This is a genomic window from Streptomyces endophyticus (genome assembly GCF_035798155.1).
Taxonomy (GTDB): Bacteria; Actinomycetota; Actinomycetes; order Streptomycetales; family Streptomycetaceae; genus Streptomyces; species Streptomyces endophyticus.
Window position 1 is genome coordinate 1 of sequence record NZ_JAOZYC010000099.1, and the last position, 113887, is coordinate 113887.

General features: G+C 70.3%; 106 protein-coding genes, 1 tRNA gene and 1 pseudogene (1 of these 108 cut by a window edge). 67 read left to right on the top strand and 41 right to left on the bottom strand.

Annotated features, from left to right (window positions below):
• Positions 1-371: 371 nt before the first annotated feature.
• Positions 372-3155, top strand: a complete 2784-nt coding sequence (locus tag OKJ99_RS14370) for a M4 family metallopeptidase (RefSeq protein WP_326016514.1) — start codon at positions 372-374, stop codon at positions 3153-3155.
• A 73-nt stretch (positions 3156-3228) separates the two neighbouring features.
• Here the strand turns inward: OKJ99_RS14370 and OKJ99_RS14375 are convergent, their stop codons facing one another.
• Positions 3229-4071, bottom strand: a complete 843-nt coding sequence (locus OKJ99_RS14375) for a lysozyme (RefSeq protein WP_326016516.1) — start codon at positions 4069-4071, stop codon at positions 3229-3231.
• A 250-nt stretch (positions 4072-4321) separates the two neighbouring features.
• Here OKJ99_RS14375 and OKJ99_RS14380 point away from each other — a divergent pair, with 250 nt between their 5' ends.
• Entirely contained in the window at positions 4322-4822 is a 501-nt protein-coding gene (locus OKJ99_RS14380) for a MarR family winged helix-turn-helix transcriptional regulator (RefSeq protein ID WP_407700698.1), read from the top strand.
• Between the two features lie 55 nt (positions 4823-4877).
• Here OKJ99_RS14380 and OKJ99_RS14385 read toward each other — a convergent pair whose 3' ends face one another.
• On the bottom strand, positions 4878-5687 hold the full coding sequence (locus OKJ99_RS14385; RefSeq protein ID WP_326016519.1) for a protein phosphatase 2C domain-containing protein: 810 nt from the start codon (positions 5685-5687) through the stop codon (positions 4878-4880).
• 388 nt (positions 5688-6075) lie between these two features.
• On the opposite strand from OKJ99_RS14385, the gene OKJ99_RS14390 reads away from it, so the two are divergent.
• The 5 genes from OKJ99_RS14390 (at position 6076) to OKJ99_RS14410 (ending at position 11757) form a co-directional block, all read left to right on the top strand.
• Positions 6076-8856, top strand: coding sequence for a sensor histidine kinase (locus OKJ99_RS14390; protein ID WP_407700695.1), 2781 nt, complete (start codon positions 6076-6078; stop codon positions 8854-8856).
• Between the two features lie 35 nt (positions 8857-8891).
• The gene (locus tag OKJ99_RS14395; protein ID WP_326016523.1) at positions 8892-9359 is read left to right on the top strand and encodes a roadblock/LC7 domain-containing protein; all 468 of its coding nucleotides are present in this window, start codon (positions 8892-8894) and stop codon (positions 9357-9359) included.
• A complete protein-coding gene (locus OKJ99_RS14400; protein WP_326016524.1) occupies positions 9356-9814 on the top strand; it encodes a DUF742 domain-containing protein in 459 nt (152 codons plus the stop codon). The genes OKJ99_RS14395 and OKJ99_RS14400 overlap by 4 nt, the downstream gene beginning before the upstream one ends.
• Complete coding sequence (locus tag OKJ99_RS14405) at positions 9795-10424, top strand: GTP-binding protein (RefSeq protein WP_407700696.1); 630 nt, start codon at positions 9795-9797, stop codon at positions 10422-10424. The genes OKJ99_RS14400 and OKJ99_RS14405 overlap by 20 nt, the downstream gene beginning before the upstream one ends.
• Positions 10425-10500: 76 nt before the next feature.
• Complete coding sequence (locus OKJ99_RS14410; RefSeq protein ID WP_326016525.1) at positions 10501-11757, top strand: styrene monooxygenase/indole monooxygenase family protein; 1257 nt, start codon at positions 10501-10503, stop codon at positions 11755-11757.
• 78 nt (positions 11758-11835) lie between these two features.
• On the opposite strand, the gene OKJ99_RS14415 is transcribed toward OKJ99_RS14410, so the two are convergent.
• The 4 genes from OKJ99_RS14415 to OKJ99_RS14430 all read right to left on the bottom strand — a co-directional run bounded on the left by OKJ99_RS14415 (position 11836) and on the right by OKJ99_RS14430 (position 15152).
• Complete coding sequence (locus OKJ99_RS14415) at positions 11836-12975, bottom strand: C40 family peptidase (RefSeq protein ID WP_326016527.1); 1140 nt, start codon at positions 12973-12975, stop codon at positions 11836-11838.
• A 136-nt stretch (positions 12976-13111) separates the two neighbouring features.
• The gene (locus OKJ99_RS14420; protein WP_326016528.1) at positions 13112-13405 is read right to left on the bottom strand and encodes a hypothetical protein; all 294 of its coding nucleotides are present in this window, start codon (positions 13403-13405) and stop codon (positions 13112-13114) included.
• 47 nt (positions 13406-13452) lie between these two features.
• On the bottom strand, positions 13453-14178 hold the full coding sequence (locus OKJ99_RS14425) for a TetR/AcrR family transcriptional regulator (RefSeq protein WP_326016530.1): 726 nt from the start codon (positions 14176-14178) through the stop codon (positions 13453-13455).
• A 35-nt stretch (positions 14179-14213) separates the two neighbouring features.
• Positions 14214-15152: an AurF N-oxygenase family protein gene (locus tag OKJ99_RS14430; protein ID WP_326016532.1), complete on the bottom strand. Its 939-nt coding sequence runs from the start codon at positions 15150-15152 to the stop codon at positions 14214-14216.
• A gap of 138 nt (positions 15153-15290) precedes the next feature.
• Here OKJ99_RS14430 and OKJ99_RS14435 point away from each other — a divergent pair, with 138 nt between their 5' ends.
• Positions 15291-16397, top strand: a complete 1107-nt coding sequence (locus tag OKJ99_RS14435) for a ferritin-like domain-containing protein (RefSeq protein WP_326016534.1) — start codon at positions 15291-15293, stop codon at positions 16395-16397.
• On the opposite strand, the gene OKJ99_RS14440 is transcribed toward OKJ99_RS14435, so the two are convergent.
• From OKJ99_RS14440 to OKJ99_RS14460, 5 genes are all read right to left on the bottom strand, one after another.
• The gene (locus OKJ99_RS14440; protein WP_326016535.1) at positions 16389-17855 is read right to left on the bottom strand and encodes a peptidoglycan D,D-transpeptidase FtsI family protein; all 1467 of its coding nucleotides are present in this window, start codon (positions 17853-17855) and stop codon (positions 16389-16391) included. The genes OKJ99_RS14435 and OKJ99_RS14440 overlap by 9 nt on opposite strands.
• Entirely contained in the window at positions 17852-19246 is a 1395-nt protein-coding gene (locus OKJ99_RS14445; RefSeq protein WP_326016537.1) for an FtsW/RodA/SpoVE family cell cycle protein, read from the bottom strand. The genes OKJ99_RS14440 and OKJ99_RS14445 overlap by 4 nt, the downstream gene beginning before the upstream one ends.
• Positions 19247-19286: 40 nt before the next feature.
• The gene (locus OKJ99_RS14450; protein ID WP_326016538.1) at positions 19287-19640 is read right to left on the bottom strand and encodes an SH3 domain-containing protein; all 354 of its coding nucleotides are present in this window, start codon (positions 19638-19640) and stop codon (positions 19287-19289) included.
• 101 nt (positions 19641-19741) lie between these two features.
• On the bottom strand, positions 19742-21025 hold the full coding sequence (locus OKJ99_RS14455; RefSeq protein ID WP_326016539.1) for a HAMP domain-containing sensor histidine kinase: 1284 nt from the start codon (positions 21023-21025) through the stop codon (positions 19742-19744).
• A complete protein-coding gene (locus tag OKJ99_RS14460; protein WP_326016541.1) occupies positions 21022-21705 on the bottom strand; it encodes a hypothetical protein in 684 nt (227 codons plus the stop codon). The genes OKJ99_RS14455 and OKJ99_RS14460 overlap by 4 nt, the downstream gene beginning before the upstream one ends.
• 111 nt (positions 21706-21816) lie before the next feature.
• On the opposite strand from OKJ99_RS14460, the gene OKJ99_RS14465 reads away from it, so the two are divergent.
• Entirely contained in the window at positions 21817-22620 is an 804-nt protein-coding gene (locus tag OKJ99_RS14465; protein ID WP_326016542.1) for a nuclease-related domain-containing protein, read from the top strand.
• 91 nt (positions 22621-22711) lie between these two features.
• Here the strand turns inward: OKJ99_RS14465 and ligD are convergent, their stop codons facing one another.
• Positions 22712-23593: a non-homologous end-joining DNA ligase gene (gene ligD, locus OKJ99_RS14470; protein ID WP_326016544.1), complete on the bottom strand. Its 882-nt coding sequence runs from the start codon at positions 23591-23593 to the stop codon at positions 22712-22714.
• Positions 23594-23665: 72 nt separating this feature from the next.
• On the opposite strand from ligD, the gene ku reads away from it, so the two are divergent.
• A complete protein-coding gene (ku, locus tag OKJ99_RS14475) occupies positions 23666-24637 on the top strand; it encodes a non-homologous end joining protein Ku (protein ID WP_326016545.1) in 972 nt (323 codons plus the stop codon).
• Positions 24638-24727: 90 nt separating this feature from the next.
• Here the strand turns inward: ku and OKJ99_RS14480 are convergent, their stop codons facing one another.
• Positions 24728-25882 carry an acyltransferase family protein gene (locus OKJ99_RS14480; RefSeq protein WP_326016547.1) on the bottom strand — a complete coding sequence of 385 codons (1155 nt, stop codon included), beginning with the start codon at positions 25880-25882 and terminating at the stop codon, positions 24728-24730.
• A 228-nt stretch (positions 25883-26110) separates the two neighbouring features.
• Positions 26111-26572, bottom strand: a complete 462-nt coding sequence (locus tag OKJ99_RS14485) for a MarR family winged helix-turn-helix transcriptional regulator (RefSeq protein WP_326016548.1) — start codon at positions 26570-26572, stop codon at positions 26111-26113.
• 140 nt (positions 26573-26712) lie between these two features.
• On the opposite strand from OKJ99_RS14485, the gene OKJ99_RS14490 reads away from it, so the two are divergent.
• From OKJ99_RS14490 to OKJ99_RS14505, 4 genes are read left to right on the top strand one after another with little or no spacing between them, the layout of a single operon-like run.
• Positions 26713-27627: an SDR family NAD(P)-dependent oxidoreductase gene (locus OKJ99_RS14490; RefSeq protein WP_326016550.1), complete on the top strand. Its 915-nt coding sequence runs from the start codon at positions 26713-26715 to the stop codon at positions 27625-27627.
• Positions 27627-28502, top strand: a complete 876-nt coding sequence (locus OKJ99_RS14495) for an amidohydrolase family protein (RefSeq protein WP_326016552.1) — start codon at positions 27627-27629, stop codon at positions 28500-28502. Before OKJ99_RS14490 ends, OKJ99_RS14495 begins: the two co-directional genes overlap by 1 nt.
• 11 nt (positions 28503-28513) lie before the next feature.
• Positions 28514-30037: an acyl-CoA synthetase gene (locus OKJ99_RS14500; protein ID WP_326016553.1), complete on the top strand. Its 1524-nt coding sequence runs from the start codon at positions 28514-28516 to the stop codon at positions 30035-30037.
• Positions 30034-30495 carry a MaoC family dehydratase gene (locus tag OKJ99_RS14505; protein ID WP_326016555.1) on the top strand — a complete coding sequence of 154 codons (462 nt, stop codon included), beginning with the start codon at positions 30034-30036 and terminating at the stop codon, positions 30493-30495. Before OKJ99_RS14500 ends, OKJ99_RS14505 begins: the two co-directional genes overlap by 4 nt.
• Positions 30496-30588: 93 nt before the next feature.
• Here OKJ99_RS14505 and OKJ99_RS14510 read toward each other — a convergent pair.
• A tRNA-Arg gene (locus tag OKJ99_RS14510) sits at positions 30589-30660 on the bottom strand.
• Positions 30661-30774: 114 nt separating this feature from the next.
• On the opposite strand from OKJ99_RS14510, the gene OKJ99_RS14515 reads away from it, so the two are divergent.
• The 25 genes from OKJ99_RS14515 to OKJ99_RS14635 all read left to right on the top strand — a co-directional run bounded on the left by OKJ99_RS14515 (position 30775) and on the right by OKJ99_RS14635 (position 56985).
• Positions 30775-31311, top strand: coding sequence for a response regulator (locus OKJ99_RS14515; RefSeq protein WP_407700697.1), 537 nt, complete (start codon positions 30775-30777; stop codon positions 31309-31311).
• 102 nt (positions 31312-31413) lie between these two features.
• The gene (gene nrtL, locus OKJ99_RS14520) at positions 31414-32478 is read left to right on the top strand and encodes an ArgS-related anticodon-binding protein NrtL (RefSeq protein ID WP_326016559.1); all 1065 of its coding nucleotides are present in this window, start codon (positions 31414-31416) and stop codon (positions 32476-32478) included.
• A 32-nt stretch (positions 32479-32510) separates the two neighbouring features.
• Positions 32511-33902, top strand: a complete 1392-nt coding sequence (gene lysA, locus OKJ99_RS14525) for a diaminopimelate decarboxylase (RefSeq protein ID WP_326016560.1) — start codon at positions 32511-32513, stop codon at positions 33900-33902.
• A gap of 112 nt (positions 33903-34014) precedes the next feature.
• The gene (locus OKJ99_RS14530) at positions 34015-35307 is read left to right on the top strand and encodes a homoserine dehydrogenase (RefSeq protein WP_326016561.1); all 1293 of its coding nucleotides are present in this window, start codon (positions 34015-34017) and stop codon (positions 35305-35307) included.
• Positions 35308-35321: 14 nt separating this feature from the next.
• Complete coding sequence (gene thrC / locus OKJ99_RS14535; protein ID WP_326016679.1) at positions 35322-36380, top strand: threonine synthase; 1059 nt, start codon at positions 35322-35324, stop codon at positions 36378-36380.
• Positions 36381-36716: 336 nt separating this feature from the next.
• Positions 36717-37634 (top strand): homoserine kinase, encoded by a 918-nt coding sequence (gene thrB / locus OKJ99_RS14540; RefSeq protein WP_326016562.1) that lies wholly within the window; start codon positions 36717-36719, stop codon positions 37632-37634.
• A gap of 400 nt (positions 37635-38034) precedes the next feature.
• On the top strand, positions 38035-40128 hold the full coding sequence (gene rho, locus OKJ99_RS14545) for a transcription termination factor Rho (protein WP_326016563.1): 2094 nt from the start codon (positions 38035-38037) through the stop codon (positions 40126-40128).
• A 331-nt stretch (positions 40129-40459) separates the two neighbouring features.
• On the top strand, positions 40460-41563 hold the full coding sequence (locus OKJ99_RS14550) for an LCP family protein (protein WP_326016564.1): 1104 nt from the start codon (positions 40460-40462) through the stop codon (positions 41561-41563).
• A 153-nt stretch (positions 41564-41716) separates the two neighbouring features.
• Positions 41717-41938, top strand: coding sequence for a 50S ribosomal protein L31 (gene rpmE, locus OKJ99_RS14555; RefSeq protein ID WP_326016565.1), 222 nt, complete (start codon positions 41717-41719; stop codon positions 41936-41938).
• 107 nt (positions 41939-42045) lie between these two features.
• Positions 42046-43122 (top strand): peptide chain release factor 1, encoded by a 1077-nt coding sequence (gene prfA, locus OKJ99_RS14560; protein ID WP_326016566.1) that lies wholly within the window; start codon positions 42046-42048, stop codon positions 43120-43122.
• Positions 43123-43210: 88 nt separating this feature from the next.
• Positions 43211-44050 (top strand): peptide chain release factor N(5)-glutamine methyltransferase, encoded by an 840-nt coding sequence (gene prmC, locus OKJ99_RS14565; protein ID WP_326016567.1) that lies wholly within the window; start codon positions 43211-43213, stop codon positions 44048-44050.
• 74 nt (positions 44051-44124) lie between these two features.
• The gene (locus tag OKJ99_RS14570; protein ID WP_266714092.1) at positions 44125-44772 is read left to right on the top strand and encodes an L-threonylcarbamoyladenylate synthase; all 648 of its coding nucleotides are present in this window, start codon (positions 44125-44127) and stop codon (positions 44770-44772) included.
• Entirely contained in the window at positions 44769-45431 is a 663-nt protein-coding gene (locus OKJ99_RS14575) for an arsenate reductase/protein-tyrosine-phosphatase family protein (RefSeq protein WP_326016569.1), read from the top strand. Before OKJ99_RS14570 ends, OKJ99_RS14575 begins: the two co-directional genes overlap by 4 nt.
• 125 nt (positions 45432-45556) lie before the next feature.
• Positions 45557-46798: a serine hydroxymethyltransferase gene (locus OKJ99_RS14580; protein ID WP_326016571.1), complete on the top strand. Its 1242-nt coding sequence runs from the start codon at positions 45557-45559 to the stop codon at positions 46796-46798.
• Between the two features lie 161 nt (positions 46799-46959).
• Positions 46960-48282, top strand: a complete 1323-nt coding sequence (locus OKJ99_RS14585) for an MraY family glycosyltransferase (RefSeq protein ID WP_326016573.1) — start codon at positions 46960-46962, stop codon at positions 48280-48282.
• Positions 48283-48555: 273 nt separating this feature from the next.
• A complete protein-coding gene (locus OKJ99_RS14590) occupies positions 48556-49014 on the top strand; it encodes a hypothetical protein (protein ID WP_326016574.1) in 459 nt (152 codons plus the stop codon).
• A gap of 273 nt (positions 49015-49287) precedes the next feature.
• Entirely contained in the window at positions 49288-50058 is a 771-nt protein-coding gene (gene atpB, locus OKJ99_RS14595; protein WP_326016681.1) for a F0F1 ATP synthase subunit A, read from the top strand.
• Between the two features lie 78 nt (positions 50059-50136).
• Entirely contained in the window at positions 50137-50379 is a 243-nt protein-coding gene (atpE, locus tag OKJ99_RS14600; protein ID WP_326016576.1) for an ATP synthase F0 subunit C, read from the top strand.
• Between the two features lie 37 nt (positions 50380-50416).
• Entirely contained in the window at positions 50417-50965 is a 549-nt protein-coding gene (locus OKJ99_RS14605; protein WP_326016578.1) for a F0F1 ATP synthase subunit B, read from the top strand.
• Positions 50962-51783 (top strand): F0F1 ATP synthase subunit delta, encoded by an 822-nt coding sequence (locus OKJ99_RS14610; RefSeq protein WP_326016579.1) that lies wholly within the window; start codon positions 50962-50964, stop codon positions 51781-51783. Before OKJ99_RS14605 ends, OKJ99_RS14610 begins: the two co-directional genes overlap by 4 nt.
• 120 nt (positions 51784-51903) lie before the next feature.
• Positions 51904-53496, top strand: a complete 1593-nt coding sequence (gene atpA / locus OKJ99_RS14615) for a F0F1 ATP synthase subunit alpha (RefSeq protein WP_326016581.1) — start codon at positions 51904-51906, stop codon at positions 53494-53496.
• Positions 53497-53516: 20 nt separating this feature from the next.
• The gene (locus OKJ99_RS14620; RefSeq protein ID WP_326016582.1) at positions 53517-54443 is read left to right on the top strand and encodes a F0F1 ATP synthase subunit gamma; all 927 of its coding nucleotides are present in this window, start codon (positions 53517-53519) and stop codon (positions 54441-54443) included.
• Positions 54443-55879, top strand: a complete 1437-nt coding sequence (gene atpD / locus OKJ99_RS14625; protein ID WP_326016584.1) for a F0F1 ATP synthase subunit beta — start codon at positions 54443-54445, stop codon at positions 55877-55879. The genes OKJ99_RS14620 and atpD overlap by 1 nt, the downstream gene beginning before the upstream one ends.
• A gap of 115 nt (positions 55880-55994) precedes the next feature.
• On the top strand, positions 55995-56369 hold the full coding sequence (locus OKJ99_RS14630; RefSeq protein WP_266714129.1) for a F0F1 ATP synthase subunit epsilon: 375 nt from the start codon (positions 55995-55997) through the stop codon (positions 56367-56369).
• A gap of 160 nt (positions 56370-56529) precedes the next feature.
• Positions 56530-56985 (top strand): DUF2550 domain-containing protein, encoded by a 456-nt coding sequence (locus OKJ99_RS14635; protein WP_326016586.1) that lies wholly within the window; start codon positions 56530-56532, stop codon positions 56983-56985.
• Positions 56986-57069: 84 nt separating this feature from the next.
• Here OKJ99_RS14635 and OKJ99_RS14640 read toward each other — a convergent pair whose 3' ends face one another.
• The 3 genes from OKJ99_RS14640 to OKJ99_RS14650 all read right to left on the bottom strand — a co-directional run bounded on the left by OKJ99_RS14640 (position 57070) and on the right by OKJ99_RS14650 (position 60889).
• Positions 57070-58923: a glycoside hydrolase family 18 chitinase gene (locus tag OKJ99_RS14640; RefSeq protein WP_326016588.1), complete on the bottom strand. Its 1854-nt coding sequence runs from the start codon at positions 58921-58923 to the stop codon at positions 57070-57072.
• 137 nt (positions 58924-59060) lie between these two features.
• Positions 59061-59705, bottom strand: a complete 645-nt coding sequence (locus OKJ99_RS14645; RefSeq protein WP_326016589.1) for a response regulator transcription factor — start codon at positions 59703-59705, stop codon at positions 59061-59063.
• Complete coding sequence (locus tag OKJ99_RS14650) at positions 59702-60889, bottom strand: sensor histidine kinase (protein WP_326016592.1); 1188 nt, start codon at positions 60887-60889, stop codon at positions 59702-59704. Before OKJ99_RS14650 ends, OKJ99_RS14645 begins: the two co-directional genes overlap by 4 nt.
• Before the next feature lie 163 nt (positions 60890-61052).
• On the opposite strand from OKJ99_RS14650, the gene OKJ99_RS14655 reads away from it, so the two are divergent.
• On the top strand, positions 61053-61604 hold the full coding sequence (locus OKJ99_RS14655) for a hypothetical protein (protein WP_326016593.1): 552 nt from the start codon (positions 61053-61055) through the stop codon (positions 61602-61604).
• Here OKJ99_RS14655 and OKJ99_RS14660 read toward each other — a convergent pair whose 3' ends face one another.
• The 3 genes from OKJ99_RS14660 to OKJ99_RS14670 are packed head-to-tail and all read right to left on the bottom strand — an operon-like array spanning position 61605 to position 63734.
• Positions 61605-62177 carry a cob(I)yrinic acid a,c-diamide adenosyltransferase gene (locus tag OKJ99_RS14660; protein WP_326016595.1) on the bottom strand — a complete coding sequence of 191 codons (573 nt, stop codon included), beginning with the start codon at positions 62175-62177 and terminating at the stop codon, positions 61605-61607. It lies immediately after the preceding gene.
• A gap of 13 nt (positions 62178-62190) precedes the next feature.
• Positions 62191-62946 (bottom strand): ABC transporter permease, encoded by a 756-nt coding sequence (locus OKJ99_RS14665; RefSeq protein WP_326016683.1) that lies wholly within the window; start codon positions 62944-62946, stop codon positions 62191-62193.
• Between the two features lie 5 nt (positions 62947-62951).
• Positions 62952-63734 carry an ABC transporter ATP-binding protein gene (locus tag OKJ99_RS14670; protein WP_326016597.1) on the bottom strand — a complete coding sequence of 261 codons (783 nt, stop codon included), beginning with the start codon at positions 63732-63734 and terminating at the stop codon, positions 62952-62954.
• Positions 63735-63816: 82 nt separating this feature from the next.
• Between OKJ99_RS14670 and OKJ99_RS14675 the strand changes: the two genes are divergently transcribed.
• From OKJ99_RS14675 to OKJ99_RS14690, 4 genes are all read left to right on the top strand, one after another.
• Positions 63817-64455: a TetR/AcrR family transcriptional regulator gene (locus OKJ99_RS14675; RefSeq protein ID WP_326016599.1), complete on the top strand. Its 639-nt coding sequence runs from the start codon at positions 63817-63819 to the stop codon at positions 64453-64455.
• A 169-nt stretch (positions 64456-64624) separates the two neighbouring features.
• Positions 64625-65476, top strand: a complete 852-nt coding sequence (locus OKJ99_RS14680) for a 3-hydroxyacyl-CoA dehydrogenase family protein (RefSeq protein ID WP_326016601.1) — start codon at positions 64625-64627, stop codon at positions 65474-65476.
• Positions 65477-65679: 203 nt separating this feature from the next.
• Positions 65680-66003 (top strand): STAS domain-containing protein, encoded by a 324-nt coding sequence (locus OKJ99_RS14685; protein WP_326016603.1) that lies wholly within the window; start codon positions 65680-65682, stop codon positions 66001-66003.
• 229 nt (positions 66004-66232) lie between these two features.
• Positions 66233-68707, top strand: a complete 2475-nt coding sequence (locus tag OKJ99_RS14690) for an ATP-binding protein (protein ID WP_326016605.1) — start codon at positions 66233-66235, stop codon at positions 68705-68707.
• A gap of 80 nt (positions 68708-68787) precedes the next feature.
• Here the strand turns inward: OKJ99_RS14690 and nucS are convergent, their stop codons facing one another.
• A complete protein-coding gene (gene nucS, locus OKJ99_RS14695; RefSeq protein ID WP_326016607.1) occupies positions 68788-69459 on the bottom strand; it encodes an endonuclease NucS in 672 nt (223 codons plus the stop codon).
• Positions 69460-69757: 298 nt separating this feature from the next.
• On the opposite strand from nucS, the gene OKJ99_RS14700 reads away from it, so the two are divergent.
• Positions 69758-70150 carry an SCO5389 family protein gene (locus tag OKJ99_RS14700; RefSeq protein ID WP_266714153.1) on the top strand — a complete coding sequence of 131 codons (393 nt, stop codon included), beginning with the start codon at positions 69758-69760 and terminating at the stop codon, positions 70148-70150.
• 92 nt (positions 70151-70242) lie between these two features.
• Here the strand turns inward: OKJ99_RS14700 and OKJ99_RS14705 are convergent, their stop codons facing one another.
• Positions 70243-71277: an LLM class flavin-dependent oxidoreductase gene (locus OKJ99_RS14705; protein ID WP_326016608.1), complete on the bottom strand. Its 1035-nt coding sequence runs from the start codon at positions 71275-71277 to the stop codon at positions 70243-70245.
• A gap of 210 nt (positions 71278-71487) precedes the next feature.
• Here OKJ99_RS14705 and OKJ99_RS14710 point away from each other — a divergent pair, with 210 nt between their 5' ends.
• Complete coding sequence (locus OKJ99_RS14710; RefSeq protein ID WP_326016609.1) at positions 71488-71829, top strand: ATP/GTP-binding protein; 342 nt, start codon at positions 71488-71490, stop codon at positions 71827-71829.
• Between the two features lie 15 nt (positions 71830-71844).
• Here OKJ99_RS14710 and OKJ99_RS14715 read toward each other — a convergent pair whose 3' ends face one another.
• From OKJ99_RS14715 to mce, 8 genes are all read right to left on the bottom strand, one after another.
• The gene (locus tag OKJ99_RS14715; RefSeq protein WP_326016610.1) at positions 71845-72678 is read right to left on the bottom strand and encodes an ABC transporter permease subunit; all 834 of its coding nucleotides are present in this window, start codon (positions 72676-72678) and stop codon (positions 71845-71847) included.
• On the bottom strand, positions 72675-73850 hold the full coding sequence (locus OKJ99_RS14720) for an ABC transporter ATP-binding protein (RefSeq protein WP_326016612.1): 1176 nt from the start codon (positions 73848-73850) through the stop codon (positions 72675-72677). Before OKJ99_RS14720 ends, OKJ99_RS14715 begins: the two co-directional genes overlap by 4 nt.
• Positions 73851-73962: 112 nt before the next feature.
• On the bottom strand, positions 73963-74676 hold the full coding sequence (locus tag OKJ99_RS14725; protein ID WP_326016614.1) for a hypothetical protein: 714 nt from the start codon (positions 74674-74676) through the stop codon (positions 73963-73965).
• A 35-nt stretch (positions 74677-74711) separates the two neighbouring features.
• Positions 74712-75482 (bottom strand): ABC transporter permease subunit, encoded by a 771-nt coding sequence (locus OKJ99_RS14730; protein ID WP_326016615.1) that lies wholly within the window; start codon positions 75480-75482, stop codon positions 74712-74714.
• A gap of 1 nt (position 75483) precedes the next feature.
• Positions 75484-76482, bottom strand: a complete 999-nt coding sequence (locus OKJ99_RS14735; protein ID WP_326016617.1) for an ABC transporter ATP-binding protein — start codon at positions 76480-76482, stop codon at positions 75484-75486.
• Positions 76483-76575: 93 nt separating this feature from the next.
• Entirely contained in the window at positions 76576-77511 is a 936-nt protein-coding gene (locus OKJ99_RS14740; protein WP_326016619.1) for a coiled-coil domain-containing protein, read from the bottom strand.
• Between the two features lie 192 nt (positions 77512-77703).
• The gene (scy, locus tag OKJ99_RS14745) at positions 77704-81690 is read right to left on the bottom strand and encodes a polarized growth protein Scy (protein WP_326016621.1); all 3987 of its coding nucleotides are present in this window, start codon (positions 81688-81690) and stop codon (positions 77704-77706) included.
• A gap of 242 nt (positions 81691-81932) precedes the next feature.
• Positions 81933-82373 carry a methylmalonyl-CoA epimerase gene (mce, locus tag OKJ99_RS14750; RefSeq protein ID WP_326016622.1) on the bottom strand — a complete coding sequence of 147 codons (441 nt, stop codon included), beginning with the start codon at positions 82371-82373 and terminating at the stop codon, positions 81933-81935.
• 137 nt (positions 82374-82510) lie between these two features.
• On the opposite strand from mce, the gene OKJ99_RS14755 reads away from it, so the two are divergent.
• The 3 genes from OKJ99_RS14755 (at position 82511) to OKJ99_RS14765 (ending at position 86227) form a co-directional block, all read left to right on the top strand.
• Positions 82511-83713, top strand: a complete 1203-nt coding sequence (locus OKJ99_RS14755; RefSeq protein ID WP_326016624.1) for an acetyl-CoA C-acetyltransferase — start codon at positions 82511-82513, stop codon at positions 83711-83713.
• A gap of 60 nt (positions 83714-83773) precedes the next feature.
• Complete coding sequence (meaB, locus tag OKJ99_RS14760; RefSeq protein ID WP_326016625.1) at positions 83774-84730, top strand: methylmalonyl Co-A mutase-associated GTPase MeaB; 957 nt, start codon at positions 83774-83776, stop codon at positions 84728-84730.
• Between the two features lie 138 nt (positions 84731-84868).
• Positions 84869-86227 carry an MFS transporter gene (locus OKJ99_RS14765; protein WP_326016627.1) on the top strand — a complete coding sequence of 453 codons (1359 nt, stop codon included), beginning with the start codon at positions 84869-84871 and terminating at the stop codon, positions 86225-86227.
• On the opposite strand, the pseudogene OKJ99_RS14770 reads toward OKJ99_RS14765, so the two are convergent.
• Positions 86208-86741: pseudogene (locus OKJ99_RS14770) on the bottom strand (PepSY domain-containing protein); the annotation flags it as partial. The gene OKJ99_RS14765 and the pseudogene OKJ99_RS14770 overlap by 20 nt on opposite strands.
• A gap of 136 nt (positions 86742-86877) precedes the next feature.
• Between OKJ99_RS14770 and OKJ99_RS14775 the strand changes: the two are divergent.
• Both OKJ99_RS14775 and OKJ99_RS14780 read left to right on the top strand, forming a co-directional pair.
• Positions 86878-87546 carry a response regulator transcription factor gene (locus tag OKJ99_RS14775; RefSeq protein WP_326016628.1) on the top strand — a complete coding sequence of 223 codons (669 nt, stop codon included), beginning with the start codon at positions 86878-86880 and terminating at the stop codon, positions 87544-87546.
• 5 nt (positions 87547-87551) lie between these two features.
• Positions 87552-88961 (top strand): sensor histidine kinase, encoded by a 1410-nt coding sequence (locus OKJ99_RS14780; RefSeq protein WP_326016684.1) that lies wholly within the window; start codon positions 87552-87554, stop codon positions 88959-88961.
• A gap of 4 nt (positions 88962-88965) precedes the next feature.
• Here the strand turns inward: OKJ99_RS14780 and OKJ99_RS14785 are convergent, their stop codons facing one another.
• The 4 genes from OKJ99_RS14785 to OKJ99_RS14800 all read right to left on the bottom strand — a co-directional run bounded on the left by OKJ99_RS14785 (position 88966) and on the right by OKJ99_RS14800 (position 91644).
• Positions 88966-89442, bottom strand: coding sequence for a MarR family winged helix-turn-helix transcriptional regulator (locus OKJ99_RS14785; protein ID WP_326016630.1), 477 nt, complete (start codon positions 89440-89442; stop codon positions 88966-88968).
• A 134-nt stretch (positions 89443-89576) separates the two neighbouring features.
• Complete coding sequence (locus OKJ99_RS14790; RefSeq protein ID WP_326016631.1) at positions 89577-90350, bottom strand: AIM24 family protein; 774 nt, start codon at positions 90348-90350, stop codon at positions 89577-89579.
• On the bottom strand, positions 90347-91000 hold the full coding sequence (locus OKJ99_RS14795) for an AIM24 family protein (RefSeq protein ID WP_326016632.1): 654 nt from the start codon (positions 90998-91000) through the stop codon (positions 90347-90349). Before OKJ99_RS14795 ends, OKJ99_RS14790 begins: the two co-directional genes overlap by 4 nt.
• A 5-nt stretch (positions 91001-91005) precedes the next feature.
• Positions 91006-91644 (bottom strand): AIM24 family protein, encoded by a 639-nt coding sequence (locus OKJ99_RS14800; RefSeq protein WP_326016633.1) that lies wholly within the window; start codon positions 91642-91644, stop codon positions 91006-91008.
• A 129-nt stretch (positions 91645-91773) separates the two neighbouring features.
• On the opposite strand from OKJ99_RS14800, the gene OKJ99_RS14805 reads away from it, so the two are divergent.
• The 4 genes from OKJ99_RS14805 (at position 91774) to glxA (ending at position 96255) form a co-directional block, all read left to right on the top strand.
• Positions 91774-92118 carry a DUF3817 domain-containing protein gene (locus OKJ99_RS14805; RefSeq protein WP_326016635.1) on the top strand — a complete coding sequence of 115 codons (345 nt, stop codon included), beginning with the start codon at positions 91774-91776 and terminating at the stop codon, positions 92116-92118.
• The gene (locus OKJ99_RS14810) at positions 92115-92411 is read left to right on the top strand and encodes an MTH1187 family thiamine-binding protein (RefSeq protein ID WP_326016637.1); all 297 of its coding nucleotides are present in this window, start codon (positions 92115-92117) and stop codon (positions 92409-92411) included. Before OKJ99_RS14805 ends, OKJ99_RS14810 begins: the two co-directional genes overlap by 4 nt.
• A gap of 115 nt (positions 92412-92526) precedes the next feature.
• The gene (locus OKJ99_RS14815) at positions 92527-94296 is read left to right on the top strand and encodes a glycosyltransferase family 2 protein (RefSeq protein WP_326016638.1); all 1770 of its coding nucleotides are present in this window, start codon (positions 92527-92529) and stop codon (positions 94294-94296) included.
• 3 nt (positions 94297-94299) lie between these two features.
• Positions 94300-96255 carry a radical copper oxidase GlxA gene (gene glxA, locus OKJ99_RS14820; protein ID WP_326016639.1) on the top strand — a complete coding sequence of 652 codons (1956 nt, stop codon included), beginning with the start codon at positions 94300-94302 and terminating at the stop codon, positions 96253-96255.
• Positions 96256-96334: 79 nt separating this feature from the next.
• On the opposite strand, the gene OKJ99_RS14825 is transcribed toward glxA, so the two are convergent.
• A complete protein-coding gene (locus OKJ99_RS14825; protein WP_326016640.1) occupies positions 96335-97411 on the bottom strand; it encodes a glycoside hydrolase family 6 protein in 1077 nt (358 codons plus the stop codon).
• A gap of 109 nt (positions 97412-97520) precedes the next feature.
• Positions 97521-98513 (bottom strand): DUF5937 family protein, encoded by a 993-nt coding sequence (locus tag OKJ99_RS14830; protein WP_326016642.1) that lies wholly within the window; start codon positions 98511-98513, stop codon positions 97521-97523.
• 77 nt (positions 98514-98590) lie between these two features.
• Here OKJ99_RS14830 and OKJ99_RS14835 point away from each other — a divergent pair, with 77 nt between their 5' ends.
• The 8 genes from OKJ99_RS14835 (at position 98591) to OKJ99_RS14870 (ending at position 106303) form a co-directional block, all read left to right on the top strand.
• Positions 98591-99850, top strand: coding sequence for an MFS transporter (locus OKJ99_RS14835; RefSeq protein ID WP_326016644.1), 1260 nt, complete (start codon positions 98591-98593; stop codon positions 99848-99850).
• A gap of 21 nt (positions 99851-99871) precedes the next feature.
• Positions 99872-100381 carry a MarR family winged helix-turn-helix transcriptional regulator gene (locus OKJ99_RS14840; protein ID WP_326016645.1) on the top strand — a complete coding sequence of 170 codons (510 nt, stop codon included), beginning with the start codon at positions 99872-99874 and terminating at the stop codon, positions 100379-100381.
• Positions 100382-100439: 58 nt separating this feature from the next.
• The gene (locus OKJ99_RS14845; RefSeq protein WP_326016646.1) at positions 100440-100778 is read left to right on the top strand and encodes a DUF3817 domain-containing protein; all 339 of its coding nucleotides are present in this window, start codon (positions 100440-100442) and stop codon (positions 100776-100778) included.
• A 101-nt stretch (positions 100779-100879) separates the two neighbouring features.
• A complete protein-coding gene (locus OKJ99_RS14850) occupies positions 100880-101461 on the top strand; it encodes a sugar O-acetyltransferase (protein ID WP_326016648.1) in 582 nt (193 codons plus the stop codon).
• Between the two features lie 10 nt (positions 101462-101471).
• On the top strand, positions 101472-102017 hold the full coding sequence (locus OKJ99_RS14855) for a TetR/AcrR family transcriptional regulator (RefSeq protein ID WP_326016649.1): 546 nt from the start codon (positions 101472-101474) through the stop codon (positions 102015-102017).
• 70 nt (positions 102018-102087) lie between these two features.
• The gene (locus OKJ99_RS14860; RefSeq protein ID WP_326016650.1) at positions 102088-103158 is read left to right on the top strand and encodes an acyl-CoA dehydrogenase family protein; all 1071 of its coding nucleotides are present in this window, start codon (positions 102088-102090) and stop codon (positions 103156-103158) included.
• Between the two features lie 74 nt (positions 103159-103232).
• Complete coding sequence (locus tag OKJ99_RS14865; protein ID WP_326016652.1) at positions 103233-104933, top strand: acyl-CoA mutase large subunit family protein; 1701 nt, start codon at positions 103233-103235, stop codon at positions 104931-104933.
• A 275-nt stretch (positions 104934-105208) separates the two neighbouring features.
• Positions 105209-106303 (top strand): alpha/beta fold hydrolase, encoded by a 1095-nt coding sequence (locus OKJ99_RS14870; protein ID WP_326016654.1) that lies wholly within the window; start codon positions 105209-105211, stop codon positions 106301-106303.
• A 25-nt stretch (positions 106304-106328) separates the two neighbouring features.
• On the opposite strand, the gene OKJ99_RS14875 is transcribed toward OKJ99_RS14870, so the two are convergent.
• The gene (locus OKJ99_RS14875) at positions 106329-106991 is read right to left on the bottom strand and encodes a TetR/AcrR family transcriptional regulator (protein WP_326016655.1); all 663 of its coding nucleotides are present in this window, start codon (positions 106989-106991) and stop codon (positions 106329-106331) included.
• A gap of 325 nt (positions 106992-107316) precedes the next feature.
• Here OKJ99_RS14875 and OKJ99_RS14880 point away from each other — a divergent pair, with 325 nt between their 5' ends.
• The 4 genes from OKJ99_RS14880 to OKJ99_RS14895 all read left to right on the top strand — a co-directional run bounded on the left by OKJ99_RS14880 (position 107317) and on the right by OKJ99_RS14895 (position 111541).
• Entirely contained in the window at positions 107317-108288 is a 972-nt protein-coding gene (locus OKJ99_RS14880) for a tetratricopeptide repeat protein (RefSeq protein ID WP_326016657.1), read from the top strand.
• A gap of 648 nt (positions 108289-108936) precedes the next feature.
• Positions 108937-109554 (top strand): DUF6230 family protein, encoded by a 618-nt coding sequence (locus OKJ99_RS14885; protein ID WP_326016658.1) that lies wholly within the window; start codon positions 108937-108939, stop codon positions 109552-109554.
• 156 nt (positions 109555-109710) lie between these two features.
• Entirely contained in the window at positions 109711-110277 is a 567-nt protein-coding gene (locus OKJ99_RS14890; protein WP_326016660.1) for a DUF6114 domain-containing protein, read from the top strand.
• Between the two features lie 106 nt (positions 110278-110383).
• Positions 110384-111541 carry a hypothetical protein gene (locus tag OKJ99_RS14895; protein ID WP_326016662.1) on the top strand — a complete coding sequence of 386 codons (1158 nt, stop codon included), beginning with the start codon at positions 110384-110386 and terminating at the stop codon, positions 111539-111541.
• 111 nt (positions 111542-111652) lie between these two features.
• On the opposite strand, the gene pyk is transcribed toward OKJ99_RS14895, so the two are convergent.
• Positions 111653-113083 (bottom strand): pyruvate kinase, encoded by a 1431-nt coding sequence (gene pyk, locus OKJ99_RS14900; protein WP_326016664.1) that lies wholly within the window; start codon positions 113081-113083, stop codon positions 111653-111655.
• A gap of 74 nt (positions 113084-113157) precedes the next feature.
• On the bottom strand, positions 113158-113887 hold the 3' portion of the coding sequence (locus OKJ99_RS14905; protein WP_326016665.1) for an acetate kinase. 485 nt of this gene lie beyond the right edge of the window; only the last 730 of its 1215 coding nucleotides appear in the window; its start codon lies beyond the right edge, outside the window — the gene reads right to left on this strand; it ends in the stop codon at positions 113158-113160.

The window sequence follows — 113887 nt, forward strand, 5'->3', positions numbered from 1 at the left end:
GTCGCGCGGGCGAGCGCCGCCCGCGAGCCGAGGTCACCGCCGCCGAGCAGCGCTTCGTAGACGCCCAGCTCGTTCTCGCCGAGGCCGAGGGCCTGCCACTGCGCGTCGTCGTGCCCAGCCGGTTTCATCAGGGGATTTTCGGCCGAACCCGCAGGCCACACAAGTGTGTACGTCCACAAGTAGGCACCGGGAACGCATTGTTCAGGTGGGGGCTCCGGTATTTGCATGGCCGCATCCGACATCCGTTCATGCATCAGTGGCCCCGGAGGGGAACCGTGCGGACCTCAGGACGCAGACGTAGAGACAGCAGAGACAGCAGAGACCGTAGAGACAGTAGGGACAGAAGGCCTGGCACAGCCGTCGGCCAAGGGGTGGCGGCGCTGCTCGCCGCCGCCGGCCTGATGGTGACCGGCATACCCGCCGCCCAGGCGGCCGATCCGGCGAACCCCGTCGTGGCCGGCGGCGACACGGACACCCCGGCGCTCGTCACCGGGCTGCACGAGGAGGCCTCCGCCACGGACAGCCCCGCCGACGCGGCGCGCGGCCACCTGAAGGCGAAGAAGGACCGCTACCACATCGCGGACACCTCGGCGAAGGACCTCGCGTCCGCCGGGACGCAGACCGACAAGGGCGGCAAGGAGACGGTCCGGCTCCAGCAGAAGTACAAGGGCGTCGAGGTGCTCGGCGGCCAGTACGTGGTCCGGATGGAGAAGAAGTCCGGCGAGCGGACCGTCACCGGCACCTCCGGCAAGTACTTCACCGAGCTGAAGCTCGACACGGTCACGCCGAAGGTCACCGAGAAGGTCGCGGTGCAGCGCGCCATCGGAGCCGTCTCCGCGCAGCTCGGCGGCGGTCTGATGACCGCCCCCGCCAAGGGCGACAAGGCCGGTGAGCACAAGCTCACCGGCAAGGCCACCGGCGTCACGATCCTCCCGCAGGGCGCCGGCGTGCTCACCCGGCACATCACCGTCACCGGGGTCGGCCCGTCCGACGGCTCGCCGGTCCAGCAGGAGGTGTACGTCGACGCGCACTCCGGCTTCCCGCTGCTGCAGTACAGCGGCATCAAGACGTTCGGCGCGACGGCCGCCGCAGGCGGTGCCACCGACGAGGCACCCGCGACCGGCGACGCGGCCACCACGGCGGCCGACCAGCTCGTCGTCAAGGGCACCGGCACCCGCTACAACGGCGAGAAGACCGAGGTGAACCTGTACAAGGACACCAAGGGCGTCTACCAGATGATCGACTACAGCAAGCGGGCCGCCGACTCCCCGTACGAGGGCCCGATGCTGTCGACCTACGACGCCCGCGGCCGCGAGGTGGCCGCCGCTTCCGGCCGCTGGCCCACCGGGGTCAACACGTTCCAGTCGAGCACCCCGGACCTCGGCGCGGACTACACCGACTCCGGTGCCGTCGACGCCCATTGGGCGGCCGGCAAGGTCTACGACTACTACAAGAACCACTTCGGCCGCGCCGGTCTCGACGGCAAGGACGGCTCCATCAACTCCCTGGTCGGCGTGGTCTCCAACGGCGGCCCGTACAACAACGCCTTCTGGGACGGCACCAAGATGGTGTACGGCCAGGGCGGCGGCGACTTCCGCACCTTCTCCGCGGACACCGACGTCGTCGGCCACGAGATGACGCACGGCGTCGTCGAGCACACCGCGAACCTCGTCTACGCGGGCCAGTCCGGCGCCATGAACGAGGCGATCGCCGACTACTTCGGCAACGCCATCGACCTGGAGGCCAACCACGTCTCCATGGACGACCCGGACGCCGGGCTGCTCGGCGAGGACCTGTGCACCACGCTCAGCCCCCGCGAGTGCGCACTGCGCGACCTCAACGACGGCAAGACCACGGCCAAGGACTTCATCGGCACCACGTACCGCGGTGACAACGGCGGCGTGCACCTCAACTCCACGATCTTCTCCGGCGCCCTGTGGGACATCCGCCAGGACCTCGGCGCCGAGCTCGCCGACCGGATCACCTACCGTGCGCTGTCGGCGTACATGACCCCGCTCGACGGCTTCACCGAGGGCCGCGCGGCCGTTGTCGCCGCCGCGCAGGAGCTGGGCGTCACCAAGGCCCAGCTGAAGACGGTGAAGACGTCGTTCGACGCCCACGGCATCGTGCCCGGCTGGGAGAAGGCGCTCGGCGTCGACACCGACACGATCCTGAACAAGGTGAACATCTACAACACCGGCGTCGGTGCGGGCGGCGGCAAGTACGCCGTCTCGAACTCGAACGAGGACGGCAGCGAGCCGTACGCGGTGTGGCTGGGCAACACGTCCGGCAAGGGCACGCCCCGGCTGATGAGCGCCAACAACGGCGACTACAACGTGTACGCCGACACCGACGGCAAGACGGTGGTGTGGGCCGACTACAGCAGCTCGGGCGTCAAGATCATGGCGCGGCCGGTCGAGGGCGGCCTCCCGAAGATGGTCGACGGCATCGGCAGCGACGTCTCCGGGCTCGCCGTGGACGGCGACTACGTCGTCTACACCGCGTTCAACCCGCAGTTCGGCGTCACGAACGTCAGGTACGTCAACATGAAGACCGGCAAGGTCGGTCTGGTCGACGACGGCCGCCCCTACAACGTCTCGGGTCTGGCCTCCGTCAAGGACGGCAAGATCGCCTACGCCAAGGTGGCTCCCGGCGCGAACGGCGACTACACGCTCGGTGTCGAGGTCTTCGACGCGGCGACCGGTGCCAAGACGCAGATGCCCGTCGCCGACAGCACCAAGACCGCGGGCATCGGCCAGACCGCGATCACCGACGACGGTGTCTTCTGGATCGAGGACAACGACGCCACCGACTCCGGCCGGGCAGCGGTGCGCCGCGCGGACCTCGACGGTGCGAACCCGCTCACCCTCACCCCGGAGTCCGGCGGCGGCTCGCTGTACGCCTACTCGCTGACGGCCTCGAACGACGCGGTCAGCGTCACCGTGCTGCCGCCGGCCACGAGCTGGGCCAACGAGACCCTGCCGAAGCTGTACCAGGTGGCCCCCGACGGCAAGGGCGGCGCCCAGCGCGTCTCCTGCAACCGCGGTGACCAGGTGTACGCCGCCGCTGATGAAGGGCAGCGCGTCCTGTGGCTGGACGGCACCACCGGCTACACGAACCTCGTGAAGCGGGACAGGCCGGCCGGCACGTGCTGACCCGGGTCGTCTGAACGTGACGGCGGCCGGACTCCAGGAGGGGGGAGCCCGGCCGCCGTCCGCTCGTCAGGGCTCAGCCGTTGGCGAGCGCCACGACGCGGTCGAGCGCCCCGTTGAACTTGTTGTGGTCGCCGACCGTCGGGCCGGTCGACGTGTACTGCCACATGGTCTGGTAGGCCCAACCGGCCGGGAGCGTGCCCACCGTCGAGGCGTAACGCGCGATCCACAGCGGGTTGTTGGCGGCGAAGCCGCTGTAGTTGCCCGTGCACTGGGTCCACCAGCTGGTCGCCGTGTAGATGACGGCGTCGCGTCCCGTGCGGGCCTTGTACTGGTTCAGGAAGTCCCGGATCCAGGTCACCATGCCGCTCTGCGTCTTGCCGAAGCAGGCGGCGCCGTACGGGTTCCACTCGATGTCGAGCGCGCCGGGCAGCGTCTTCCCGTCCTTGGACCAGCCGCCTCCGTGGTCCACGAAGTAGTTGGCCTGGGTGGCGCCGCTCGTGGTGTCCGGGGTCGCGAAGTGGTACGCGCCGCGGACCATGCCCACGTTGTAGGAGCCGTTGTACTGCTGCGCGAAGTACGGGTTCGTGTAGTACGTGCCTTCGGTGGCCTTCGTGTAGGCCCAGCGCACGCCGCTGTTCCAGAGCGTCGACCAGGCCACGTTGCCCTGGTGGCTGGAGACGTCGACGCCTTCGGTCTGAGCGGCGGCGACGCTGCCGCCGGTGGGCGGCAGGGAGCCGACGCCGTCGTGCTCGGCGACCCCCATGCCCATGTGGGCCTCGCCGCGGGCGGGCGTGTCGGCGGCCTGCGCCGCGCCGGGCAGGGCGAGGAGGAGGGAGAGCGCGGCGAGCAGGGTGCCGGTGATTCCGAGGCGGGTGCCGCGTCTGCGGCGGGTGGGGACAGGTCTGTGCACGGGCATGAGAGGCCTCCGAGAACGACGTGGGGTCACGTGCGGTGGCGCCGGTGCGCTTGATGGTGTGTGCATGCCAGGAAAGGGCAGCGGTGAAACGCTACGCACGTAGACCCGCGTGCGGAAGAGGGGCCGGTGTGTGCCGTTGGTCTACTCCTGCGAAATACTGGCGGAACTGCGGTGATGGCCGTGATGGGCGAAAACTTTCAGATTCGGGAACCTCCGGAAAGCTGGGGAAAATCTGGTCATGGGTGCTGACGTGGGCGAAGACGGAAACGACGGGCGACGGAGCGCGGAGACCGAACCGCGACCCGCTGCCGTGCCGACGGCTGTGGACGGTGAGTTCCTCGCCCTGGAGCGCGAGTTGACCATTTTCCTGCGCCGGGCACGGGCCAACTCCGGCGAGATGGCCCGGGAGGTCCACCCCGACCTGGAACCGGCCGCGTACGGGCTGTTGGTGCGCCTGGAGGAGTGCGGGGCACAGCGGGCCACCGAGCTCGCCGGGTACATCGGCGTCGGCAAGGCGACGATGAGCCGCCAGCTGCGGGCCCTGGAGGAGCTCGGCTTCGTCGACCGCGAGCCGGATCCCGCGGACGGCCGGGCGTGGCTGGTGTCGCTCACCGAGCACGGGCGCGAGCACTTCGGGCGGGTGCGGGATGCGCGGCGCATGCGGTACGTGCGGCAGCTGGACGGGTGGGACCGGCGGGAAGTCGCGGAGCTGGCGAGGCTGTTGCACCAGTTGAACGCCGGGGCCGAGTAGTTCGTTGCGCCCCGCCGGGGTTGCGGACTCGGGGCTCTGCCCCGGACCCCGCTCCTCAATCGCCGGAGGGGCTTGCGGAGAGCTCCACGTACGCCAGCGTCGCGTCGTCGTGGGTCTTGCTGCGGCGCAGGTACGTACGGGTCTCCGCGTCCGCGTCCTCCAGGGCGCGGACCCGGGACACCACCGCCTCCGGGCCCTCCTTGCGGACGAGGGTGAACAGGTCCGTCCAGTCGCCCTCGTGGAACTTCTCCACCCAGCGCGTCACGCCGTCCGTCATCGCGGCGAGCGCCCGCACCTCGGCCCGGGGGAGCGTGCCGGTCACCGCGCGCCGCGCCACCGACGGGTCCGCGGCGGCCGTGAAGAAACCGCCCTCCCTGTTGCGCACCGTGGCGTCGGCCACCTCGTTCGAGACGAGGTGGGCGCGTGGGACCCGGTCGAGGCGGTCGTCGAGCAGCGGAGTGACCGTGCCGTCGGGGGCCTCGACGAGCAACGCCGAGTCGGAGAGCACCAGATGCTCCACCCGCTCCGCGTCCCAGCGGGCGACCACGACGGTCGCCTGCGGAGTACGCGGGTGAGAAAGGTCACAGGTGTCCCGATGGGCGTCAGCGGTTCGGGTGATTGCCGCGCCGAGCGCGTCGGCCAGGCTCATATCCCGCCGCGAAACGGACAGTTCGGCCAGTGCGCCGCCGAGGTGGGCGGTGAACCACGGGACGGAGTGCCGGCATCCGACGTCGGTGGCCGGGGGAGTGACCCCGTCGAGGACGACGAGCGATCCACCGTGCCCGGCGGCCGGTGCGGCCACCGATACGTAGTCCTCGTTCGGTCGCTCGGCGGCGCCCGGCTCGGTGGTCAGTTCGATGCGCATGCGGTCAGTTTGCATGAGGCGCCCTCACGGAGAGGTGGGGCGCCGCGAGTTGGGGCGAGTCGGGCCGTATGGATTCTGTGCAGATCGCGCAGCGGCCCGAAGACGCCCTCTGAGCGCCGGGTTTGCGCGGAATGATCACTTCCGTCGGGGGTGTGGCGGGGCATCCTGCCAAAGGCCGCCGAAGACGTCCAACCCGCGCGCGCTTGACAGAGGGTGATCGCCACACGGGAACTTGCTCCCCAACTCCCGCTCGATGTTCACTCCTTCGGGTGGCGGGCCAGGTGATGGCCGCCCCCTGCTCACCGGCACTGGAAGGGTCAGGAGCCAGGCCAGGAGGGTCACGAGTGTTGACGCAGCGTCACCCGGACCCATGGGGTACGAATCAGGAATGCGAGCATCAGTGGGGAACACCTCCGGCGGTAATGGGGCCAGTGGGTTGGGTGCGTCGGGTGATGTCGCACCGGGCCAGGCACCCGAGGTGAGCCGCACGGGTTCCGGCCGGGGCAAGCGCGCCCGGGTCCGCAACCGGTTGATCGTGGCGGTGGCCGTGGTCGCCGCGGCCGTCGTCGGCGCCGGGGCGCCGCTGATCGTCGGCGCCTCCGACCGCGTGGGCGAATCGCAGACCCTCGTCGACGACGCCCAGCAGACGCAGCGCTCGCTCGCCCTGTCGCACGCGCTCGCCGACGAGCGGGACGAGGTCACACGGTTCATCGCGGGCGGCCGCCCCAAGGGGCAGGGCCTGAGCGAGGAGCGCGGGGCCCGCGTCGACCGGCAGGTCGACGAGCTGCGCGTGGACGCACCCGCCCCACTGCGCCACACCCTCGACGACGTCGCGGCCGTGCGCCGCTCCGCCCTCACCGGCAAGGGCTCCGCCCTGGAGGCGCACACCGCGTACTCGCGCTCCATCGGTGAACTGCACGCGCGCGCAGAGGATCTGGCCGAGCGCATACCCGTGCGCGCGGGCTCAGGGGCGTACGCCCTCGCGGACCTGGACCGCGCCGTCGAGCAGGCGTCCGCCGCGCGCGGTCTGCTGCTCTCCGCGCTCGCCGTGCCCCGCACCACGACCACGCAGGTCGACCCGGTGACCGGCCTGCGCAAGGCGGTCGCAGGCGGGTCCGCCGCCCGCGGCCAGCGCGACGCGCTCAGCGCCGAGGGCCAGCGGGCCAGGGTGCGCGAGCAGGCCGCGCTCGACGACTTCCACGACTCGGGGACGACCGCGGCCGTCACCGCGTACGACTCCACCGTCACGGGCCCGGACGTCACGCGGGCCGACGCGTATCTGAAGCGCCTCGCCGACGCCCCGGCCCTGAGCGCGACCGAGCTCCGCTACGACCCCAAGAGCGTCGAGGACGCCCTCACCGCCCGGATCGACCTCATGCGGGGCGCCGAGGCCGCGCTCGGGGACCAGCGGGTCAAGCGCCTGGAGCAGCTGCGCGACGACGACGTCACGGCGCTGGAGATCAGCATCGCGCTCGTCGGCGTCTGTCTGCTCGCCGCCGTCGGTGTGGCCATGGCGACGGCCCGCTCGCTGACCCGGCCGCTCGCCGCGCTGCGGATCGGCTCCGCGCGCGTCGCGGGCGACCCCGCCGCCGAGGAGCCGGTCAAGTTCACCGGCCGCAACGACGAGTTCGCCCAGGTCGTCGACTCGATCAACGCCCTGCACGCGCACGCCGTCGGGCTGCACGGACGCATCGGCACCCTGGAGTCCGACCGCAAGCACCTCGTCGGCGAGCGCCAGCGGATGGCCGACGAGCGGGACCGGCTGCGCGGCGAACTCGCCGACACCGCCCGCAAGCTGGACCGGGTCAAGCACTCGATCCACGGGACGTTCGTCAATCTGGCGCTGCGCACCCTCGGGCTCGTCGAGCGGCAACTCGGCATCATCGAGGGCCTGGAGGAGCGCGAGCAGGACCCGGACCGGCTCGCCACGCTCTACAAGCTCGACCACTCCGCCACCGTCATGCGGCGGCACAGCGAGAACCTCCTGGTCCTCGCGGGCACCGAGCGCGGGCCGCAGCACGGGGGCTCCGTGGCCCTCGTCGACATGGTGCGCGCCGCGGTCTCCGAGATCGAGCGCTACGAGCGGGTGCGGATCGCCGCGCTGCCGCCGCACGCGCACCTCGCCGGATTCGCCGCCGACGACCTCAGCCACCTCATCGCCGAACTCCTGGAGAACGCCACGTCGTTCTCGCCGCCGGACGCCTCCGTCGAGGTCTCCGGCTGGCTCCTGGAGAGCGGCTCGGTCATGCTCTCCGTCCAGGACGAGGGCATAGGGATGACCGACGAGCGGATGCGCGAGCTGAACACGCGACTCTCGTCCTTCACCGCCGAGGAGGCGCACGACCCCGAGGACGTGGACGGGTTCGGGCTCGGCCTGCACGTCGTCGCGCGGCTCGCGGTGCGCCATGGGGTGCGCGTACGGCTGCGTGAGCAGAAGCAGGGCGGAGTGGCGGCGGTCGCCGTGCTGCCCGCCTCGCTCTTCGCCGCCGCGCCCGCGGCCTCGGTGCCGCCCGCCGTCCTGGTGCCCGGCGCCGCGCCCGCGGTACGGCTCGCGGGGTCCGAGGCGGAGGCCAACTCCAATGAGCTGTACGGGCGTACGGAGCCGGAGCACGAGCTTCCGTACGGTGACCCGCTGATCGAGGCGGCCGAGCAGGCCGTGCGCGAGTCGGCCGATCCGACCGAGCCGCCCGAGCCGCTCGCGGAAACGACCATGGAGCTGAGCGCGCCGGTTCCGCCGGAGCCGGAGCCGGAGCCGGAGCCACAGCCCGAGCCCGAGCCGGTCCCGGAGCCCGCGCCGACCCCCGAGCCCGTCGCCGAGGTGCCGCACCCGCGCGCGCCGCGCGACGAGCACGACGGGCCCGCCGGACACCCCGAGCAGCTTGACCAGCAGCTCGCACCGGAGCCCGAACCGGAGCCCGAGCCGGAGCCCGAACCGGCCGAGCGCGTCACCGCCAAGGGACTGCCCAAGCGCACCCCGAAGGCGGCCGCCCCCGTCTCCGCCCCGAAGCCGCGCACCGGCTCCGTGGACGCGGAGGCGCTGCGCCGCAAGCTCGGCGGGTTCCACCGCGGCGCCACGGCGGGCCGTCGTGATGTGACGGCCGAGTTCGCCGAGAACCCTGGACGTAGAAGTGAAGCCGAGGGGGACACAGCCGAGGAGGCAAGCAGTTGACTGCGCCCACCCCTGCACTCAACGGACTAAAGGGAATGAACGGTCTCAGTAGCGAGGCACGCAATCTGCACTGGTTGCTGACCGACCTGGTCGAGGAGGTGCCAGGGTTGCAGTCCGTCGCGGTCGTCTCGTCCGACGGGCTGCTCCTGCTCTCCTCCGACCCGGGTCGGCACGACGCGGCCCCGGCCACCGACCCGAGCACAGGCCCCAAAGGGTCGAGCGCCGACCTGGCGGCCATCGTGGCCGGGCTCGGTTCGCTGACCATCGGAGCCGCCAAGCTGATGGACGGCGGAGGCATCAAGCAGACGATGGTCGCGATGGACGAGGGGAGCCTCTTCGTCATGTCGATCAGCGACGGCTCCCTGCTCGGCGTGCACGCCTCCGCGGACTGCGACATGGGCGTCATCGCGTACCACATGGCGCTCTTCGTCGGCCGTGCCGGGCACGTCCTGACGCCCGAACTCCGCAGCGAACTGCGCCAGTCGATGGAGGCCACCCGATGACCCCCGGCACTTCAGGCAGTGCACACAGTACGAACGGCACGAACAGAACGTACGGCTCGAGCAGGCTGCCCGTGCGCGGTGGGGACCGCAGGTCCGCCCGCGTCCGCCCCTACTCGCTGACCGGCGGCCGCACCCGCTTCGGCCATGTGCTGCTCGTGGAGACGTTCATCTCCAGCACAGCGGCGATCGAGGGGCCGGAGGACCGCCCCGAGCTGGGCAAGGGAGAGCTCGCCGGCATCATGCCGGAGATGCGCGCCATCGTCGCGCTGTGCCGTCGCATGCGCACGGTCGCGGAGATCGCCGCGCTGCTCAAGATGCCGCTCGGCGTGGTGCGCGTGCTGCTCAGCGACCTGGCGGACCAGGGAAAGATCCGTGTATACGGAACAGGCCACGGCCCCGGACAGCCGGACCGGGCACTCCTCGAAAGGGTGTTGAGTGGACTCCGCCGCCTCTGAACTGCTCGGCGAACTGCCCATGGAAGACGAGCAGTTGCAGGCCTGGCAGACCGACAGAACCCGGGCCCCCGTCGCCACGAAGATCATCGTGGCGGGCGGCTTCGGCGTCGGCAAGACGACCCTGGTATCCGCCGTTTCCGAGATCCAGCCCCTCGAGACCGAGGCGCTGATGACCCAGGCGAGCGAGGAGACCGACGACCTCACCGCGACGCCGGGCAAGTCGACGACCACGGTCGCCATGGACTTCGGCCGCATCACGCTCGACGACGACCTGGTCCTGTACCTGTTCGGCACGCCGGGCCAGCAGCGTTTCTGGTTCATGTGGGACGACCTGGTGCGCGGCGCGATCGGCGCCGTCGTGCTCGCGGACACCCGCCGCCTGAAGGACTCCTTCCCCGCGCTCGACTACTTCGAGAGCTGCGGACTGCCGTACGTCGTCGCCGTCAACCACTTCGACGACACCGAGGAGTTCGCGCCCGAGGACGTACGGGAGGCGCTCACCGTGCCGCCGCACGTACCGGTGCTGATCATGGACGCGCGGCGCCGCATCGCAGCGGTCGAGACGCTCCTGGCGCTGGTCGGCCACGCCTTGGACGCGACCCCCGAGTAGCCGCGCGGCACCATGCCTGCATAGTGGTCAAGCCCCGCCCCCCACACATTAGTTACGGCAGTTAAGGCAGTCTCATATGTCGCGGAAGATACTCGTCGTGGGAGCCGGCCAGTCCGGCCTCCAGCTCGCCCTCGGCCTGCAGACCCAGGGGTACGAGGTCACCCTGATGTCCAACCGCACCGCCGACGAGATCCGTTCCGGACGGGTCATGTCGACGCAGTGCATGTTCCACACGGCGCTCCAGCACGAGCGCGACCTCCAGCTCAACTTCTGGGAGTCGCAGGCCCCGAGGATCGAGGGCCTCGGCGTCTCGGTGGCCGCGCCCGGCTCGCACGCCCCCGGTCCGACGCAGCGCGCCATCGACTGGGTGGGCAGGCTCGACGGCTTCGCGCAGTCCGTCGACCAGCGCGTGAAGATGGCCGGCTGGATGGAGACGTTCGCGCAGCGCGGCGGGCAGCTCGTCATCCACGGCGCGGCGGTCTCCGACCTCGACTACTTCTCGCGTACGTACGACCTGGTGCTGGTCTCGGCGGGCAAGGGCGAGCTGGTCTCGATGTTCGGCCGGGACGCCCAGCGGTCCCCGTACACCGAGCCGCAGCGGGCCCTCGCTGTCGCCTACGTCCACGGGATGGGCGTGCGCCCCGAGCACCCGGACTTCGACGCGGTGCGCTGCAACCTGGTGCCGGGCGTCGGCGAACTCTTCGTGATGCCCACGCTCACCACCTCCGGCCGCGCGGACATCCTCTTCTGGGAGGGCATCCCCGGCGGCCCGCTGGACGCGTTCAAGGGCGTCAAGGACCCCTCCGAGCACCTGGCGCTGACGCTGGAGCTCATGGAGAAGTTCACGCCGTGGGAGTACGCGCGCGCCACGAAGGTCGAACTGACGGACGCGAACGGCACGTTGGCCGGGCGGTACGCCCCCACCGTGCGCAACCCCATCGGCCGGCTTCCCTCCGGTGGCGCGGTGCTCGGTGTGGCGGATGTGGTCGTGGCGAACGACCCGATCACGGGCCAGGGCTCCAACTCGGCCTCCAAGTGCGCCGCGGCGTACCTCGCCGCCATCGTCGAGCGCGGTGACAAGCCGTTCGACGAGGAGTGGATGCAGTCGGCGTTCGACCGGTACTGGGACACGGCGCAGCACGTCACGAAGTGGACGAACACGATGCTGCAGGCTCCGCCGGAGCACGTCCTCAACCTGATCGGCGCGGCCGGTCAGCTCCAGCCGGCCGCGGACCGCTTCGCGAACGGCTTCAACGACCCGTCCGACTTCGAGAACTTCTTCTATGAGCCGGAGAAGACGGCGGCGTACTTGGGGTCGCTGACCGGGCAGTAGTTCGCGTTCGGGGTGACGGCGTTGCGGTCTCGGGGCGCTGCCCCGGACCCCGCTGCTCAATCGCCGCAGGGGCTTGATTCACCCCGCCGACCCGTACCCCGTGTCGTCCCCGGCCCTCGCCCCCTCCGGCAGCTCCGGGGCCCGGTACCCGGACATCGGGGACGACCCCAGGTCCGGGCGGACCGCTCCCAGGAGGGGGTTCGCCGCGATGGGGGAGACCTTGACGCGGGTGCCGGGGCGCGGGGCCTGCACCACCATGCCGTCGCCCAGGTACATCGCCACATGCGTGGCCTTGGGGAAGTAGATGACCAGGTCGCCGGGGCGCAGCTCCGACATCGGCACCCGCGGCAGCGACGCCCACTGCTCCTGCGACGTCCGCGGGATCACCCGCCCGGCATGGGCCCAGGCCTGCGACGTGAGGCCCGAGCAGTCGAAGGACTTCGGGCCCTCCGCTCCCCAGACGTACGGCTTGCCGATCTGCTGGACGGCGTAGGAGAGCGCCTCCTCGCCCGCCTTCGACGGGGCCCTCCTCGTCGAACTCAGCGCCCCGGACGCCATGAACGCCTGCTGCGCCCGCGACGTCCCTTGCGCCTCCAGGCGTGCCACATCGGCGAGTTGGTCGGCGGTGAGCGAGGCGAGCAGCTGCTCGACCTCCTTCAACCGGGCCTGTACCGCGTCCCGCTCCTTCTTCTGCCGCTCCGCGAGCCGCAGCTGCTGGTCCAGCGCGCCCCGCGCCTTCGTCGCCAGCGCGTCGGCCTTCTTCTCCCGGCCGGTGAGCCGGTCGACGGCGGCCTGCCGCTCCCGCGCGGCCCGCCGCATCACATGGCCCTCGTCGAGCGCCCGCTGGGGGTCCCGCGCGAGGAGGAGCCGTAGGTACGGGGAGAACTCGCTGCGCCCCTGATACTGCTCGCGTGCGAGCCGTCCGGCATCGGTCCTGCTGCTGTGCAGCGACGACCGCGCGGCGGCCAGCTTCTTGGCGAGGCCGTCCGCGTCCTTGCGCCGCTCCTTGAGCGCCTCCTCCGTCGCGTTGTACGTCTCCGTGGCCGCCTCGGCGTCCTGGTACGAGCGCTGGAGGTCCGTGAGGAGATCGGCGACGGAACGTGCCCCGCCGGGTCCCGGCCGCGGCTCGGGAACCGGTGCCGCGCTCGCGGGCAGCGGCGTGAGCAGCGCTCCCGTGACGGCCACCGTGCACACCCACCGCACAAGCCTGCCTGACACCTGATCACCTCCGGTGCGGGGCAGCCTCTGTGCCCCACACCGTGAACATGAACAGAAAGCCGGGCCGCCCACCCGCCGGGCTGCTCGCTTCGGCGCAACCCCGCCACCCGTCCGGTGCCCGCCCGGCGAGCCGCCTTTACGTCCGCGGCGGCTGCTCCTCGGGCGACCGGTTCCTCGACCACGGCCACTTGACCGCCCGCTCGGGCCTCCCGTCCGGCGCGAACACGTAACGCCACTTCGCCAGGAGCCGCATCCGCTTCCCGCCGGGCACGGCCTCCCGCACGTACACGAGCACGGTGTCCGGGCCCCCGTCGGCGTCCGGCACCGGCACCTTGTAGACCTTGGGCGGATTCCCGGTGGCGGTCACGAGCACCGGAAGCGTCCGGCCGTCGAGGGGTCCGCCGGCAAAGGGGATGTCTTCGCTCTTCACGCCACCAGTGTCACGCAGAGCGGCGCGCGGCCGTCACGCAGCGCGGCTCACAGCAGATGCGCCGCATCGCTCACCACCGGCAGCACCCGCCGCGCCAGCTCCCCCACGGGGCCCTCCGGCGACTCCAGCGCGAGCGCGTACCGCACCACGTCCGCGGTCTGCGGGTCCCGGCCGGCCGTCGCCGTCAGGACCGCCATGAACTGGTCGACGAGCCCGTCGCGCAGCTCGTCGAGCGGTGGCTGCTTGCCCTCGTCGAGCCAGATCAGCGAGGCCGCCTCCACCGCCGTGATCCACATCCGGACGGTCATCCGCAGGCGCGGTCCCGGCGAGTCCTGGCCGAGGTGGCTGAGGACGTGCTCGGCCGCGGCCCGCCGCACCCCGTCCACGATCGCCGTCGTACGGGAGGTCTCCACCACGCTGCCGCCCTGGAGCAGCGCCGCGAAGCCCATGTCGTGCTGGTCGACGAAGCCCAGGTAGCGGTCGAGCGCGCGGGTCAGGCGCGCGGTCAGCGGGCCCTCGGGGCGCTCCGCGAAGCACTGCTCCAGGTCGTCGGCCGCGGAGCGCAGCGCGGCCTCGTACAACTGCTGCTTGCCGCCGGGGAAGTAGCGGTAGACGAGGGGCCGGGACACCCCGGCGACCTCCGCCACGTCGTCGAGCGAGACCTCTTCCGGGGCCCGGTGCGCGAACAGCGACAGCGCCGACTCGAGCAGCTGCGCCCGCCGCACCTCGACGCTGAGCCGCTTATAGGCGGGCGTGCCGGTTGCCGAGGTCATGCTTCGAAGCGTAACCGGCACGTCGAGTGCGTCATCTAGGCCAGAAGTCCCGAGGACCGCCACATCTGCCGGCCGACGCCGCGCAGCACGCCGATGTCGTCGAGGAAGTCGGTCAGGCGCTTGGCCCCGGTCTGCATGACCTCGCGGCGGTGGCCGCTGGCCTTGACCTGGGCCATGGCCTCCTTCTTGTCGAGGCCCACGTTCTCGTACACCTGCGGGTTGATGAACGCCACGGAGAAGACGCGGGCGAACTCGCCCGAGGTGATCCGCGTGAACTCCTGCGACCAGCGCGGCGCCGTCACCATCTGGCGCCGCAACTCCTCGCGCGCGTACCGGACATGGCGGGCCTCCTCCACGACGTGGATGCGTGTCACGCCGCGGATCAGCGTCTGCACGCGCTCGTCGGGGAACGTCAGCCGCTGCATCCAGTCGAGGACCTCCTCGCCGAGCAGCGTCGCCGTGAACGAGCCGGGTGTGGTGGAGATGGTCTTGAAGAGGCGGCCCAGGTTGTGGTGGACCGGCGCCACCGGGTACCACGGCGTCTCGCCGCGCGAGATCAGCCGCGCGAACATCTTCGAGTGCCGGCACTCGTCCTCGATCTCGGTCAGCGCGTAGCGGACGTGTGCGCTGGTCGCCGCCTTGTCGTAGACGTGGCGCACGAGGAGCTGCATCAGGATCAGCTCGAACCAGATGCCCAGCGAGGCCAGCGCCGCCGCCTCGTGCTGCGACAGCTGGATCCGCTGCTCCTCGCTCATCCGCTTCCACAGCGGGGTGCCGTACAGGGACACCAGCTCGGGCGGCCAGAACCACTTGCCCGCCTCGAAGGGAGCGTTCCAGTCCAGCTCCTTGTCCGGGTCGAAGGAGTGCTTGGCGGAAGAGTCGAGCAGCCGCTCGGCCACCTGCTCCCGGTCCTTGAGCAGACCGAGCGCGTCGCGCAGTCCCGCCAGCGCGTCGGCTTCCGTCATGGTCGTCATGGCTGTCCCCACCTCGTCGTACGGGTTACCAGCGGTCACGCCTGCATCGGTTCTTATGAGACTGCGCGTCAGCAAGACCGTCAATCCCTTGCGCACGACTTGTTGACCCCGCGTCTACCACCGTGTGAGCCTGCCAACATGGCGACGCATGAGCTGTACACCAAGGCCCCGAACGGGTCCAACTGGCAAGTACCGTCCGCCAGTTCGGCTCGCCTCAGCTGGGAATACGACGACGGGCGCGACCGCCTCCTCTCCCTCTACCAAAAGGGCAAGGACAAGCAGTGGGACGGCGCCAAGCGCATCGACTGGGAGCTGGAGGTCGACCCCTACGACCCCCTCGGCACCCCCGACGACGCGCTGGCCCTCTACAACACGCCCTACTGGGCGAAGATGACCGACAAGGACAAGGCCGAGCTGCGCAAGCACTCCGCCTCCTGGCAGTTCAGCCAGTTCCTGCACGGCGAGCAGGGCGCGATGGTGTGCGCCGCGCGCATCGTGGAGTCCGTGCCCGACCTCGACGCCAAGTTCTACTCGGCGACGCAGACCATGGACGAGGCGCGGCACGCGGAGATCTACGGCCGCTTCCTGCACGAGAAGCTCGGGATGCTCTACCCGATCAACGACAACCTCCAGTCCCTGCTCGGCGACACACTGCGCGACTCCCGCTGGGACATGCCGTATCTCGGCATGCAGGTCCTCATCGAGGGCCTGGCGCTCGCCGCGTTCGGCCTGCTCCGCGACACCACCGACAAGCCGCTGCCCAAGCAGATCCTCGCCTACGTGATGCAGGACGAGGCCCGGCACGTGGCCTTCGGGCGGATGGCCCTGCGCGACTACTACAAGCAGCTCAGCGACGCCGAACTGCGCGAGCGCGAGGAGTTCGTCATCGAGGGCTGCTACCTGATGCGCGACCGGCTGCGCGGCATCGAGGTCCTGGAGAACTTCGGCATCCCCAAGGCGGACGCGGAGAAGTACACGGAGCAGTCCGAATTCCTGGCCATGTTCCGGCAGTTGCTGTTCTCGCGGATCGTCCCGTGCGTCAAGGACATCGGCCTGTGGGGCAAGCGCCTGCAACAGGCCTACGTCGACATGGGCGTCTTCGACATGGGCAACTCCAACCTCGACCTGCTCATGGCCCAGGACGAGGAGATCGCCGAACAACTCGACGCGCAACGCTTCGCGACGGAGGAACAGGAGCGGGTGGCGGAGGTCGCGGAGGCCGTCGAGGCGGGCAAATCAGTCTGAGCCCAGCACCGCCTCCATCACCGACTTGGCGATGGGCGCGGCACTGCCCCCACCACTGATGTCGTCACGATTCGCGGAGGCGTCCTCCACGACCACCGCGACCGCGACCCCCGGCGCAGACGCGTCCTTGTCCTTGGCGTAGGAGATGAACCAGGCATACGGAGTGCCCTTGTTGTTCTCGCCGTGCTGCGCGGTGCCGGTCTTGCCACCGACGGTGGCGCCGGAGATCCGCGCCCCGGTGCCCGTTCCCTCGGAGACGACGTCCTCCATCATCGTCTGCAGCTGCGTCGCCGTGTACGGGGACATGACCTGCTTGTAGGTGTCGCTGCCGGTCTCCGAGACCGTGTCGCCGTCGTTCGTCGTGGTCTTGTCGACGAGGTGCGGCTGCATCAGGGTGCCGCCGTTGGCGACGGCCGAGGACACCATCGCCATCTGCAGCGGCGTCGCGGCGGTGTCGTACTGGCCGATGGAGGAGAGCGCCAGCTGCGCGTCGTTCATGTCCGTGTCGAAGTTGGACGTGGCGGCCGACATCGGGACCTTGATCCCGCTGTCGTTGAAGCCGAAGTTCTCCGACATCTTCACCATGTCCGAGAGCCCCGTCTGCACCCCGAGGTTGGCGAACACGGTGTTGCAGGAGACCCGCAGCGCGTACTCCAGCGTCGCGTCCGTGCAGGCGTCCGAGGCGGACTCGTTCGTCAGCTGTGTCGTCGTGCCCGGCAGGGTGTACGGGGACGGGGTGTCGGTCGAGGAGTCGATGCCGCTCACCACGCTGTTCTCCAGGATCGCGGCCGCCGTGACCACCTTGAACGTGGAGCCCGGCGGATACGTCTGGCGCAGCGCCCGGTTGAGCATCGGCTGGTCCTCGGACTTGTTCAGCGCGGCCCACGCGTCGGTCGAGGAGGAGTCGGTGCCGGCGATCCTCCCGGGGTCGTACGACGGGGTGGAGACCAGCGCCAGGATCTTTCCGGTCGACGGGTCGATCGCCGCGACCGCGCCCTTCTTGCCGCCGAGCCCGGAGTACGCGGCCTGCTGCGCGCGGGCGTTGATGGTGGTCTTCACATTGCCGCCGGGCTCCTGGGCGCGGGAGATCTCGTTCCAGAACGGGACGGGGGACAGCATCGGGTCGGTGCCGGAGAGGACGTCGTCCTCGGCGCTCTCGACGAACGTCGTGCCGTACGTCTGCGAGGCGTAGCCGGTGACGGGGGCGTACAGCGGGCCGTTCTTGTACGTCCGCTCGTAGCGCAGCGACTCCCCGGTGTCCTTCGAGCCGGTGACCGACTTCCCCTGGACGAGGATGTCGCCGCGCGGCTGCCCGTATCGCTCGATCGTGGAGCGGCGGTTGGCCGAGTTGTCGTCGAGCTTGTCGGCCTGGAAGAACTGGATACGGGCCGCGTTGATGAGCAGCGCGATCAGCAGGATCAGGCAGAACACCGAGGCCCGGCGGATGTACTTGGTCACTTGGCGCCCTCCACGGGGTCCGGGGCGGTCCCGGGGGACTCGGGCAGCAGCTGGCTCCGGGCCCGGTCGCTGACCCGGATGATGATCGCGACGATGATCCAGTTGGTGACGAGGGACGAGCCGCCCTGCGCGAGGAACGGCATCGCCATGCCGGTGAGCGGAATGAGCCCCATCACGCCGCCCGCGATGACGAAGACCTGCAGCGCGACGATCGAGGCGAGCCCGATGGAGAGCAGCCGGCCGAACGGATCGCGCAGCGCGAGGCCTGCCCGGTAGCCCCGCTCCACGAGCAGCGCGTACAGCAGGAAGATCGCGGTGAGCCCGGCGAGCCCCAGCTCCTCGCCCGCCGTCGCCAGGATGAAGTCGGACTTCGCGGCGAAGCCGATCAGGTTCGAGTGGCCGAGGCCGAGCCCGGTGCCGAGCATGCCGCCCGCCGCGAACGCGAACAGCGACTGCGCGAGCTGGCTGGCGCCCTGACCCGCGTCGATGGAGGCGAAGGGGTGCAGCCAGTCCTCGACGCGGCTGTGCACATGCGGCTCGAAGGAGGCGACGATGACCGCGCCCACGGCCGCGAGCACGAGCCCGATGCCGATCCAGCTGCCGCGGCCCGTCGCCACGTACAGCATGATCACGAACAGGCCGAAGAAGAGCAGCGAGGTGCCGAGGTCGGTCTCCAGGACGAGCACGCCGACGGTCATCAGCCAGATCACCAGGATCGGCGCGAACACCCGCATCGTCGGCAGCTGGAACCGCCAGATCCGCTTGCCGGTGTACGCCAGGGCGTGCCGGTTGGCCGCGAGATAGCTGGCGAAGAAGATCGCGAGCAGGATCTTGGCGAACTCGCCCGGCTGGATGGAGAAGCTGCCGATCTGGATCCAGATCCGGGCGCCGTTGATCGGCGGGAAGAAGATCGGCAGGATCATCAGCACCAGGGCCGTGACCACGCAGATGTACGCGTATCTCTGCAGTACCCGGTGGTCGCGCAGGAACAGCACGGTGAGGATGAACAGGGCCACACCGAGCGTGGACCAGATCAACTGGGTGGGCGCCGCCTGGTCGCTCGGGGTCTCCAGGTCGAGCCGCCAGATCAGCACCAGGCCGAGGCCGTTGAGCAGCACGGCGATCGGCAGCACCAGCGGATCGGCGTACGGGGCGCGGAAGCGGACCACGAGGTGCGCGACGAGCGCGAGCGCGCCGAGCCCGGCCCCGTATCCGGCGGCCCCGCCCGGGACCCGGCTGTCCTTGGCGAGCCCGACGTCGATGTATCCGTAGACGCTGAGCAGCACGGCGATGACGAGCAGGGCCAGCTCTGTCCCCCGGCGCCGGGGGACGCGCACAGCGGGTACCGAGGAGGAGGCGCTGGTTCCCGATGTACCCGATGATCCGGTCATACCGGGAACGTAGCAAGCAAGTACCCGATATCAGGTCATGTCAGCACCAGCGCGGCACGGCGCCGATGTTCTGGATGTACTTCGCCGAACCCCACGCCCAGGTGCCGTCGGTGAGCAGATACCAGTACGCGTTCCCGCCGACACTGTCGCCCGAGGTCTTGCAGAAGATCCGGACGATCGCGTGGTACGGCTCGGAGCGGACGACCTTGGCACCGCGGGCCGGGGCGTCGCGCAGCAGCAGCCCGGACTTCGCGGTGACGCGACCCTTGTAGACCGGCGGCGAGTCGTCGGCACCGGGGGCGCCGGCGCTCTGGGCGACGGCGGGGACGGCCGCGGTCGCGACGAGGGTGGCGACAGCGGCGATGCCCATACCGAGGCGGGTGGTGAGGGACATGCGAGTCCTCCTGGGGCGGGGGTGAGGAGCGAGAAGGGCGCCTTGAATGCCCGGTTTCACACTAAAAGCGGTACGCGGGGTGCGCAAAAGGTCACTCTCCGCTACGGAATCTCCGGCTCGGTCCCCTCGTACGGCAGCGTCAGCGTCGCCACCGCGCCACCGTCCGGCGCGTTCCCGAACTCCAGGCGTGCGCCCAGGACTTCGGCCTGACCGAGCGCGATGGTCAGGCCGAGCCCGTGCCCACGGGCACCGCCCTCGGTGCGGAAGCGCTGCGGCCCGTGCTCCACGAGATAGCCGGGGTAGCCCGCGCCGTGGTCGCGCACCGTGATCACCGGCCCTGCCACGGTCAGGGTGACGGGCGCGGCGCCGTGCAGGTGCGCGTTCGCCACGAGGTTGCCGAGGACCCGCTCCAGGCGGCGACGGTCCGTCAGCACGCAGACGTCCCGCACGAGATCGACCTCGGTGTCCGTGCCGGACGCCCGCACCACGCGCTCGACCACCGGGCCGAGCCGGTTCTCGTCCAGGTCGAGCCGCTCGCTGCGCGCGTCGAGCCGCGAGATCTCCAGCAGGTCCTCGGTGAGCGTGCGCAGCGCGGCGACCCGGTCCCGCACCAGCTCCGTGGGCCGCCCCGGCGGCAGCAGCTCGGCGGCGGCGTGCAGCCCGGTCAGCGGCGTGCGCAGCTCGTGCGCGACATCGGCGGTGAACCGCTGCTCGGTCAGGATCCGGGCCTGCAAGGAGGCGGCCATGCTGTCGAGCGCGCCCGCGACATCGGCCACCTCGTCCTGGCGCCGCCCCGGATCCTTCGTCCGGCGGTCGTCGACGCGCGCGTCCATGTCTCCCGCGCTGATCCTGCGCGCCACCCGCGCCGTCGCGTGCAGACGTCGCGTCACACGGGTCACCGCGAACGCGCCGACCAGCAGCGTCGCCCCGATCGCGAGCGCGGACGACGTGAGGATCGCCCCGTCGAGCCCGTCGATGGTGCGCCTGCCCTGCGTGAAGTCGACCCGCACCGCGAGGGCCCGCCCGCCGTTCCGGTCGGCGGCCGCCGGGCCCGCCGCCCACATCGTCGGCCGCTCCCGGCGCGCCGTGATCATCGTGCCGCGCTCCCCGCGCACGGCGAGGGCGCGCAACTCGGCGGGCAGGCCCGGCGGATCGAGGCCCGCGCCAGGCGCGAGCCTGCCCCCGGCCTCGTACCGCTTGGTGGTGGACTTCAGGAGGGTGAGCGCGCGTTCGCGGGCCTGGCCCGTCGTCTGATCGGTGACCGAGACGTGCACCAGGACGCCGAGCAGCGCGGCGAGCGCACAGCACATCACGGTGATGAACACGGTCGCCTTCCACGTCAGGGACGCGGACCAGGCGGGCAGCCGCAGCGCGCGCGGACTCATGAGCGGCTCGGTGACGGCGCGTCAGGAGTGTGCGAGGAACCGGTGCGCAGGATCTCGTCGCGGGTCGGCAGCATCGCCTTCTGGTGGCCGTCGTACGACCAGGACGTGCGGTACTCGTACCCGGACAGGTCGGCGGCGGCGCGCACCACGATGTTCCGGCCCGCCAGATGCACCTTGAGGACGGCGTCCTTGTCGTCCATGATCTGGGTCAGCTTCCCGCCGCTGTACGTGTACGTCTGCAGGTACGCCTGGCGGTGCGGGGCGCGGACGGCGACGAGCAGATCGTCCCGGCCGTCGCCGGTCAGATCCCGGTAGTACCCGCCGAGCACGGGGCAGTCCTTGGACGCCGGGCAGTCCGCGACGTCGGCGGCGATGTCCTTGTAGTCGTCGGGCGCGGCGGCCACGCGGGCCCGCACGATCGTCACCGGGTCGACGTCGCGCAGCTTCCCGCCGGGTACCTCGACGCCCTTGACCACGGCCGTCTCCTCGGCGCCGTAGTCGTCGGCGGCGCGGGTCGCGGGCGGCAGCGTGGGCCACAGCCGCTCCGGGCCGACGGCCGTCGGGGTCGGGCCCGCGCTCTCCAGACCGCCCTGGTCCCCGCAGCCGGCGCACGCGCAGAGCAGCGCGGCGGTGGGCACGGCGAGAACCGATCGGCCGAGGCGCCCGGGCCCTTTCTTCACTGCACTCCTGCCTGCCGGGTTGAACGGGTGGCGATGGTCATCATGCCGGGCCTGCGGGCTTCTTGCCCTGCGGCATGGCTTGCTGCTCCCATGGTCGTGGGGTGATGGGGCATGAGCGGACTGCGCGTCATACCGACCTGGCGGCACGGCCAGGAGTGGCTCTACGTGTGCGGGGACGACGGCACGAGCGTCGCCTGGTACGACCGGGACGCGGGCCGGGTGAACCTGCTCAGCGAGACCCGGCGGGCGGATGTGCTCGACGTGCTCAGGCCGTTCGTCGTCGGCCAGGTCGCCGTCGGCCCGCCCCCGGCGCCGACCCCCGCCGAACTGGCCGGGCTCACCCTCCACCCCGACGACGACCTCGCGCCGAACCGGCCGGGCGAGGCCCTCGTCATCTCCCTGGACCGCGACCCCGGCCCGCAGCGCCGGCTGCGCACCGACCCGCGGCGCAGGGCGCTCGCCGCGCAGGAACGGGTGGGCGAGGTCCTCGACGAACTGGAGGCGGTGGGCTGGCGGGTGCTGCACTCGGTGCCGCTGCCCGGCGGATCCCACATCCACCACCTGCTGATCGGCCCCGGCGGCCTGTTCGCGCTGCACGTACTGCCGGTGCGCAGGCAACGGGTGCGGGTCGGCGACCCCTGGGTGACGGTGGGCCGCGGGGAGCCGCAGCCACTGCTGCGCCGGGTGCGGGCCGACGCGTCCCGGGCCTCCTTCGCCCTCACCGCGGAGGTCCGCGCGGGCCTCGTCCTGGTGGAACCGACGACGGTGGAGGTGCCGACGCCACCACGCGACATCCGCCTCTTCACCGACACGGACCTCTCCACCCTCACCCGCACCGGCGGCCTCCTCAAACCGGCGGACGTGGAGGCGCTCCACATGATGGCGCGAGACAGGGGAACGTGGACGCGCGTGTGACCATTCCAAGCCCGGTTCGGCAAATTCAGCCCCGCCGGCGCTTGAGGCGCGGGGCCCGGGGCAGAGCCCCGCAACCGCAACGCCATCCGCGTCAAGGAAGCTCCCCCGCCCGCCCCACATCGAGCAACCCCGCGAGCAAATCCCCATCCCGCTCCAGCCGCGCGACAACGTCCCCCGCCACAAAAACCAGATCCCCCGCAGAACCACACCCCTCCACCTCCCCCCACGTCACCGGCGCCGAAACCGTCGGAGACACCCGCGCCCGGACCGTGTACGCCGCCGCCGTCGTCTTCGCGGCCGAGTTCTGACTGTGGTCGACGAACACCTTCCCGCCCCGCAGGTTCCGCGCCATCCGATGCACCACAAGCCCCGGCAGCGCCGCCTCCGCCTCCCGCGCGAGCCCCTTCGCGTACGCGCTGACCCGCTCGGACGCCGTGGGCACCACCGGTACGAGCAGATGCAGCCCCTTGGACCCGGACGTCTTCGCGTACGCGTCCAGCCCGTCCCGCGCCAACCGCTCCCGCAGCCACCCGGCCACCTCGCAGCACTGCACGATGTCGGCCGGGGCACCGGGGTCCAGGTCGAAGACCAGCCGGTCGGCCCGGCCCGGCGCGTCCGCCCGCCACTGCGGTGTGTGGAACTCGGTGACCAGGTTCGCCGCCCACATCAGCGTCGGCAGGTCCTGTACGAGGATCTGCCGCGAGACCCCGTCCGAGCGCGGCACCTCGGCCGTCTTCACCCAGGAGGGTGTCCCCGGTGGCACGTTCTTGGCGAAGAACCGCTGGCCCCCGGGCCCGTCGGGGAAGCGCAGGAAGGAGACCGGGCGGCCCCGCAGGTGCGGGAGCAGGGCCTCCGCGGCCGTCGCGTAGTAGTGCAGCAGCTCGCCCTTGGTGAACCCGGAGTCCGGATACAGAACCTTCTCCAGATTGCTGAGCGTGAGCCGCCGCCCCTCCACTTCTGTGTTCGGCGCCATACGGTAATACTCTGGCAACCCAGCCCGTTATGTCCTCTATGTCGCGCATCGGCGCGAACCGGGAGGTCCACCGTGCGCTCCATATGGAACGGCGCCATCTCCTTCGGCCTGGTCAGCATCCCGATCAAGCTGGTCAACGCCACCGAGAACCACTCGATCTCCTTCCGCCAGATCCACCTGGAGGACGGCGGCCGCATCCGCTATCACAAGGTGTGCGAGCTGGAGGACAAGGAAGTCGCGAACGACGAGATCGGCAAGGGGTACGAGGACGCCGACGGCTCGATCATCCCGATCACCGAGGACGATCTCGCCCAGCTCCCGATCCCCACGGCCAGGACCATCGAGATCGTCTCCTTCGTGCCGGCCGAGCGGATCGACCCGCTCCAGATGGGCACGGCGTACTACCTCCAGGCCAACGGCGTCCCGGCCGCCAAGCCGTACACGCTCCTGCGCGAGGCGCTCAAGCGCAGCAACAAGGTGGCCATCGCCAAGTTCGCGCTGCGTGGCCGGGAACGGCTCGGGATGCTGCGGGTCGTCGACGACGTCATCGCGATGCACGGACTGCTCTGGCCGGACGAGATCCGGGCCCCCGAGGAGGCCGCCCCCGACTCCCACGTCACGGTCCGCGACGCCGAACTCGATCTGGCGGACGCCCTGATGGACACGCTCGGCGAGGTCGACATGGACTCGCTGCACGACGACTACCGGGACGCCGTGGAGGAGATGATCGAGGCGAAGGCCTCCGGCACCGAACCGGCCGAGACCCCCAAGAAGTCGGACGGCGGAGGCGGCAAGGTCATCGACCTCATGTCGGCGCTGGAGAGCAGCGTACGGGCGGCCAAGAAGGCGCGTGACGAGGGCGAGGACGTGGCCGAGGTGACGGAGCTGTCGTCCCGCTCCCGTACGAAGAAGACCGCCGCCAAGAAGGCACCCGCGAAGAAGAAGACCACGGCCAAGAAGACCACGGCCAAGAAGACGACGGCGGCGAAGAAGAGCACCTCGGCAAAGAAGAAGCCGACGCCCAAGAAGAAGACGTCGGCCTGAGCTTTCAAGCCCCGCTTTGGGACGAGAGCCAGCGGGGCCCGGGGCAGAGCCCCGAGACCGCAACCCCGTCGCCGGATGAACAGAAAGCGGCTACCGCCCCCTGGCCACCTTCGCGGCGTCCCGTTTGAACGCCCACTCCATCTTCGGCTCCATCACGAACCGGAACATCCGCTGGACCGGTGGTGTGCACAGCACGGTGATGAGGCTTCCCGCGAGCAGTGTCACCACGACCTGGCCCCACGGTGTGTGCACCCAGTCCACGTCGTACCAGTCCCCGAAGCGGGAGCCCTTGGCGACGAAGCCGTGCAGCAGGTAGCCGTACAGGGTGCCCGCGCCGAGCGCCGTGAACCACATCTTGCGGCCCGGCACCCATGCGAAGAAGCACGCCGTGAGAATCACCGAACAGCCGAACATGGCCAGGGTCATGACGATTCCGGTCCAGCCGGGCGCGCCCAACTCCTGGGCGCTGTCGCGGTGGTACGTCCACGCCGCGGTCATCCGCGGCGCCGCCCAGTACGCGAACAGCAGCGCGGCCCCGAACACCGGCACCGCGATGATCCGCGCCTCCTTGCGGCGCACCAGCTGGAAGTGCTCCGGCTTCAGGCACAGGCCGAGGACGAAGAACGGCAGGAACTGCAGCAGGCGCTGCATGTCCAGGTCGTCGCCGATGCTGGGGGAGACGGAGGCGAGCGCCGCGACGGCGAGCGCCACCGGCAGCGGCCAGCGGATCGTCTTCCAGATCGGCGTGCTCAGCCGCCATACGAACAGCGACACCAGGAACCAGGTCAGGTACCAGGGGTCGAGCAGGCTGAAGTCGTATCCGGGATCGTCACCCGCGTACCGCTTGAAGAGGGTGTAGACGACCTCGAACACCACGTACGGCACGGCCACACCCGTGATCAGCCGCTTCAGCCGAGCAGGGCTCGCGTCGAACGACCGCGAGAAGTAGCCGGAGATCACGATGAACGCCGGCATGTGGAACGTGTACACGATGATGTAGAGGGCGGAGGCCGCCCGACTCCCGTCGCGCAGCGGCTCCCAGGAGTGCCCCATCGCGACCAGGACGATCGCCAGGTACTTGGCGTTGTCGTAGAACGCGTCCCGGGCCTTGCCGGTCTTCTGTGTCGCCGCGGCGGCCGGTGTGGCCGCCTGTCTCCTGGATGGAGTGCTCGCGGACGGTGCGACGGCGTCCTGCTGATCGGGCAGTGGGACCCGATGAGCCGCGAGCTGTACCGGTTCGCTCACGATCCCTCCCGTTGGGAACCCCGGCTACCGGATACGCATCTTCCTGGATTCGTGAGGTTCAAGTGGCTGCGAGACATCGACCGAACCGTAGTCATGCGGTGGGGCACGAGTAAACCTGGATCAGGCCCGCGTGGCGGCTCTCACAGTCCTGATCAGGAATGACAAACACTCAAACGGGTTCCCCACCGGTCGCCGTAGCGAGAAGTCGACAACGGCCGAAAGTGCGCGTCAGTTGAGCCCTGCCTCCGCGACCCGCCGGAGCAGCCCGTGCAGCGTCTCGCATTCGTCCGCGTCCAGCGGTGCGAGCAGCTCGCTCGTCACGCGCAGCCCCGCCTCGTCCGTGCCGCGCAGGAAGTCCCGACCGTCGTCCGTGAGCACCACGATCCGGCTGCGCCGGTCGCCGGGGGACGGCCGCCGCTCGACGAACGAGGCCTTCTCCAGGTCGTCGACCAGGCCCACGATCGCGCTCGGGTCGTAGCCGAGCTGCGCGCTCAACTCCCTTTGGGGCGCGCCCTCGATCGTGGCCAGGAAGCGCAGCACCGCGTAGTGGCGCAGGCGCAGTCCCGACTCCTGGAGCGAGGCGTTGAACAGCTGCCCCGAGCGCAGGCCGAGCCGGTACAGCAGATAGCCCGTGTCGGCGTGCAGCCCGCGCATCCATGGCTCGTGCGCGTCGATCGGGGCGGGGGTCATGGGGTCTCCCTGGGGGTGGGCCTGCGGTGTGCCGCGACAGTCTCTCGCACCTGTGGGGTGACGACAACTATTGACGTCACCAATTATTGCTCTTAGCTTCCTTCTTGCCCCACGTATCGCAGGCAGGAAGGGATCCACACGTGTCCATCGATCTCACCGGAAAGGCGGCCGTCGTCACCGGCGGCGGCCGTGGCCTCGGCCTCTCCTACGCCCATGCCCTCGCCGCCCACGGCGCGTCGGTCGTCGTCAACGACGTCGACGAGGCCGTCGCCGAAGCGGCCGTGAAGTCCATCCGGGAGGCGGGCGGCACGGCCGTCGCCGAGGTGGTCCCGGTCGGTACGGCCGAGGCCGCGGACCGCCTGGTGGCGCGGGCGGTGAGCGAGTTCGGCCGCCTCGACGTCCTGGTCACCAACGCCGGCATCCTGCGCGACAAGGTCCTGTGGAAGATGACCGACGACGACTTCGACGCTGTGGTCACCACCCACCTGAAGGGCACCTTCACCTGTGCCCGCGCCGCCGCGGTCCGCATGCGCGAGCAGGGCGAGGGAGGCACGCTCGTCCTCGTCGGCTCGCCCGCGGGCCAACGGGGCAATTTCGGCCAGACGAACTACGCCGCCGCGAAGGCCGGCATCGTCTCCATGGCCCGCACGTGGTCGATGGAGCTGGCCCGCGCGAACATCACGGTCAACGCGATCGTCCCGGTCGCCGCGACGGCCATGACGGAGACGATCCCGGCCTTCGCCCCGTACGTGGAGGCCCTGCGCGGCGGCGAACCGCTCCCGTCCTTCCTGCGCAAGGGCGAGGGCTTCGGCACCCCTGAGGACTGCGCGGCCCTCGTTCCCTTCCTCGCCTCCGAAGCGGCCCGCTCCGTGACGGGCCAGGCGATCGGCATCGGCGGCGACCGGCTCACGCTCTGGTCGCACCCGCAGGAGATCAAGTCGGCCTACGCGGACGGGGGCTGGACCCCGGACACGCTCGCGGAGGCGTGGCCGACGTCGGTCGGCGCCGAGCTCCAGACGGTGGGCATCCCGGCACCGAAGCTCCCGGAGGCGTGATGAACATCGACGAGCTGACGGCCATCGACGTCCACACCCACGCCGAGGTCTCCTCCAAGGGAAAGTCCTCCCTCGACGACGAACTCCACGCGGCCTCGTCCTCGTACTTCAAGATCGAGGGCAACCGGAAGCCGACCCTCGAGGAGACGGCCGCGTACTACCGCGAGCGGAACATGGCCGCCGTGATCTTCACGGTCGACGCCGAGTCCGCGACCGGCACGGAACCCGTCCCGAACGAGGAGGTGGCGGAGGCGGCGGCCGCCCACCCCGACGTCCTGATCCCCTTCGCCTCGATCGACCCGTTCCGGGGCAGGGCGGGGGTGAAGCAGGCCCGCCGCCTGGTGGAGGAGTACGGGGTGAAGGGCTTCAAATTCCACCCCTCCATCCAGGCCTTCTTCCCGAACGACCGCTCCGTGGCCTACGAGCTCTACGAGCTGATCGAGGAGACGGGCACGATCGCCCTCTTCCACACCGGCCAGACGGGCATCGGCGCGGGCGTGCCGGGCGGCGGCGGCATCCGTCTGAAGTACTCGAACCCCCTGCACGTGGACGACGTGGCGGCCGACTTCCCCCACCTCAAAATCATCCTGGCGCACCCCTCGTTCCCCTGGCAGGACGAGGCCCTGGCCGTGGCGACCCACAAGCCGGGGGTGCACATCGACCTCTCCGGCTGGTCCCCGAAGTACTTCCCGCCCCAGCTGATCCAGTACGCGAACACGCTCCTCAAGGACAAGGTCCTCTTCGGCTCGGACTACCCGGTCCTGACCCCGGACCGCTGGCTGGCGGACTTCGCGAAGCTGGACATCAAGGAAGCGGTCCGCCCCAAGATCCTCAAGGAGAACGCGGCCCGCCTGCTCGGTCTCACCAAGCCCTGAAGGGGATCGGTATGCGCAACGAGGGACTGGGTTCGTGGCCCGCCCGCCGGGCCCGCAAGACCCCGCACCGCACCGCCCTGATCCACCACGGCACCACCTATACGTACGCCGACCTGCACGACCGTACGACCCGCCTGGCGCACGTCCTGCGCGCACAGGGCGTACGCCGCGGCGACCGCGTCGCGTACCTCGGCCCGAACCACCCCTCGTACCTGGAGACGCTGTTCGCGGCGGGCACCCTGGGGGCGGTCTTCGTCCCGCTCAACACGCGCCTGTCGACGGCCGAACTCGCCTACCAGATAAGGGACTCAGGAGCGAAGACCCTCCTGCACACCGGCGGCGGGGACCAGGCGAAGGAGCTGTCCGTCCCCGTGACGATCGAGGCCGAGGGGGGACGCTACGAGGAACTGCTCGCGACCGCCCCCGCGGACCCGGTCGACGAGGCGGTCGGCGGCGACGACCTCTGCCTCATCATGTACACCTCGGGCACGACGGGCCGCCCCAAGGGCGCCATGCTCACCCACGCCAACCTGACCTGGAACGCGATCAACGTCCTCGTCGACCACGACCTGATCGCGGACGAGGTCGCCCTCGTCTCGGCGCCCCTGTTCCACACGGCGGGCCTGAACATGCTGACGCTGCCGGTGCTGCTCAAGGGCGGCACGTGCGTCCTGGTCGGCGCCTTCGACCCCGAGGCCACGTTCGACCTGGTGCGGCGGCACGGGATCACGTTCATGTTCGGCGTCCCGACAATGTTCGACCTGTTGACCCGGCAGCCCGCCTGGCCGACCGCCGACCTGTCCTCGCTGCGCATCCTGACCTGCGGCGGCGCCCCGGTGCCGCCCCCGCTGATCGCGGCCTACCAGGAGCGCGGCCTCACCTTCCTCCAGGGCTACGGCATGACGGAGGCGGCCCCCGGCACCCTCTTCCTCGACGCCGAACACGCGGTGTCCAAGGCGGGCTCGGCAGGCGTGCCGCACTTCTTCAGCGACGTACAGGTGGTGGGCCCGGACCTGACCCCGGTGGATACAGGCGAGACGGGCGAGGTGGTGGTCCGCGGACCGCACGTGATGCCGGGCTACTGGGGCCTGCCGGCGGAGACCGAGGCCGCCTTCTCCGACGGCTGGTTCCGCACCGGAGACGCGGCACGCGTGGACGCCGACGGCTACGTCACCATCGTCGACCGCTTCAAGGACATGATCATCTCCGGCGGCGAGAACATCTACCCCGCGGAGATCGAGGCCGCCCTGCTCGCCCACCCCGACGTGGCGGAGTGCGCGGTGATCGGCGTCCCGGACGAGAAGTGGGGCGAGGTCCCCCGCGCCATAGTCGTCCCGCGCACGGGCGCCGCCCCACCCCCCGAATCCCTCCTGGCCTCCCTCTCCGGCCAGTTGGCGAAGTACAAGATCCCCAAATCCCTGATCCTGGCCCCCGAACTCCCGCGGACGGCATCCGGAAAGCTCATCAAGTCCCGCCTCCGTGCGACGTACGGCACCGCCCCCACCCTCGACGAACAGGACAGCAGCCAGCGATGACAACCCTCACGGTGAACGGCCTGGCCGAACTCACGAAGCTCTCCGGAACCGACCTCGGCACCAGCGACTGGCTGGAGATCACCCAGGACCGCATCAACACGTTCGCCGACGCGACCGGCGACCACCAGTGGATCCACGTGGACCCCGAACGCGCCGCCGCCGGCCCCTTCGGCGCCCCGATCGCCCACGGCTATCTGACGCTCTCCCTCTTCATCCCCCTCTTCACCGATCTCCTGGACGTCCAGGGCGTCACCACAAAGGTCAACTACGGCCTCAACAAGGTCCGCTTCCCCTCCCCGGTCAAGGCGGGCTCCCGCATCCGCCTGGCGGCGAGGGTGGCATCGGTGGAAGAGGTGCCGGGCGGCGGAGCCCAGATCACCATCGACGGAACAATAGAAATAGAAGGCGCCCCGAAGCCGGCGGCAGTCCTCCAGAGCGTCTCCCGCTTCTACGCCTGACCCGGCCCGACCCGCGTCCGCCCGCAAACGCAACAAGACCCCGCCGACAGCGTTTCCGCTGTTGACGGGGTCTGTCAGGCACCTTGTACAAGGTGCCCCCGGCAGGATTCGAACCTGCGCACCCGGCTCCGGAGGCCGATGCTCTATCCCCTGAGCTACGGGGGCGTGCGCCGCATTGTGCTTCGCGACGGGTAGAACACTACCAGCTCCTTTGTGGTCCTCAGGAACGGGTTATCGCGCGGGGGACGGCCGGGTTCGGGTCGCCTGTACGGGGCGGAAGTGGGGAAAACCCGGACGCGGTGGCCGGTGTCGACCTACTCTCGAGTTGTGCCAGGCGCGTCCGGCCGAGTCCTTGTCGTGGACGACAACAAGGTCATTCGGCAGCTGATCAGGGTCAATCTCGAGCTGGAGGGCTTCGAGGTCGTGACCGCGGCCGATGGTGCCGAATGTCTGGATGTGATCGATCAGGTGCGGCCCGATGTCGTCACGCTGGACATCGTGATGCCCCGGCTCGACGGACTGCGCACCGCCGCCCGGCTCCGGGCGGACGCCCGTACGCGTTCGCTGCCCATCCTCGTCGTCAGCGCCTGCACCCAGTACGAGGTCGAGAGCGGGCTCGACGTCGGCGTGGACGCGTTCCTCGCCAAGCCCTTCGAACCCAGTGAACTGGTGCGTGTCGTACGGCAGTTGAGCGAGCAGGGGCGCGCGGGGGCAGGCCCCGCCGGTGCCTCCAGGGCGGGCGCCGGGCGTACCGTGAGTGCCGCTGATGACGCCGAGCAGGCCTCCCAGCAGGCCTCCCGCACCGCCGACGCCTGAGCGGCCCGGCGGCTCCCCGCCGTCCCGGTTCCCCGTCCGTATCCCGGGCCTTCCGGGAAACCGGGTCGCATACCCACCCCCCTCCTCCCATACGCTTGTCCCGTGACCCCCGCCGAGCTCTCCCGCACCGTCCTGCGCGCCGTCCGCCGCGCGGTCGACGACGGTGAGCTCGACGCTGCCGTGTGCGCGGCCGGCGAGGAGCGGATCGTCGTCGAGCGGTCGCGGGCCGGTGGGCAGGGGGACTACGCCACCAACGTCGCGCTGCAGCTCGCCCGCCCCGCAGGACGGCCCCCGCGTCAGGTCGCCGAGATCCTGTCCCGGCGGCTGGGGGACTGTCCCGGTGTCGCCGAGGTCGCCGTCACCGGACCCGGGTTCCTCAACTTCAGGATGGCGGAGTCCGCGTCCGGCACGCTCGTCACGGAGATCCTGCGCGCCGGGGACCGGTACGGGTTCGCCGAAGCCGACGCTCCCACCGGTCAGGTCGTTCAGCTGCACGCCCCGCACGAGGTCCGCGCCCTCGTCGTCATGGACTCCGTCGCCCGCCTTCTGCGCGCTCAAGGTGTCCTCGTAGGGACCAGTTGCGTCGAATGCCCCCGCCCGGAGTGGGCCGACGTCCTCGGCGTGCGGGTCGACGAGATCGGCGGGCCGGAGGCCGACGCGGACATCCGCCCCGTGCCCGCCCCCGCCGACCCCCTGCCACTCGGCCGCGACGCCGCCCGCTGGGCCCTGCTCCACCCCGCGGGCCACGACCGGCCCCGGATCGGCGACGCGTACGAGGAGCACCTCGCCCAGCGTGAGACCAATCCGCTCTTCCGCGTCCGGTACGCCCACGCCCGCACCCGCGCCCTGACCCGCAGCGCCGCGGACCTCGGCTTCACCGCCGCCCCCGGCGAGGTGGCCGGAGAGGAAGACCTCGTCGCCGCCCTCGGCGACCATCCCCGCATACTGCGCGCCGCGGCCCAGCAGCACGCTCCCGACCGGCTCGCCCGGCACCTCGTCGGCGTCGCCGACAGCTTCATGGCCTCGCTCCACCCGGCCGTACTGCCCCAAGGCGAGGAGAAACCCTCGGCCGCCCACCGTGCCCGGCTCGCGCTCGCCGAAGCTGTCGGGACGGTGCTCGCAGGCGGCCTGACCCTGCTCGGCATCGACGCACCCGAACATCTGTGACACAGAAGTAGACGAAGAGAGCCATCGCAGCCATGAGCCGTTCCGCACACCCCGCCGGCCCCCGTCACGCCGACGTCCTGCCCGAGGGCCACTACACCGCCCCCGCCGACGACCTCAACGCCCTCGACCCGAAGGTGTGGGCGCAGACCGTGGCCCGCGCCGGCGACGGCGGCGTCAGCGTCGGCGGGATCGAAGTCGCCCGGCTCGCCGAGGAGTTCGGCACTCCGGCGTACTTCCTCGACGAGGAGGACTTCCGCGCCCGGTGCGCCGCCTGGCGCGACGCCTTCGGCCCTGACGCCGATGTCTTCTACGCCGGCAAGGCCTTCCTGTCGCGTGCTGTCGTGCGGTGGCTGGACGAGGAGGGGCTGAACCTGGATGTGTGCTCCGGGGGCGAGCTCGCCACGGCGCTCTCCGCGGGCATGCCCGCCGAGCGCATCGCCTTCCACGGCAACAACAAGACCGAGGAAGAGATCAGCCGCGCGGTCCAGGTGGGCGTCGGTCGCATCGTGCTCGACTCCTTCCAGGAGATCGCGCGCGTCGCCCACATCGCCGAGGGACTCGGCAAGCGGCAGCGCGTGCAGATCCGCGTCACGGTGGGCGTCGAGGCCCACACCCACGAGTTCATCGCCACCGCGCACGAGGACCAGAAGTTCGGCATCGCCCTCGCCGACGGGCAGGCGGCGGAGGCCGTGCGGCGCGCGCTGAAGCTCGATGGCATCGAGCTCATCGGGATCCACTCGCACATCGGGTCGCAGATCTTCGACATGGCCGGCTTCGAGGTCGCCGCGCGGCGCGTCGTCGGGCTGCTCGCCGAGGTGCGTGACGAGCACGGGATCGAGCTGCCCGAGATCGACCTCGGCGGCGGGCTCGGTATCGCGTACACGAGTGATGACGACCCTCGTGAGCCGCATGAGATCGCGAAGGCGCTGAACGAGATCGTGGGCCGCGAGTGCGAGGCCGCCTCCCTGCGCACCCCCCGCATCTCCGTCGAGCCGGGGCGCGCCATCGTCGGGCCCACCGCCTTCACGCTCTACACCGTCGGCACCGTCAAGCCGCTCGAAGGACTGCGGACCTACGTCTCCGTCGACGGGGGTATGTCCGACAACATTCGCACCGCCCTCTACGACGCCGAGTACACCGTCGCCCTCGTCTCCCGCCGCTCCGACGCCGCGCCGATGCTCGTCCGCGTCGTCGGCAAGCACTGTGAGAGTGGCGACATCGTCGTGAAGGACGCGTTCCTGCCTGCCGATGTCGCGGCCGGTGATCTGATCGCCGTGCCGGCCACCGGCGCGTACTGCCGCTCCATGGCCAGCAACTACAACCACGCGCTTCGCCCGCCCGTCGTCGCCGTGCGCGACGGCGCGGCCCGGGTGATCGTCCGGCGCGAGACGGAGGAAGATCTCCTGCGCCTCGACGTCGGATAAATGAAATCTACGTCTCACGATCCGGACCCGGGGCTGAAACCCCGGTCCGGTGGGCGAGACTGGACCCACCGTAGAAGTACCTGAGTAAGTACGTAGAAGGAAACGAGGTCGCATGATGCGTACGCGTCCGCTGAAGGTGGCGCTGCTGGGCTGTGGGGTTGTCGGCTCAGAGGTGGCGCGCATCATGACGACGCACGCCGATGACCTCGCCGCCCGGATCGGTGCCCCCGTCGAACTCGCGGGTGTGGCCGTGCGGCGGCCTTCCCGAGTGCGCGAGGGAATCGATCCCGCGCTGGTCACCACCGACGCCACCGCGCTCGTGAAACGCGGTGACATCGACGTGGTCGTCGAGGTCATCGGGGGCATCGAGCCCGCTCGCACCCTCATCACCACCGCCTTCGAGCACGGCGCCTCCGTCGTCTCCGCCAACAAGGCGCTCGTCGCCCAGGACGGCGAGGCCCTGCACGCCGCGGCCGTCGAGCACGGCGAGGACCTCTACTACGAGGCCGCGGTCGCAGGCGCGATCCCGCTGGTCAGGCCGCTGCGCGAGTCGCTCGCCGGTGACAAGGTCAACCGCGTCCTCGGCATCGTGAACGGCACGACGAACTTCATCCTCGACGCGATGGACACCACCGGCGCCGGCTACCAGGAAGCGCTCGACGAGGCCACCGCCCTCGGGTACGCCGAGGCCGACCCGACCGCCGACGTCGAGGGCTTCGACGCCGCCGCGAAGGCCGCCATCCTCGCCGGCATCGCCTTCCACACCCGCGTCCGCCTCGACGACGTGTACCGCGAGGGCATGACCGAGGTGACCGCCGCCGACTTCGCTTCCGCGAAGGAGATGGGCTGCACCATCAAGCTGCTCGCCATCTGCGAGCGGGCCGCCGACGGGCAGTCCGTCACCGCCCGCGTGCACCCGGCGATGATCCCGCTGTCCCACCCGCTGGCCTCCGTGCGCGGCGCGTACAACGCCGTGTTCGTCGAGGCCGAGGCCGCGGGCCAGCTCATGTTCTACGGGCCCGGTGCCGGCGGCTCGCCGACCGCGTCCGCCGTACTCGGCGACCTCGTCGCCGTCTGCCGCAACCGCCTCAATGGCGCGACGGGACCCGGCCAGTCCGCGTACACACAGCTGCCCGTCTCGCCGATGGGCGATGTCGTGACGCGGTACCACATCAGCCTCGACGTGGCCGACAAGCCCGGCGTTCTCGCGCAGGTGGCGACGGTCTTCGCCGAGCACGGTGTCTCCATCGACACTGTGCGCCAGTCGGGGAAGGACGGCGAGGCCTCCCTCGTCGTCGTCACCCACCGCGCGGCGGACGCGGCCCTCACCGGGACCGTGGACGCGCTGCGTCAGCTCGACACCGTGCGCGGTGTCGCCAGCATCATGCGTGTTGAAGGGGAGTAGCAGGGATGACCGGAATGACCCACCAGTGGCGCGGCATCATCGAGGAGTACCGGGACCGGCTCCCGGTGACCGACACCACGCCGGTCGTGACACTGCGCGAGGGCGGTACGCCGCTCGTGCCCGCGCGGCTGCTCTCCGAGCGCACCGGCTGTGAGGTGCACCTGAAGGTCGAGGGCGCCAACCCGACCGGTTCGTTCAAGGACCGCGGCATGACCATGGCCATCACGAAGGCCAAGGAGGAGGGCGCGCAGGCCGTCATCTGCGCCTCCACCGGCAACACCTCGGCCTCCGCCGCCGCGTACGCGGTGCGGGCTGGCATGGTCTGCGCCGTGCTCGTGCCGCAGGGCAAGATCGCGCTCGGCAAGATGGGTCAGGCGCTCGTCTACGGCTCGAAGATCCTCCAGGTCGACGGCAACTTCGACGACTGCCTGAACCTCGCCCGCAGCCTCTCCGAGAACTACCCGGTGGCGCTGGTCAACTCGGTCAACCCGTACCGCATCGAGGGCCAGAAGACCGGCTCGTTCGAGATCGTGGACGCGCTCGGCGACGCGCCGGACATCCACGTCCTCCCGGTCGGCAACGCGGGCAACATCACGGCCTACTGGAAGGGTTACAAGGAGTACGCCGCCGACAAGGTGTCCTCCCGCACCCCACGTATGTGGGGCTTCCAGGCCTCCGGCTCCGCGCCGATCGTGCGCGGCGAGGTCGTCAAGGACCCCTCGACGATTGCGACCGCGATTCGCATCGGGAATCCGGCATCGTGGCAGCACGCGCTCGCCGCGCGCGAGGAGTCCGGCGGCTTCATCGACGAGGTGACGGACCGTGAGATCCTGCGCGCCTACAAGCTGTTGGCGTCCCAGGAGGGTGTCTTCGTCGAGCCCGCCTCGGCCGCGTCCGTCGCGGGTCTGCTGAAGGCCGCCGAGCAGGGCAAGGTCGACCCCGGCCAGAAGATCGTCTGCACCGTCACGGGCAACGGCCTGAAGGACCCGGACTGGGCCGTCGCCGGCGCCCCGCAGCCCGTCACCGTCCCGGTCGACGCCGCCGCGGCCGCCGAGCGCCTCGGTCTCGCCTGAGTCGTACCGCCTCTTTAGGCGACACTGACACGGCGTCAACTGGGCGTTTCAGTACAGGGGGTGCACAGGGGGGCTTACGACACGCATCGTGCGCCTCCTGTGCGCCCTATGTCGCCACTGAACCTTCCTTCGATAGGCTGTATCGAACCCGCCCACCGCATATGCCGTGGTGCCGCCGCTGTTTTGCCTATCGCGGCCCGGGTGTCGCCCCACGCATCACAAAACATCGGAAGTCTCGGAAGTTCTCGAAAACCTCGACTGTCGTACCTCTTGTCAGTCACAGCAGCCTTCGGAAGTTCTCGAAACATCCCGCAGCTCAAGGAGAGTCATCGAGCGATGGCCGGTCCCGCATTCCGCGCCGCCGCCGTCAGGGTGCGCGTCCCCGCCACCAGCGCCAATCTCGGCCCGGGCTTCGACAGCCTCGGTCTGTCGCTGGGGCTCTACGACGACGTGGTCGTCAGGGTCGCCGACTCCGGGCTGAACATCGACATCGCCGGTGAGGGCTCCGAGACCCTGCCCCGCGACGAGTCGCACCTTCTCGTACGGTCCCTGCGCACGGCCTTCGACGCCCTCGGCGGACAGCCGCGCGGCCTTGAGATCGTCTGCGCCAACCGCATCCCGCACGGCCGTGGCCTGGGCTCTTCGTCCGCCGCGATCGTGTCCGCCGTGGTCGCCGCGCGCGCCGTGACGATAGGCGGCGGCGCCCTGCTCGACGACGCCGCGCTGCTCGAACTCGCCACCGAGATCGAGGGCCACCCCGACAATGTGGCCCCGTGCCTGCTCGGGGGCTTCACCATCGCGTGGACCGAGACCGGCGCGGGCCGGGCGATCCGTCTCGACGCGGCCAGTTCCGTCGTTCCGGTGGTCTTCGTCCCCGGAAAGCCTGTCCTCACCGAAATGGCGCGAGGACTCCTGCCGCGCACCGTCCCGCACGTGGACGCCGCGGCCAACGCGGGCCGGGCGGCCCTGCTCGTAGAGGCCCTGACCAGGCGCCCCGAGCTGCTGCTCCCGGCCACCGAGGACCGCCTCCACCAGGAGTACCGGGCGCCGGCGATGCCGGAGAGCGCCGCCCTGGTGGAGCGGCTGCGGGCCGACGGGGTGCCCGCGATGATCTCCGGAGCGGGGCCGACGGTCCTCGCTCTGGTGGAGGAAGAAACGGCCGACAAGGTCGCCCGGCTGGCCGGGGAGGGCTGGGCGGCGAACCGCCTTGACCTCGATGTCGACGGAGCGAGCGTGCTGCCGCTTGGCTCCTGACACCACCCGGTTGCCGGAATACGAGAGGGGGAATGTTTGTTGGATCCGGTAGTGTTAACCTCAAGTCTGCACCCGGCCCTACCATGGCGAGGTGCTGTGTGTCCCTGTCAGGGACAACCATTCTTCCGGGAGCCTCCCCAGCAATTCTGTGCATCGTCCTCGCATGTCGAGACGTGGCGCTGAAGAGTGGCGAGCACGCTCCGGAACCGGCGTGACCGAGCCGCGTGACACAGAAATCCAGTGCACCCGCGGAATCGGGCATCGCCGTCACCACCGAATTCTTCCGCCTCTTCGGCGGACAACCGCCCCGGCACGGTCCGTACAGGCAGGACCTTCGCCGGACAGCACAACCGGTCGCCGAGCCAGACAGGCCGACGTCCGCTCCAGGGAAGGACCCTTCGTGAGCGACACCACCGATCTGATGGGCGTGACTGCCGACAGCTCTGCTGCCGCGCCCGCCGCGTCCTCTGCGGACGCCTCCGCCGCGCCCGCCCGGCGGCGCCGCGGTACCGGCCTTGACGGCATGGTGCTGGCCGAGCTGCAGCAGGTCGCATCGGGCCTCGGTATCAAGGGCACCGCGCGGATGCGCAAGAGCCAGCTGATCGAGGTCATCAAGGAGGCGCAGTCCGGGGGAGGCAACTCACAGGCCGCCCCCGCGAAGAGCGCCGACGCCGCCGAGACGAAGCCGAAGCGGCGGGCCACCTCGAAGGCCCGTACCGGCGACGAGGCCGCGGCCGAAGCCGCGCCGGCGAAGTCGGCCGCCAAGGCGGACAAGGCGGACAAGGCCGAGACGGCCGACGCCAAGGCGAAGAAGGCCACCGCCCAGCAGCAGATCGAGATCCCCGGCCAGGGCGCCAGCGACGAGCAGCCGGCCGGCGAGCGTCGTCGCCGTCGTGCCACGTCCGAGGCGGGCAGCCCCGAGACGGTCACGGCCGAGGCCAAGTCCGACACGCGCCAGGACAAGCAGGAGCGTCAGGACGGCGGCGACGGCAACAAGGGCGACGGCGGCCAGGACGGCAACCACGAGGGTCGTCGCGACCGCCGTGACCGTCAGGGCGACCGCCAGGGCGGCCAGGGCGACCGTCAGGGTGGCCGTGGTGGGCGCGACCGCGACCGCGACCGTGACCGTGACCGCCGCGGCGGCAAGGGCGACGACCAGGGCGGGAACAGCCAGGGCGGCGGCCGGAGCAACCAGCAGGGCGGCGGCGGCCGGAACAACCAGCAGCAGGACGACGGCTACGACGACGACGGCACCGGCCGCCGCGGACGCAGGGGCCGTTACCGCGACCGCCGTGGGCGTCGCGGCCGCGACGAGCAGGGCTTCGGCAACGAGCCGCAGGTCTCCGAGGACGACGTCCTGATCCCCGTCGCGGGCATCCTCGACATCCTCGACAACTACGCCTTCATCCGTACGTCGGGCTACCTGCCGGGTCCCAATGACGTCTACGTCTCCCTGGCCCAGGTCCGTAAGAACGGCCTGCGCAAGGGTGACCACGTCACCGGAGCCGTGCGTCAGCCCAAGGACGGCGAGCGCCGCGAGAAGTTCAACGCGCTCGTCCGCCTCGACTCGGCGAACGGCATGGCGGCCGAATCCGGCCGCGGGCGCCCGGAGTTCAACAAGCTGACGCCCCTTTACCCGCAGGACCGCCTCCGCCTGGAGACGGACCCGGGTGTGCTGACGACGCGCATCATCGACCTCGTCGCGCCGATCGGTAAGGGCCAGCGCGGTCTGATCGTGGCCCCGCCGAAGACCGGCAAGACCATGATCCTGCAGGCGATCGCCAACGCGATCACCGTGAACAACCCCGAGTGCCACCTGATGGTCGTCCTCGTCGACGAGCGTCCGGAAGAGGTCACGGACATGCAGCGGTCGGTGAAGGGCGAGGTCATCTCCTCGACCTTCGACCGTCCGGCCGAGGACCACACCACGGTCGCCGAGCTCGCCATCGAGCGCGCCAAGCGCCTCGTGGAGCTGGGTCACGACGTCGTCGTGCTGCTCGACTCGATCACCCGTCTGGGCCGCGCGTACAACCTCGCGGCGCCTGCCTCGGGCCGCATCCTGTCCGGTGGTGTCGACTCGACCGCCCTGTACCCGCCGAAGCGCTTCTTCGGTGCGGCCCGCAACATCGAGGACGGCGGCTCGCTGACCATCCTCGCCACCGCCCTGGTGGACACCGGGTCCCGCATGGACGAGGTCATCTTCGAGGAGTTCAAGGGCACCGGCAACGCCGAGCTCAAGCTCGACCGCAAGCTCGCCGACAAGCGCATCTTCCCGGCGGTGGACGTGGACGCGTCCGGTACCCGTAAGGAAGAGATCCTGCTCGGCAGCGACGAGCTGGCGATCACCTGGAAGCTGCGTCGCGTGCTGCACGCGCTCGACCAGCAGCAGGCGATCGAGCTGCTGCTCGACAAGATGAAGCAGACGAAGTCCAACGCGGAGTTCCTGCTGCAGATCCAGAAGACGACGCCGACGCCGGGCAACGGCAACGACTGACGCTTCACCGGGATCCAGGGGCTGGGCCCCGCCGCTTCGTGCGGCGGGGCCCAGCCCTTTTCCGTGCCTGGTCGGGACGGATCGGGGCACTCGTGGACCAGAGACCTTCACCACACGTATAAGGATCTGTGCCCTCTGTGAAGCATGCGGCACATGGGCGTGAAAGTGCAGGTGAGAGGGTTGCGGGTCGTTGGCCCCGCTACATACGGTCGCTCCTCCGTCCCAGAATGCGCACACGTGTTTGTGCAACCCTTCTTGGCGGTCCGCCGTCACACCGAGTGAACGAAGAAGCGGACCGAAGGACCAGAAGCAGACGAACCTGCGGGGAGTTATGCCGGACCGTGACAGCAAGCCCGGGCGCCACCGCGTCGCCAAGGGCAGCCGCCGCAAGGCGCGCAGTGGGCGCAGCAAGGCGCTGCGGATCGCGGCGTGGAGCGCCGCGGGCGTCGTCGTCCTCGGTGGAACCGGCCTGGGGTACGTCTACTTCCAGCTCAACGGCAACATCAAGAGCGTCGACATCGACTCGCAGCTGGGCACCGACCGTCCGCAGAACGTGGACAACGGCTCCGAGGACATCCTCGTCCTCGGCTCCGACACCCGGGCCGGCGACAACGAGAAGGTCGGCGGCGGCGCCGACGAGGGCTCCGCGCGCTCGGACACCGCGATGGTCGTCCACGTCTACAAGGGCCACAAGCGGGCCAGCGTCGTCTCCATCCCCAGGGACACGCTCGTCAACCGGCCCTCGTGCACCGACAAGGACGGCAACGAGTACCCGGCGCAGAACGAGGCCATGTTCAACTCCGCGTACTCGACGGGCGGCGCGGCCTGCGCGGTGAAGACCGTCGAGTCCATGAGCGGAATCCGCATGGACCACTACGTGGAGGTCGACTTCAGCGGCTTCCAGAAGCTGATCGACGACCTCGGGGGCGTCAAGGTCACCACCACGAAGGCGATCAACGACCCCGACAGCCATCTGAACCTCACCGCCGGCACCCACAAGCTCAGCGGCGAGCAGTCGCTCGGCCTCGTCCGCACCCGGCACGGCGTCGGCGACGGCAGTGACCTGGGGCGCATCCAGCTCCAGCAGTCGTTCATGAAGGCCCTGATGGACCAGATCAAGAGCGTCGGCGTCTTCACCAGCCCGAGCAAGCTGTACGCACTCGCGAACACCGCGACGAAGACGGTGACCACGGACTCGCAGCTGGCCTCGGTCAAGGACCTGACCTCGTTCGCGAGCGGCCTCAAGGGCATCGGCTCCGGCGACATGAACATGGTGACGCTGCCCGTGCAGTACGACCCGAACGACGCCAACCGCGTGCTGCTCGACGAGACCAACGCGAACAAGGTGTGGAAGGCGCTCGACGCCGACAGGACCATCCCGAAGTCGGCCACGGCGGACTCCGCCAAGGGCTCCGCCGACAGCGTCGTGAAGTAGCTCCGACCCCTTCGGGGAGGGCCGGGAATACTTCCGGGCCCTCCTCCGTTTTGGGGGATACGGCCAGTCCTGGCAGACTGGTACGTCGGCCCCGGTTCACGCTCCCGCATCCCGCGTCAGCGACCCGGCGCCCTCCCGAACCTAGGAGACACCTTGAAGCGCGAGATCCACCCCGAGTACATCGAGACCCAGGTCAGCTGCACCTGTGGCGCCGAGTTCACCACCCGTAGCACCATCTCGTCCGGCACCGTCCGTGCCGAGGTCTGCTCCGAGTGCCACCCGTTCTACACGGGCAAGCAGAAGATCCTCGACACCGGTGGCCGTGTGGCCCGCTTCGAGGCCCGCTTCGGCAAGTCTGCAGCTGCCCAGAAGTAGCGAAGCTCCAGCGCCGGTCCACGGTGCCCCTGTTTCTCGCGGGGGCATCCGGGACCGGCGCTTTGCGGTGCAGCCCCCTTTCGAACCCGTAACTGCAGGAGCCGGAGATGTTCGAGGCCGTCGAGGAACTGATCGGTGAGCACGCCGATCTGGAGCAGAAGCTCGCGGACCCCTCGGTCCACGCCGACCAGGCGAACGCGCGCAAGCTCAACAAGCGCTACGCCGAGCTGACCCCGATCGTCTCCACGTACCGCTCCTGGAAGCAGACCGGGGACGACGTCGAGACGGCCAAGGAGTTCGCCGCCGACGACCCGGACTTCGCGGCCGAGGTCAAGGAGCTGGAGCAGCAGCGCGAGGAGATCACCGAGAAGCTGCGGCTCCTCCTGGTCCCGCGCGACCCGTCCGACGACAAGGACGTGATCCTCGAGATCAAGGCCGGCGCCGGCGGCGACGAGTCCGCGCTGTTCGCGGGCGACCTGCTGCGCATGTACCTGCGCTACGCGGAGCGCATCGGCTGGAAGACCGAGATCATCGACTCCACCGAGTCCGAGCTGGGCGGCTACAAGGACGTCCAGGTAGCCGTGAAGACCAAGGGCGGGAACGGCGCGACCGAGCCCGGGCAGGGTGTCTGGGCCCGCCTCAAGTACGAGGGCGGCGTGCACCGCGTGCAGCGTGTGCCGTCGACCGAGTCGCAGGGCCGCATCCACACCTCCGCCGCCGGCGTGCTGGTCACGCCCGAGGCCGAGGAGGTCGACGTCGAGATCCACGCGAACGATCTGCGCATCGACGTGTACCGGTCCTCGGGCCCCGGCGGCCAGTCCGTCAACACGACCGACTCCGCCGTCCGCATCACGCACATCCCCACCGGCGTCGTGGCTTCCTGCCAGAACGAGAAGTCCCAGCTGCAGAACAAGGAGCAGGCGATGCGTATCCTGCGCTCCAGGCTCCTCGCAGCGGCGCAGGAGGAAGCGGAGAAGGAAGCCGCCGACGCCCGCCGCAGCCAGGTCCGCACCGTCGACCGCTCCGAGAAGATCCGTACGTACAACTTCCCGGAGAACCGCATCTCGGACCATCGTGTCGGCTTCAAGGCCTACAACTTGGACCAGGTGCTCGACGGCGAGCTCGACGCCGTGATCCAGGCGTGCGTCGACGCGGACTCGGCCGCCAAGCTCGCCGCCGCGTAGAACCGCACCGCCCGCCCCGTACGACAGCTCAGCCCGGAGGATCAGCGTGCAGCAACATTTTGGGGGGCGGCCCCCGAACCCCCGCAGCGTGCTGCTCGCGGAAGTGGCCCAGGCCACTCAGCGGCTCGCCGACGCCGGCGTGCCCTCGCCGCGCAATGACGCGGAGGAGCTCGCGTCCTACGTGCACGGCGTCAAGCGGGGCGAGCTGCACTCGGTCAAGGACGTCGACTTCGACGCCCGGTACTGGGAGGCGATCGCGCGCCGCGAGGCCCGCGAACCGCTCCAGCACATCACCGGGCACGCCTACTTCCGCTATCTGGAGCTCGAGGTCGGCCCGGGTGTCTTCGTGCCGCGCCCGGAGACCGAGTCGGTCGTCGGCTGGGCCATAGACGCGGTGCGCGCGATGGATGTCGTCGAGCCGCTGATCGTCGATCTGTGCTCCGGCTCCGGCGCCATCGCGCTCGCGCTCGCCCAGGAGGTGCCGCGCTCGCGCGTGCACGCCGTGGAGCTGTCCGAGGACGCGCTCAAATGGACGCGCAAGAACGTCGAGGGGTCCAGGGTCGACCTGCGCCAGGGCGACGCCCTGACGGCCTTCCCCGACCTCGACGGCGAGGTCGATCTGGTGATCTCCAACCCGCCGTACATCCCGCTCACCGAGTGGGAGTACGTCGCCCCGGAGGCCCGCGATTACGACCCGGACCTCGCCCTGTTCTCCGGTGAGGACGGGCTCGACCTGATCCGTGGCATCGAGCGCACCGCCCACCGTCTGCTGCGCCCCGGCGGCATCGTCGTCATCGAGCACGCGGACACGCAGGGCGGCCAGGTGCCGTGGATCTTCACCGAGGAGCGGGGCTGGGCGGACGCCGCCGACCACCCCGACCTCAACAACCGCCCGAGGTTCGCGACCGCCCGCAAGGCGCTGCCGTGACCGACGCGTTGTCCATTGAGTTTGACGAGTTCGAGCGATCCGCAGACCGGCACACCGAGCAGGAGGCCCGCTAGATGGCACGGCGTTACGACACCAACGACGCAGTCGACCGCGCTACCGGCCTGCGTGAAGCCGCCTCCGCAGTCCGCCGCGGCGAGCTGGTCGTGCTGCCCACCGACACCGTGTACGGCATCGGTGCCGACGCCTTCACGCCCGAGGCGGTCGGTGACCTCCTGGAGGCGAAGGGCCGCGGGCGCAACATGCCGACGCCGGTGGTCATCCCGTCGCCGAACACGCTGCACGGGCTCGTCACGGACTTCTCCGAGATGGCCTGGGAACTGGTCGACGCGTTCTGGCCGGGCGGCCTGACCCTCGTCGCCAAGCAGCAGCCGTCGTTGCAGTGGGACCTCGGCAGCACCCGTGGCACCGTCGCGGTCCGCATGCCGCTGCACCCCGTCGCCATCGAACTGCTCACCGAGGTCGGCCCGATGGCGCTCTCCTCCGCGAACCTGACGGGACACCCGGCCCCCGAGGACTGCGACGCCGCGCAGGAGATGCTCGGCGACTCCGTCTCGGTCTACCTCGACGGGGGGCCGACGCCCGGCAACATCCCGTCATCCATCGTCGACGTCACCGGCAAGGTCCCGGTCCTGCTGCGCGAGGGCGCACTGACCGCGGACGAGCTGCGCAAGGTCGTACCCGACCTCGAGGTGGCGAATTGACAGCCCCTGAGACGGGGCGTGGCATAGGTAACGGGTACGTACGCACGCCGGCTCTTCCCGGCGACACCTTCCGCATCCTCCACGTCAGCACCGGCAACGTGTGCCGCTCGCCGATCACCGAGCGGCTGACCCGGCATGCCCTCGCGGACCGGCTCGGCGCGCCGCTCGCCGGCGGTCTCGTCGTGGAGAGCGCGGGCACCTGGGGCCACGAGGGCGCGCCCATGGAGGCCAACGCGGAAGCGGTCCTGGCCGACTTCGGCGCGGACGCCTCCGGCTTCGTGGGCCGCGAGCTCCTCGACGACCACGTCATAAGGGCCGACCTGGTCCTGACCGCGACCCGCGACCACCGCGCGCAGGTCATCTCCATGGGCCACAGCGCGGGCCTGCGCACGTTCACGCTGAAGGAGTTCACGCGGCTCGTGCGGGCCATAGACCCGGCCACGCTCCCGGACCCCGTGGAGTCCGGCGTGGTCGAGCGTGCCCGCTCCCTGGTCCGCGCGGCGGCCGCGCTACGCGGGTGGCTCCTCGCCCCTTCCGTGGAAGCGGACGAGGTCTACGACCCGTACGGCGCACCCCTCCCGTTCTTCCAGTCGGTGGGCGGCGAGATCAACGAGGCGCTGAATCCGGTGGTTGCGGCGCTGACCGGGGTCGACAAATAAGCCCCGCCGGCGACTGAGGCGCGGGGTCCGGGGCGGAGCCCCGTGACGTGAGCACGGGCGGCCGTACCCACACGGATCTACATTGGAAGGCACTCACCTCCCCGACGCGAGGCCCGGAGCCGACCATGCCGGTGATGACAGAACCCGCAGCCACAGCGGAGCTCCTGCGGCAGGACCCCGAACTGGCCGAAATCCTCCTCGGGGAGACCGCCCGCCAGGCGGACTCCCTCCAGCTCATCGCCGCGGAGAACTTCATGTCGCCCGCGGTCCTCGCCGCCCTCGGCTCCCCGCTCGCCAACAAGTACGCGGAGGGCTATCCCGGCGCCCGCCACCACGGCGGCTGCGAGCTCGTCGACGTCGCCGAACGCCTCGCGATCGACCGGGCCAGGGCCCTCTTCGGCGCCGAACACGTCAACGTACAGGCGCACAGCGGCTCTTCGGCCGTGCTCGCCGCGTACGCCGTACTGCTGAAGCCCGGCGACACCGTCCTCGCGATGGGCCTGCCGTCCGGCGGCCACCTCACGCACGGATCACCGGCCAACTTCTCCGGCCGCTGGTTCGACTTCGTCCCGTACGGCGTCGACGCGGAGAGCGGGCTGATCGACTACGAGCAGGTCCGCGCGGCGGCCCGCGCCCACCGCCCCAAGGCCATCGTCTGTGGCTCGATCTCGTACCCCCGGCACATCGACTACGCCGCCTTCCGGGAGATCGCCGACGACGTGGGCGCCCACCTCATCGCCGACGCCGCGCACCCCATCGGCCTGGTCGCCGGGGGAGCGGCCCCGAACCCGGTCCCGTACGCCGACATCGTCTGTGCCACCACGCACAAGGTGCTGCGGGGACCGCGCGGCGGGATGCTGCTGTGCGCGGCCGAGCTGGCCGACCGCGTCGACCGGGCCGTCTTCCCCTTCACCCAGGGCGGCGCCCAGATGCACACGATCGCGGCGAAGGCCGTCGCGTTCGGCGAGGCGGCGCGGCCCGCCTTCACCGCGTACGCCCACCAGGTCGTCGCCAACGCCCGGCTGCTCGCGGGCGCGCTGGCGGCGGAGGGATTCGGCGTCACCACCGGCGGCACCGACACCCACCTGTTGACCGTGGATCCGGCCCCGCTCGGCGTCGCGGGCGTCGTGGCGCGCGGCCGGCTCGCCTCCGCGGGCATGATCCTCGACACATGCGCGCTGCCCCATGAGGGTGGCCGCGGCCTGCGCCTCGGCACCGCCGCCGTCACCACACAGGGCATGGGTGAAGGAGAGATGGCCCGCATCGCGGTGCTCCTCTCGGGTGTCGTACGGGGCGTTCTGGACGCCTCCACGGTCCGCGAAGAGGTGCGCGAACTGGCCGGAAGATTCCCCCCGTACCCCGCCTAGAACGGGGTACACGCCCAGCAGGACACCCCCTGCGCCGCACCAGGTACGTCTCTGGAACCGTCAGTCGTGCAACCATCGTCGCTACCCGGAAGTCCCCAACCCCAAGCACGCGAGACTAGGGTGTGGGGCTGAGATGGCCAGCGATACCTGTGGGGAAGCCCGTGCGTGAATACCTGCTGACGCTCTGCATCACGGCCGCGGTGACCTATCTGCTCACAGGCCCGGTGCGGAAGTTTGCGATCGTGGCCGGCGCCATGCCGGAGATCCGTGCACGCGACGTGCACCGGGAACCCACGCCGCGACTCGGCGGTATCGCCATGTTCTTCGGACTGTGCGCGGGTCTGCTCGTCGCGGATCACCTGACCAACCTGGACAAGGTCTTCGAGTCCTCGAACGAACCGCGGGCGCTGCTCTCCGGCGCCGCGCTGATCTGGCTGATCGGCGTCCTGGACGACAAGTTCGAGATCGACGCCCTGATCAAGCTCGGCGGCCAGATGATCGCCGCGGGCGTGATGGTCATGCAGGGCCTGACGATCCTGTGGCTCCCGATCCCCGGCGTGGGGACGGTGTCCCTGACGCAGTGGCAGGGGACCCTGCTCACCGTCGCGCTCGTCGTGATCACCATCAACGCGGTGAACTTCGTCGACGGCCTGGACGGGCTCGCGGCGGGCATGGTGTGCATCGCCGCCGCGGCGTTCTTCCTGTACGCGTACCGGATCTGGTACGGCTACGGCATCGAGTCCGCGGCCCCGGCCACGCTGTTCGCGGCGATCCTGATGGGCATGTGTCTGGGCTTCCTGCCGCACAACATCCATCCGGCCAGAATCTTCATGGGCGACTCGGGCTCCATGCTCATCGGCCTCGTCCTCGCGGCCGGCGCGATCTCCATCACCGGACAGGTCGACCCGGACGCGCTCGCGCTCAACCTCGGTGGCTCCACGCGTGACACCACGCACGCGATGCTCCCCGTCTTCATCCCGCTGCTGATGCCGCTGACGATCATCGCGATCCCGTTCGCGGACCTCGTGCTCGCGATCGTGCGCCGCACCTGGAACGGGAAGTCGCCGTTCGCCGCGGACCGCGGGCATCTGCACCACCGGCTCCTGGAGATCGGCCACTCGCACTCCCGCGCGGTGCTGATCATGTACTTCTGGTCGGGCCTCATCGCCTTCGGCGCGGTCGCCTACTCGGTGCACTCCGCGTCCGGGATGTGGGTCATGCTCGGCGTCGTCGCGCTGAGCTTCGTCGGCCTCATCATGCTGTTGCTGCCGCGCTTCACGCCGCACGCGCCGCGCTGGGCCCAGCACTTGGTGCCGCCGCGCTACCGGCGACCGGCCGGGGCGGGGGACGGGGCGGCCGAGTCGGCCGAGGGTTCCGAGGACGAACCGGACCGCGACCGGATCCCCGCGGGGGTCAACGGAGCGACGGCGATCGGCGCCCGTTCGCGCTTCACGGATCGGCGTAAGGCGGGAACGTCCCGTTGACCCGGGCGACCACGAAGTCCGAAATGAGCCCAATACCAGACATGTTGGCCTCGCGCGTGCACAGACGCGCAGGATCCCCCTCACGTGTGACGGTTGGCACACCTTCTAGGTAAAGACCGCATCAAATAGTTTGTGATACCGTTCACGAAGCCGGGGGAAGGATCGAAAGGCCGTAGTGCGACGGCCATTTGGCCCGAATCGGACTGCTGAATCCCCGGACTACGCTCGTCCATGACGACACCCTGCCCCACACCAGTAAGCGGAGTTGCCGCCATGCCGTCCAATGACGCACGGACCCTTCTTCAAGCCGTCGTACCCACCGCTGCCGCGGGCGTGATTGCCGCGGTGATCAGTGGTGTGGTTGCGGGCGGCAAGGGGGCCGTCGGTGCGCTGGTCGGTGCTCTTGTGGTGATCGTGTTCATGGGCCTCGGGCAGCTCGTGCTGATTCGCACGGCAAAATCGCTTCCGCAGCTGTTCCAGGCGATGGGGCTGATGCTCTACGTCGCCCAGCTGCTGCTGCTCTTGATCTTCGTGGCCGTCTTCAAGGACACGACTCTCTTCAATCCCAAAGCCTTTGCCATCGCGCTGGTCGTTTCGACCGTCGTGTGGATGGCGGCCCAGGCCCGCGCTCACATGAAGGCCAAGATCTTCTATATCGATCCCGAGTCGGCGCCCGGATCCAAGGGGTCCGGAACCAGCGAAAGGGACGAGAAGACCGGGTCGTCGTCGTGAGAGGTAGGGCCGGGATAAGTGCCCGTTCGTCGGGCTGCTATCGTCCGGTGCCAACTGCGGCATCGCCGGCGCGGGCACGAGAGCTGACGCCTGCACGATCGCGAGGCTCACTGCCTGCCCGCCGCCCCCACGCCCGAAACACCAGACCGGTGCCGATCCGCGGCTGCGCGCCGCACCGACACAACGAGGTTGCCGTACTTATGCGTCACGCCGAAGGAGCCCGCGGTGAGTGCTGACACGACCCAGCTCGCCTTTGACTGGAGCTGTCGGATCATGTCCGACAACGGATGCGGCTTCCCGGCGCCGGGCCTGCACTCCTTCCTGTTCGAACCGATTGCCGACTTCGGCTGGTTCTACTTCAACAAGGTGATGCTGCTTGCCCTCATCACCACGGTCATCATCTGCTGGTTCTTCTACGTCGCGTTCGGCCGCTCGAAGGTCGTGCCCGGCAAGATCCAGATGATCGGTGAGGCCGGCTACGACTTCGTGCGCCGCAACATCGTCTACGAGACGCTGGGCAAGCGCGAGGGCGAGAAGTACGTCCCGATCATGGTCTCGCTGTTCTTCTTCATCTGGATCATGAACGTCTGGTCGGTCATTCCGCTGGCCCAGTTCCCGGTCGGATCGGTCATCGCCTACCCGATCGTCCTCGCGGCCATCGTGTACCTGATCTGGGTGCCGCTGACTTTCAAGCGCCATGGTTTCGTGGGCGGTTGGAAGAACATCACCGGCTACGACAACTCGCTCGGCCCGATCAAGTGGCTGGTCTCGTTCATCGAGTTCTTCTCGAACCTGCTGGTCCGCCCGTTCACGCACGCGGTCCGACTCTTCGCGAACATGTTCGCGGGTCACCTGATGCTGGTGATGTTCACCGTCGCCTCCTGGTACCTGCTGAACAGCTGGATGATCCCGGCCGCGGGAGTCTCCTTCGTCATGACGATGGTCATGATCCTCTTCGAGCTTTTCGTGCAGGCCGTCCAGGCATACGTCTTCGTGCTGCTGGCCTGCTCGTACATTCAGGGCGCTCTCGCCAAGCAGCACTGAGCAGCACCCGCCTTACCCACACACCGAGTCGTCCGGTGGCCAACCACCACCGGTTCGTAAAGAAAAGGAAGTTACGGCATGTCCGCTCTCCAGACCCTTGCCGCTGAAGGCGTTCACGGCTCCATCGGTTCTATCGGTTACGGTCTCGCCGCCATCGGCCCCGGCATCGGCGTCGGCATTGTCTTCGGTAACGGCACCCAGGCTCTGGCCCGCCAGCCCGAGGCCGCCGGCCTCATCCGCGCCAACCAGATCCTCGGCTTCGCCTTCTGTGAGGCGCTCGCCCTCATCGGCATCGTCATGCCGTTCGTGTTCGGTATCTGATTTCTATACCTGACACGATTCGACGAAAGGCACTGATGTGATCGCCAACCTGGTACAGCTGGCGGCCGAGGAAGAGCAGAACCCGCTCATCCCGCCCGGCCCCGAGCTGCTCATTGGCACCCTTGCCTTCGCCATCGTCTTCTTCGTCTTCGCCAAGAAGCTCCTTCCGCGTATCAACAAGACGCTGGAAGAGCGCCACGCGCAGATCGAAGGCGGTATCGAGAAGGCCGAGGCACTCCAGACCGAGGCCCAGAGCGTGCTCGAGCAGTACAAGGCTCAGCTCGCCGAGGCCCGGCACGAGGCCGCGCGGCTGCGCCAGGAGGCGCAGGAGCAGGGTGCCTCGCTCATCGCCGAGATGCGTGCGGAAGGCCAGCGGCAGCGTGAGGAGATCATCGCCGCCGGTCACTCGCAGATCGAGGCCGACCGCAAGGCCGCCGCTCAGGCGCTGCGTCAGGACGTGGGCCTGCTGGCCACCGACCTGGCCGGCAAGCTGGTCGGCGAGTCCCTCGAGGACACCGCCCGGCAGTCGCGCACGATCGACCGCTTCCTCGACGAGCTCGAGGAGAAGGCAGAGGCTGCACGATGACCGCCCACGGAGCGAGCCGCGAGGCGCTGGCCGCCGCGCGTGAGCGTCTGGACGCGCTGACCGACAACACATCGGTCGACGTCAAGGCGCTCGCCGGCGACCTGGCCTCGGTGACCGCGCTGCTGCACCGCGAGGTCAGCCTGCGGCGGGTCCTGACCGACCCGGCGCAGGCCGGTGAGGCCAAGGCCGAGCTCGCGAGCCGCCTGCTCGGCGGCCAGGTCGGCGGCGAGACCGTCGACCTGGTGTCCGGCCTGGTCCGCTCCCGGTGGTCGGCCTCCCGCGACCTGGTCGACTCCCTCGAGGAGCTGGCCAACACCGCGGACCTGACCGCGGCGCAGAAGAGCGGTGACCTCGACGACGTCGAGGACGAGCTGTTCCGGTTCGGCCGGATCGTCTCCTCCAACACCGAGCTGCGCGCCGCACTGACCGACAAGACGGCCTCGGTCTCGGCCAAGGGCGACCTCGTGAAGCAGCTGCTCGACGGTCGGGCCAAGCCCGCCACCGAGCGGATCGTCGGGCGTCTTGTGACCGCGCCGCGTGGACGTAGCCTGGAAGCGGGACTCGAGTCCCTCTCCAAGCTCGCCGCGGAGCGTCGCGAGCGCATGGTGGCGGTCGTCACCACGGCGGTCCCGCTGAGCGACGCGCAGAAGCGGCGCCTGGGTGCGTCCCTGGCGAAGCTCTACGGCCGTCAGATGCACCTGAACCTGGACGTGGACCCCGAGGTCCTCGGCGGGATCAAGGTGCAGGTGGGCGACGAGGTCATCAACGGCTCCATCGCGGACCGCATCGAGGAGGCCGGCCGCCGTATGGCCGGCTGACCGCAACAACCTCAACACGTACGACTACGGCCCTAGTTGGGCCGTGCAGAGGATTCCTGGGGGCTGACCCCAGACCCCCCAAGAACACTTCGGGCCCAACAAGGAGAGCAGGGAACCCAGATGGCGGAGCTCACGATCCGGCCGGAGGAGATCCGGGACGCGCTGGAGAACTTTGTCCAGGCGTACAAGCCGGACGCGGCCTCGCGCGAGGAGGTCGGTACGGTCACCGTCGCCGGCGACGGTATCGCGAAGGTCGAGGGCCTCCCCTCGGCCATGGCCAACGAACTGCTGAAGTTCGAGGACGGCACCCTCGGTCTCGCGCTGAACCTGGAAGAGCGCGAGATCGGCGCGGTCGTCCTCGGCGAGTTCAGTGGCATCGAGGAGGGTCAGCCGGTCAGCCGTACCGGCGAGGTCCTGTCCGTCGGTGTCGGCGAGGGCTACCTGGGTCGTGTCGTCGACCCGCTCGGCGCCCCGATCGACGGTCTCGGCGAGATCGAGACGTCCGGCCGCCGCGCCCTCGAGCTGCAGGCCCCCACGGTCATGGACCGCAAGTCGGTTCACGAGCCGATGGAGACCGGCTACAAGGCCGTCGACGCGATGACCCCCGTCGGCCGTGGCCAGCGTCAGCTGGTCATCGGTGACCGCCAGACCGGCAAGACCGCCCTGGCCGTCGACACGATCATCAACCAGCGTGACAACTGGCGCACCGGCGACCCGAAGAAGCAGGTCCGCTGCATCTACGTCGCCGTCGGTCAGAAGGGCTCCACCATCGCCTCCGTGCGCGGTGCCCTCGAAGAGGCCGGCGCGCTGGAGTACACGACCATCGTCGCCGCCCCGGCGTCCGACCCGGCCGGCTTCAAGTACCTGGCGCCGTACACCGGCTCGGCCATCGGCCAGCAGTGGATGTACGAGGGCAAGCACGTCCTCATCATCTTCGACGACCTCTCGAAGCAGGCCGACGCCTACCGCGCCGTGTCCCTGCTGCTCCGCCGCCCGCCGGGGCGCGAGGCCTACCCGGGTGACGTCTTCTACCTGCACTCCCGTCTGCTCGAGCGCTGCGCGAAGCTCTCGGACGAGATGGGCGCGGGCTCGATGACCGGTCTGCCGATCGTCGAGACGAAGGCGAACGACGTGTCGGCGTTCATTCCGACCAACGTCATCTCCATCACCGACGGCCAGTGCTTCCTGGAGTCCGACCTGTTCAACGCCGGCCAGCGGCCTGCCCTGAACGTCGGTATCTCGGTCTCGCGTGTGGGTGGTTCCGCCCAGCACAAGGCCATGAAGCAGGTCTCCGGCCGACTGCGTCTGGACCTGGCCCAGTACCGCGAGCTGGAGGCGTTCGCCGCCTTCGGTTCCGACCTGGACGCCGCGTCGAAGTCGCAGCTGGAGCGCGGTCAGCGTCTGGTCGAGCTGCTCAAGCAGGCTCAGTATCAGCCGATGGCCACCGAGGACCAGGTCGTCTCCATCTGGGCCGGCACCACCGGCAAGATGGACGAGGTGCCGGTCGCCGACATCCGCCGCTTCGAGAAGGAGCTCCAGGAGTACCTGCACCGCAAGGAGCAGGGCCTCATGACCTCCATCAAGGAGGGCGGCAAGATGTCGGACGACACCATCCAGGCTGTCGCCGAGGCCGTCGCCGAGTTCAAGAAGCAGTTCGAGACCTCGGACGGGAAGCTTCTCGGCGAGGACGCTCCGGCCGCTGCCGGTAAGTGACGACGGAAGGGACCTGACTCATGGGAGCCCAGCTCCGGGTCTACAAGCGTCGCATCCGATCCGTCACCGCGACCAAGAAGATCACCAAGGCGATGGAGATGATCGCCGCCTCGCGTGTCGTCAAGGCGCAGCGCAAGGTGGCGGCCTCCACGCCCTACGCGACCGAGCTCACGCGCGCGGTCACGGCGGTGGGGACGGGGTCGAACACCAAGCACCCGCTGACGACCGAGGTCGAGACGCCGACCCGCTCCGCGGTTCTGCTGCTCACCAGCGACCGCGGTCTGGCCGGCGCCTTCAACTCGAATGCGATCAAGGCCGCCGAGCAGCTGACGGCGCGCCTCGAGGCCGAGGGCAAGGAGGTCGACACGTACATCGTCGGCCGCCGTGGTCTGGCCCACTACAACTTCCGCGAGCGCAAGGTCGCGGAGTCGTGGGCGGGCTTCACCGACGAGCCCACGTACGCGGACGCCAAGAAGGTAGCGGCGCCGCTGATCGAGGCCATCGAGAAGGAGACGGCGGAGGGCGGCGTGGATGAACTCCACATCGTCTACACCGAGTTCGTCTCGATGATGACGCAGACGGCCATCGACGGCCGGCTGCTGCCGCTCAGCCTCGAAGAGGTGGCGGAGGAGTCGAAGGCGTCCGGTAAGGGCGACGAGATCCTTCCGCTGTACGACTTCGAGCCGTCGGCGGAGGACGTCCTCGACGCCCTGCTGCCGCGCTACGTCGAGAGCCGGATCTACAACGCGCTGCTCCAGTCGGCTGCTTCCAAGCACGCCGCCACCCGCCGCGCGATGAAGTCGGCGACCGACAACGCGGGAGACTTGATCAACAACCTCTCGCGACTTGCCAACGCGGCCCGCCAGGCCGAAATCACCCAGGAAATCAGCGAGATCGTCGGTGGCGCCAGCGCCCTGGCCGACGCGACCGCGGGGAGTGACAAGTAATGACCACCACTGTTGAGACGGCCGTTGCCACGGGCCGCGTCGCCCGGGTGATCGGCCCGGTCGTCGACGTGGAGTTCCCCGTCGACGCGATGCCGGACATCTACAACGCCCTGCACGTCGAGGTCGCGGACCCGGCGAAGGACGGCGAGAAGAAGACCCTGACGCTCGAGGTCGCCCAGCACCTCGGTGACGGCCTGGTCCGCGCGATCTCCATGCAGCCCACCGACGGTCTGGTCCGCCAGGCCCCGGTCACCAACACCGGCGCTTCCATCACGGTGCCCGTCGGCGACTTCACCAAGGGCAAGGTGTTCAACACCCTTGGTGAGGTGCTGAACTCCGACGAGCAGTACACCGGCGAGCGCTGGGGCATCCACCGCAAGGCGCCGAACTTCGACGAGCTCGAGTCGAAGACCGAGATGTTCGAGACCGGCATCAAGGTCGTCGACCTTCTCACCCCGTACGTCAAGGGTGGAAAGATCGGCCTGTTCGGCGGTGCCGGCGTCGGCAAGACGGTGCTCATCCAGGAGATGATCTACCGCGTCGCCAACAACCACGACGGTGTCTCCGTGTTCGCCGGTGTCGGCGAGCGCACGCGTGAGGGCAACGACCTCATCGAGGAGATGTCCGAGTCGGGCGTCATCGACAAGACCGCGCTGGTCTTCGGTCAGATGGACGAGCCGCCGGGCACCCGTCTGCGCGTGGCCCTCGCGGGTCTGACCATGGCGGAGTACTTCCGCGATGTGCAGAAGCAGGACGTGTTGTTCTTCATCGACAACATCTTCCGCTTCACGCAGGCCGGTTCCGAGGTCTCGACCCTGCTGGGTCGCATGCCCTCGGCCGTGGGTTACCAGCCGAACCTGGCCGACGAGATGGGTCTCCTCCAGGAGCGCATCACGTCGACCCGTGGTCACTCGATCACGTCCATGCAGGCCATTTACGTGCCCGCGGACGACCTGACCGACCCGGCCCCGGCGACGACCTTCGCCCACCTCGACGCGACGACGGTGCTTTCCCGTCCGATCTCGGAGAAGGGCATCTACCCGGCCGTGGACCCGCTGGACTCCACGTCCCGCATCCTGGACCCGCGTTACATCGCGGCGGACCACTACAACACCGCCATGCGCGTCAAGACGGTGCTGCAGAAGTACAAGGACCTCCAGGACATCATCGCGATCCTCGGTATCGACGAGCTGGGCGAGGAGGACAAGCTCACCGTCCACCGCGCCCGTCGCGTGGAGCGCTTCCTGTCCCAGAACACCCACGTCGCCAAGCAGTTCACCGGCGTCGACGGGTCGGACGTCCCGCTGGACGAGTCGATCGTGGCCTTCAACGCGATCATCGACGGCGATTACGACCACTTCCCGGAGCAGGCGTTCTTCCTGTGCGGTGGCATTGAGGACCTCAAGGCCAACGCCAAGGAGCTCGGCGTCTCCTGAGCCCCGTGCTCACAGGGAGGACCGGGGTGTGTCCCGGTCCTCCCGCAACGCCCACTAGACTTTGAACCGACACCCGGCAGCGAGTGCCGCCGGGTGGTGACCCGAGGAGCCCACCTTGGCTGCTGAGCTGCACGTCGAGCTCGTCGCCGCGGACCGCAGTGTCTGGTCCGGCGAGGCCACCCTGGTCGTCGCGCGTACCACGTCCGGCGACATCGGCGTCATGCCCGGTCACCAGCCGCTGCTCGGTGTGCTGGAGTCGGGCCCTGTGACGATCCGTACGACGGACGGCGGAACGGTCGTGGCGGCTGTCCACGGCGGTTTCGTCTCGTTCGCCGACAACAAGCTGTCCCTGCTGGCCGAGATCGCCGAGCTTTCGGACGAGATCGACGCCCAGCGGGCGGAGCGGGCGCTGGAGCGCGCGAAGTCGGACGCCGACGCGTCCGCCGAGCGTCGTGCCGACGTGCGACTTCGTACGGTGGCGGCGCGCTGAACCCAGCGAGCCACGTGATGTACCTCAGCCGCGGCCCAGGCCGGAGATAATCTCCGGACCGGGTCGCGGCTGAGGCGATCTACCGGTAGTTGATGTTTTTGCTGTTCCGTTATCAGGCATCCGGTGCCTGATCGGTCGAGAAGCGAGGAGGTCGGTGCAGATGGTCCTCGTTCTCGTGCTGTGCGTAGTCGCGATCGTCGTACTCGTGGTGGTGGGGCTTGTCGCCTTCGGAGTGCGGCGGCGGCTCATCCAGCGCTCCGGCGGTACGTTCGACTGCTCGCTGCGCTGGGACGCGCCGGCGCCCGATGCGGCCGACGTCTCCGGCAAAGGCTGGGGCTATGGGATCGCCCGCTACAACGGTGACCGGATCGAGTGGTTCCGCGTCTTCTCGTACGCGCCCCGTCCGAAGCGCATTCTGGAGCGGGCGGCGATCGAGGTCACCGGGCGGCGGTCCCCGGAGGGCGAGGAGGAGCTCGCGCTCCTCTCCGACGCGATCGTCCTCGCGTGTTCGCACCGCGGGACCCGCCTCGAACTGGCCATGAGCGAGGACGCGCTGACCGGTTTCCTGGCGTGGCTTGAGGCGGCGCCTCCCGGCCAGCGGGTCAACGTGGCGTAGCAGGTCAAGCCCCGCGACGTGGGCATGGAGAAGCCGGGCTTACGGGGGGCGTTCCCGTAAGCCCGGCTTCGGTTTCAGGGGTGGTTACTTCAGGCCGGAGTTGATGGCCGTCACCAGTTCGCCGGAGGCGGTGTCACCCGAGAACTCCCAGAAGAACGCCCCGCCCAGGCCCTGCGACTTGGCCCAGGACATCTTCGAGCCGATCGTCGCCGGTGTGTCGTAGGACCACCAGTCCGAGCCGCAGTGCGCGTACGCCGTCCCGGCCACCGTGCCGTTCGACGGGCACTTGGTCTTGAGGACCTTGTAGTCCTCGATGCCCTGCTCGTACGTGCCGGCGGCGGGACCCGTGGCCGTGCCGCCCGGCTCCTTCTGGGTGACGCCGGTCCAGCCGCGGCCGTAGAAGCCGATGCCCAGCAGCAGCTTGCTCGCCGGGACCCCCTGCGCCTTCAATTTGGCGATCGCGTCGGCGGAGTTGAAGCCCTGCTGCGGGATGCCGGAGTACGAGGTGAGCGGGGAGTGCGGGGCCGTCGGGCCCTTCGCGTCCCAGGCGCCGAAGAAGTCGTACGTCATGACGTTGTACCAGTCGAGGGACTGGCCGGCCCCCGCGTAGTCGTTCTTCTCGATCTTGCCGCCGGCGGAGGCGTCGGCCGTGATGGCGGCGGTGACCAGGTTCTGCGAACCGAACTTCGAACGCAGCGCCGTCGACAGCTTCTTGAGCGCGTCCTGGCCGGACGTGTCACAGCTCAGACCGCACGCGTTCGGGTACTCCCAGTCGATGTCGATGCCGTCGAAGACATCGGCCCAGCGCGGGTCCTCGACCAGCTTGTAGCAGGAGTCGGCGAACGCGGCCGGGTTCTTCGCGGCCTCACCGAAGCCACCGGACCAGGTCCAGCCGCCGAACGACCAGAGGATCTTGAGGTTCGGGTGCTTGGCCTTCAGCTGGCGCAGCTGGTTGAAGGCGCCCCGCAGCGGCTGGTCCCAGGTGTCGGCCTGCCCGGAGACGGAGTTGGCGGCCGTGTACGCCATGTCGGTGTCGGCGTAGGAGTCGCCCATGGTGCACTTGCCGCCCTGGACGTTGCCGAAGGCGTAGTTGATGTGCGTGACCTTGCCGGCCGAGCCGGAGGTCTCCAGGTTCTTCGGGTAGTACTGGCGGCCGTAGACGCCCCAGTCGGTGAAGTAGCCGAGATTGACCTTGCCGCCCGGGCCCGGGTCGGTGCCGCCGCCGGTGGTGTGCACCTTGACGGAGCCGGAGACGGGTCCCGTCTGGTCGGCGGTGTCGCGGGCCTGCACCGTGTACGAGTAGTCGGTGCCGGCGCTCAGCCCCGTGTCGGTGTACGAAGTGCCGGTCACCGTCGCGACCTTGGCGCCGTCGCGCAGTACGTCGTAGTTCTTGACGCCCTTGTCGTCGGTGGCGGCCGACCAGGACAGCTTGGCGGAGGTGTCGGTGACACCGGAGGCGGTCGGGGTGCCGGGAGCGGAGGGTGCCGCGTCGCCGGGGACGTCGCCGCCGTCGCAGGAGGCCCCGTTGAGCTTGCAGCCGGTGGGGGCGCCGGAGCCGGAGCCGTTGAACCCGAAGGAGACGGAGGCGCCGGGCGCGAGGGAGCCGTTCCAGGAGAGGTTCTTGGCGGTCCAGTGGTCGGCCGAGTTGGTGACGGTCGCGTCCCAGGCCGAGGTCACCTTCGTACCGGAGGGGAAGTCCCACTCGACGTTCCACGAATTCACGGTCGTGGTACCGGAGTTCCGAATCGTCCACTTGCCCTCGAAGCCGCTGCCCCAGTCCTGGGTCTTGGCGTACGTGGCGGTGACGGCGGTGGCCTCGGCGGCGGCGTGGGAGGGGGTGGCGAGGCCGACGAGGGCGGCGGCGGGGAGAACGAGGGTCGCGAGTGCCGCGGTCGCTCTGTGCCGAAGTCTCTGTCTGGGTACGTCGGTCGGGTGCATCAGGTGCTCCTAGGAGGTCCGGGGTCCGTAATGGGGGTGGAACCCTGCGACGCCCATGAGCACCGGAGTGGGGGGTGTGCTCACCGCAGTGCGGCGAGAATAGAAAGGTCTGGACCAGCGGTCAAGGTCTAAACCAATCACGGCTTTCGGCCAACTTCCCGCGCCAGCACGGCAGCCTGCACCCGGCTGCGCAGATTCAATTTGCCCAGCAGACGGCTGACGTGGGTCTTCACCGTGGCCTCGGCCATGTCGAGCCGGCCCGCGATCTCCGCGTTGGACAGGCCATCGCCCAGCCGGTCGAGCACCTCCCGCTCCCGGCGCGTGAGCGTCTCCAACTCCGGTGGAGGGTCGGCATGTTCGCCCTCGGGCCGCGCGAACTCGGCGATCAGGCGGCGGGTGACCGCCGGCGCGATCAGGCCCTCGCCCCGGGAGACCGTGCGGACGGCCGACAGCAGGTCCTTCGCGTCCGTGTTCTTGAGCAGGAACCCGGCCGCCCCCGCGCGCAGCGCCCCGAACACGTACGCGTCGAGGTCGAAGGTGGTCAGCACGAGCACGTCGGCGAGCTCCTCGGCGACCACCTCGCGCGTGGCCGAAACGCCGTCGAGACGCGGCATCTGCACGTCCATCAGGACCAGATCGGGCCGCAGCTCGCGGGCCAGTTCCACCGCCCGCTCGCCGTCCTCGGCCTCGCCGACGACCTCGATGTCGGGCGCGCTGTTCAGGATGAGGACCAGCCCGGCCCTTACGGCGGACTGGTCCTCGGCGACGAGTACGCGGATCACTCGGTGACTCCTTTCAGGGGGAGGCGGGTCAGGGGGAGGCGGGCGCACACCCGCCAGACCTTGCCGACCGGGGCGTCGGGCCCCGCCTCGAACGTGCCGCCGAGCAGCGCCGCCCGCTCCCGCATCCCGACGAGCCCGGCTCCGGAGCCCGGCGCGCGCGGCCCGTCCCGGTCGCCGTACGGACTGTCGACCCGCACCTCGACGCGTTCGTCGGAGCGGTCGACGGCCACCGTGACCCGGCCCTTCGCCGCGTGCTTGAGCGCGTTCGTGAGGGACTCCTGGACGATGCGGTAGGCGGCGAGCTCGACCGGCGCGGGCAGGTCGGTGACGGCGCCGGACACGGTCAGCCGGACGTCGAGGCCGTTCGTACGGGACTGCTCGACGAGGGCGCCGAGGCCCGCCAGGGTGGGCGCGGCGACCGGCTCGGTGTCCTCGCCCGCGTCCCGCAGGATGCCGATGAGGCGGCGCATCTCGGCGAGGCCGTCGACGCTGTTCTCCCGGATCGTCTTCAGCGCCGTACGCGTGGTGTCCGGGTCGTCGAGGGAGAGCGCGGCGGTGGAGTGGATCGCGATCGCCGACAGATGGTTCGCCACCATGTCGTGCAGCTCGCGGGCCATCCGGGCGCGCTCCGCGGTCACCGCCTGCGTCCGGTCGAGCTCGGCGAGCAGCGCGGTCTGCTCGGCCCGCAGCCGCTCCGTCTGCGCGGCCTCGCGGTGGCCGCGCACCAGCATGCCGGTGGCCGCGGGAGCGAAGGACACGAGCCCGGTCACGACGCCGATCAGGACCGCCTCGGGCCGCCGCCACCAGGCCAGGAAGCCGAGCGTGACGGCGACCGTGAGCAGGCCGGTGACCACGGGGAGGCGGCGCGCGGCGGCCGGCGTCCCGTACAGGGCGCCCGCGTACATCAGGTCGGTGAACATCATCACCGTGGCCAGATTGCCGTCGGTGAACTGGTCGGCGACCACGGCGACCGTGCCGACGATCACCGCGAACCGGGGCCGGGTGCGGCGCAGCGGCTCCAGGGCCGCCATGACGACGAGCGGGACGAGCACCCACGCCCCGCCGAGGGGCCGGCCCCCACTCATCGGCAGCCCGATGCCCCACAGCACGAGCCCGCCGAGCAGCCCGCCGACGGCGATGCGCACGTCGTCGCGGTGCGGACGGAGAGAAGCGGCGGCCTGCATGCCTCCATCCAACACGGCCGGAGCGGTCCTGCCATGGTGCCGCGGGACGAGTGGGGGAGCGGCGCCACTACATCGAAGGGTGCAGTCCCACTTCGTCATGTACGACGACGATCACGCGGCCCTCGGCAGGGAGCCTGGAAGCGGGGAACGAGAGGAGTCCATCGTGATCGTCACGCTGATCGTCGCCTGCGAGGTCGGCTTCTGGGTGCTGCTGGCCGCGGGGCTCGCCCTGCGCTACTGGGCGAAGATGCCGCGCGCGAGTGTCGCGGTGCTGCTGTGCGAGCCGCTCCTGGAGGTGATCCTCCTCGTCGTCACGGCCATCGACCTCAAGAACGGCGCCGAACCCGACTGGAAGCACGGACTGGCCGCCGTCTACATCGGCTACTCGATCGCCCTCGGCCACTACACGATCAAGTGGGTCGACGTCCGCGTCGCCCACCGCTTCGCGGGCGGCCCGCCTCCGTCGACGCCCAAGTACGGGGTGCCGCGCGCGATCCACGAGTGGAAGCTGGCCGCGCGCTGGATCCTCGCCGCCGTCATCGCGATGGGGCTGCTTCAGGGCGCGACCTGGTACGTGGGACCCGACGGCGCCACCGAATCGCTCGCGCAGTGGCAGCAGCGGATGCTCTTCCTGATCGCGCTCAACGTGATCATCGCGCTGGGCTACACGGTGTTCCCGAAGAAGGCCCCGGCGATCACTCCGACCAAGGGGTAGCTAGCGCTCGCCGCCCGGCACCCACAGCACGTCCCCGACCTCCTTGTTCGCGATCCGGGCGAGGATGAACAGGAGGTCGGAGAGGCGGTTCAGGTACGTCGCGGTGAGCGGGTTCATCGTCTCGCCGTGGGCCTCCATCGCCGCCCACGTCGACCGCTCCGCCCGCCGCACCACCGTGCAGGCCTGGTGCAGCAGGGCCGCGCCCGCGGTGCCGCCCGGCAGGATGAAGGAGCGGAGCTTCTCCAGCTGCTCGTTGAAGTGGTCGCAGTCCGCCTCCAGCTTGTCGATGTAGAACTGCTCGACGCGCAGCGGCGGGAACTCGGGCTTCTCGACGACGGGGGTCGACAGGTCGGCGCCGACGTCGAACAGGTCGTTCTGCACTCGCACGAGCACCTTCACCACCTCCTCGTCGAGGCCGCCGAGGGCGACGGCCGTGCCGATGACGGCATTGGCCTCGTTGGCGTCCGCGTACGCCGAGATCCGCAGATCGGTCTTGGCGGTGCGACTCATGTCGCCGAGGGCGGTGCTGCCCTTGTCGCCGGTACGGGTGTAGATGCGCGTCAGATTGACCATGCGACCAGCGTAGTTACCCCGCGGCCCGGCGGAAGCCGCGTGTGCCGACCGTCACGGCGAGCGCCGCGAAGGCGAGGGCGACCAGTACCCCGTAGAGCATGGTGGCCGTCGCGTAGTGGCCGACGTACGCGTCCCGCATCGCGTCCACGAGATAGCGCAGCGGCATGACGTGCGAGAGCGCGTCCAGCCAGCCGGGCGCGAGCGCCATCGGCAGCATCAGGCCCGAGAGCAGCATCGACGGCATGGTGACCGCGTTGATGACGGGCCCGAACTCCTGCGGCGTACGGGCCTTGAAGGCGAGCGCGTACGACAGGGAGGCGAGCGAGACCGTCAGGAGCGCCACGAAGGCGAAACCGATCAGGATGCCCGCGAGCGGCGCCCGCAGGCCCATCGCGAGCGCGGTGAGCACGAGCAGCACGGCCTGGAAGGCGAACAGCGCGGTGTCGCGCAGCACGCGGCCGAGCAGCAGCGCGAGCCGGCTCACGGGCGTCACCTGCATCCGCTCCAGCACGCCGTGGCTCTTCTCGACGATGATGCCGAAACCGCAGAACGCGGCTCCGAACAGGCCGAGTTGGAGCAGCAGGCCGGGGACGAGTACCTGCCAGGAGCTGCCGCTTGTGCCCAGGGGCAGCTTGGTCAGCAGTGGGCCGAAGAAGAGCAGGTACAGCAGTGGCATGAGGATGCCGAAGAGCATCTGGAAGCGGGAGGACAGGGTCTGGCGGGCGTAGCGCCCGAAGATCAGGGAGGTGTCGGAGGCCAGGGTCTTCATCGCGCTCACACCGCCACCGGGGTCGTGTCCACGGGCGCGGGGCCGCGTCCGGTGATCGCCAGGAAGGTGTCCTGGAGCGTCGCGTCGATCGACCCGCCGTGCTCCAGCTTGAGCGCGCTCGGCGTGCCCTCGGCGGCCACGACTCCCTTGTCCACCACGACGATCCGGTCCGCGAGCGCGTCCGCCTCGTCGAGGTAGTGCGTGGTCAGGAAGACGGTCGTGCCGTGCTCCGCGCGCAGCCGGCGGACCAGGTCCCACAGGTCGGCGCGGCTGCCGGGGTCGAGCCCGGTCGTCGGCTCGTCGAGGAAGAGCACCTTGGGGTGGTGCACCAGCCCCATCGCGATGTCGAGACGGCGCCGCTGCCCACCGGAGAGCGCGCCGGTCCTGCGGTCCAGGAGATCGGTCAGGCCAAGGTCGGCGGCCAACTCCGCGGTGCGCGCGATGGCTTGAGGCTTCGTCAGGCGGTACAGACGGCCCTGCGTGACCAGCTCCTCGCGTACGGAGACGTGCGGGTCGACGCCGCCGGACTGGGCGACGTAGCCGACCGCGCGCCGCACCCCTGCCGGATCGCCCGCCAGATCGTGTCCCGCGACGGTGACCGCGCCGCCGGTGGGCGCGAGCAGCGTGGTGAGCATGCGAAGGGTGGTGGTCTTTCCCGCGCCGTTCGGGCCGAGGAAGCCGAGGATCTCGCCCGGCTCGACGCGCAGGTCGATGCCGCGGACCGCCTCGACGGGGCCGTTCTTGGTGGTGAAGGTCCGGGCGAGCCCGGACGCGCTGATGACTGCCATGTGAGCCAGAAAAACAGAGTCGCTGAAATTTTGCAACGTCCCCAAAATTTCAGCGAGGCCAGCAAACCCGTAGAATCGACGCATGGCAGAAGGGCTCAGGGAGCGGAAGAAGCGGCAGACCCGGCAGTACATCTCGGACGTGGCGACCGGCCTGTTCCTGGAGCGCGGCTTCGACGCGGTGACCGTCGCGGAGATCGCGGACGCGGCGGACGTCTCCGTGAACACCGTCTACAACTACTTCCCGGCCAAAGAGGATCTGTTCCTCGACCGGGCGTCCGGCGTCGTCGACCGGATGTCCCGCTGGGTGCGCGGGCGGGGCCCGGGGGAGTCCGCGGCCGCCGCCGTGCTGCGCGAGCTGCGCGAGGAGGTCGAGTCGGTCTCGCCGCGCGTCGGGCTCATGGCCGGCTACAGCGACTTCATGCGCGTGGTGCACGCCGCCCCCGCCCTGCGCTCCCGGCTGTGGGCCATCCAGCAGGAGGTGCGCGACAACCTCGTGGAGACGCTGCGCGAGGAGACCCGCGCCGCCGAGGACGACCCGCTGCCGGACCTGATCGGGGGTCAGATCGACTGGGTCCACCAGACGGTCATGGCAGGCATCGGCCGCCGGATGGTCGCGGGCGGCAGCCCCGCCGAGGTCTCCCGCGAGATGCTCGACGTGCTCGACGAGATGGAGGAACTTCTGAGCGACAAGGTGCTCAACTACGCCGTCCGTGACGCCTGATGACCATGAATGATCGATCACTGAGCCGTACCAGTGTGATGTCCGTCATTCGAGACGTGACGCGCATCTCTTAGCGCTCACACGACCGCTCACTGGCGCTAGTGTCCGCCGGAGAGCAACGTAAACAGCGGTAAAGCGGTCGCGCGGGACACGCGGTTAGGGGACGTACGTGGCAAGGAAGCTCGCCGTCATCGGAGCCGGCCTCATGGGGTCGGGCATCGCGCAGGTCTCCGCCCAGGCGGGCTGGGATGTCGTTCTGCGTGACGTCACCGATGAAGCGCTCACGCGCGGCACCGACGGCATCAAGGCCTCGTACGAGAAGTTCGTGGGCAAGGGCAAGCTCGACGCCGAGACCGCCCAGTCGGCGCTCGGCCGCATCACCGCGACCACCGACCTGGACGCCGCCGCCGACGCGGATGTCGTCGTCGAGGCCGTCTTCGAGAAGCTCGAGGTCAAGCACGAGATCTTCCGCGCGCTCGACAAGATCGTGCGGGACGACACCGTGCTCGCCTCGAACACCTCGGCCATCCCGATCACCAAGATCGCGGCGGCGACCGCCCACCCGGAGCGCGTCGTCGGCGCGCACTTCTTCTCGCCCGTGCCGATGATGCAACTGTGCGAGCTGGTGCGCGGCTACAAGACGAGCGACGAAACGCTCGCCACCGCGCGGGAGTTCGCCGAATCCGTCGGCAAGACCTGCATCGTGGTGAACCGGGACGTCGCGGGCTTTGTGACGACCCGTCTCATCTCCGCCCTCGTCGTCGAGGCCGCGAAGCTGTACGAGTCGGGGGTCGCCACCGCCGAGGACATCGACGTCGCCTGCAAGCTGGGCTTCGGGCACGCGATGGGGCCACTCGCCACCGCCGACCTGACGGGCGTCGACATCCTGCTGCACGCGACCGAGAACATCTACACCGAGTCGCAGGACGAGAAGTTCGCGCCGCCGGAGCTGATGCGCCGGATGGTGGACGCCGGTGACATCGGCCGCAAGAGCGGGCAGGGCTTCTACAAGCACGCTTGATCGGACAGCTGATGCCGTGTCACTCCTCGGGGTGAATTCGGTATCGGTTCGCTTACAGACGGCAACTTTCGGCCCCCGCGGCCCGTCAGTTGCAGTGACATACCCAGATCACCCGGATCACATGAACAGCTGAGTACCGGCTCAGAAACAGTCGCGTACTCCGACCACGCCGAGCACTTCTGTATTTCCCACGGGGAGCGCATATGTACATCAGGGGCGACCACGTCGAGCTGGTCGTCGGGGGCCGCCTCGACGTCCGCAGCGCGGCGGACGCCCGTACGGTCCTGCACACCGCCGTCGATGACGGAATCGGCGACCTGGTGCTCGACCTGTCCGAACTCGACTCCTGGGACGCGACGGGCCTCGGCGTCATCATGGGCGCCCACCGCCGCGCGGGCCGCTGCGGACGCCGGCTCGTGCTGCGCCGCGTGCCGCCCCAGATGCAGCGCCTGCTCGTCGCCACCAGACTGCACCGGATCCTGGCCATCGAAGGTGGCATCGGCGTCGAGTCCCTGCCGCGCGTCTGAGGCTGAAGGGCCGCGCGTGGCCGGGAGTTGCCCGGCTGAAACGGAAGGTATGGCCCCGGAAGGGGTGAACCAGTCATTCCGGCGGGAACCGCCGACAATCCTCACGAGACTGTGACGTCTCGGGCGGCGCGGTACCTCCCGGCTTCGTAGATACTGAGCGAAGCGACAGTGCGGTGTGCACAGGCCGGGAGGGGCAAGCGGCACACCACGCTTTTGGGGGGCTTTGACGATGGACCCGATGAACCGGGGACCGGAAGATTCCAGCCAGGAACGGCACGACGGGGCGGGGGACGGCGCGGCGCGACAGCGCCCGCCACGCGACCCCCTGACACCCGACTACGGCCAGGCGTCACCCGCGCTCGCCCGCACCGTGCAACTCGTCTCGGGCGACCACCTGCTGACCGTCAATCCCGTCGACGGCAGCGAGATCGAACCCTGCCCGCCCGGCGAGCGTCCGGGCCGGCCCGCCAAGTACGACGCCATGGAGCGTGCGGCGCTCGCCCGCGCCGGGCGGCCTCCGCTGCCACCCGGCCCCGCACAGCCTCAACGGCCGCTCCTGGAGCGGCAGGAGGAGCGCGAGCGCCTGGTGCGGCTCCTGGCACGCGGTCGCTCCGTACGGCTCACAGGGCCCGCGGGATCGGGGCGCACGGCGCTGCTCGACCAGATCACCGAGGACTGCGCCGACATCGCGCCCGACGGCGTCGTCCGCCTCTGCGGCCACCGGCGCTCCGTGGACGACCTGCTGTACGACCTGTTCGGCGCGGTCCACAAGGCACCCCTGCACCGCCCCGACCGCGCGCTGCTGCTCGAACTCGTCCACGACATCGGCGCCGTGGTCATCCTCGACGACCTCGAGTTCGGCGGCGCCGCGCTCGACGAACTCCTCGAAGCGACGCCCGAGTGCGCCTTCCTGCTGTCCGCGACGCCCGACGTGCCGGCGCCGTCGGCCGACTCGCACGTCGAGGAGGTCTTCCTGGCGGGGCTCGGCCGCGGCGGCGGACAGGAGCTCCTGGAGCGGGCCGTCGGCCGGGTGCTCACAGACGAGGAGGCGCAGTGGGCCGCCGACCTCTGGTTCGAGTCCGAGGGCCTGCCGCTGAGGTTCGTACAGGCGGGCGCCCTGCTCCGGCAGCGCGACCAACTCCGCTCCGACCCCGAGGCGTTCGACGCGTTCGGGTACTACGAGGGCCCCGACGCCGCACCCGTCGACGCGCCCTTCGATGCCGACGGGCACGACGTGCCGCTGCCCGCGCTCGCCGAGGCAGCGGCACCCGCCGCGCTGCTCGCGTCCCGGCTCGGCGCGTCCGCGCGCGCCACGCTGGAGTTCGCGGTCGCGCTCGGCGGCGAGATCCCGCACCAGGCGCATCTGCCGGCCCTCGTCGGTGACACGCACGCCGACGCGGCCCTCGCCGAACTCGTCTCCTGCGCGCTCGTCACTCCTGTCGGCGGCCGCTACCGCCTCGCGGCCGGCGTACGGCAGCAGCTGGAGACCGCGGGCTACGGCACCGACTCCGCCGGACGCGGGCGTACCGCCGCCCAGCACTACGCCTGGTGGGCCGCGCACCCGTCGGTGGGGCCCGAGCGGGTGGCCGGGGAGTCCGATGCGGTGCTGGCCGCGCTCGCGGCGACGGCGGCGCTCGATGCGTCCGTGGAGCTGGCCCGCGCGGCCGCTCCCGCCTTCGCCGCAGGGCTCGCCTGGAGCGCGTGGGAGCGCGCCCTCAGGGCCGGCCTCGAAGCCGCGCGTGCCACCGGGCAGGTGTCCGAAGAGGCGTACTTCCACCACGAGTTGGGCATCCTCGCGATCCTCGGCGGGGAGCTCGACCGGGCCCGCGTCGAGCTGGAGGCTTCCATAGCGCTGCGCGGCGCCGTCGCCGACAAGCGCGGCACGATCGCCGGACGCCGGGCCCTCGCCCTGGTCGCCGACCGCTCGGGCGGCCCGCTGCCCGGTGGGAGCACGGCGGCGGGGGAGGAGGTACCGGACGCGATGTACGAGGAGTCGGCCTCGCCGCCCGGCGGGGTCCCCGCGTACGCACAGTCCGAGGCGCCGGGCGAGCCCGACACCCTGGTGACCCGTCGGGCCGCCGCCGCGCCCGCACCGCCCGCCCCGACCGTCGTCGGCGCCAAGGCGCCCTCGCGCAAATCGGTGGCCGGCGGAGCCCGGCGCAACATGGTGGCGGCGGGCGCGGGCGCACTGCTCGCGGCGGTGCTCGGCACGGTCGTCACGCTCGGCGCCACGTCGGGCAACGACGACCCGCCGTCGGACAAGGTCGACACGAAGCCGTCGGCGACGGCCGGGGAGAACGGCGGGGAGCTGGGCGCCGACAAGGCGGGCGGCGGCGACGGCAGGACGAGCGCGGCGCCGACCGACCCCGGTAAGGACGGCGTCCTCGGCACGGCGGACGACCCGACCCCGTCGAGCGGGGCGAGCAGCGGGCCCTCGAATTCCCCGAGCGGCTCCAAGTCGCCGGACGACCCGACGAAGTCGCCGTCCAAGCCGCCCACGAAGTCCCCGACGAAATCGCCCACCAAGCCGCCGACGAAGCCGCCCACTTCACCCCCGACGAAGCCGCCGACGACCCCGCCGACCACGCCACCGACAACTCCTCCGACGACGCCGCCGACGACCGCGCCGACGACGCCGGACACCTCGGACACGGCGAGCGGCCCGATCACGACGACGCCCAGTGGGAGCGGCTCCGTCGCGTGAGTATGTCCAGCCTCGCCGGCGTTTGAGGCGCGGGGTCCGGGGCAGCGCCCCGAGGCGTCAACCCCGGACTTCCGCGACCCTCAGAAGAGCCGCAGCTTGTCGTCCTCGATACCGCGAAGCCCGTCATAGTCCAGCACGGCGCAACCAATACCCCGGTCGGTCGCAAGAACCCGCGCCTGCGGCTTGATCTCCTGTGCCGCGAAGACACCCCGCACGGGGGCAAGGTGCGGATCCCGGTTCAACAGCTCCAGGTAGCGCGTGAGTTGCTCGACCCCGTCGATCTCGCCACGGCGCTTGATCTCGACGGCCACGGTCTGCCCGTCGGCGTCCCGGCACAGGATGTCGACCGGGCCGATCGCCGTCATGTACTCGCGGCGAATGAGCGTGTAGCCCTCGCCCAGCGTGTCGATGCGGTCGGCGAGCAGCTCCTGGAGGTGGGCCTCCACGCCGTCCTTGATGAGGCCGGGGTCCACGCCGAGCTCGTGCGAGGAGTCGTGGAGGATCTCCTCCATCGTAATGATGAGCTTCTCACCCGCCTTGTTGACGACGGTCCACTTGCCCTCGTCGTCTCCGGTGCCCTCCTTCAGGGTGCACGGCGGCGACATCCAGTTGAGGGGCTTGTAGGCACGGTCGTCCGCATGGATCGAGACGCTGCCGTCCGCCTTCACGAGGATGAGGCGAGGTGCCGACGGGAGGTGGGCGGTGAGCCGGCCCGCGTAATCCACGGAGCAACGGGCGATGACGAGACGCATGGTCGGCAACGCTACTCGACACCCACCGGCCCACGCACTTCTCCCTCCCGTCCCCCACCCCCGCCCTGCCCGAGCCCCTGCGGTGCGCCCCTTTAATTCCAGTAAGCACGCGTTCGCCATTGGCCGGTTGTGTACGAACGAATACCCCTACGCCCTGTTGCGGTTCGGACACGTTGCCTACCGTAGAAGACAGGAGGTCGCGGCGCGTGCACGCTGCGTGTTCCACGAGCCCGTGCGTGCTGAGGACTTCTGCCCTGTCCGTCAGCCCCCGCTCCCCGGGGGTGCGAGAGGAGAACCCATGTCGCTCGACGTCTCACCGGCACTGTTGGATCAGGCCGAGCGAGGCGAGGTTGACGAAAAGGACTTCGTCGACTGCGTCCGGACCTCCCTGCCTTACGCATGGGAGATGATCAGCTCCCTGGTGGCTCAGCTGAAGGTCGACGGCGGAGCGTTCGCCGACAACCAGACGCCGCCCCCGGACGAGCAGGCACGTGGACAGCTTCTGCGTGCGCTCGCGAGTGACGCGATACGCGGCGCGCTGCAGCGGCACTTCGGTGTCCGCCTCGCGTTCCAGAACTGCCACCGGGTCGCGGTGTTCCCGCAGGACCCGTCGGTGGACGAGACGCTCGCCCGCTTCACCTCGGCCCGCAATCAGCTGCTCAACCAGTCACCGGAGCTGCGTGACTGCTGAGCGTTGAGGGCGTAACGCCTTTGCCTGTCGGCCCGTACGCGGGAGGTGCATCTGTACGGGCCGACGGGTGCCGAGGCGAGATACCCACGGCGTCAGTCGAGTTGTGGCAGTACCTCGGCTCCCAGGCGCCGTACGTTCTCCTCCGTCGCCGTGAGATCCCCGGAACCTTCGACGAGGAGCGCGAACCGGGTGATCCCCGTCCGCTCCGCTGTGGTCGCGAGCCGGTCCGCGCACAACTGCGGCGTGCCGACCGGGTGCAGGGAGCACAGCAGCTCCGTGTACGCGTGCGGGTCGCGCATCGCCCGCGCCCTGCCGTCGACCGTCACATGGGCGTCAAGCCCCTGCTTCAGCCAGCCCGGCATCGCCTTGAGGAGTGTCTCCGCGGCCTCCGACTCGCTGTCACCGATCTGGGCGACACCGGCCGACACGTGCGCCGCCGCGTAGATCTCCTCGACCGAGCGCCCGGCCTCGCGCGCGCAACGCCGCCAGAGACCGACCATCTGGGCCTTGTCCTCGTCCCCGATGTGCATGCCGAGCAGCATCGGCAGACCGCGCTCGGCGGCGAGGCGCACGCTCTTCGGTGACGTACAGGCGACGATCACTTCCGGCCCTTCCTGGGCCGCCCCGCCGATCGCCTCGGTCGGACGCGGCACGACCGCGACCTCACGGAAGTCGAAGCGCTCCCCGGAGCCCCCGACGTGCTCCTCCCGGAGCCACTTGAGGAGCAGGTCGAGGGATTCCGGGAACCCCTTCTCGTACGCCTCGACGCCCGCCCCGAAGACCTCCAGGTCCACCCAGGGCCCGCCCCTGCCGACGCCGAGCGAGAACCGGCCGCCGGACGTGACGTGCAGCAATGCCGCCTGCTCGCCGAGGGCGACCGGGTGCGCGGTCGGCAGCACGCTGACCGCCGTACCGACCCGCAGTGTGTTCGTGCGCCCGAGCAGCAGCGCGGCCAGCGTGACGGCCGAGGGACAGGTCCCGTACGGCACGAAGTGGTGCTCCGCGAGCCACACCGAGTCGAGCCCCGCCTCTTCGGCGACCTCGGCGGACCGCACCGCGCGATGCAGTGCCTCCCCCTGCCCCTGCCCCGGAAACTGGGCCGCCAGTACAAACGTCCCTACACGCATCGCACTCCTGCCTTCCTTGGTGCCGACGCGGGCATTCCCCTGTAGGCAATAACGGTTGGCAAGTGCCAAAGACACGGCCTCCCAAGAAGATTGGCGGATTTTCCGGCAAGTCTTGACGAGCCCCACGCACCACGGTCTGCGGGTGCCCCCCGGCCTTCGGCGTAGGCTTGATACGACCTTCCGCTCCGTTCAGACACCCCGAGGTGAGACGTGTCTCCGCGCCGCAACCGCCCCAAGACAGGCGGATCGTCCAGCAGCAGCGAGTCCACCGGCAGTGGGGACGAGGCGAGGCGCTACGGCGGGTTCCAGTCCGCCGAGAGCTGGCAGGGTGAGCAGTGGAGCGTGCGCCATGTGGCGGGCGCGAGCGCGGCCGGAAAGACGTACCGCTGCCCCGGCTGCGACCAGCAGATCGCTTCCGGGGTCGCCCATGTGGTGGCCTGGCCGGAGTTCGGGGGAGTGGACGACCGCCGGCACTGGCACAAGGCGTGCTGGAACGCGAAGGACCGCCGCACCACGAAGGTGCAGCGGTCCAGGAACGCGCCGAGGTACTGAAGGCCGCCAGGCCCGCTATACGTCGCGGTTGTTGAGCGACAGGAACGCGCCGCCGAGCGCCACCGCGGTGATCGCCGCCATGATCCACAGCGGTTGCCAGCCCGTCGGGCCCGATCCGGCGGTCACCGAGTTGTCGTAGAGCACGGCGAGCTGGCTGGGGATCGAGTACTCGAGCAGCGCCTGCTGCAGGTCCTTGAGCGACTGCGCGAACATGAAGATCGCCATGACGAGCGGCAGCAGCACGACGCCGACCATGATGGTGATCGCGCCCGCCGAGTGCCGTACGAGCGTGCCGACGGCGAGACCGAGCAGGCCGAGCAGCGCGACGAACAGCCCGACGCCGAAGGTCGACTTCGCCCACGTGCCGCCCTCCGGCGAGTCCACGCCCACGATGCCCACCTGGAGCGCGCCGACGAGCGCGGCGAACACGGTGGTCAGCACCGCGACGAGCAGGAAGAAGACGATCGCCTTGGCGGCGAGCACCCGGCTCCGGCTCGAGCAGGCCGTCATCGTCGTACGGATCATGCCGGTGCCGTACTCGGAGGCGATGGTCAGGACGCCGAGGGTCATCACGCAGATGGTGCCGAGCAGCGTGCCGAAGAAGCCGAGGCTGAGCACCTGGGCGCTGCTCGGCGACGTGCCGTCGTCGGCGGCGACCACGGCGGCCGAGGCCAGACCGAGGCCGACCATCAGCACGATCATCACGCCCAGCGTCCACATCGTGGAGCGCACGGAACGGATCTTCGTCCACTCCGAGGCGAGCGCGTCGCCGAGGTGCGCCTTGCGGATCGGGATGGGCGAGGCGTACGAGGCGCCGGGTGCGGTGAGGGGCGGGGGCGGCGTGCTCATCGGGCGTCCTTGTCCATCGGCGGGGCGGTCGGGGCCGGTGCGGCGGGCGGGGCCGGCGCGATGGGCGGGGCCGGCGGAGCCATCGGGGCCGCGTACGGGTTCTGGTTCGCGACGGGCGGCTGAACGGGCGGCTGGACCGGGGCCTGGGGCGGCGGCGGGGCGTACCAGCCCGGCTGGCCCTGGCCCGGCACCGGCATCTGCTGCGGCGGCATCATGCCGGGCGGCACCGGCTCCTGGAAGCCCGCGCGCTGGTCGGCGGTGGAGCGGTAGTCGACGGCGCCCTGCGTCATCCGCATGTACGCCTCCTCCAGCGAGGCCTGGTGCGGCGACAGCTCCCACAGCCGTACGTCGGCGCCGTGCGCCAGATCGCTGATCTGCGGCAGTGCCAGGCCCGTGACCCGGAGCCCGCCGTCCTGCTCGGGCAGCACCTGGCCGCCCGCCTCGGTCAGCGCGGCCGTCAGCTTCTCGCGCTGCTGCGGCTCGCTGTCGGGGGTGCGCACTCGCGCGAAGCCGGCCGAGTTGTGCGCGATGAAGTCCCGCACGCTCATGTCGGCGAGCAGCTGCCCGCGCCCGATCACGATCAGGTGCTCGGCGGTGAGCGCCATCTCGCTCATCAGGTGCGAGGAGACGAAGACCGTGCGCCCCTCGGAGGCGAGCGTCTTCATCAGGTTCCTGACCCAGAGGATGCCCTCGGGGTCGAGGCCGTTGACCGGCTCGTCGAAGAGCAGCACCTGCGGGTCGCCGAGGAGCGCGGCGGCGATGCCGAGCCGCTGCCCCATGCCGAGCGAGAACCCCTTGGAGCGCCGCTTCGCGACGTCCTGAAGCCCGACGACGCCGAGCACCTCGTCCACGCGGCGGGCCGGGATGCCGGAGAGCTGGGCCAGGCTCAGCAGATGGCTGCGGGCGGTCCTGCCACCGTGCACGGCCTTCGCGTCGAGCAGCGCGCCGACCTGGCGCGGCGCGTTCGGGAGCTTGTTGTACGGATAGCCGCCGATGGTCACGTGACCGGCGGTCGGCTGGTCGAGGCCGAGGATCATCCGCATGGTCGTGGACTTGCCCGAGCCGTTCGGCCCGAGGAATCCGGTCACGGTCCCCGGCCGCACCTGGAAGGAAAGGTTGTACACGGCTGTCTTCGCGCCGTAGCGCTTCGTCAGGCCGGCTGCCTCGATCATTCTCCGCACCCATCGGAAGGTTCTGAGAGTTCAGGACGTCGGGGCAGACGCCCCCGTAAGGGTTAGGAGCGTATACGCGAGCTGACGGTTCCGGCCAAGAGTGAGCAAAGCGTCAGGCGGGGCCGGAGGGGATTGTTCCGCCCGCGCGCAGGAGCCGGGTGCCCTCCTCGCGCACGGCGGGGGACGCGGCAGCGCGCCGTACCCAGTCCCGCGGGGCCGGTCCGAGCAGTGCGGCCAGCTCCGGGGAGGCCGCCATGAGCGCGCTCAGGAGGCCCGCCTGATCGCCGCCGCCGGCCCGCGGGGCACCGGTGCCCGGGTCGACGAGAACGCCGTGCTCACCCACGTACATCTGGAGACCGGGGACGGGTGCCCCGGGGACCGCGGCCCTGCGGTAGTTGGGCAGCTCGGTGGCGTCGACCGCCTTCAGCTGGGCCGCGTCGAGCCAGGACACGACGAGGGTGCGCGCGGCCCGCGGATCCGGGTAGGGGGCGGCCGCCACATAGCCGTTGCGCCCGATGTGTGCGGAGCAGCCGACGCCGATGCCGCGCGTGGGGAGCGGCACCATCGGCACGGCGACCGGCAGACCGAGCTTCTTCAGCTTGTACGCGACCTGGGCGGGGGCCGCGTTGGAGCCGACGGCGAGGACGGGGGTGCGGTCCGCGGTCCAGCGGGGCAGTTCGTGCTCCACGTCCAGGTCGAGGAGTTCGTCGCCGCGCAGGAGGGCCGGGGCGGTGACCGGGCGGCCGGGGTAGCTGAGCGGGGTGAGGGCGGGGACGGTGTCGTAGCCGAGGGAGGCAAGGGTGCGGCTGGGGTCGATGAGCGCCATGGGGCCGCAGGGTAGGGCAGGCCCGCAGGCCCGTTCTACGCGTCCCGCTTCTTCAGCAGCGCGTATCCGACGATCAGCGCCACCGCCACCCACACCAGCAGGATCGCGAGCCCGCCCCACGGCCCGTACGGAGCGTCGTCGCTCGGCGGGTCCACCACCTGCATGACCTTCAGGCCCGCCTGGTCGGGGAAGTACTGGGCGACCTTCTTCGTGGCCGAGACGCTGCCGAGGATGGGCGAGACCAGGAAGAAGAACGGCATCAGGATGCCGAGCGAGAGCATGGGGGAGCGGAGCATCGACGCGACGCCCATGGAGAACGTCGTCATCAGCGTCATGTAGACGGCGGCGCCGAACACCGCGCGCAGCACGTTCGGGGAGCCGAGGTCCGTGCTGTGGTCGCCGAGCATCAGCTGGCCGAGGAAGAACGACGCGAAGCTGATGATCAGCGCCACGACGAGCGCGAGCAGCGCGGCGACCAGGATCTTGGAGAAGAGGAACGTGCCGCGCTGCGGGACCGCCGCGAGCGAGGTGCGGATCATGCCCGTGCTGTACTCGCTCGCGACCACGAGCACCCCGAAGACCAGCATCGCGAGCTGGCCGAGGGTGAGGCCGGAGAAGGAGATGAAGGTCGGGTCGAAGGTCAGCTTGTCCCCGGTCGACATCTTGTCGAAGTCGTTGCTGGTGAGCGCGCTGATCAGCATGCCGAGGCCGACCGAGACGAGCACCGCGAGGCCGAGCGTGAAGGCCGTCGAGTTCACCGATTTGATCTTGGTCCACTCGGAGCGGAGGACCTGGGACGCGGCCATCTCAGGCACCCTTCTCTCGGTTCGCTTGGTTCCAGCCCGAACCCCAGCCCGACTGCTGCGGGTTCTGAGGATTCTGCGGGTTCTGCTGCTCCGGAGCGTCCGTGTGCGCGTGGTACTCCACCGACTCGGCCGTCAGCTGCATGAACGCCTCTTCCAGGGAGGCCTGCTGCGGGCTCAGCTCGTGCAGGACGAGCTGGTTGCGCGCGGCGAGCTCGCCGAGCTCCTCGGCGGGGTGGCCGTCCACCTCAAGGGTGCCGCCGGACTCCACGACCGTGATGCCGTCCCGGTGCAGCACGTCGAGCAGGCGCTCGCGCTGCGGCGAGCGCAGCCGGACGTACGAGCGCGAGTTCTGCCGGATGAAGTCCGGCATCGACATGTCGGCAAGGAGGCGCCCCTGCCCGATGACCACCAGGTGGTCGGCGGTGAGCGCCATTTCGCTCATCAGGTGGGAGGAGACGAAGACCGTACGGCCGGCGGTGGCGAGGGACTTCATCAGGTTGCGGATCCAGTGGATGCCCTCGGGGTCGAGCCCGTTCACCGGCTCGTCGAACATCAGGATCTGCGGGTCGCCGAGCAGCGCGCCGGCGATGCCGAGCCGCTGCCCCATGCCGAGCGAGAAGCCCTTCGCCTTCTTACGGGCCACGGCCGTGAGGCCGACCGTGTCGAGCACCTCGTGCACGCGGCTCCTGGGGATGCCATTGGACTGCGCCAGGCACAGGAGGTGGTTGTAGGCGCTGCGGCCGCCGTGCATCGCCTTCGCGTCCAGCAGCGCGCCGATGTAGCGCAGCGGGTCCTTCAGCTGGGCGTAGTGCTTGCCGTCGATCCGGACGTCGCCCGCCGTCGGATTGTCGAGGCCGAGCATCATCCGCATCGTGGTGGACTTGCCCGCGCCGTTGGGGCCGAGGAAGCCGGTGACGATTCCTGGCCGGACGGAGAAGGTGAGGTCGGCCACGGCCGTTTTCTCGCCGTAGCGCTTGGTCAGCCCCGAGAGCTCGATCATGCGGCCACGCTAAAACGGGACAAAGCCCCCGGCCACTCAAGAGTGACCGGGGGCCGATCAAGCCCCGCCTGCGATCGAGCGGCGGGGGCTTGATTAACGCGACTGCTGGGCCGGAACGCCTCGCGAGACGGGCTCGTCCTCGGCCGGGGCGCCGGCGGCAGCCACCGCCGCACCCGTGAGGGTGGCGAGCATTTCGCGGACGTTCGTCAGCTGCGCGTTGATCGAGTCGCGGCGGTTGGTGAGGGCCGCCAGCTCGCGCTCGGACTCGCTGCGGATGCGGTCCGCCTTGGCGTTCGCGTCCGCGACGATGTCCTCGGCCTGTCGCTGGGCCGTCTCCACCGTCTGGCGGGCGCGGCGCTCGGCGTCCGTGCGCAGCTTCTCGGCCTCGAGGCGGAGCTGCTCGGCACGGTGCTCGATCTCGGCGAGGCGCTTCTCGGCCTTGGCCTGACGCGAGGCCAGGTCGCGCTCCGACTGCTCCCGGCGCTTGGCCAGGTTCGTCTCGAAGTCGGCGGCGGCCTGGGCGGCCTTGGCGCGCGTCTCCTCGAAGAGGGCGTCCGCCTCCTCGCGCTTGGACTGCGCGTCCTTCTGCGCCTCGGTGCGCAGCGTGGTGGCCTCGCCCTTGGCCTTCTCGACGATCCGAACGCCCTCGTCCTCGGCCTTGGTCTTGCGCTCGGCGGCGAACGACTCCGCGTCGTTGCGCACCTGCTGGGCCGCGGACTCGGCGAGCTCCCGGTGCTGCTCGGCCGCCCTGCGGGCCTCTTCACGCAGGTCCTTGGCCTCCTCCTCGGCGAGGCGGAGGATCTTCTCGACGCGGGCGCCGAGGCCGGCGTACGACGGCTCCGCGTCGTTCACCTGCGCCTGAGCGTTCTGCGTCTCGAGGTGGAGTTCCTCGATGCGCTTTTCCAGAGCAGTGATACGGGCAAGAGCACTGTCACGGTCGGAGACGAGCTTGGAGATCCGTTCGTCCACCTGAGCGCGGTCGTACCCACGCCGCACAAGCTCGAAGCCGTAGGGGGAAGTGTCGCTCATGGGGTTCCTGTCGAATGAGACCGGTGAGGTGATAGGGGGAATCCTAGGGGGCGTAGCGGCGTGTCATCGGGCAGATGTCGGATTGGTGAGCCTTCAACTCTAGAATGTCACCCCTTTTGAGTGGCGTAGGGACGGAGCGCTTGCCAGAACAGGGCCAAAGGTCCTTGGCGAGCAAGGTAGTTGGCCGAAAGGCTAGCCCTCCGAGCCCTTGCCACCCGAACGTGTGGCCCCCGCCGCGGCCCCCGCCTTGACGCCGCCGTCCTTGCCTCCCCCGCCGGACGGCGCCTCAAAACTTTCCAACGCCTCCAACACGTCCTGGACACGGGAGATCTCGGCATTGATGTCCTCGCGGCGCCTGACCAGCACGTCGAGGTCCCGCTGCCCCTTGTCGATCATCGCGGTGGCCTCCTGCTCCGCGTCCGCCTTGATCTTGTCCGCCTCGCGGGACAGCTCGGCCTTCTTCTGCTCGGCTTCCTTGAGAAGTCCTTCGGCCTTCTTCACGGCCGCGATCCGGACCTTGCCGGCCTCCGAATTCGCGTCGTTCAGCAGCTCCTTGGCCTTCGCCTGCGCCTCGGAGAGCTGCTCCTCCGCGGCCTTGACCAAGGCGTCGCAGCGTTCGCCCGCGTTCTTCATGGCCTCCGCCGACTCGCGGCGCGCGTAGTCGTGCAGCTCCTCGATCTCGGCCGTGATCCGGTCGCGCAGCTCCTCGGCGCGCTCCCTGATCTGCGTCGCGTCCCTGCGGGCGCCGACGAGCAGCTCGTCCGCGTCCGTACGGGCCTTCTCCACGATCGAGTTGCCTTCGACGGTCGACTCCGAGACCAGGCGCTCGGCCTCCGTGCGGGCCGCGCCGACCATCGTGTCGGCCTGCGACTCCGCTTCGGCGGTCGTCTTCTGCGCCGTCTCCTGCGCCTCGCGGGTCAGCTTGTCGGCCTCGGTCGCGGACTCCGTGATGAGCGTGTCGACCTGCTCCGCGGCCTCCGTACGCCGCTTGTTGGCGTCCTTGCGGGCCTCGTCGAGCGTGCGCTCGGCCTCCTCGCGCGCGGCCGCCGTGACGCGGTCCGCCTCGGCCGCGGCCTCCGCCTTGACGCGCTCGGACTCGGTGCGGATCCGCTCGGCGTGCTGCTGTGCGGAGGTGACCGTCTCGGCGGCCTCGGCGCGCAGCCGCTCCGCGTCGCCGGAAGCGTCCGAGATCAGCTTCTCGGCCTTGGCGACGGACTCGGTCCGTACGCGCTCGGCCTCGGCCCGCGTCTCGCTGGTCAACTGCTCGGCGGCGGCCGTCGATTCGGCGCGCAGCCGCTCGGCCTCGGTGCTCGCGTCGCCGACGAGCTTCTCGGCCTTCGCCGTGGACTCGGAGCGGACCCGCTCCGCCTCCGTGTTGGTCTCCGTCGTCAGGCGCTCGGCCTCGGTGGTCGCCTCGGTGATCAGCGTGTCGGCCTGCTCGGCCGCGTCGGAGCGGATCCGGTTGGCGTCCTCGCGGGCGTCCGCGCGGGTGCGCGAGGCGTCCTGGTCGGCGGCCGCACGCAGGTCGGAGGCCTCCGTACGGACCTGCTGGGCGTGCTCGGAGGCGTCCGTGCGCAGCCGCTCGGCCTCGGTGAAGGCCTCCGAAACGGTGCGCTCCGCCATCGACTTGGCGGCTTCCGCCTCGGCGGTCGCGTCGGAACGGACCCGGTTCGCGTCCTCGGTGGCGCGCTCCCGCTCCGCGTAGGCGTCGGAGCGGACCCGGTCGGCCTCCTCCTGCGCCTCCGTCCTCGTGCGCTCCGCCGCGTGCTCGGCGGCGCTGCGCAGCCCGGTGATCTCCTCCTGGGCCTGCTCGTGCAGCCCGGCCACGGAGTCGCGCACCTGCTGCGCCGTCTGCTCGGCCGTGGAAACCATCTCGGTCGCCCGCTGGTCCGCCTCCTCGACCAGACGCACGGCCTCGGCCTGCGCCTCGTCGACGCGGGCGCGCGCCACGGCGAGCAGCTCCTCGCTCTGCTCGCGGGCCCGCTCGCGCTCCTGCTCGGCCTCCTCGCGCGCGCTGCTAAGCGTCTCCTCGGCCTCGCGGCGGCGCCGGGCCGCCTCCTCCTGGGCGGCGGCCAGCGTCTCGGCGGCCTCGGTCGCGATCCGCTCGGCGGCGGTCCGCGCCTCGGCGCGGATCCGGTCGGCGGACTCCTGCGCCTCGGTCTTGAGCCGCTCGGCCTCCGCGGACGCCTCCGAGGTCAGGCGCACGGCGGCGTTCTCGGCCTCGGAGCGGGTCGTCGCGGCGTCGGACGCGGCCTCCGTACGAAGGCGCTCGGCCTCCGTCTCGGCCTGCGCCTGCACCGTACGGGCGCGCTCGGCTGCGTCCGCGCGCAGCCGCTCGACCTCGTCGGCGGCCTCGCGGCGCAGCGTCTCGCCCTGCTCCCGCGCCTCGTTCAGCGTCGTCTCCGACGCGGTCAGGCGCTCCTCGGCCTCCGTGTGCAGGCGGGTCAGCTCGTGGGCCGCCTCCTCCTGCTTGGCCCGCATGGCCCGATCGGCCTCGTCCTTGAGCTCCTGCGCCGCGCGCTCCGCCTCGGACCGGGTGGCCTCGGCCTGCTCCTCGGCCTCGGTGCGGTACCGCTCGGCCTCCGCGCGCGTGCGCTCCAGGGTCTCCTCGGCCTGCTTGCGCAGCGACGTGGCCCGCTCGATGGCCTCCGTACGGACGCGCTCGCTCTCCGTCGTCGCGGAGGTCCGCAGCTCGTCGGCGTCCGCCTTCGCCTTGGAGAGCAGCTGCTCGGCGGTGCTGGCCGACTCCTCGATCTGCTGGACGGCCTCGCGGCGGGCCTCGGCCCGGATCCGCTCGCCCTCCTCGACGGCCTCGGCCCGCAGCTGCTCCGCCTCGCCGCGAAGGCGCCGCGCCTCCTCCTGGAGCTCGACGGTCTTGGCGCGGTACTCCTTGGTGTCGTCCTTGGCCGCACCCTTGAGTTCCATCGCCAGGTCGTGCGCCTCGGCGCGCAGCCGGTCCGCCTCGGTCTCGGCGTCGGTGCGCAGCCGCTCGGCCTCGTCGGCCGCCGCCTTCGTCGTCGCCTTGGCTTCCTCGGACGCCTTGTTGAGCACGTCCTCCGCGGTGCGCGCGGCCTTCGCGAGCTCGCCGGCGGTCTCCTCGGCGGTGACCGTGCGGGCCTTCTCCTTGGCCGCGGCGATCAGGTTCTCGGCCTCGGCGCGCGCGTCGGCGACGACCTGCTCGGCCTCCGACTTCGTGGTCTCCGCGTCCTTGGTGGCCTCCTGGACGAGGCGCGCCACCTGCTCCTTTGCGGTGCGGGTGCGCTGCTCGTTGGCCGCCTCGGCGCTCGTGAGCTGCTTGGCCGCGGCTTCCTTCGCCTCCGCGAGCACCTTGTCGGCCTCGGCGCGGGCCTCGCGCAGCGCGCTGTCCGCCTCGGCGATCTTCTGCTCTGCGGCGCGGTTCAGCTCGCCGGACCGGCGGCGGGTCTGCTCGGACTCCTCGCTCGTCGACGTCCGCAGCTGCTCGGCGTGGTCGGTGGCCTCCTGCGCCTGCGTCGACGCGGCGTTCAGCAGGCGCTCGGCGTCCTGCCGGGCGCGGGCCAGGATCGACTGCGCCTCGGAGCGCGCCTCCTCGGCCTCGGAGGTGAGGCGCTGGCGGGCCTGTTCGGCGACCCGCTCGGCCTCGGTGCGGGCGGCGGCGAGCGCCTGGTCGGCCTCGGCGCGCGACTCGTCGAGGAGGCGACGGGCCTGCTGCTCGGTGCGGGCGCGCAGCTGCTCGGCCCACTGCACGTTCTCGTTGACGTGCGTCTCGACCGTGCGGCGGCGCTCCGCGAGCTCCTGGTCGAGCTGCTGGCGGCGGTTGACGGCCTCCGTGTGCAGCTCGGACTGGAGCCGGGACTGCTGCTCCGCGTGTTCCTGGAGGATCCGCTGGGTCTGGGCGCGGGCATCGCGCAGCTCGCGCTCGGCGTCGGCGCGCAGCTGGTCGGCCTGGATCTGCGCGTTACGGAGGAGCTGCTCGGCCTGGTAGCCGATGTCCGACCCGTCGTAGGCAGGCCGGGACGCGAGGCTGCGGCGCGCCTCGTGCAGCTTGGCGCGCAACACCTCCACCTGGTAGCCGAGGTCCTCGGCGTGCTGGACGGCCTTCTCCCGATCGGTCTTCAGCCGGTCCATCTCGGCTTCGAACCGCGAGAGATGGTCGGTCTCAGCCGGCCGTCGGCCGTCCTGGCTCTCATAGCCCCGCACTGCGCGGTCCCATCCGTCCCCTGGTCGCAAGTTCTTCTTACGAGCCCCGCCCATCCCGCGAACGGAGCCCCCGGGGAATGGTGTCAGATCGAATGGAACGGTGCCGTCGGACCGGTACGGCTGGTGCCGTGTGCTGCCCGACTTGCCCCGACCCTCGTCCCCCGATACCCGGACCCCGGCCCACGACCGGCCGTTGGAGACGGCAGCCGCCCCACAACCCTACCGGCCCGGCTATGTGGAGGTCAGTGCTCCGCCGAGTCCTTCGGTGCGGCGGTGACGAGTTCCGTGAGTACGCCGTGGCAGTCCTTGGGGTGCAGGAACGTGATGCGGGAGTCCATCGAGCCCCGCCGGGGCTCTTCGTAGAGGACGCGTACGCCCTTGTCCTTGATGTCGTTCGCGTCCGTGTCGACGTCGGCCGTGCCGAAGGCGATGTGGTGCACACCCTCGCCGTTCTTGGCCAGCCACTTGCCGACGGCGGAGTCGTCGCGGGTGGGTTCGAGCAGCTGGAGGTAGGTGGCGCCCCCGTCGCTCGTCTCGTTGACCTTGAGCATGGCCTCGCGTACGCCCTGCTCCTCGTTGACCTCGGAGTGGTACACCTCGAAGCCGTATGTGGCCCGGTAGAACTCGACGGTCTTGTCGAGGTCGAAGCAGGCGATCCCGATGTGGTCGATTCGCGTCAGCATGCTGTAAGTGCAGCGCGGTTCGAGGTGGTTACGCAACGTGCGCGCGATCACACCCCGGTGGCGATGACGTGCGCCATACCGGTCAGTACATTCGAGTAAACCCTCGTTCACTCCTCACCTCCAAGGGGCCGTGCCTCATGTCAGGAACGACCGGTACCACGTCAGTGATCGTCGCGGGCGCGCGGACGCCCATGGGCCGTCTGCTCGGCTCGCTCAAGTCCTTCTCCGGAGCCGACCTCGGTGGCTTCGCGATCAAGGCCGCCCTCGACCGTGCGGGAATCGGTGGCGACCAGGTGCAGTACGTGATCATGGGCCAGGTGCTGCAGGCCGGGGCGGGGCAGATCCCGGCGCGCCAGGCCGCGGTCAAGGCGGGCATTCCGATGAACGTCCCGGCGCTCACGATCAACAAGGTGTGTCTGTCCGGGCTCGACGCCATCGCGCTGGCCGACCAGCTCGTTCGCGCCGGCGAATTCGACGTGGTCGTGGCCGGTGGCCAGGAGTCCATGACGAACGCTCCGCACCTGCTGCCGAAGTCCCGCGAGGGCTACAAGTACGGCGCGATCGAGATGCTCGACGCGATGGCGCACGACGGCCTCACCGACTCCTTCGAGAACATCCCCATGGGCGCGTCGACGGAGAAGCACAACACCCGCCTCGGCATCGCCCGCCCCGAGCAGGACGAGATCGCGGCGCTCTCCCACCAGCGGGCCGCCGCCGCGCAGAAGAACGGCATCTTCGAGGCCGAGATCACGCCCGTCGAGATCCCGCAGCGCAAGGGCGAGCCGGTCCTCTTCAGCAAGGACGAGGGCATCCGCGCGGAGACCACCGCGGAGTCCCTCGGCAAGCTGCGTCCGGCCTTCGCCAAGGACGGCACGATCACCGCCGGCACGGCCTCGCAGATCTCGGACGGCGCCGCCGCGGTCGTCGTCATGAGCAAGGCGAAGGCGCAGGAGCTCGGCCTGGAGTGGATCGCCGAGATCGGCGCGCACGGCAACGTCGCGGGCCCGGACAACTCGTTGCAGTCGCAGCCTTCGAACGCCATCGAGCACGCCCTCAAGAAGGAGGGCATCGGCACCGAGGACCTCGACCTCATCGAGATCAACGAGGCCTTCGCGGCGGTCGCCGTGCAGTCAATGAAGGACCTCGGCGTGTCCTCGGAAAAGGTGAACGTCAACGGCGGAGCCATCGCGCTCGGTCACCCGATCGGGATGTCCGGCGCCCGTATCGTGCTGCACCTCGCCCTGGAGCTGAAGCGGCGCGGCGGCGGTGTCGGCGCGGCGGCCCTGTGCGGTGGCGGCGGTCAGGGTGACGCGCTGGTGGTGCGGGTACCCAAGGCGTAACGCCTTTCGTATTCGTCTTACGTCTTCGTCGGTGTACGAGAACTGGTGAACGGAGCTGTGATGCAGGACGTCCCCACGCTGGTCGCGCAGGCGAGGGAGGGCAGGCCGCGTGCCGTGGCCCGGCTGATCTCGCTGGTGGAGGGGGCGTCCCCGCAGCTGCGCGAGGTGATGGCCGCGCTGGCCCCACTGACCGGGAACGCGTACGTGGTCGGGCTCACCGGCTCGCCCGGCGTCGGCAAGTCGACCTCCACCTCGGCGCTCGTGAGCGCGTACCGGCGGGCCGGGAAGCGGGTCGGCGTACTCGCCGTCGACCCGTCGTCGCCGTTCAGCGGCGGCGCGCTCCTCGGCGACCGGGTCCGGATGTCGGAGCACGCGTCCGACCCCGGCGTCTACATCCGCTCGATGGCGACGCGCGGGCATCTTGGCGGGCTCGCGTGGGCGGCGCCGCAGGCGATCCGGGTCCTCGACGCCGCCGGCTGCGACGTGATCCTGGTCGAGACGGTCGGCGTCGGACAGTCCGAGGTCGAGATCGCCTCGCAGGCGGACACGTCGGTGGTGCTCCTCGCGCCCGGCATGGGTGACGGGATCCAGGCGGCCAAGGCCGGAATCCTGGAGATCGGCGACGTGTACGTGGTCAACAAGGCGGACCGGGACGGCGCCGACTCCACGGCCCGCGAGCTGAACCACATGCTGGGCCTCGGCGAGTCCCGCGCCCCCGGTGACTGGCGCCCCCCGATCGTGAAGACGGTCGCCGCGCGCGGCGAGGGCATCGACGAGGTCGTCGAGGCCCTGGAGAAGCACCGGGCGTGGATGGAGGAGCACGACGTGCTCTCCGAGCGCCGTGCGGCGCGCGCGGCCCGCGAGGTCGAGACGATCGCGGTGACGGCGCTGCGCGAACGGATCGGTGACCTTTCCGGAGACCGGCGCCTGGGCGCCCTGGCCGAACGCATCGTGTCCGGCGACCTCGATCCGTACCGGGCCGCCGACGAGCTGGTGAAGGGCCTGACGGGAGCCTGACCGCCGCCTGACGGCCTGTTCACGGTAGGCACCTGCTGTTACGGTGCGGCCATGTTCTTCCTCCGTGTGTAGAGAACTCCGGTGCGTTCACGCCCTGTTGAGTTCTCCACGCATGCTCCGTTCCGGAGGAAACCCGTCATGTACGCCGCCGTGTTGCGGACCCCGTACGCCCTGCGCACCTTTGGCGCCGCCCTGCTCGGGCGCCTCTCGTACGGGACCGTCGCCCTCTCCCTGATGCTCGCCGTGACCGCCGCCACCGGCTCGTACGCCGTCGCGGGCGCGGTCATGGCGCTGTACGGCGCCGCCAGCGTGCTCCTTTCACCGCTGCGCGCCCTGTTCATCGACCGGTACGGGCCGCGCCGCGCGCTGCCCCCGATGGCCTTGTCGTACGCCGCGCTGCTCGCGGTCCTCGCCGCCGTCGCCTGGCGGCCGGGGGCGCCCGGCTGGCTGCTCGTCGCCCTCGCCCTGCCGACCGGGGCGCTGACGCCGCCGCTCGGACCCACGATGCGCACCGTGTGGGGCCAACTCCTGTCCGACCGGCGGCTGTTGCAGCGCGCCTACAGCCTCGACGGGGTCGCCGAGGAACTGCTGCTGGTGTCCGGTCCCGTACTGGTGGGGGTCCTTGTGCTGTGGGCTCCCGCTGCTTTCGGCGTCGCCCTGAGCGCCGGGCTCGTGGCCGTCGGAACGCTGGCGTTCGTCGCCTCGCCCGCGGTCGCGGGGGTGGCCGCGGTGCCGCGGCCGGCAGGGCGGCGGCGTACGGCCCGGGGGAAGGCCGCCCGCCGCCTCCGGCAGCCCGTGGTCGTGACCCTCGGCATCGGGGTCGCGCTCGGAGCGGCCGATCTGCTCGTGCTCGCGTTCGCCGAGGACCGGGGGCGCGGTGGGGCGGCCGCGTGGATCCTGGCGGCGCTCTCGGCGGGCAGCGCGGTGGGCGGGCTCGTGAACGGGGCCGTGAACTGGCGTGGCGCCGCCCGCACCCGGCTGGCGTTCCTGGCGGTCGGCCTCGCGGCCGCGCTGGGGGGCGCGGCGCTGGCGCCGGGGCTCGTCGCGCTCGCGGTGGCGGCGGCGTGCGTGGGCCTGTTCGTCGCTCCGGCCCTGACCACGGCGTACCTGATCGCGGACGAGTCGGTGGACGCCGGCTTCCGTACGCAGGCCGGGGCGTGGGTCAACACGTCCCTGAACGCGGGCTGTTCGGCCGGCACGGCGGGCATCGGGCTGCTGGTGGGCCACGTCCCGCTGCCACTCTGCTTCGCGGCGGCGGCGCTGGCCCCGCTGGTGACGGGGGCCGTGGCACTGGGGCACATCAAGCCCCTGCGGCGATTGAGCAGCGGGGTCCGGGGCGGAGCCCCGCGGCCCACGCCCCGGTTCCGGGTGACCGTCAGTCGTCGTCGCCGTCATCGTCCGACGAGTGGTCCACGGTCACCGCACCCGACCGGAGGTCCACGTGCCAGTCGTGCTGCGTACCGTTCGCCGACGTCGTCTCGACCTCCCAGACCTTGACCGATCCGTCGTCGTCGGCGTCCACCGATGTGACCGTGCCCTTCGAGGCCGCGGCCTTGGCGGCGTCCTCGGCCGACGTCGACGCGTCCTTCAGGGTCGCCGCGACGCGGGCCGCGCTGTCGTCGCCGTCGTCGTCGCGCTCGGTGTGGGAGCCGAGCACCTTGCCCGTGCCCGGGTCGACCTCGACGTGCTGCCACTTGGTGCCGGAGCCGATCACGTCGACGTCCCAGACGAGCCGGCCGTCGTCGGAGTCGAGGTCGGCGCCGACGGCCGTGCCGGGCGTGTGCTTCAGGGCGGCGGCGATGGCGTCCTCGGCCTTCACCTTGGCGCCCTTCGCCTCGTTGATCTCCTCCTGGTTGTCGCTCACGCCGTCGTCGTCCTTGACCCGGACGGACGACTGCTTCGCCGAGCCCGACGAACCGTCGTCGCCGGAGACCGCGACCGCGGTGGCCGTGCCCCCGCCGAGCAGGGCGATGGCGGCGATGGCGGAGATGACAGTGGTACGGCGCTTCATGAGCTTCTCCCGTGTCTGGTGGGCGGCTTCGGGCCGCCCTGTCCGTCCTTCGAGAAACACACTGCCCGTCCGACCCTGAAGCCCCGCTGAAGGACCCTGAAGGGTTCTTCAGGTTCGACCTGCCACCCTTGCTCACATGCGCTTGTTGATCGTCGAGGACGAAAAGCGGCTCGCCCTGTCGCTCGCCAAGGGACTCACCGCCGAGGGCTACGCCGTCGATGTGGTCCATGACGGCCTTGAGGGCCTGCACCAGGCGAGCGAGGTGGCGTACGACCTGGTCGTGCTCGACATCATGCTGCCCGGCATGAACGGCTACCGGGTCTGCGCCGCCCTGCGCGCCGCCGGAAACGACGTGCCGATCCTGATGCTGACCGCGAAGGACGGCGAGTACGACGAGGCCGAGGGGCTCGACACCGGCGCGGACGACTACCTGACCAAGCCCTTCTCGTACGTGGTGCTGGTCGCGCGCGTGAAGGCGCTGCTGCGGCGCCGGGGGAGCGCGGGCGCCAATCCCGTGCACACCGTCGGGCCCTACGCCGTCGACACCGCCGCGCGCCGCGTCACCCACGCCGAGGACGGTGAAGTCCCGCTCACCACCAAGGAGTTCGCGGTCCTTGAGCAGCTCGTGACACGCGCAGGTGAGGTCGTGTCCAAGAGCGAGATCCTCGACCACGTATGGGACTTCGCGTACGAGGGGGACCCGAACATCGTCGAGGTGTACGTGAGCGCCCTGCGCCGCAAGCTCGGCTCCTCCCTCATCCGTACGGTGCGTGGCGCCGGATACCGCCTTGAGGTGCCCCGATGAGCAGGCTGCGCAGGCCCTTCAGCTCCGTGCGGGCGCGCGCCGCCCTCGCCGCCACCCTCGTCGTCGCGGTCGCCCTGGTCGCGGCCGGCGCCACCGTGCTGCTCTCGCTGCGCGACAACCTCACCGACCAGGCGGGCGGCGCCGCCGACTCCACCGCCCGCCGCGTCGCCACCTCCCTGGCCACCGGCACCGCGCCCGACGCGCTCGACCTGGACGACGAGGACCCGGTCCAGGTCCTCGACGAGGACAACAGGGTGCTGGCCACGTCCGAGGACCTGGAGAAGATCTCCGGCACCGGCGTCAGCGAGGTGAAGCCCGGCGCGGCGCGCCCCGATGACGACGGCGACGACGACGGGGGCGACGACAGCAGGCAGAACGGCAGCGTCTCCGGCCACACCGACTACACCGACGGCAGCGCCACCATCGACGGCGACAGCGGCGACTACCGGTTCGCCGAGGTCGAGGTCGAGGACACCGCGTACGGCGATCTGACCGTCCACGCGGGTGGCTCGCTGGAGGCCGAACAGAGCGCGGTCAATACGGCGTTGACCTCCATGCTGATCGGCTTCCCCGTGCTGCTGGTCATCGTGGGCGGGGTGACGTACCTGGTGACGCGGCGCGCGCTGCGGCCCGTGGAGGGCATCCGCGCCGAGATGGCCGCGATCACGGCGTCGCAGGACCTGGGAAGGCGGGTGCCGGAACCGGACACCCACGACGAGGTGGCCCGGCTCGCCGGCACCACGAACGAGACACTCGCCGCGCTGGAGGCCTCGGTGGAGCGCCAGCGCCGCTTCGTCGCCGACGCCTCGCACGAACTGCGCAGCCCGATCGCCTCGCTGCGCACCCAGCTCGAAGTCGGCGCGGCCCACCCGGAGTTGCTCGATGTGGACGGCGCCGTCGAGGACACGGTGCGGTTGCAGGAGCTGGCCGCGGATCTGCTGCTGCTTGCCCGGCTCGACGCGGGGGAGAAGCCCGGCGGTGCCGGCGTCGACCTCGCCGCCCTGGTGCGCGAGGAGTTGTCCCAGCGCACCGGCGACCGCGTGCCCGTCACCGTGGACGTAAGCGCGGTGCCCCAGGTCAGCGGCTCCCGCGGGCAGTTGGCCCGGGTCCTCGGCAACCTCGTGGACAACGCGCAGCGGCACGCCCGCGCCGGGGTTCGGGTGGCGGTGCGTGCGGAGGACGGCCGGGTGGTGCTGAGGGTCGCCGACGACGGGCAGGGGGTGCCGGAGGGCGAGCGGGAGCGGATCTTCGAGCGGTTCGTACGGCTCGACGACGCGCGCACCCGGGACGGCGGCGGGGCCGGTCTCGGCCTCGCCATCGCCCGGGACGTGGCGGAGCGGCACGGTGGCTCGCTCACGGTGTGTTCCGCGCCGGAAGGCGGGGCGCTCTTCGAGCTCGCACTGCCCGCCGGTTAGCGGATTACGGTTTGCCGCGTTGCGAACGCAGGTGTTCCGCGATGGGGGAGAGGGCCTGGCGCAAGCTGCCCAGCTCCTGCGGGGAGACGAGGTCCACGAAGTGCCTGCGGACGGATGCCACATGGTGCGGGGCGACCTTCCGCATGGTCTCCATGCCGTAGTCGGTGAGCACGGTGTAGAGGCCCCGGCGGTCCGACTCGCAGTTCTCGCGACGGACCAGGCCCGCGTTCTCCATGCGCGTGATCTGATGCGAGAGTCGGCTCTTCGACTGCAAGGTCGCGGCCGCGAGGTCGCTCATCCGCATCCGGAGATCCTCGGCCTCGGAGAGGTTCACGAGAATCTCGTAGTCGTTCATCGTCAGGCCGAAGGGCTGGAGATCCTTCTCCAGCTGGTAATTGAGCAGTCTGTTGACCTCCAGGTGGGTGCGCCAGGCGCACTGCTCCTCGTCGGTCAGCCACGGCATGGCCGTCTCGGTCTCCATGGAATCGATTCTACCTAAGAAGTTGAAAGGTGAACGAATGTGGGGGGTGACGCTGCGCACCCCGTGCACCCGGAGGGTGCGGACCAGGACGTAATGGGGTCACGCGTTCGAGGTCACACTCCGCAGACTACCGCTCACAGCCCGAAGCGACGCTGGAGGTCGCCGAGCTGTCCGGGAAGGCGCGGTGCCCCAGGTTGACCCGCGGACGCCCCCGGTCCACCGGGAACTCCTCCCTGGTGAGGTACGTCACCCACCGGCTGTTCCGGCATCAACGACTCGCTGGATTGCAGCAGCACCGTCCCCGCGCCCACGAACTCGAACTGATGCTCCTCGCCTGAGACCCCGCCGACGCCCGTCATCGCACGTAGACCGCCGATCACGCCCGTCAGGTATCCGTGGTCGTAGTGATGGCACGGCGAGGGGCAGTCGGCCCAGCCGACGAGCGCCTGCGGATCGACCCGGATCGGCGGCTCCATGAACACGACCGGACCGTTTGATGCCGCAACGAATTTGCCGGTGCCAATGAGTGTGAGGAAACCGGGAACGATCGACTGCTTCAGCGCGAGAGTTGGCTGAAAAGCGAGCAGATTCCCCGCGCGGACGGTCAGGTTCCCGTTGTCCAGGTCGTACGAGTTCACATCGAAGGCCCGGTCCGCGAGCAGCATCTTGCCGCTGCCCTCCGCGACCACCCAGTCGCTCGCGTGCAGCGGCGAGTGGAACGAGGTGCGCACGAGCCGGTCGAGCCGGCCGTGCCCGATGCCGTTGAAGTCGATCCGCCCGTAGTGGGCGATCATCTTCCCCTTCTGCAGGAACCACTGGCTGCCCCGCAGCTCCACGCAGAAGGTGTACGCGTTGACGTTGTCGTCGACCGGCAGGGTCGCCGGGTCGTACACGATCGGGCCGGTCACAGCTTCTCCTCCGACGCCTGTACGTACACCGCACCGCTCCCGCTCAGCTCCAGCTGGAACGCCTCGCCGCTGCCGCGCCCCACCATGTCCCGCCAGCCGAGCGCCGTGGACAGCTTGTTGCGTACGTCGCCGTGGTGCGCCACATACGCCTGTGGGTCGACGTGCACGGACCGGCCGGGCGAGATCGGAACCTCGATGACCCCGCCGTGTGCCATCACCGCCACCGGGCCGTGCCCCTGCAACGTGGTGGTGAACAGGCCCTGCCCGGTCACCTGGCCGCGCACCATGCCCATCACCCCGCCCTGCGAGCCCATGAACATCGTCCCCTGCCGCAGCGCCCCGTCGAAGGCGAGCAGGCGGTCCGCCTCCACGTACAGGGTGTCGCCGGACAGCGTGATCACCTGCACGTGGTGCCCGCCGTGCCCGAACAGCACGGTGCCGCTGCCCTCGACGGTCATCAGCGGTGTCGACTCGTTCGCGACCCGGCGCCCGATCATCGACATCACCCCGCCCTGCCCGCCCTGGACGTTGGGGGTGAAGGAGACGTCGCCCTGGTACGCGAGCATCGCGCCGCGCTGGCTGTAGAGCCGCTGCCCCGGCACGACGGTCGCCTCGACCATCTTCGAGTTGATCTCACGGAAGGCTGCCATGGCGGTCACACATCCCCCGCGATCGTGTTGCGCTCACTGGGCTGTACGTAGACGAGCCCGTCGCCCTCGAAGAGGATCTGGAAGGCCTCGCCGCCGCCTTCCCCCAGGAACGTACGGAAGGTCACCCCCGACTGGAACGACTGCCGCAGGTTGCCCTGGTGCGCGATGTACGCGCCGGGGTCGACGGTCAGCGGGTAGTCGTGGCCGACGCGCAGGACGACGGCCGGGCCCTCGCTCATGATCGCCGCCTGCCCGTGGCCCTCGACGGTCGTCGTGAACAGGCCGTTGCCCTGGGAGGCGCCGCGCACGCCGGTGAAGGACGTGCCGGTGCGCAGGCCGGCGTCCGTGCAGAGCAGGTTGCTCGACTCGACGTAGAGCTTGTCGCCCCGCAGCCCGACGAGGTTGATCTCGCTCGCCCGGTCCGCGAACCAGCAGGTGCCCTCCCCTTTGACCTCCATCACGGTCATCTGTTCACCGGTGATGCGACGGGTCACCATCCCTCTGACCCCCTCGCCACCCCCGCTCAGCTTCTTGAACGCCATCCGGCCGTCGTAGGCGACCATCGAGCCGTTCTTCGCCTTCACGCTGTCGCCTGTCATGTCGACGGCCAGCACCTTGCTGCCCTGCAGTCGGAACGTAGCCACGAGGTCGAAGGTAGCCGCCAAGGAGAGCCCGCCGACAGGCCCCCATCGGCGCGATGCCACAATGGGAAAACGCTTGTGCGTACATTCACAAGATCAACGACCGTCCGCCCGCTTAGCCGAAGGTGCACCGTGGACCTCAAGACCGCCTCCGCCCTCCGACGCCTCCGCCTGGTCTCCGCCCCGGAGGCCGTCTCCTTCCTCCTGCTGCTGATCTGCTCGGTCCTGAAGCGGACGACGGACTTCAACGCGGTGCCCGCGATGGGCATGATCCACGGCGTCCTCTTCGTCCTGTACGTGATCTTCTGGCTCGACGCCTGGAACCGCACGAAGTGGAGCTTCGGCACCGCCGCGCTCTACTTCGTCCTCTCGGTCCTGCCGACCGGCGGCTTCTTCGCCGAGCGCAAGCTCAAGCGCGAGGGCGAGGCCGCGGTCATCGCGGGCCGCGCCCGCCAGGAAGGTGTCGTGAGCGCATGATCGTCGCCTTCTCCGTGACCCCGCTCGGGGTCGGCGAGGACGTGGGGGAGTACGTCGCCGAAGCGGTCCGCGTGGTCCGCGAATCCGGCCTCCCGAACCGCACCGACGCGATGTTCACCTCCATTGAAGGTGAGTGGGACGAGGTGATGGCAGTGGTCAAGCGCGCCGTCGCGGTGGTCGAGGAGCGTGCGCCGCGCGTCTCGGTCGTCATGAAGGCGGACATCCGCCCGGGTGTGACGGACGGCCTGACCTCGAAGGTTGAAACCGTGGAGCGGCAACTCTCCGGCGGCTGACTGGCGTAGCCCTCCCATTACCTCACTCTTACGCCCTCCTCTGGTCGACACGCCCGGGAAAGTCCCCTTTTGTTGGGGTACCGAGACGGTCGAACACCAGATCCTGGAGGGCGCTGTGCGGCCTGACGAGGGCTACGACTACGACACCTACAGCAGGCTCGCCGGGCCGCTCACCGAGCCGCCCGGCGACGGCGGCTACCGGGTGCAGTACACCTCGCTCCTGGCGAACGAGCCGCACCGAATACGAGCCGTCCTACTGATGACGCTCGCCCCGCTGCTCACCGGGGCGCTCCTCGTGTACCTGGTGTGGCCCACCCACTGGGTGGAACGCGAGGGCGGCGAGCGCTGGTTGGTCTCGCTCGACATCGTGATGCTCGTCGCGATCGGGCTCATCGAGCTGTTCATGCTCGTCAACGTCATATCCATCGCCCACGCGACGATGGTCGCGAGGGACCCGGTCCCGGTGCGCGCAGAGCCCGGCACCCGCGTCGCGTTCCTCACCACCTACGTGCCCGGCAAGGAACCCCTCCAGATGGTGCGGGCCACCCTTGAGGGCGCCGTGCGCATCACGCACGAAGGGCCGCTGGACATCTGGCTCCTGGACGAGGGGGACGACCCCGACGCCAAGGAGCTCTGCGACCGGCTCGGTGTCCGCCACTTCACCCGCAGGGGCGTCCCGGAGTGGAACCAGAAGAAGGGCGCCCACAAGACCCGTACCAAGCACGGCAATTACAACGCCTGGCTCGCCGCGCACGGCGCGGACTACGACTTCTTCGCCTCCGTCGACACCGACCACGTGCCGCACACCGAGTTCCTGGAGCGGATGCTCGGCTACTTCCGCGACCCGGACGTCGCGTTCGTCGTCGGACCGCAGGTCTACGGCAATTACGACTCCCCGGTCACCAAGGCCGCCGAGTCCCAGCAGTTCCTCTTCCACGCGCTGATCCAGCGCGCGGGGAACCGCTACCGCGCCCCCATGTTCGTCGGCACCAACAACGTCGTACGGATCTCCGCCCTGAAGCAGATCGGCGGACTCGTCGACTCGATCACCGAGGACATGGCGACCGGCTTCGAGATCCACCGCCACCGCAACCCGGACACCCACGAGCGCTGGCGCTCCGTCTACACACCCGACGTACTCGCGGTCGGCGAGGGCCCCGCCTCCTGGACGGACTTCTTCACCCAGCAGACCCGATGGTCGCGCGGCACGTACGAGACGCTGTTCCGGCAGTACTGGAAGGCGCCGGCCTCGATGCCGCCCGGCCGCCTCTTCTCGTACTCGATGATGCTCGTCTACTACCCGATGACGGCCGTCAACTGGCTGCTCGGCGTGCTGAGTTGCGTGCTGTTCCTGTGGACCGGCGCCTCCGGCACACAGGTGTCCGCGTCCGTGTGGCTCATGCTCTACAGCGACGCGGCCGCCCTCCAGATCGGCCTCTACCTCTGGAACCGGCGGCACAACGTCTCGCCGCACGAACCCGAGGGCTCGGGCGGCCTCGCCGGCATGGCGATGTCGGCGATCTCCGCGCCCATCTACCTCAAGTCGCTCGGCGCGGCCTTCCTCGGCCGCCCCAGCCGCTTCGTCGTCACCCCCAAGGGCGGCGACGCCAGCGCCGACCGGCCACTGACCTTCCGCATCCACCTGTGCTGGGCGGGCGTGCTCGCGACGTCGCTCGTGGCGTCCGTCGTCCTCGACCACACCCACGTGGCCATGCGCACCTGGGCGGTCCTCGCCCTGTGCATCGCGCTCGCGCCGCCCGTCGTGTGGTTCGCCGCGAGGCGCCGCGAGGCCGCGGCCGCCGCGACCGCCATGAGGACGGCGGTCGAACCGGTCCGCGCCGTGCAGCAGGCGACCCCCAGCACGTCGACCACAGGAGGGAACTGACGCATGGCCTACAGACCTTCACGCCGGATGAAGAAGACCGTCTTCGGAGCGGGCGGCATCGCCCTCCTCGCCGGCCTGAACGCCCCGGCCGCCTGGACCTTCGCCTCCGAGCGGTACGAGGACTGGAAGATCGCCCAGCCCGGCTACAAGGCCAAGTACGGCTCCTGGTCGCAGATCGACATCCCCGAGGAGTACCGCACCAACGCCATCCACGCCGCGCTCCTGCACACCGGCAAGGTCCTCATCGTGGCGGGCTCGGGCAACGAGCAGAAGAAGTTCGACGCGGGCACCTTCGACACCGTCCTGTGGGACCCGAAGGCGAACACCTTCAAGAAGGTCCCCACGCCCGCCGACTTCTTCTGCGGTGGCCACGCCCAACTCCCCGGCGGACGGCTCCTGGTGGCGGGCGGCACCGCCCGCTACGAGCGGCTCGACGGCGAGGTCGAGAGGGCCGGCGGCGGCATGCGCGTCAAGAACGAGAGCCCCGACAAGGCGGTGCACCTGAAGAAGGGGACCAAGTTCCGCTCCCCTTCCGGCACCGAGTACGTCTCGAAGTTCGACGTCACCGTACCCAAGGCGAAGCGCGCCTTCGGCAAGAAGCGCAACGCCGCCGGTGTCATGCAGCCGTGGAAGACCAGGATCAAGGCGAGCGAGACCCGCGTCTTCGTCGAGGCCGCCGAGCAGGGCAAGCGGTACGTCACCGACGACAACGCCCAGTACGAGATCGAGGGCCTGCGGGGCAAGGACGCCGACAACACGTACGGCCTCTCCGAGAAGATCACCATGGAGAAGCAGGACTTCCAGGGGATCAAGGAGGCGTACGAGTTCGATCCCGTCGCCGAGCGGTACCTTCCGGTCGACCCGATGGCGAAGGCTCGCTGGTACCCCACGCTGGTCGGCCTGGAGGACGGCAAGGTGCTCGCGGTCTCCGGGCTCGACGACGTCGGCATGATCGACCCCGGCGACAACGAGATCTACGACCCGAAGACCAAGAAGTGGTCGATGGGCCCGAAGCGCTACTTCCCGACCTACCCGGCCCTCTTCCTCACCCAGGGCGGCAAGCTCTTCTACCCGGCCTCGAACGCCGGTTACGGCCCCGCCACCAAGGGACGCGTCCCGGGCCTGTGGGACCTGAAGACCAATGAGTTCGAGAAGGTCCCCGGCCTCACCGACACGGACCAGACGGAGACCTCGTCCTCGCTGCTGCTGCCGCCCGCGCAGGACCAGCGGTTCATGATCCTCGGCGGCGGTGGTGTCGGCGAGTCCAAGAAGGCGACGTCCCGTACGGCGGTCGTGGACCTGAAGGAGGAGAGCCCCGCCTTCAAGACCGGCCCCCAACTCCCGCAGGGCACCCGCTATTTGAACTCCGTCATCATGCCGGACGACTCCGTCTTCACGACGAACGGCTCCAAGGACTACCGAGGCCGCAGCGCCAGCAACATCCACCAGGCGCAGTTCTACGACCCCGAGCAGAACGCCTTCCAGGAGGCCGCCGCCCCCAAGGTCGGCCGCAACTACCACTCCGAGGCGCTGCTGCTGCCCGACGGCCGGATCGCCAGCTTCGGCTCCGACCCGCTCTACGACAACCAGCAGAACACCAAGCTCGGCCACTTCGAGCAGCGCATGGAGATCTACACGCCGCCCGCCCTGCACCGCGGCGGCGACCGGCGGCCCGCCCTCGGCGCGGGCCCCGAGACCCTCCCGGCGAGCGGCCGGGCCACGTTCCGCACGAAGCAGGCCGACAGCATCGTCAAGGCCCGCCTCATGCGGCCGTCCGCCGTGACCCACACGACGGACGTGGAACAGCGCTCGATCGCCCTCGACGTCCAGAAGTCCAAGGGCGCGGTGACGGTGGGCGTCCCGAAGGACAAGACGCTGGTCCCTCCGGGGTGGTACATGGTGTTCGTGTCCGACGCGGATGGTGTCTCGTCCGAGGCGAAGTGGATCCAGGTGACGTAGGAGTACGTGTTTCCAGCCCCGCCGGCGTTTGAGGCGCGGGGTCCGGGGCGGAGCCCCGCGACCTCGCCCCCGGCGGGGCTCAGGGTTTGTTGCGGGCCAAGCCCAACGCGTAATCCGCCCACCAGGTCCCCGCGGCCGGCCCGCCCCGGCACGCCCCGTCCGACTCGCCGGGCCGCTTCACCCACAGCTTCGCGTCGATCAGGGCGTCGCCCGTCCTCGTGGTCGGGGCGGAGCCGAGCGCGCGGCCCGGTGGGTTGCACCACGCGTCGTCCTGGCCGTCCCCGTAGGGGCCCGCGCCGTTGCGGCTGGTGTCGACCACGAAGTGTGCGCCGCCGAGCAGCCCGGACAGCCGGCGGCCGTACGCCGCGCTGTCCTTGTCCGTCTGGAAGTTGGCCACGTTCAGGGAGAACCCGTCCGCCTTCCCGACCCCGGCCTTCCGCAGCGGTTCCACCAGCTTGTTCGCGTCGGGGATCCAGGCCGGGTTCCCGGCGTCGACGTACACCTTGGTGTTCGGCTGCCGCTTGAGGCGGTCGATCGCCGACGACATCAGCGTGTACCGCTCGTTCTCGTGCTGCTTCGGAGTACAGCCGCTGACGATGTGCGCGATCGCGTCCGGTTCGAGGACGACGACGGCCTTCGCCTTGCCGATGCCGGAGGCGAACGCGTCGATCCACTGGTGGTAGAAGTCCGCGCTGTGCGCCCCGCCCGCCGAGTGCAGGCCGCAGTCGCGGTGCGGGATGTTGTACGCGACCAGGACCAGCGTCTTGCCCGCCTTCCCCGCCTGCGCTGCCGCCTTGGAGATCGGCGGGCGCGGGTAGTCGCCCGGCGCCCACATCGCCTGCGGGTGCAGGGCGATGCGCTCGATCAGGGCGGCGTCGGAGCGGCGGCCCTCCCGCTTCCACTTCGCGACCTGGTCGGAGGCGTCGGAGTCGGGGTCGACCCAGAACGGCGAGGAGTCGGTGGCGGCGCCGGACGGCGCGGTGCGCTGCGCGACCTCCGCGGCGGAGTCGCGGCCGCCGCCGCCACTGCCCGCTCCGCTGCCGCTGCCGTCGTCGGAGCAGCCGATGGCGAAGGTGGTCAGGAGGATCGCGGCACCGGTGAGCGCGAAGGTGCGGGTGGGGGTGCGGGCGGGCGTGTGAGCGGGTGGGACGGGCATCCTGCCCCCTGGTTCGGAGCGCGTACAGGGCGTACAAAAGCGTACGGAAGCGTAAATACCGGGCAATCGTTACACAGGGTTGTCGTTTCGCTGTGCATTAAGCGCCGCGTCAGGCGCCCTGATCGCCCGTCACGAGCGCGCTTCCCAGGGGCGTCTGCGCGTACAGGACCTGGTGCCCGTGCCGCCGCGACGAGAGCAGGCCCGCCGCGCGCAGCGCCGCCAGGTGCGCGGACACCGACGACGGCGCGCGGTCGAGCCGGTGCGCGAGCGCGCTGGTCGAGGCGGGTTCGGCGAGCGCGCACAGTACGTCGGCGCGGCCCCGGCCGAGCAGGTTCGCCAGCGCGTCGGGGGCCCGCGCGGCCGGCGCTGACCACAGCGCGCCGACGCCCCGCGCCGGGTACGCGACGGTGGGCTGCCAGGGCGGATCGAAGCCGCTGACCACGTCCGGCCAGCAGAAGACGCTGGGCAGCAGCACCAGACCCCGGCCGTCGAGGTCCCGGCTGTGCTCGCTCGCACGGGCGGTGAGTGTGAGGGTGCCGGGCTCCCAGCCGACCCGTGGATGCAGCTCCCGGAGCAGCCCTTCGAGGCCGACCTCGGCGAGGCGCCGCGAGTGGTGCGCCACGTCCGCTTCGAGCAGCGCCCGCAGCCGTGGCCACTCGGGCTCGACCAGGACGTGCCAGGCCCGCTCCAGGAGATCCGCCAACTCCCGTACAGCGCGCCCCGGTTCGGCGAGCTGGGAGCGGCCGAGCGGGGTGTCGGCGGCGCCCGGCGTGCACGCCAACGACTGGGTGATGCCGCGCAGCGCCTCGTCGGGACCGGTCGCCCGCAGCGCGGCGATCTCCTCGTCGAAGGTGGCTGCGGGGCCGATCGGGGGCGGGCCGAGGAAGTCCGGGGTGTGCCCCCGCCGCGGCATCAGGAGCCAGACCGGCGCCAGGTCGAGCCCTCGCGCGGCGTCCCGGATCCGGCGCAGCCACGGCAGGTGATACCCGTGCCGGTCCGGCCGCTTGAGCGTACGGATCGCCTCCTGCGTCTCCCAGAGCGGCGAGATCGCGAACCGGCACCGCAGCAGATCCTCCTGCCCGAACCGGAGATGCAACGACATCCCACCCCACCTCCCCGCAACATTCGCCGCAGGCCGAAACAGTACGACCGGCGCGCGGCGGGCGGCAGGCTGCGGCCATGACCAGCGACAAGCCCGGCGAACTCCCCGGCTACACACGGCTCTTCCGCATCGCGGAGTTCCGCGCCGTGTTCCTCGCGCACGCCACCTCCCTCCTCGGAGTCGTCGTCGCGGAGATCTCGCTCAGCGTGCTCGTGTACGGGCTGACCGGGTCGCCGCTGCTCAGCGCGCTCACCTTCACGCTCGGCTTCCTGCCGTACCTCGTGGGCGGGACGCTGCTGTCCGGGATCGCCGACCGGTTCCCGGCACGGCGGGTGCTCGTCGCCTGCGACCTCGTGTGCGCCGGGTGCGCGGCGCTGATGGCACTGCCGACCACCCCGGTCGGCGGGCTGCTCGCGCTGCGCTGCGTCATCGCGCTCGTGGCCCCGGTGTTCAACGGCACCCGCATGGCCACGCTCACCGACGTGCTCGGCGACGGCGACCTGTTCGTGCTCGGCCGCTCGCTGCTGCGCATCGTGTCGCAGAGCGCGCTCCTCGTCGGCTTCGGCCTCGGCGGCGTACTCCTCACGCTCGTGTCCCCGCGCGGCGCGCTCACCGTCACCGTCGTCACCTTCCTCTGCTCGGCCACCCTGCTGCGCCTGGGAACAAAGGCCCGTCCCGCGCGGGAACGAGCGGGGGACAAGGGCGGCGCCCTGCTGCGGTACTCACTGGCCGGTGCCCGGCAGGTCCTCGCGCACCGCCGCATCCGCGCCCTGCTGCTCCTGCTCTGGGTGCCACCCATGTTCGTGATCGCGCCGGAGGCGCTCGCCGCGGCGTACGCGGACGAGATCGGGGCGGGCGCGGCGGCCGTCGGACTCCTGATGTCCTCGATGGCCGTCGGCACCGTCGTGAGCGAACTCGCCGCGGGCTCGCTGCTCTCGCCGTCCGCCCGCTCCCGTATCGCGCTGCCGCTCGCGTCGGTGACCCTGCTGCCCCTGATCGGCTACGCGGTCACGCCCGGCCTCGCCTGGGCGGTACTGATCCTGCTGCTGGCCGGGGCCGGATCCGCGTACACGCTCGGGCTCGACCGCTGGTTCGTGGACGCGGTGCCCGAGGAGCTGCGCGGCCGGGCCATGACGCTGCACAGCGCCGGGCTCATGACGATCCAGGGCGTGGGGACGGCGCTCGCCGGAGCCGCCGCGGAAGTCCTCGACGTGTCCACCGTGGTGGCGGGCGCGGGGCTTCTCGGCGGCCTGTGCTGCGCGGCGCTCGCGCTCGAAGTACGGGCGACAGCAGCCCGCGAGGGCCCAAAGGCCGAGACGGGGCTGACCGCCATGTGACCGCCCGGTAGGGTCGGATGCGTGCCGAAGCCCCTCTCTCTCGCCTTCGATCCGATCGCCCGCGCCGACGAACTCTGGAAGCAGCGCTGGGGATCCGTGCCGTCCATGGGCGCGATCACCTCGATCATGCGCGCGCACCAGATCCTGCTCGCCGAGGTCGACGCGGTCGTCAAGCCGTACGGGCTCACCTTCGCGCGCTACGAGGCGCTGGTCCTGCTCACCTTCTCCAAGGCGGGCGAGCTGCCCATGTCGAAGATCGGCGAGCGGCTCATGGTGCACCCCACGTCCGTGACGAACACGGTCGACCGGCTCGTGAAGTCCGGCCTCGTCGACAAGCGCCCCAACCCCAACGACGGGCGCGGCACGCTCGCCACCATCACGGAGAAGGGCCGCGAGGCGGTCGACGCGGCCACCCGCGACCTGATGGCGATGGACTTCGGCCTCGGCGTCTACGACGCGGAGGAGTGCGGCGAGATCTTCGCGATGCTGAGGCCCCTGCGGGTGGCGGCGAAGGACTTCGAGGACGAGTGAGACGCGGGCCACCCGGCCCGCCCGAAGATCGCGCAAAACGGGCGGTTACCCTCGACCCATGAAGAAGAGCGTGCTGACCCGCTACCGCACCATGGCCTACGTCACCGGTGTGCTCCTGGTCCTCCTGTGCCTCGGCATGATCGCCAAGTACGCGTTCGGCATGGACGGCGCCGCGGACTTCACGCGCGTCATCGCCATCGCGCACGGCTGGCTGTACGTCCTCTACCTGGTCTTCGCCTTCGACCTGGGCTCCAAGGCCAAGTGGCCGCTCGGCAAGCAGCTGTGGGTGCTGATCGCGGGCACCATCCCGACCGCCGCGTTCTTCGTGGAGCGCAAGATCTCCGCGGAGCTCGAGGGCAAGGTCGCCGGCGGCGCCGCGAAGCTCGCCAAGGCGTAGTCCTCGTAGAGCAACGCGCGTATCCCTCCGCGGAGCGGATGCGCGCGTTTTCTGTGGCCAGGAGTGTACGAACGTACGCTCCTCGGTGTACGTTCGTCCGCATGCCCACGGACCACTTCGCCGACGACCCGCGCAGCAACCTGGAGCGGATGCTCGCCGGTGACCTCTACATCGCCGACGACCCGGAGATCGCCACCCGCCAGCAGCGCGCCATGCGGCTCGCCGCCCGGTACGAGGAGGCCTTCCTCGACGATCCCGGCAAGGCGGGCGAGGTGCTGACCGACCTGCTCGGCTCCGTCGGCGAGGGCGTCGAGCTGCGGCCGCCGCTGTACGTCGACTACGGCAGCAACATCTCCATCGGCGCCCGCACCTTCGTCAACTACCGGCTCACCGCCCTGGACGTCGCCCGGATCACCATCGGCGAGGACTGCCAGATCGGCCCCGGTGTGCAACTCCTCACGCCCACCCACCCGGTGGAGCCGGGCCCGCGGCGCGACAAGCTGGAGGCCGCGCTGCCCATCACCGTCGGGGACAACGTGTGGCTCGGCGGCGGCGTCATCGTCTGCCCCGGCGTGACCATCGGCGACAACAGCGTGATCGGCGCGGGCGCGGTGGTCACCAAGGACGTGCCGGCGAACGTCGTCGCGGTCGGCAACCCCGCCCGCCCGGTCCGCGAGATCTGAGGCGCGCGGCATGGCCACAGGGCAGGCGGACCCGCGCCGCCGCGAGCGCATCCTCGCTGCGACCCTCGACCACATCGCCGACGAGGGTGTCGCGGGGGTCTCGCACCGCAAGATCGCCGCGCGCGCCGGGGTGCCGCTCGGCTCGATGACCTACCACTTCGCCGGCATCGACGACCTGCTGCGCGAGGCCTTCACGGGGTTCGCCGACCACATCGTGGCCGTCTTCGAGCGGCACCTGGCGGGCGTCGGCACGCCGGACGAGGCGCGGGAGGCCGTCACCGAGCTGATCCACGTGCTCTCCGACGGTCCCCGGCGCGACCTGGTCCTCACGCAGGAGCTGTACACCCTCGCCGCCCGCCGCCCGGAGTACCGGGAGCTGACGCGGGCCTGGATGGCGCGCAGCAGGCAGCTCCTGGAGCGGCACTTCGACCCGGACACGACGCGCCGGCTCGACGCCCTCATCGAGGGTCTCGCCCTGCACCGGGCCCTGGGCGAGGCCGACTCCTACACCCGCGAACTGACCGGTGAGGCCGTGCGGCGCCTCACGGTCATGTAGACCGCCTGTGGGGGCGCGGACCTGACACCGTGTCCCCACAGGCACGCACGGCCCGGAGGAGAGCACCCGCATGACCGCCACCGCACCCCGCCTCGATGACCACCCGCTGGTGGCCGCCGCCCGGCGCCTCGCCACGGACGTCCTCGCACCCGCCGCCGAGGCCCACGACCGCACGGGGGTCACCCCGGAGGCGATCGCCGCGGTCAAGGCCTCGGGTGTGCTCGGGGTGAACGTGCCCGTGGAGTACGGGGGTTCGGGGGCTTCGGCCGCCGTGGGGCGGGAGGTCGCCGAGATCCTGGCGGGCGCGTGCTGCTCGACCTTCTTCGTGCAGGCCCAGCACCACACGCCGGTACGCACTCTCGCCACGGGCGGCGCGGAGGCCAGGGAGCGGTGGCTGCGCCCGCTGGCCGAGGGCACCGCACTCGCGGGCATCGCCTTCTCGCACCTGCGGGCGTTCCCCGGGCTGCCGGTGCGGGCGACGCCGCTCGCGGGCGGCGGGGCGCGCTTCGACGGACGGGTGCCCTGGTACACGGGCTGGGGCCGCAACGACGTGTTCCTGCTCGGCGGCGCGACCGAGGACGGCGAGGTCGTCTTCGCGGTGGCCCGGCCGCGCGAGCAGCCCGGCCTCACCCCCACCGAGCCGCTCCAACTGGCCGCGCTCACCGGCACGCGGACGGTCGGCCTGCGCCTCGACGGGTTCACGGTGGCCGAGGAGGACATCGTCGTACGGCAGCCGTACGAGGAGTGGGCGCGCGAGGACCGGCCGAAGAACACCAACACCAACCCGGCCGTCTTCGGTGTCGCGCGCGCCGCCCTCGACCTGCTCGACGCGGCGGGCGACGCCGAGGCCAAGGAGACGGCGGACGTGCTGCGCGAACGCCTCGACGTCGCGCGCCGGGATGCGTACGCGCTGGTCGACGAGGTTCCGGCGGGGGAGCGGCTCGGGGACCGGCTCGCGGTGAAGACGCGCGCGTACGACCTGATGCGGGCGGCGACGACGGCCGCGATCGTGGCCGGGGGCGGGCGGGCCTTCGCCCTGTCGGCGCCGGCTCAGCGGCTCGCGCGTGAGGGCCTGTTCCTGGTGGTGCAGGGGCAGACGGCCGAGGTGCGCGCGGCGCATCTGGGCGCGCTGCGGGCCTGAACGCGGCGGGGTTCACGGCGATCCACCGCCGTGGGCCATCGACATTTAGTAGGACGTCCAAGTAAATTTGAAGCATGGACGCTGACGCGATCGAGGAAGGCCGCCGACGCTGGCAGGCCCGCTACGACAAGGCCCGCAAGCGTGACGCGGACTTCACCACACTCTCCGGGGACCCGGTCGACCCCGTCTACGGGCCGCGGCCCGGTGACGCGTACGAGGGCTTCGAGCGGATCGGGTGGCCGGGCGAGTACCCGTTCACCCGCGGCCTGTACCCGACCGGGTACCGGGGGCGCACGTGGACGATCCGCCAGTTCGCGGGGTTCGGCAACGCCGAGCAGACCAACGAGCGCTACAAGATGATCCTCCGCAACGGCGGCGGCGGGCTCTCGGTCGCCTTCGACATGCCCACGCTGATGGGGCGCGACTCCGACGACCCGCGCTCGCTCGGCGAGGTCGGGCACTGCGGTGTCGCGATCGACTCGGCGGCCGACATGGAGGTCCTGTTCAAGGACATCCCGCTGGGCGACGTCACGACGTCGATGACGATCAGCGGCCCGGCCGTACCGGTCTTCTGTATGTACCTGGTGGCGGCGGAACGCCAGGGCGTCGACCCGGCCGTCCTCAACGGCACGCTCCAGACCGACATCTTCAAGGAGTACATCGCGCAGAAGGAGTGGCTCTTCCAGCCCGAGCCGCATCTGCGCCTGATCGGCGACCTGATGGAGCACTGCGCGACCGCCATCCCGGCGTACAAGCCGCTCTCGGTCTCCGGCTATCACATCCGTGAGGCGGGCTCGACGGCCGCGCAGGAGCTGGCGTACACCCTCGCCGACGGGTTCGGTTACGTGGAGCTGGGGTTGAGCCGCGGCCTGGACGTGGACGTCTTCGCCCCCGGTCTCTCCTTCTTCTTCGACGCGCACGTGGACTTCTTCGAGGAGATCGCCAAGTTCCGCGCCGCCCGCCGCATCTGGGCCCGCTGGATGCGCGACGTGTACGGGGCGAAGAGCGAGAAGGCGCAGTGGCTGCGCTTCCACACGCAGACCGCGGGCGTCTCGCTGACGGCGCAGCAGCCCTACAACAACGTGGTGAGGACGGCGGTCGAGGCGCTCGCCGCGGTGTTGGGCGGCACCAACTCCCTCCACACGAACGCCCTCGACGAGACCCTCGCGCTGCCGAGCGAACAGGCCGCCGAGATCGCGCTGCGCACGCAGCAGGTACTGATGGAGGAGACCGGCGTCGGCAACGTCGCGGACCCGCTGGGCGGTTCCTGGTACGTGGAGCAGCTCACGGACCGGATCGAGGCGGACGCCGAGAAGATCTTCGAGCAGATCAGGGAGCGCGGCCTTCGGGCGCACCCGGACGGGCAGCACCCGATCGGGCCGATCACGTCCGGGATCCTGCGCGGGATCGAGGACGGCTGGTTCACCGGCGAGATCGCGGAGTCGGCGTTCCAGTACCAGCGGTCCCTGGAGAAGGGCGACAAGAGGGTCGTCGGCGTCAACGTGGCGGAGGGTTCCGTCACCGGCGACCTGGAGATCCTGCGGGTCAGCCACGAGGTCGAGCGGGAGCAGGTGCGGGCGCTCGACGGCCGGAAGTCGGGGCGGGACGACGCGGCGGTGCGGGTGGCCCTCGACCGGATGGTGGGGGCGGCGCGGGACGGTTCGAACATGATCGCCCCGATGCTCGACGCGGTACGGGCGGAGGCGACGCTCGGCGAGATCTGCGGGGTGCTCCGCGAGGAGTGGGGCGTCTACACGGAGCCGCCGGGCTTCTGAGATCCGCCGTGGCCGGGCCCCGTGTGCTGTTGCGCGGCACCGGGGCGCCGCCTTGCCCACCCTGCCGCCCAAGGCGGCAGATTGCCCAAGGCGGGAGCGTCACCTCAAGCCCCGCAGCGGGTGGGCATTTCAAGCCCCTGCGGCGATTGAGCAGCGGGGTCCGGGGCGGAGCCCCGTGGGCGCAACCCCGGCGGCCCGGGGAGTTACAGGTGTCACCAGGTGATCTTGGGGTAGGCGCGGACGCGTCAAGTACCCCGCAAAACCCAGGAGTCACCGTGCCACTGCCCGCGCTCAACCGCACCGTCACCACCACCGTCGGCATCGCCACCGCCGCCCTCCTCGGCGGCATCGCCATCGGCGGCGCGGGCGCGGTGAGCGCGAGCCCGCCCGCCGAGCCGAAGGTGCAGAACAGCTTCGACTCGCTCGGCGCCGACGTACGCGCCGCCGAGCTGTCCTCGGGCCGCACCGCGCACTACACCGACTCCGGCCCGGCCGACGGCACCCCCGTGCTCTACATCGGTGGCACCGGGACCAGCGCCCGCGCCGTCCACATGACCGACTTCATGCGCACCACCAGAGAGAACCTGGGCCTTCGCATGATCACGGTCGAGCGCAACGGGTTCGGCGACACCGACTACGACGCGAAGCTCGGCAAGGCCGACTACGCGAAGGACGCCCTTGAGGTCCTCGACAAGCTCGGCGTCAAGAAGTTCAAGGTGATCGCGATATCCGGCGGCGGCCCGTACGCCGCTGAGATCGCCGCCAAGGCCCCCGAGCGGATCAGCGCCCTGCACCTCGGCGCGGCCCTCCCGCCGTACGGCGAGAAGCCCGCCTTCTGCGCCCTGACGGACGACCAACTGGCGGCCGCCGTCAAGGACGAGATCAAGGACCCGCGCAAGTGGTGGGCCTTCCCCGACGACAGCCCGGTCAAGTCGATCCCCGGCTTCGCCGACACCGCGTACGAGGAGGGCGCGCGGACCTACAACCAGCGCGGCCAGCAGGCCGATCCCGCGCCGCAGGTGCACGAGCAGCGGCTGTACTGCGACCGCCCGGGGCCGGACCTGTCGAAGCTGAAGGCGCCGGTGTTCCTGTACCACGGCGACAAGGACACGACCGTGCCGGCGAGCACGCTCAAGGCCTGGCGCGACAACCTTCCCGACACGGCGCCCGTGAAGACCCGTACGTACGCCGACACCGGGCACGACGTCCAGTACCGCCACTGGGACCAGATCCTGGTCGACCTGGCGGGCCGCTCCGACCGCACGGTGGTCTGCCACGACAAGCGGACGCGCGCGCTCCCGGCGGGCGAGGCGGACGCCCTGGTGTCCAAGAAGCGCGCCACGCTGGGCAGCTGCGCCTGGAACGGCTAGGCAGCACCCGTAACCAGCAACAGCACTAGTCGCTCGCGGCGGCCGCGAGTCCCCCCAGCAGGAGGGCCGTGAACCGCCGCACCCACTCCGCGTCGGCCGGCTCCGCGCTCACCAGGGTGCGGTGCACGACCGCCCCCGCCGCCACGTCGTAGATGAGATCCGCCGTGGCCGCGGCGGCGGCCGGGTTGGCGGCCGGCGGAAGTTCGCCGCGGCGCTCGGCCCGCGCCCGCCCCTCCAGTACGAGCCGCTTCTGGCGGTCGACGATCGACGTACGGATCCGGTCCCGCAGCGGGGCGTCGCGGGTGGACTCGGCGACCACGGCCATCAGCGCCGTCTTCGTCTCGGGCCGGTCCAGGATCGCCGCGAACTGCCGCACCACGCCCTCCACGTCGGCGGCGAGCGAGCCCCTGTCGGGCAGTTCGAGCTCGTCGAAGAGGACCGCGACCGCGTCCACGACGAGCTCGCTCTTGCCCGGCCAGCGGCGGTACAGCGTCGTCTTCGCGACACCCGCGCGCGTGGCCACGTCGCCGAGCGTCAGCTTCGACCAGCCGAGCTCCACGAGCGCCGCCCGGGTCGCCTCGAGAATCGCCTCGTCCGCCGCTGCGGAACGCGGACGCCCCGTCCGTACGTTGGAGGGGGGACAGGGGCGGGAAGAAGGGGACGAGGGAGGCGGCGTGCGGCTCTGCATGGTCGTCGACCATACCGGCGGGTACGGCCGAAAGATCGCGTGAGGCAGATCACCGGGCGATCCAGGGGGCCCTGTTCCCGCGTCCCGCCCATGGCAGTTACGCTACGAGGCGTAGCGAAAGCTCGATCTCGTACGAGTGCCTCGGATCTGCACCCCGGGGCGGCCCGGACGAGCGGCAACCACAAGGCGCCGGGTGGGGACCCGGTGCCGAAAGCACACCAGGCCGAGTCCGCTCCGTGCCTCCAGATGCGTCTCGCATTCCGGCGGGAGGTGCACGGGGCAGGGCCCGGCCCACAACTGTCCGCGGAAGGGGGAGACTGTACGCATGCAGCCACGGAACATGTCCATGAGCGGAGTCGTCGATCTCGCCGCGGTGAAGGCGGCCCAGGAGGCCAAGTCGAAGGCGGAGCAGGCGCGCGCCGAGCAGGCCCGGCAGGGCGGTGGCGGTGCCGTGCCGCCGTCGAGCCTGGTCATCGACGTCAGTGAGGCGGACTTCGAAAGCGCGGTACTCCAGCGCTCCGCCGAGGTGCCCGTCGTCATCGACTTCTGGGCCGAGTGGTGCGAGCCCTGCAAGCAGCTGAGCCCGCTGCTCGAGCGGCTCGCCGCCGAGTACAGCGGCCGCTTCGTGCTCGCCAAGATCGACGTAGATGCCAACCAGATGCTGATGCAGCAGTTCGGGGTCCAGGGGATTCCGGCTGTCTTCGCGGTCGTCGCCGGGCAGGCCCTGCCCCTCTTCCAGGGCGCCGCCCCCGAGGAGCAGATCCGCGGCACCATCGACCAGTTGATCCAGGTCGCCGAGGAGCGCTTCGGGCTCACCGGCATCGCGGTCGACCCGGAAGCGGAGGGTGAGGCGCCGGTCGTGGAGGAGGCCCCGGTGGGTCCCTACGACGCGCTCCTCGAAGCGGCGGTGCAGGCCCTGGACGCCGGCGATCTCGACGGCGCCGTGCAGGCCTACAAGAACGTCCTGTCCGACGACCCCGGCAACAGCGAGGCCAAGCTCGGCCTCGGCCAGGCGCAGCTCCTCCAGCGCGTGCAGGGGCTCGACTCGCAGCAGGTCCGCAAGGACGCCGCCGAGAAGCCCGCCGACGCGCAGGCGCAGATCGCGGCGGCCGACCTGGATCTGGTCGGCGGCCATGTCGAGGACGCCTTCGGGCGGCTCGTCGAGACGGTGGGGCGCACGGCCGGCGAGGACCGGAACGCGGCGCGTGTACGACTGCTCGAACTGTTCGAGGTCGTGGGCGCCGACGATCCGCGCGTGACGACGGCGCGTACGGCTCTGGCCCGAGTTCTCTTCTGAGTCGTCAGTGACCAGTTGTTAAACACTGCGGCTTGTGATGCCGGAGTGAAAGTTCTGTCTTCTGAGGCGCACAGCGGCCGCGTTTTGCCAAAACTTGGCAATCGCGGCCGCTGTTACTTGGAGTAAGTCGGACTCGATCTTCTGTCCGCTTCTGTCCCACATTCAACCTGTATAACAACTCGCTTGACGGCACCCTCAGTTGTTGTTCGGTATCGCTCCGTCGGTGTTCGGTTATCCGTCCGTTACCCGCCAGTAACGAACCCCCTTGTGTCAGCGCCTCGAATGCACCACGATCGGGCACGCTCGGTCCTCTCCCCACCGTCCGACAGCCAATCGTGCGGCGGGGTTTTTGGGTCCCCACCGGGTGGTCGACGGCGAACCAAGGGGAGCGCCGGCGGTCCAGGACAGGGGGGTCTCAGTCGTTCGTTCGACTGGGCCTGTCCAGCAGGTTGCGCGTGATGGCTCAGGTGCGACCAGTGGTTGTCGCTCGGGGGTGATCGCCGGTGATCAGGATGCGGTGCAGACCAGCACTCCCGATGCGGGCGCTCTCCTTCCCGAGGACGTAGCACTTCTCCCATCCCTGCCCGGCTGAGCCGCCTCTAGGGGCAGTCAGGGCCGGAGATGTACGTCCGAGAAGGAGGAACAGTCATGAAGTCCGTGACTCGTGGCGGAACCAGATGGAAGCGGTTCGCCGTAGTCATGGTGCCGAGCGTCGCGGCGACTGCCGCGATAGGTGTGGCCCTGTCTCAGGGTGCGCTCGCGGCATCGTTCAGTGTGTCGGGTCAGTCGTTCAAGGTGACGGCGGACTCCCTCGACGGCCAGGGCTTTGTCCAGTACGGCGCCGTCGACTCCGGCAAGACGGGTAACCACCCGGTGGCCGTGGTCGGCATGAAGACCGCGACGATCAACAACCTCTGCCAGTCGGTGGTTGTCCCCGTCCCGGTCTTCGGCGATGTGTCGATGAAGCTGTCGGCCGGTGCGCAGAAGAGCGCCCCGGTCGAGGCCAAGAGCCTCTACATCGACGCCGATGACTTGAAGGCCGATGCGACCTTCAAGAACATCGACATCGGTGTGGCGGCGGGTGACGCCAAGAAGGGCCCCGGTATCCACCAGGGCGACAAGGCCGACCCCAATGCGTTCGCCCAGCAGGCAGACTCGGTGCACTTCGAGAACGTCCAGCAGCGCGCGTGGGCCACGACGGCCGGCACCTTCAAGCTCTCCGGCCTCAAGATGAAGGTCCAGAAGGGCAAGCACGAGTGCTACTAGGCCCACAGGGCCCGTAAGGGGCCGGGGTCTTGTGCACTTGATGTGCTGAACGGCCGGGCGCGGGGGCACTCGCAGTGACATGGGGTCGTCCCCGTGCCCGTTTCCGGACAGCCACCATCACCACAGATCAACGCCTTTCCCGAGGAGCTGTACGACATGAGCGCCGAAGCGCACGCAGGACTGGGCCCCAAGCTTGGTCAGATGCGCCTATCGTTCCGAGGGTGGCGCGGTCAGCGCCCGTTCTGGGGCGGTCTGCTGTCAATCCTCGGCGGCCTCCCGATCATGTACTTCCCGTACGCGAACCTCGCGATCGGCAATATGACGATCAAGATGGCGACCACGGCCGGTGCCGGTTCGCTCATCATCGGCGTCTTGCTGGTCGTGCTCGGCCTGACGATGTGGTTCCAGCCGCATTCCCGTGTGTTCGCGGGTGTCGCGGCGATTCTTCTCGCCCTGGTCTCCCTCGTGGTTTCGAACTTCGGCGGCTTCGTCATCGGTTTCCTGCTCTCCCTCGTCGGCGGTGGCCTCGGTATCGCCTGGGCGCCGGCTGAGCGGCAGGACGAGTCAGCAGGGAAGGGCGGTGACCGCGCCACGTCCTCTCCGGACGCGGCACCGGTCGTACCGCCGGTTGCGGGAGCCACCTATCAGGTCGCGGGCGTAAACGACGACGCGTCAGGGACGAGCCCGAACAATGGGACGAACGGGAGGCACCGTGCCGGCTGACGAGGTGCACCACGAGGGCTCCGCGGAGCCTCGTGCGAGAACCGGGCCGCGGCATGCGGCGCGGCGGCATGCGGCACCAAAGAAGCATCTCTTCACCAAGATGCACATGCCGGCGGGCAAGGCGGTGGCTCTCGCGGCCATGCCCACGGCAGTGCTGATGGGGCTCGGCCTGACGCCGACGCTCGCGTCGGCCAAGGACAACCCGACGAAGTTCTCGGTCGACGACTACAAGGCGTGCGCCGACGCCGTCGATTCGAACAAGGACGACAAGGGGTCCGACGAGGCCAAGGACAAGGCCAAGGAGTCGGCGAAGCCGACCCCGACGCCGTCCGCCTCCGCCTCCAAGGACGGCTCCGAGGAGAAGAAGGAGAAGGCGACCCCGACTCCTTCACCGTCCGCCTCCGAGTCCAAGGACTCCGACGACAAGTCCACCGAGGATTCGGCCACGCCGTCGCCCTCGGCGTCGGAGACCAAGAACCCGCTGGACCCGCTGGGCGTCGGCGACGCCCTGAAGAAGCTCACGTCCGGCGACAAGGAGTCCGAGAGCGCGACTCCTTCGCCGTCGGCGTCGGAATCCTCGGGCGGTCTGCTCGGTGGCACCACCGACAAGGTGGACGACACGGTCAAGGACACGACCGGGTCGGTCAAGGACACCACCGACAAGCTCGGCGACACGGTCAAGGACACCACCGACAAGGTCAAGGACACGACCGACAAGGTGGGGGACGCGGCCAAGGACGCGACCAAGAACGTGGGCAACCCGCAGGGCTCCGGCAATGTGCCGGAGAACTGTCCGGCGGCCACGGACGCGTCGGGTGCCGACGAGGACACCCCGGCCCAGCTCCCGGACAAGTCCTGGAAGCTGCAGGCCAGTTCGCTCCTGCTCAAGGGGGCGGACTACAAGGGCCTGGTGGATGTGCGCATGGCCGACGGGTCGACCAAGCGCGTCATGAAGTACGTCATCTCCAAGGGCACGGACATCGGTGATCTGCACCAGATCGCCCCGGGCCCGAACGGGAAGTTCTTCCACATCCGGTCGGACAAGGGCTCCACGTCCACCATCCGCGATGGGCAGACGACGATGTACACGGAGGAGATCTCGGGCAATCTGTTCGGGCTCGTTCCGCTGACGTTCAACGCCAAGAACCCGCCGCCGCTCAACCTGCCGACCCTGTTCTTCACGAACGTCAAGGTCACGCAGGCCTCGCAGTTCGGCGGGACCCTGCACGTGCCCGGTCTGCACACCACGATCGAGGACAGCTGACCGTAGGCCCCAAGGCCCGTTCGGGAGCCGCACACGACAAAGGGCGCCCCCCTCAAGGGGGCGCCCTTTGTCATGCGCTGGGGCTCGTGCGCCCGGGCGAGGACCCGCGCGTCAGTCGCGCTCGCCGCCGCCCAGGTGGTGCACCCGGACCATGTTGGTGGTGCCGGGGACGCCGGGGGGCGAACCGGCGGTGATGACCACGGTGTCGCCGTCGTTGAAGCGGTTGAGCTTCACGAGCTCGGCGTCGACCAGGTCGACCATGCCGTCGGTGTTGTCCACGTGCGGCACGACGTGCGACTCGACGCCCCAGCTCAGCGCGAGCTGGTTGCGGGTCTCGTCGTCCGTGGTGAACGCCAGGATCGGCTGGGCCGCGCGGTAGCGGGAGAGCCGGCGGGCCGTGTCACCGGACTTGGTGAAGGCGACCAGCGCCTTGCCGTCCAGGAAGTCCGCGATCTCGCACGCGGCACGGGCCACCGAACCACCCTGTGTACGCGGCTTCTTGCCGGGCACGAGCGGCTGCAGGCCCTTGGAGAGCAGCTCCTCCTCGGCCGCCGTGACGATCTTCGACATCGTCTTGACGGTCTCGATCGGGTACGCGCCCACGCTCGACTCGGCGGACAGCATGACCGCGTCCGCGCCGTCCAGGATCGCGTTCGCGACGTCGGAGGCCTCGGCGCGCGTGGGGCGCGAGTTGGTGATCATCGACTCCATCATCTGGGTCGCGACGATCACCGGCTTGGCGTTGCGGCGGCACATCTCCACGAGGCGCTTCTGCACCATCGGGACCTTCTCGAGCGGGTACTCGACGGCGAGGTCACCACGGGCGACCATGATCCAGTCGAAGGCGGCGACGACGCCTTCCATGTTGTCGACGGCCTGCGGCTTCTCGACCTTGGCGCCGACGGGGACCCGGCGGCCCTCCTCGTCCATGATCTTGTGGACGTCCTTGACGTCGTTGGCGTCGCGCACGAAGGACAGGGCGACCATGTCGCAGCCCATCTTCAGGGCGAAGCGCAGGTCCTCGATGTCCTTCTCGGACAGGGCCGGGACGTTCACCGCCGCGCCGGGCAGGTTGATGCCCTTGTGGTCGGAGATGACACCGCCCTCGACGACGATCGTCTTGACGCGCGGTCCGTCGACCTCGACGACGCGCAGCTCGACGTTGCCGTCGTTGATCAGGACCTGGTCGCCCTTGGAGACGTCGCCGGGCAGACCCTTGTAGGTCGTGCCGCAGATCGACTTGTCACCGGGTACGTCCTCGGTGGTGATGGTGAACTCGTCACCACGAACCAGCTCGACGGGGCCCTCGGCGAAGGTCTCCAGGCGGATCTTCGGGCCCTGGAGGTCGGCGAGCACACCCACGGCGCGGCCCGTCTTCTTGGCGGCGGCGCGAACACGGTCGTAGCGACCCTGGTGCTCGGCGTGGGTGCCGTGGCTGAAGTTGAATCGGGCCACATTCATGCCGGCCTCGATCAGCGAGACGAGCTGCTCTTCGGAGTCGACGGCGGGGCCCAGCGTGCAGACGATTTTGGAACGGCGCATGGGGGCGATCCTATCGGTTTGTTTCGCTACGGAATATTCCGTCTGGTGGAATCTACAAATGGGCGGGCGGGCGCTCAGTCGTTGCGGTTCTGGACCAGGGCGTAGGTCTGCTGCGCGATCTCCAGCTCCTCGTCGGTCGGCACCACGGCCACGGCCACGCGGGCGTATTCGGGGGAGATGAGCCGGGGTTCGTCGGAACGTACGGAATTGAGCTCGCCGTCGACCGCGAGACCCAGCTCCTCCAGGCCCGCGACCGCAGCCTCGCGCACCGGCGCCGCGTTCTCGCCGACCCCGGCCGTGAACGCGACCGCGTCCACCCGGCCGAGCACCGCGTAGTAGGAGCCGATGTACTTCTTCAGGCGGTGGACGTAGATGTCGAAGGCGAGCCGCGCCTCCTCGTCGCCCTCGTCGATGCGGCGACGGATCTCCCGCATGTCGTTGTCCCCGCAGAGCCCGATCAGGCCGGACTTCTTGTTGAGCAGATCGTCGATCTCGTCCGCCGACATCTTGCCCACGCGCATCAGATGGAAGATGACGGCCGGGTCGACATCTCCCGAACGCGTACCCATCACAAGCCCTTCGAGCGGGGTGAGGCCCATCGAGGTCTCCACGCACTGCCCGCCGCGGACCGCGGAGGCCGAGGCGCCGTTGCCCAGGTGCAGCACGATGACGTTGACGTCCTCGGGCCGCTTGCCGAGCAGCTCGGCCGTCTTGCGGGAGACGTACGCGTGCGAGGTGCCGTGGAAGCCGTAGCGCCGGATGCGGTGCTCGTCGGCGGTCTTCACGTCGATCGCGTAGCGCGCG

Coding starts and splice junctions, on each gene's coding strand:
- OKJ99_RS14610 (WP_326016579.1), top strand. CDS start 50,962: ATGACCGCCCACGGAGCGAGCCGCGAGGCGCTGGCCGCCGCGCGTGAG.
- OKJ99_RS14590 (WP_326016574.1), top strand. CDS start 48,556: ATGCCGTCCAATGACGCACGGACCCTTCTTCAAGCCGTCGTACCCACC.
- OKJ99_RS14855 (WP_326016649.1), top strand. CDS start 101,472: ATGGCCACAGGGCAGGCGGACCCGCGCCGCCGCGAGCGCATCCTCGCT.
- OKJ99_RS14865 (WP_326016652.1), top strand. CDS start 103,233: ATGGACGCTGACGCGATCGAGGAAGGCCGCCGACGCTGGCAGGCCCGC.
- atpE (WP_326016576.1), top strand. CDS start 50,137: ATGTCCGCTCTCCAGACCCTTGCCGCTGAAGGCGTTCACGGCTCCATC.
- OKJ99_RS14730 (WP_326016615.1), bottom strand. CDS start 75,482: ATGGCCGCGTCCCAGGTCCTCCGCTCCGAGTGGACCAAGATCAAATCG.
- OKJ99_RS14620 (WP_326016582.1), top strand. CDS start 53,517: ATGGGAGCCCAGCTCCGGGTCTACAAGCGTCGCATCCGATCCGTCACC.
- OKJ99_RS14650 (WP_326016592.1), bottom strand. CDS start 60,889: ATGCAGGCCGCCGCTTCTCTCCGTCCGCACCGCGACGACGTGCGCATC.
- OKJ99_RS14825 (WP_326016640.1), bottom strand. CDS start 97,411: ATGCCCGTCCCACCCGCTCACACGCCCGCCCGCACCCCCACCCGCACC.
- OKJ99_RS14700 (WP_266714153.1), top strand. CDS start 69,758: ATGTCGCTCGACGTCTCACCGGCACTGTTGGATCAGGCCGAGCGAGGC.
- OKJ99_RS14835 (WP_326016644.1), top strand. CDS start 98,591: ATGACCAGCGACAAGCCCGGCGAACTCCCCGGCTACACACGGCTCTTC.
- OKJ99_RS14675 (WP_326016599.1), top strand. CDS start 63,817: ATGGCAGAAGGGCTCAGGGAGCGGAAGAAGCGGCAGACCCGGCAGTAC.
- OKJ99_RS14495 (WP_326016552.1), top strand. CDS start 27,627: ATGAACATCGACGAGCTGACGGCCATCGACGTCCACACCCACGCCGAG.
- OKJ99_RS14435 (WP_326016534.1), top strand. CDS start 15,291: ATGGCGACGCATGAGCTGTACACCAAGGCCCCGAACGGGTCCAACTGG.
- OKJ99_RS14775 (WP_326016628.1), top strand. CDS start 86,878: ATGCGCTTGTTGATCGTCGAGGACGAAAAGCGGCTCGCCCTGTCGCTC.
- OKJ99_RS14465 (WP_326016542.1), top strand. CDS start 21,817: ATGAGCGGACTGCGCGTCATACCGACCTGGCGGCACGGCCAGGAGTGG.
- OKJ99_RS14670 (WP_326016597.1), bottom strand. CDS start 63,734: ATGGCAGTCATCAGCGCGTCCGGGCTCGCCCGGACCTTCACCACCAAG.
- OKJ99_RS14885 (WP_326016658.1), top strand. CDS start 108,937: ATGAAGTCCGTGACTCGTGGCGGAACCAGATGGAAGCGGTTCGCCGTA.
- meaB (WP_326016625.1), top strand. CDS start 83,774: ATGCAGGACGTCCCCACGCTGGTCGCGCAGGCGAGGGAGGGCAGGCCG.
- glxA (WP_326016639.1), top strand. CDS start 94,300: ATGGCCTACAGACCTTCACGCCGGATGAAGAAGACCGTCTTCGGAGCG.
- OKJ99_RS14550 (WP_326016564.1), top strand. CDS start 40,460: ATGCCGGACCGTGACAGCAAGCCCGGGCGCCACCGCGTCGCCAAGGGC.
- OKJ99_RS14450 (WP_326016538.1), bottom strand. CDS start 19,640: ATGTCCCTCACCACCCGCCTCGGTATGGGCATCGCCGCTGTCGCCACC.
- OKJ99_RS14785 (WP_326016630.1), bottom strand. CDS start 89,442: ATGGAGACCGAGACGGCCATGCCGTGGCTGACCGACGAGGAGCAGTGC.
- OKJ99_RS14395 (WP_326016523.1), top strand. CDS start 8,892: ATGAACGGTCTCAGTAGCGAGGCACGCAATCTGCACTGGTTGCTGACC.
- OKJ99_RS14690 (WP_326016605.1), top strand. CDS start 66,233: ATGGACCCGATGAACCGGGGACCGGAAGATTCCAGCCAGGAACGGCAC.
- OKJ99_RS14880 (WP_326016657.1), top strand. CDS start 107,317: ATGCAGCCACGGAACATGTCCATGAGCGGAGTCGTCGATCTCGCCGCG.
- OKJ99_RS14740 (WP_326016619.1), bottom strand. CDS start 77,511: ATGAGCGACACTTCCCCCTACGGCTTCGAGCTTGTGCGGCGTGGGTAC.
- OKJ99_RS14705 (WP_326016608.1), bottom strand. CDS start 71,277: ATGCGTGTAGGGACGTTTGTACTGGCGGCCCAGTTTCCGGGGCAGGGG.
- OKJ99_RS14385 (WP_326016519.1), bottom strand. CDS start 5,687: ATGCGCATCGAACTGACCACCGAGCCGGGCGCCGCCGAGCGACCGAAC.
- OKJ99_RS14660 (WP_326016595.1), bottom strand. CDS start 62,177: ATGGTCAATCTGACGCGCATCTACACCCGTACCGGCGACAAGGGCAGC.
- OKJ99_RS14755 (WP_326016624.1), top strand. CDS start 82,511: ATGTCAGGAACGACCGGTACCACGTCAGTGATCGTCGCGGGCGCGCGG.
- OKJ99_RS14455 (WP_326016539.1), bottom strand. CDS start 21,025: ATGAGTCCGCGCGCGCTGCGGCTGCCCGCCTGGTCCGCGTCCCTGACG.
- OKJ99_RS14725 (WP_326016614.1), bottom strand. CDS start 74,676: ATGGCGCTCATCGACCCCAGCCGCACCCTTGCCTCCCTCGGCTACGAC.
- lysA (WP_326016560.1), top strand. CDS start 32,511: ATGAGCCGTTCCGCACACCCCGCCGGCCCCCGTCACGCCGACGTCCTG.
- OKJ99_RS14635 (WP_326016586.1), top strand. CDS start 56,530: ATGGTCCTCGTTCTCGTGCTGTGCGTAGTCGCGATCGTCGTACTCGTG.
- OKJ99_RS14445 (WP_326016537.1), bottom strand. CDS start 19,246: ATGACCGGATCATCGGGTACATCGGGAACCAGCGCCTCCTCCTCGGTA.
- atpB (WP_326016681.1), top strand. CDS start 49,288: ATGTCCGACAACGGATGCGGCTTCCCGGCGCCGGGCCTGCACTCCTTC.
- OKJ99_RS14530 (WP_326016561.1), top strand. CDS start 34,015: ATGATGCGTACGCGTCCGCTGAAGGTGGCGCTGCTGGGCTGTGGGGTT.
- OKJ99_RS14570 (WP_266714092.1), top strand. CDS start 44,125: ATGGCACGGCGTTACGACACCAACGACGCAGTCGACCGCGCTACCGGC.
- thrB (WP_326016562.1), top strand. CDS start 36,717: ATGGCCGGTCCCGCATTCCGCGCCGCCGCCGTCAGGGTGCGCGTCCCC.
- OKJ99_RS14735 (WP_326016617.1), bottom strand. CDS start 76,482: ATGATCGAGCTCTCGGGGCTGACCAAGCGCTACGGCGAGAAAACGGCC.
- OKJ99_RS14895 (WP_326016662.1), top strand. CDS start 110,384: ATGCCGGCGGGCAAGGCGGTGGCTCTCGCGGCCATGCCCACGGCAGTG.
- mce (WP_326016622.1), bottom strand. CDS start 82,373: ATGCTGACGCGAATCGACCACATCGGGATCGCCTGCTTCGACCTCGAC.
- OKJ99_RS14580 (WP_326016571.1), top strand. CDS start 45,557: ATGCCGGTGATGACAGAACCCGCAGCCACAGCGGAGCTCCTGCGGCAG.
- OKJ99_RS14830 (WP_326016642.1), bottom strand. CDS start 98,513: ATGTCGTTGCATCTCCGGTTCGGGCAGGAGGATCTGCTGCGGTGCCGG.
- OKJ99_RS14720 (WP_326016612.1), bottom strand. CDS start 73,850: ATGATCGAGGCAGCCGGCCTGACGAAGCGCTACGGCGCGAAGACAGCC.
- OKJ99_RS14665 (WP_326016683.1), bottom strand. CDS start 62,946: ATGAAGACCCTGGCCTCCGACACCTCCCTGATCTTCGGGCGCTACGCC.
- OKJ99_RS14500 (WP_326016553.1), top strand. CDS start 28,514: ATGCGCAACGAGGGACTGGGTTCGTGGCCCGCCCGCCGGGCCCGCAAG.
- OKJ99_RS14640 (WP_326016588.1), bottom strand. CDS start 58,923: ATGCACCCGACCGACGTACCCAGACAGAGACTTCGGCACAGAGCGACC.
- OKJ99_RS14845 (WP_326016646.1), top strand. CDS start 100,440: ATGAAGAAGAGCGTGCTGACCCGCTACCGCACCATGGCCTACGTCACC.
- OKJ99_RS14505 (WP_326016555.1), top strand. CDS start 30,034: ATGACAACCCTCACGGTGAACGGCCTGGCCGAACTCACGAAGCTCTCC.
- OKJ99_RS14400 (WP_326016524.1), top strand. CDS start 9,356: ATGACCCCCGGCACTTCAGGCAGTGCACACAGTACGAACGGCACGAAC.
- OKJ99_RS14860 (WP_326016650.1), top strand. CDS start 102,088: ATGACCGCCACCGCACCCCGCCTCGATGACCACCCGCTGGTGGCCGCC.
- ligD (WP_326016544.1), bottom strand. CDS start 23,593: ATGGCGCCGAACACAGAAGTGGAGGGGCGGCGGCTCACGCTCAGCAAT.
- OKJ99_RS14375 (WP_326016516.1), bottom strand. CDS start 4,071: ATGCCCGTGCACAGACCTGTCCCCACCCGCCGCAGACGCGGCACCCGC.
- OKJ99_RS14795 (WP_326016632.1), bottom strand. CDS start 91,000: ATGGCAGCCTTCCGTGAGATCAACTCGAAGATGGTCGAGGCGACCGTC.
- OKJ99_RS14485 (WP_326016548.1), bottom strand. CDS start 26,572: ATGACCCCCGCCCCGATCGACGCGCACGAGCCATGGATGCGCGGGCTG.
- OKJ99_RS14850 (WP_326016648.1), top strand. CDS start 100,880: ATGCCCACGGACCACTTCGCCGACGACCCGCGCAGCAACCTGGAGCGG.
- OKJ99_RS14430 (WP_326016532.1), bottom strand. CDS start 15,152: ATGACGACCATGACGGAAGCCGACGCGCTGGCGGGACTGCGCGACGCG.
- OKJ99_RS14685 (WP_326016603.1), top strand. CDS start 65,680: ATGTACATCAGGGGCGACCACGTCGAGCTGGTCGTCGGGGGCCGCCTC.
- thrC (WP_326016679.1), top strand. CDS start 35,322: ATGACCCACCAGTGGCGCGGCATCATCGAGGAGTACCGGGACCGGCTC.
- atpD (WP_326016584.1), top strand. CDS start 54,443: ATGACCACCACTGTTGAGACGGCCGTTGCCACGGGCCGCGTCGCCCGG.
- OKJ99_RS14890 (WP_326016660.1), top strand. CDS start 109,711: ATGAGCGCCGAAGCGCACGCAGGACTGGGCCCCAAGCTTGGTCAGATG.
- OKJ99_RS14425 (WP_326016530.1), bottom strand. CDS start 14,178: ATGACCTCGGCAACCGGCACGCCCGCCTATAAGCGGCTCAGCGTCGAG.
- OKJ99_RS14810 (WP_326016637.1), top strand. CDS start 92,115: ATGATCGTCGCCTTCTCCGTGACCCCGCTCGGGGTCGGCGAGGACGTG.
- prfA (WP_326016566.1), top strand. CDS start 42,046: ATGTTCGAGGCCGTCGAGGAACTGATCGGTGAGCACGCCGATCTGGAG.
- OKJ99_RS14715 (WP_326016610.1), bottom strand. CDS start 72,678: ATGAGCACGCCGCCCCCGCCCCTCACCGCACCCGGCGCCTCGTACGCC.
- OKJ99_RS14410 (WP_326016525.1), top strand. CDS start 10,501: ATGTCGCGGAAGATACTCGTCGTGGGAGCCGGCCAGTCCGGCCTCCAG.
- nucS (WP_326016607.1), bottom strand. CDS start 69,459: ATGCGTCTCGTCATCGCCCGTTGCTCCGTGGATTACGCGGGCCGGCTC.
- pyk (WP_326016664.1), bottom strand. CDS start 113,083: ATGCGCCGTTCCAAAATCGTCTGCACGCTGGGCCCCGCCGTCGACTCC.
- OKJ99_RS14765 (WP_326016627.1), top strand. CDS start 84,869: ATGTACGCCGCCGTGTTGCGGACCCCGTACGCCCTGCGCACCTTTGGC.
- atpA (WP_326016581.1), top strand. CDS start 51,904: ATGGCGGAGCTCACGATCCGGCCGGAGGAGATCCGGGACGCGCTGGAG.
- OKJ99_RS14875 (WP_326016655.1), bottom strand. CDS start 106,991: ATGCAGAGCCGCACGCCGCCTCCCTCGTCCCCTTCTTCCCGCCCCTGT.
- OKJ99_RS14390 (WP_407700695.1), top strand. CDS start 6,076: ATGCGAGCATCAGTGGGGAACACCTCCGGCGGTAATGGGGCCAGTGGG.